The organism is Pseudomonas sp. NPDC089741 (assembly GCF_044748825.1).
GTDB classification, from domain to species: domain Bacteria; phylum Pseudomonadota; class Gammaproteobacteria; order Pseudomonadales; family Pseudomonadaceae; genus Aquipseudomonas; species Aquipseudomonas helmanticensis.
The window spans coordinates 1-113350 of sequence record NZ_JBIVGT010000010.1; the positions used below are offsets into that span (position 1 = coordinate 1).

A 113350-nucleotide genomic window follows, 5' to 3' on the forward strand; every position below is an offset into this window, starting at 1 on the left:
GGCGCGGATGCTGGTCCTCCCCCCCATCCTGCGGCCACTCCCGAGACCCGCTCCCCAGAACTAACCGGTTACATATCCGCCCCCCTTGAAACAGGCAATTTATTCCAGCCGTACGGCTGACAAGTTCGTCGAACGTCTGCCAGACGGAATGCGTGAACGCATTGCCGAGGTGGCTCGCAATCATCATCGCAGCATGAACTCCGAGATCATTGCGCGCCTTGAGCAGAGTCTTATTCAGGAAGGCGCACTGGGCGAAGAGCTGAGCATGCGCCTCGACAGCCCGGAGCTGTCGTTGCATGAGCGCGAGCTGTTGCAACGATTCCGCCAACTGTCTCACCGCCAGCAGAACGCTTTGGTATCTCTGATCGCTCATGACGCCGAAATGGCAGCAGACGCGTCCTGAGATATACCGAACATCTCAAGCCAGCTTAATTGCTGGCTTTTTTTGCGCGCAATTTGAGTTTTTGCAGACACAAAAAAGCCCGCCAATTTGGCGGGCTGTTTCGATGCAGCAATTTAGAGCAGGAAGATTGTCGCCAACCCCAGGAAAATGAAGAAGCCACCGCTGTCGGTCATCGCGGTAATCATCACACTCGCGCCCATCGCCGGGTCGCGCCCCATTTTCGCAAGGGTCATCGGGATCAATACGCCCATCAGGGCAGCCAGCAGCAGGTTGAGCGTCATTGCCGCGGTCATTACCACGCCCAATGACCAACTGCCATAGAGCAGATAAGCAACCACACCGATCACCCCGCCCCAGACCAGGCCATTGATCAGGCCTACCGCCAATTCCTTGCGCATCAGTCGCGAAGTGTTACCGGTGCTCACTTGGTCGAGCGCCATCGCGCGAACGATCATGGTGATCGTCTGGTTGCCCGAGTTACCACCGATACCCGCCACAATCGGCATCAACGCCGCGAGCGCTACCAGTTTCTCGATCGAACCTTCGAACAGGCCGATCACACGGGATGCGATGAACGCGGTAATCAGATTGATCGCCAGCCAGGCCCAACGGTTGCGCAGTGACTTCCAGACGGAAGCAAAGATGTCTTCCTCTTCACGCAGACCGGCCATGTTGAGAACTTCGTTTTCGCTCTCTTCACGAATCAGATCGACCATTTCGTCGATGGTCAGACGGCCGATCAGCTTGCCGTTCTTGTCAACCACCGGGGCCGAGATCAAGTCATAACGCTCGAAGGCCTGCGCGGCGTCGTAAGCATCTTCGTCCGGATGAAAACTCACCGGATCGCTGGCCATTACTTCGGCAACCTGCTTGTCCGGGTCGTTGACCAGCAAACGCTTGATCGGCAGCACGCCCTTGAGCACACCGTCGTAATCAACCACGAACAGTTTGTCGGTGTGACCAGGAAGCTCTTTAAGGCGACGCAAATAGCGCAGAACCACTTCGAGACTGACATCCTCCCGGATGGTCACCATCTCGAAGTCCATCAGCGCACCGACCTGCTCATCGTCATAAGACAAGGCCGAACGCACGCGCTCGCGTTGCTGGTTATCCAGACTCTCCATCAACTCATGGACGACGTCTCGCGGCAGCTCGGAAGCCAGGTCAGCAAGTTCGTCGGCGTCCATGTCCTTGGCCGCAGCCAGGAGCTCGTGATCGTCCATGTCGGCGATCAGCGTTTCACGAACGGAGTCGGATACTTCGAGAAGAATGTCGCCGTCGCGGTCGGCCTTGACCAATTGCCAGAGCGTCAGACGATCGTCCAGCGGCAAGGCTTCAAGGATGTAGGCAACGTCGGCGGAGTGCAGATCATCGAGCTTGCGTTGCAGCTCGACAAGGTTCTGCCGGTGAACCAGGTTTTCAACCCGGTCGTGATGCGCGCCTTCCTGGCGATGAGTCAGGTCTTCGACGACCCGTTGACGCTGCAGCAGCTCGACGACTTGAGCCAGGCGATCCTGCAGGCTTTCCTGTGTTTTCTTTACTTCGATTTCAGACATAGGCGAACTCCACTCCCAGCAGCGGGGCACGCCGGAAGGATCAATCAGTCAATTCATGATTGGTGAAACTGTTTACTGAGTAACTACTGGGTAAGTCCATGGAGGTTTTCCACAAGCCCCGGCGGGGCTGACGGGCGCAATGATACACCGCCTGACGGTTTTAAACGTTAAAAAATCACGGCCGAAACAAGCGCTTGCGAAACAAACCTGAGCACCGTCCTGATCCGTGCAAATGCGACGACTCATCCTGAAAAGAAAACACACCGGCAATGGAAAATGTAGCGACTACCCTTCAGCGTAGATCGTCATGGAGGACGTCGAATGCCATTGAAAACATCACACCTGATACTCACCACCCTGCTCCACCTGCCGCCTGCCGGGGCTGCTACCACCCTTCATCGTTGCGAAGCTGCGGATGGCAGCATCACCTTTACCAGCATGAGTTGCGCACACGGCGAACTGCGCTCCACCCAAGAGGTTCACCCCTATTCGCCCGGCTCGGTTGTAGCCGTGATGCCGGAAGCCAACCACGAAGAAACATCCATTATGAAAACCAAGGGTCGGGAACCGGGCATCATTGGCCGCGCGGAACATCGATGCGGAAATCTGAGCGATGCCAGGCAGCGACGCGAGGCAATCATCAATCGGCGCGTGATTGCAGGCATGAGCCAGCAAGACGTCGAAAGCGCGCTTGGGAAACCAGACAAGGTAAATATTCGAACATCGACAACCAGCTATCGTTACGACCTCAAGCGAGGTCGCAGTGCTCAAGTCGATTTTGATGAGAGAGGATGCGTGAAGGAAAAAACCAAATCCCGGACAGCAAAAAGCCCGCGTTAAACGCGGGCTTTTCGGTATATGGTGCACTCGACAGGATTCGAACCTGTGACCGCTCGGTTCGTAGCCGAGTACTCTATCCAGCTGAGCTACGAGTGCATTTTGTGTTTTTAGCCCAGACCACAACTGGATGAAGCCAAGTTATCTGCATTACTGCAACTAACTCTTAAATGGTGCACTCGACAGGATTCGAACCTGTGACCGCTCGGTTCGTAGCCGAGTACTCTATCCAGCTGAGCTACGAGTGCATTTGTGTTTTTAGACCAGATCACATCTGGTTGAAGCCAAGTCATTTACATTACTGTAACTGACTCTTAAATGGTGCACTCGACAGGATTCGAACCTGTGACCGCTCGGTTCGTAGCCGAGTACTCTATCCAGCTGAGCTACGAGTGCATTTGTTGCGCCGCATTATAGCCCGTCTAATCTCTATTCCAACCACTTTTTCTATTAATTTCAACAACTTACAGAAAAAGCCCGATTACGACGTACTAAGCAAATACTGGCGGAGAACGGGGGATTCGAACCCCCGACACCCTTTTGAGGTGTACTCCCTTAGCAGGGGAGCGCCTTCGGCCACTCGGCCAGCTCTCCGCAACACGGGGCGTATCTTAACCAACCTTTTCCCCGTTTGCAAACATAAAAATCGATAAAAATTAATGGCTTGGTTCTTCGTCCTTCTCTTTCTTTATACGCAGGTAAATTTCCTCACGGTGCACGGCAACCTCTTTCGGGGCGTTGACGCCGATACGCACCTGGTTTCCTTTAACGCCGAGCACGGTCACGGTGATTTCGCCGTCACCGATAATCAGGCTTTCTGCGCACCGACGGGTCAGAATCAGCATACCTTTCTCCTTACGCAATTCAGTTCAGGGACAACAGTCTGCAAAAAAAAGGCACCCGACCTACAACCGGAGCGATCGTAGCCCTACATGCCTGAGTATTGACCAGCGCGAGCAAAAGAACAGTTCAGGGCTCGCGCCATTCAAAAAATAAAGGGCGCGGTCAGACCGCGCCCTTCAAGAAATGGAATTACTCGCCTTGACGGGCAGGCGCATCCAGTTCGAAAGCCGTGTGCAGGGCGCGCAGCGGAACGTTGTACTTGCCGGCGAATTCCACCGCACGGATCTGCAACACCTTGGAACCGAGGCTGGCCATTTCCAGCATCTCTTCAAAGGTAATCTTGTCGAGACGTTGAGCGACCGGCACCACACGCGGGTCAGTGGTGTAGACACCATCGACGTCGGTGTAGATCTGGCACTCGTCAGCCTTCAACGCAGCAGCCAATGCCACGCCGGTAGTGTCGGAACCGCCACGGCCGAGAGTGGTGATGTTGCCGTGCTCGTCGACGCCCTGGAAACCGGCGACAACGACAACGCGACCGGCTTTCAGATCACCACGAATCTTCTGGTCATCAATCTGCAAGATACGCGCTTTATTGTGCGCACTGTCGGTCAGGATCCGTACCTGATTGCCGGTGTACGACACCGCTGGCACACCGCGCTTGATCAGCGCCATGGCCAACAGGGCAATCGTCACCTGCTCACCGGTAGACACGATCACGTCCAGCTCACGCGGAACCGGTTGACCGTCACCACTGATTTGCTTGGCCAGATCGATCAGACGGTTGGTTTCGCCGCTCATTGCAGACAGCACAACCACCAGGTCATCGCCGGCATCGCGGAATTTCTTAACCTTGTCGGCGACCTGCTCGATTCTCTCGACAGTACCGACCGAGGTGCCTCCAAATTTCTGTACGATCAAAGCCATTTCAAAGCCGCCTCTGCCCATGAAGGGCGCCCAATAATCACTCGAACAGCCACCGCGCCCGCCACTAGACTGGGAGCGCGATGGACCGTCTTATAAACCCTGCTCGACGAATGGAACGGTCAGCGCCAGTGCACCATCCAGCGCGCCGGCATCAACACCGCCGCCCTGCGCCATGTCCGGACGACCACCGCCCTTCCCGCCCACTGCCGCAGCAGCCTGCTTCATCAAATCACCGGCTTTGAGTTGGCCAGTCAGGTCCTTGGTTACGCCTGCAACCAGAACGACCTTTTCCTCATGGACACTGCCGAGCAGGATCACTGCGCGGCCGAGTTTATTCTTCAACTGATCAACCAGTGCCAACAACGCTTTGGCGTCCTGACCATCCAGACGTGCAGCCAGAACCTTCACGCCTTTGACGTCCAGTGCCGAGGACGACAGATCGTCGCCCGCCGCGCTGGCTGCCTTGGCTTGCAACTGCTCGAGCTGCTTCTCCAGTTGGCGATTGCGCTCCAGCACAGCCGACAGCTTGTCGATCAGGTTGTCGCGGCTGCCCTTGACCAGGCTGGCCGCTTCCTTGAGTTGTTCTTCTGCAGCATTCAAGTACGCCAGTGCCTGTGCACCGGTGACCGCTTCGATACGACGTACGCCCGAGGCTACGCCGCCTTCGCTGATGATTTTCAGCAGGCCGATGTCGCCGGTACGGTTGGCGTGGATACCGCCGCACAGCTCGACGGAGAAATCACCGCCCATGCTCAGCACGCGCACGTTGTCCCCGTACTTCTCGCCGAACAGCGCCATCGCGCCTTTGTTCTTGGCGGTCTCGATGTCGGTTTCTTCGGTTTCAACCGCCGAGTTCTTGCGAATCTCGGCGTTGACGATGTCTTCCAGCGCTTTGATCTGCTCAGGCTTGATCGCTTCAAAGTGGCTGAAGTCGAAACGCAGACGCTGGCTATCCACCAACGAACCTTTCTGTTGCACGTGCTCGCCCAATACCTGACGCAATGCAGCGTGCAGCAAGTGCGTGGCCGAGTGGTTCAGCGAAGTCGCATGACGCACTTCGGCATCAACGTGAGTTTCCACTGGCGCGCCGATGGTCAGGCTGCCCGAGTCCAGCACGCCGTGGTGCAGAAACGCGCCGCCGGTCTTGGTGGTGTCACGCACGTCGAAACGGCTGCTGCCGGCCTGCAGATAACCGCAGTCGCCGATCTGGCCGCCGGATTCAGCATAGAACGGCGTCTGGTTCAGCACGATCACCGCTTCTTCGCCTTCATTCAAGACGTCGACCGACTGGCCATCTTTATAGATAGCGACGATTTTTGCCGAACCGCTGGTGTCTTTGTAACCGGTGAACTCGGTGGCCACGTCAACCTTGACCAGCGTGTTGTAGTCCAGACCGAACGAGCTGGCCGAGCGCGCACGAACACGCTGGGCTTCCATCTCACGCTCAAAACCGGCTTCGTCGACCGTCAAGCTGCGCTCACGCGCGATGTCGGCGGTCAGGTCCATCGGGAAACCGTAGGTGTCGTAGAGTTTGAACACCACGTCGCCCGGCACCACGGTGCCTTTGAGCTCCAGCAGATCCTGTTCGAGAATCTTCAGGCCGTGCTCCAGAGTCTTGGAGAACTGCTCTTCTTCAGCCTTGAGCACGCGCTCGATGTTGCTCTGCTGCTTTTTCAGTTCCGGGAAGGCTTCGCCCATCTCGGCAACCAGCGCAGCGACGATCTTGTAGAAGAAGCTGCCAGTGGCGCCCAGCTTGTTACCGTGACGGCAAGCGCGACGGATGATTCGGCGCAGCACATAACCGCGACCTTCGTTGGACGGCAGCACGCCGTCGGCGATCAGGAAACCGCACGAACGAATGTGGTCGGAGACTACTTTCAGCGAAGACTGATCGCCGTTTTCGCAACCAATAGCTTCAGCCGAGGCCTTCAGCAGGTTCTTGAACAGGTCGATGTCGTAGTTGGAATTGACGTGCTGCATTACCGCACTGATCCGCTCCAGGCCCATGCCGGTGTCGACCGACGGTGCTGGCAACGGATGCAACACGCCATCGGCGGTGCGGTTGAACTGCATGAACACGTTGTTCCAGATCTCGATGTAACGGTCGCCGTCTTCTTCCGGCGAGCCCGGTGGGCCGCCCCAGATATGGTCGCCGTGATCGTAGAAAATCTCGGTGCACGGGCCGCACGGGCCGGTGTCACCCATGGTCCAGAAGTTGTCGGAGGCGTAAGGCGCGCCCTTGTTGTCGCCGATGCGGATCATGCGCTCGACCGGCACACCGATTTCTTTGGTCCAGATGTCATACGCTTCGTCATCGGAGGCGTAGACGGTGACCCAGAGTTTTTCCTTCGGCAGTTTCAGAACGCCGGTCAGGAAGGTCCAGGCAAAGGTAATCGCGTCGTGCTTGAAATAGTCACCGAAGCTGAAGTTACCGAGCATTTCGAAGAACGTGTGGTGACGAGCGGTATAACCGACGTTTTCCAGGTCGCTGTTCTTGCCACCGGCACGCACGCATTTCTGGCTGCTGGTCGCGCGGGTGTATGCACGTTTTTCCTGGCCCAGGAAGCAGTCCTTGAACTGGTTCATCCCCGCGTTAGTGAACAGCAGGGTTGGGTCGTTGCCCGGAATCAAAGAGCTGGAGGCTACACGGGTGTGGCCTTGCTCTTCGAAGAAGCGAAGGAAGGCTTCACGGATTTCTGCGCTTTTCATTAGGTTCTTCCACGGAGGCTGCGGCCAAAGGCCTGTTCGAAACGTCAACAAACGAAGCGACGGCAAAGGGCCGCATTATATCGGCCCTGCGCGCGGGGTACAGCGTGTTTATACGATAGAAACGGTCAATTGGACGGCGAACGCTGTCACTTGCGCGAAAACTCGACGAATGTCGCGATCACTTGCTCGATTTGCGCGCGATTGACGTCCATGTGCGTGACCATACGCAGACGCGCGGCGGCGCTCAACTTGATCCCGCGTTCGCCGGCAAACGCCTTGATCGCTTCGGCTTTGTCGCCCATTTGCACATAAACCATGTTGGTTTGCACCGGTTCAACGGTGAAACCTGCTTCACGCAGACCGTCGGCCAAAAACTGCGCGTTGGCGTGGTCGTCGGCCAGACGCTCGACGTTGTGATCCAGCGCGTACAGCCCCGCCGCTGCCAGCAACCCGGCCTGACGCATGCCACCACCGACCATTTTGCGCAAACGGCGGGCCTTGCCGATCAGTTGCTCAGAACCGCACAAAACCGAGCCCACCGGTGCGCCGAGGCCTTTGGACAGGCACACCGACACCGAATCGAAATGTTTCGTGATTTCCCGCGCATCAACCCCGAGTTTGACCGCCGCGTTGTAAAGACGCGCGCCATCCAGATGCAACTGCAGACCGTGCTCTTGGGTAAATTGGCGCGCCCGAGCGAGATATTCCAGCGGCAGCACTTTGCCTTGCATGGTGTTTTCCAGCGCCAGCAATCGAGTGCGGGCGAAGTGGAAGTCGTCCGGTTTGATCGCCGCCGCGACCTGATCCAGGTCTAGCGAACCGTCGGCCTGCACTTCCAGCGGTTGCGGCTGGATCGATCCGAGCACTGCCGCGCCTCCGCCCTCGTATTTGTAGGTGTGCGCCTGCTGGCCGACGATGTATTCATCACCACGCTCGCAGTGCGCCATCAAGCCCAGCAGGTTGCTCATGGTGCCGGTCGGCACGAACAGCGCGGCGGCAAAACCCAAACGTTTGGCCAGTTCGGTTTCCAGACGATTGACTGTCGGGTCTTCGCCGTACACATCGTCACCGGTGCCTGCCGCGGTCATCGCGTCGAGCATGGCGGGGGTCGGTTGGGTGACGGTGTCGCTGCGAAGATCGATAACGCTCATGAACCTGGCCTCTAATCAACAGGGGAAATCCCTTTACGAAGTGGGATTACTGCGGTCATGACGCGGATTAATCAACCCTTGCGCAAGGAAATTTCGTTTCGTCCTCACAAAAAATTCGATGGCAATCATCAGAAAGGCGCGATGCGCTGCTCGACAATCTGTGATAAAAACGCTGCGCCGCCCGAGAAAGGGCGGCAAAAACGTTCTCAGGGCGGGGTGCAATTCCCCACCGGCGGTAATTGCGCGCAATGCGCATAGCCCGCGAGCGCTTGGCGACGAATACGGCAAAGGCTGTGATCGGCGGCAAGGTCAGCAGACCCGGTGTGATTCCGGGGCCGACGGTCATAGTCCGGATGAAGAGAGAACGGGATTAACGCCAAAGGGCCGTCCGCGCAATGTTGTGCGTGTGCGCACCCTTGAATCCCTTTCGATTCATAACGCCCTGTTTTTCACACAAACAGGAGTCAGAACATGCAACCCACCGCTATCGACAGCAAAAGCAAACACTCACACGGCGAGCGCGTAGCGTTCATCCAGGCCTGCTGGCACAAGGAAATCGTCGATCAGAGCCGTAAAGGCTTCGTCGCCGAAATGATTGCCCTGGGTTATCAGGAATCGGACATCGACATCTTCGAAGTCGGCGGCGCCTTTGAAATGCCTCTGCACGCCAAATTGCTGGCCAAGACCGGACGATATGCCGGCATCGTCGCGGCAGCCTTGGTCGTCGACGGCGGCATCTACCGTCACGAGTTCGTCGCCCAGTCGGTGGTCAGCGGCCTGATGCAGGTGCAGCTGGAAACTGAAGTGCCGGTGTTCTCGGTGTCGCTGACCCCGCATCACTTCCATGCGGGTGACGAGCATCAGAAGTTCTTCTTTGAGCACTTTGTGCACAAGGGTCAGGAAGCGGCGCGGACTTGCGCGGATACGCTGCAAAAAATCCGCGCCCTGCGCCGCACCGAGCCGCGCGCTGTCGCCGTCTGACCCACTGATGATCGTTCCCATGCTCCGTGCGGGAACGATCATCACCTGTAGGAGCTGTCGAGTGAAACGAGGCTGCGATCTTTTGATCTTTTAAAAACAAGATCAAAAGATCGCAGCCTTCGGCAGCTCCTACAGGGTTTGGCCCGCGTACCAGAGTTTGTGGACCATCCCTGCAGTTAGGTCAGGCGAGATTTTCGTCGCCGGTCGGGACGATCAGGATGCCCGCGCGCAAGCCGTTCTTGACTTTGGGATTAGGGAAGATGATCCGCGCGCCCTCTTCCTCAATGATCCAGCGGGTATTGGCCAGATCTTCGGCCAGCACGTAACCCAGCTCCAACTCGGAAAAGTTCTCGATGTCCTGCGGCAAGTTCAAGCGAAAGGCATCGCTGTGCTTGATGATTTCTCGCGCGACGCTGAACAGCTGCAAACCGTCCAGATGCGCTTCAGCCATCTCCGGCTCAGTGCCTTCGATAATCTGCTTCAAACGAGTTTCCAGCAGCGAGACGTTAACCCCGTCGTTCTGCCCGAACGGTCGCGCCTTGCCCAGCTCCAGCGTGAAAGCCTCGGCACCGAGCTTGTCGTAGGTGTAGGAGCTGAACACGATTGACGGCTTGTTCTGCAACAGCACCGCTTCCATCCCGGCAGCGCGCAAACGGGCCAGCTCAAGACGCGAATGTTGACGACCTTCCTTCCATGGATACAAAGCGAATTGTTCGATCTTCGAACCGCGAATCGCCGTGTGCAAGTCGTAGTGCAGTCGCTGACGATCCGGCAGGCTGAAGAAACTCGCCGCCAGACGCTCCAGCTCACAGGCACGCAGCGCTTCGCTGCCACTGCTTTGTTCATGACGGCCGTTGAATAGCCGATTGACGTCCTGCTCGACGAAGCGCTCGCCTTTGCGAATCGCTTCCGGGTTGCCGAACAGAAACAGAATGCGTGCACGCGGCTTCAGATCGCCGCGAGCGATGTCATGCAGCAGCCGATCAAGCAACTCGATCGGCGCTGTTTCGTTGCCATGAATCCCTGCCGACAGCAGCAGGTCCAGGCCATTGTCGCGCGCTTGCGGTGGCCGGACTTCCAGCGCACCTTCGCTCAACCAGCGCATCCGCACGCCTTCGACAGTCAGTTGAGTCTTCTCCGCCGGTTCGCGGCCGGCGAGGGTCAGTTCAAGCAGTTTGCCGAGGGCGAGCATAGAGCGGTTTCCTTAGTGATCGTGGTTGCAATCCGGGCCGTGCACGTGGTCTTCGTCGTCGCCGACGTCAGCCGGTTCCATTTCCAGTTGCAGACTTACCAGATTAGTCGCCAATGGGCGCAGCAGCAGGTTGGCGTACTCGGCATCACCTTCTTCAACGTCCACGCCGATCAGCAGCTGGCCACGGCCGTCCTGCTGGATCCACAGCTCTTTGCCTTGCCACATGACCGCAACGCGGGTGCACGAGGTTTGCAGTTGCGTGCCGTCGGTGTCTTCAAGGATCAGCTGCAGGGAATCGCTCATGTTTTTACTCTCTTGGGGGAGACAAGCCGCGCGCCGCGTTCAGGCGACGCGCCGGTCATCAATTGATCTGGAATGGATAAACCGCGCCCAGTTTAAGGATTTGCGTCAGTTCATCCAGTGCCGTCCGGCATTCAAGCAGCAATTGCGGATCCGCCAGATCGGTTTCGCTCAGGCGGTCGCGGTAGTGCTTTTCAACCCATGCGGTCAACGAACCGTACAACGGTGCGGTCATGATAACCCCTGGGTTGACCGCCGCCAGTTCAGTTTCGTTAAGCGCGACGCGCAGTCGCAGGCAGGCCGGGCCACCGCCGTTCTGCATGCTCTGCTTGAGATCGAAGACTTTCACTTCACGAATCAGACCGCCGGAGCTGGTCAGGCTTTGCAGGTAAGCCCAGACACGCTCGTTGGCCTGGCACTCTTGCGGCACGATCAGCAACATCGAACCGTCAGGACGCGACAGCAACTGGCTGTTGAACAGATAGGAACGCACCGCGTCATCCACGGTAACTGCCGAACGCGGCACACACACCGACTGGAAGTTGCCGCCAACCTTGGCGAGTTTTCCTTGCAGCTCGGCCAGCATCTGCTCGGTCTCAAGGAACGCGTCCTCGTGATAGAACAGCACCTCGCCATTGCCCACGGCGATCACGTCGTTGTGGAACACGCCTTGATCGATCACGTTCGGATTTTGCTGGGCGTAGACCACGCCTTCGTCACGCAGACCGTGCAGACGCGCGACGGCTTGCGAGGCTTCGAGGGTTTGCCGTGCCGGGTACTTTTGGGGCGCCGGGAAACGGTTGTCGAACGCGCTGCGACCGAACACGAAAAACTCGACGCCGGCCTCACCATATTCACGGCAGAAACGCGTGTGGTTGGCCGCACCTTCGTCGCCAAACTGCGCCACTGCCGGCAATGCGGCGTGATGAGCGAAGTGCTGCTGATTGGCGAACATCGCTCCCAGCACGCGGCTGGTGGTCGGGTGCTCGATGCTGCGGTGATATTTGCAGTTCAGGTTGGCGGCGGTGAAATGCACGCGGCCATCAGCGGTGTCGGCACTCGGGCTGACCGTGGCCGCGTTGGCCACCCACATGCTCGACGCCGAGCAACTTGCAACCAGCAGCGGCATGGCTTCTTTGGCGGCGCGCTCGATGACTTGCGCATCAGTGCCACTGAAACCCAGACGGCGCAAAGCTGCCACGTCCGGACGTTCCTGCGGTGCCAGCACGCCTTGCTGAAAGCCCATTTCCATCAGCGCTTTCATCTTCGCCAGGCCTTGCAGCGCCGCTTCCTTCGGATTCGAGGATTGCTGGCTGTTGCTCTGGGAGGCAACGTTGCCGTAGGACAGACCACCGTAGTTATGGGTCGGCCCCACTAGACCGTCAAAATTGACTTCATAGGATTTCATCAGCGAGGCTCCACGAGAATCTGTTGTTATAGGCTTCAGGTAACAATTCAGTCAGACCGTGTCGCGGCTATCGCGAGCAGGCTCACTCCTACAGGTTTAGCGGTGAACACACATGTTGTGTACGACACAAATCCTGTAGGAGTGAGCCTGCTCGTGATGGCCGTTACACCATTTTCACGCCAGGCGTCAGGGATGCAGGCAACACCAGGCTCGGCGTTTCCAGCGACGCCACCGGGTACGCGCAATAATCCGCCGCGTAATAGGCGCTGGCGCGATGGTTGCCCGAGGCTCCCACCCCACCAAACGGCGCGCTACTCGCAGCACCGGTCAGTTGTTTGTTCCAGTTGACGATACCGGCGCGGCTTTCCAGCCAGAACTGCTGATAACGCGCTTCGGAATCCGACAACAGACCAGCAGCCAAGCCGTAAGCGGTGTCATTGGCTTCGGCGATCGCCGCTTCAAAATCGGTGTAGCGAATAACTTGCAGCAACGGGCCGAACAGTTCTTCGTCCGGACGCTCGGCAACGGCGGTCACATCAACGATGCCCGGCGTCAGCAACGCGGCTTGCGCCTGTGGCTGAGTCATTTCCAGCAGCGACACAGCGCCGTTGGCCAGCAGATGTTCTTGAGCGTCCATCAGCGCTTTCGCCGCGCCGAGGGAAATCACCGAGCCCATGAACGGCGCCGGTTGTTGATCGAACGCACCGACTTCAATGGTCGAGCTGACTTCAACCAGACGCTTGAGCAGGCTGTCGCCCCACGCGCCTTGCGGTACCAGCAGACGACGTGCACAGGTGCAACGCTGACCAGCAGAAATGAACGCCGACTGAATGATCGTGTAAACCGCTGCATCCAGATCCGCGACCTGATCGACCACCAGCGGATTGTTGCCGCCCATCTCCAGCGCCAGAATCTTGTCCGGACGCCCGGCGAATTGCTGATGCAGATGATTGCCCGTGCGGCTCGAACCGGTGAAGAACAGACCGTCGATGCCCGGGTTCGCCGCCAGCGCGATGCCGGTTTCGCGAGCGCCCTGCAGCAGGTTCAGGACGCCCGCTGGCAGACCGGCTTCGATCCAGCACTTGACCGTCAGCTCGGCGACTTTCGGGGTCAATTCGCTTGGCTTGAACAACACACTGTTACCCGCCAACAGCGCTGGAACGATATGACCGTTCGGCAAGTGCCCAGGGAAATTGTAAGGGCCGAATACCGCCACCACGCCGTGTGGCTTGTGGCGCAACACGGCAGTGGCGTCGCCCAACGGGCCGCTCTTTTCGCCGGTACGTTCGCGGTAGCTCTGCACCGAAATCGCGATCTTGTTGACCATGCTGGTCACTTCCGTCGCCGACTCCCACAGCGGTTTGCCGGTCTCTTCACCGATGGTGCGAGCCAGTTCGTCGGCATGGTTCTTCAACGCGGCGGCGAATGCCTCAAGCACAGCGATGCGCTCGTCCAGCGAACGACGTGCCCAATCCGGAAACGCCTGACGTGCTGCCTGCACAGCCGATTCAACCTGGGCGGTGGTAGCGCCCTCCCCCGACCACAGCACTTGCTGGGTCACCGGGTTCAGCGATTGAAAGGCTTCGCCCTGACCGGCCAGCCACTCACCTGCGATGTATAGCGAATTCATTATTTCGACTCCCGTGCAGCGGACAACGCCACGGCGCGCACTTGATCGCCAGCGTTGAGTTGAAGACGTTTGGCCGTCTGCGGATCGACCACCAGCGTGCCGGCAGCGAGACGCGCCGGCGCAGCGGTGATGCGGCAGTCTTCGCGCTTGCGGTTATGGATGATGAACGGCGTGGCGTCGTCGCCCGGCGTACCTACTGCCAGCACCAGCGCTTCGCTGTCACGTACCGCGCGGATCTTGCCGGTTTCGCATTCGATGGCCGGGCCGGCGTCGAAGATGTCGACGTAACCCTGATAGCTGAAACCTTCACCCTTGAGCATCGCCAAGGCCGGCTCGGTGTCCGGGTGAACCTGACCAATAACGTTACGGGCATCTTCGGACAGGAAGCAGGTGTACAGCGGGAACTTCGGCATCAGCTCGGCGATGAACGCCTTGTTGCCGACACCGGTGAGGTAATCGGCCTGGCTGAATTCCATCTTGAAGAAGTGACGACCGAGGCTTTCCCAGAACGGCGAACGGCCGGCGTCATCGGAGACACCGCGCATTTCGGCGATGATCTTGTTGCCGAACAATTCAGGGAATTCGGCGATGAACAGCATCCGCGCCTTCGACAGCATGCGACCGTTGAGGCCACTGCGATAATCGGCGTGCAGGAACAGCGAGCACAGCTCGGAATTACCGGTCAGGTCGTTGGCCAGAAACAGTGTCGGAATTTCGCGATAGATGTTCAGTTCTTGCGAAGCGCTGACAGTCAGGCCAACGCGGAAGTTGTACCAGGGCTCACGCATGCCAACGGCACCCGCGATGGCGGAAATCCCCACCACGCGACCGTCATCGTCTTCGAGCACGAACAGGTAGTCCGCATCGCCACGGCCAGCTTCGCCGCGAAAGGTCTTCTCGGCCCAGCCAACCCGGTGGGCCAGACGTTCTTCGTTGGCCGGCAAAGTCGTGAGACCAGTGCCGGTGCTGCGGGCCAGGTCGATCAGAGCGGATAAATCGCTGCTGCGTACGGGACGAACAATCATGCTATCTCCTCAAACGGGCCGCCTTCGCCACCCGTGAAACTCGCTAAGGCGTTAAACCGCCACCAGGCGCACGCTGGCACCTTCACCGACGCCCAGGGCTTCGGCTGCTTCCAGATCCAGAGTCACCGGTTTGCCCGGCGCGTAGTCCAGCTCCAGCAGCACCGCGCGGTAATCCTGCAACTGCGCGTTGGCCACCAGATACTGGCGCCCGGCACCTTTGACCGGCTCGCCGATCTTCACTGGCACCACACGGCTCTGGGCGATCGAACGGATCCCCGAAACACGGGCATGCAGGGTCGGGCCACCGTCGAAAATGTCGATGTAGTGATCGGTCTCGAAGCCTTCGCGCATCAGGATATCGAAGGTGATCTGCGCACGCGGGTGCACCTGGCCCATCGCCTCTTGAGCGGAGTCCGGCAGCAACGGCACGTAGATCGGGTAATGCGGCATCAGCTCGGCGAGGAACGTACGGCTTTTCAGCCCGCACAGGCGCTCGGCTTCGGCGTAGTTGAGGTCAAAGAAGTTGCGACCGATCGCATCCCAGAATGGCGAGTCGCCGTTTTCATCGCTGTAACCAACGATCTCGGTGACCACCGAATCAGCGAAACGCTCAGGGTGGCTGGCGACGAACAGCAGACGGCCACGGGAATTGAGCTCCGACCACGGCGAACCGACCAGCTCGCGCTGTACGTAGAAACTGGTCAGCAAACTGTTGCCGGTCAGGTCGTGGCATTGCGAAAGCACGTGGATCTTGTTGTGGATCTTCAGCTCGCGCGAGGCGTGCACGAAAGTCTCGTTGCGGAAACTGTAGAACGGCTCCGAATAACCGGCCGAAGCGACAATCGCCGAGCAGCCGACCAGTTTGCCGGTGGTGGAATCTTCGAGGACGAAGAAATAGCTTTCTTCACCGTTGAAACTCACTTCGGCGGAGAACGAAGCTTCGCTCGCGGCGATCTTGTCGCTCAGACGTTCCACGTCATCCGGCAAGGACGTGACACCAATCGGGCTGTCCGCAGCCAGACGCTGTACCTCGCCCAGATCAGCCATTTGCGCAGGGCGCATCACCAGCATGGTGTCACTCCTTAATCTCAGTACTTACAGAAAAAAATAACCAGGCCTACACAGAGATCAATGTAGGAGTGAGCCTGCTCGCGATTGCGGTCTGTCAGAAACCAATGAGTCGACTGACATACCGCAATCGCGAGCAGGCTCACTCCTACAGTTGATCGGGTCCGGCATAAAATTTTGATCGGCGCCTGAAAAACTCCAGGCGCCGAAGGGTCTATCAGGCTTGTGTCAGTGCTGCAGCAGCGCGTTCGAAACGATCCAGGCCAGCATCGATATCGGCGTCTTCCACCACCAGGCTCGGGGCGAAACGAATCACGTCCGGGCCGGCCTGCAGAATCATCAGGCCTTCTTTTTCAGCGGCGTTGAAGATGTCTTTGGCTTTGCCTTTCCAGGCATCGCTGAGCACGCAACCGATCAACAGACCGAGGCCTCGCACCTCTGTGAACAGGCCGTACTTCTCGCCGATCTGCTCAAGGCGCGCCTTGAACTTGTCGTGTTTGGCATTCACGCCGTTCAGCACTTCAGGGGTGTTGATCACGTCGATCACGGCTTCGGCGACCGCGCACGCCAGCGGGTTACCGCCATAAGTGGTGCCGTGGGTACCGACGACCAGATGTTTGGCCAGCGCTTCAGTCGTCAACATCGCCGCGATCGGGAAACCACCGCCCAGGCTCTTGGCACTGGTGAGGATGTCCGGGGTCACGCCGTAGTGCTGATAGGCAAACAGCTTGCCGCTGCGGCCCATGCCGGTTTGCACTTCGTCGAACACCAGCAGCGCGTTGTTCGCGTCGCAGAGTTCGCGGGCACCTTGCAGGTAAGCCAGTTCGGCCGGCAGTACGCCGCCTTCGCCCTGGATCGGTTCCAGCACGACCGCACAGGTCTTGTCGGAAACCGCTGCCTTCAATGCTGCCAGGTCGTTGTAAGGGACGTGGGTGATGCCGGTGATTTTCGGACCGAAACCGTCGGAGTACTTCGACTGGCCACCGACGTTGACGGTGAACAGGGTACGGCCGTGGAAGCTGTTCAGCGCAGCGATGATTTCGTATTTCTCAGTGCCGAAACGGTCGAATGCAACACGACGGGCCAGCTTGAACGCGGCCTCGTTGGCTTCAGCGCCGGAGTTGCAGAAGAACACGCGCTCAGCGAACGTGGCGTCGATCAGCTTGTGCGCCAGGCGCAGGGCTGGTTCGTTGGTGAACACGTTGGACACGTGCCACAGCTTGTTCGCCTGTTCGGTCAATGCACCAACCAGCGCCGGATGCGCATGGCCCAATACGTTAACGGCAATCCCGCCGGCGAAGTCGATCAGCTCGCGGCCGGCCTGATCCCAGACACGGGAACCGGCGCCACGCACCGGAATGAAAGCGGCAGGCGCGTAGTTGGGAACCATTACCTGGTCGAAATCGGCGCGTTGTACCGCAGCGTGCTCAACGGACATCGGAGTCTCCTGATGAGAAACACCCGCCTGAAACTGGCGAGCGATGGGGGGATTGTAAGGACAGTTTTCAGCCCGGCCTTGCCGCCAAGCGACAACTTCTTATAGCGCAAACCCCGGATTTTCCCGGGTTTACGGCAATGCGACATATAGCGTCGCAAAGGCGCAGTTTAAACCGCACGCCGCTGTTTGCGCAGGACTGCTGGAGATCTTACTCAAGAGTGTTTTTCGTTGTGCGGTATATATGTACCGCACATCGATGCGTTTCACAGGGTTTGCTATGGAACTTTCCAAGGCAAACGGCCGCTCCCATGATTGATGAAAATCCAGCCCTCCACGCATCGCCATCCGACTCAGCGTTGCTGCCCAAGCCCGACGGGCACTATCAACCTCTGCTCGATGCCATTGCGCCGTGGCTCAGCCAGGCGCCGACCCACAGGCGCGATGCGCTGAAAAAAACCACGCCAGAGCTTTCCGCCCCGCTCCTGCAAGCGCCACGCAAAGAGCACGAGAAATTGCGCGCGCTCAATGCATTGCAGTGGGCTGCGCAAAACCGTGTCGAGCAAAACCTCGCGCGCCTGCTGGATGCCCAGTCCTTCGCCGAGCTACTGCTAGGCGCCGAGATAGAAAAACGTTTCGGCCTGAACCTCGATGTCAGGCAAATCTTCATGCGCCTTTACATCCCTGCGCATGCGCCGTTGCCTGGGCTCAAGTCGGGCGCCGCGCGCACCTGGACGGTCGCCTTGGTGGACGCCGCACTGCATAACTTTGAACGCCGCGAAACCACGGACGACGCCTTCGAAACCACCTCCGCCTATATCAGCCGCCCTACACCGGAGGGACAGTTCAGCGCGTTGCCAAAGATTCGCGAAAAAATGCCTATCCAGGCCTTTACGAAACTGTGCCGTGATCTGGACATCGGCCAGCGCTACAAAAATTATCTGGAAGACAACCTGGGCATCAGCAATCCCGTAGTCGCAGCGCTTCTGCAAACCCATGTCAAAGCCAGTGACAAAGCGGCCCTGATAACGGCGCTGCAAATGGCCTACATGCAAAAACTGCTGAGCGGCGATATCCACCGGCTGATTCTCGGCTTGCTCGATGGCTTGAAGTATCTGCGCCTGAATCGCCAGTCCTGGCAATGTCATGCGCTGACAATCATGAACGCCCGACTGACCGGTATCGTGCTGTTCGCCCCGGGTCTCGAGGTTACGCACACGACATCAAGAGTCGTGGCCTACATTCCGGATGACCCGCAGCATCCGATCAGGGAGTACGCCAGCACCGGCGAGTTTGCCCGGCACCTGACACAACGCCTGCAAGATCCGGACTATCAATCTTTTTTCAGTCGGTTCATCGATCATGAGGATCGTGGGCATTTCTTCGGCCAGTTGAACAATCGCCTTCTGCCGATCACCTGGCAACCGGTTTCCAGCGGTGATCCGCGCCCCACCTGGCGCGAGAATCCAGTCGAGCGCGCGCCTCTGCAAATGGCCGCAACAACGATCAAAGGCGACTTGTGGGTTTATCTCTACCAACGAAAACTCGACAAAATTCTCAACGATGCACGGGTTGTCGCCGTCTCCACGGCAGCGGTCGACTGTCAGGCTCGCTGGGCGCTCTGGGATTCGTTCAGCGAAGTGGCTGCGTCCCTGCTCAACATTGTCGCCTTCATCGCGTTGCCATTCGTGCCATTTCTCGGCGAACTGATGTTGGCGTATACCGCCTATCAACTGCTCGACGAAACCTTTGAAGGTATCGTCGATTGGGCGCAAGGCGCGTCCCGCGAGGCATTCGAACACTTAATGGGCGCCGTGGAATCCGCCGTTCAGGTCGGTACTTTCGCAGCGGGAGGGGTCATCGCTGCCAGCCAGTTTCGCGCGCTACTGCCGGAATCGGTGGTTGCGTTCATTGACCGGCTCACCCCGGCGAAACTGCCGAATGGCACCTCACGGTACTGGAAACCCGACCTGCACCTTTACGAGCAGACCACCTCCCTGCCCAAGAATGCAAAACCCGATGCGCTGGGCTTGCACGCTCATCAAGGTAAAACCCTGCTGGCCCTGGAAGACAAACTTTACGCGGTCAGCCAGGACAGCCCGTCAGCGCAATACCGCATCGACCACCCCGTTCGCCCCGAAGCCTATAAACCCGAACTCAAGCACAACCAGGCCGGAGTCTGGCAAACCGAACTCGATCAGCCGCTGGACTGGGAACGCAAGACGCTGTTGAGCCGTAGCGATCCGCACATGCGCCAACTGCCGCTTAGCTTGCAGGAGCGCCTGCTGGACATCAGTGGCTGCGAGGAAAATGCCTTGCGCAAAATGCACGTCGAACTTGGGCAGATGCCGCCTCTGCTAGCCGACACCTTGCTGCGCTGGCATCTGGACGCGGACATTCAGACATTCATCGAGCAGATCGGTAGCGAACGCGCCGAAGATTACCTTCAGGCCGATCCGGCCATCCAGCTGCAACTACTGCATGAGAGCGGCGACTGGCCAGCCGACAAAGGTGTGCACATGGTTGGTCGCAAAGGAAAGGTACTTTGGCAAACGCCCACGGCGGGCGTGCCGCTTCTACAGATTGATGCCTCAAGACTCGACGCCGGCGATCTGCTCAAGACCTGTCTGCTGCGCTTGTCGGAAGTCGATGCAAAAACGTTACTGAACGAAAAACCCCATACCACGCCGCCGACGCTTGAGAGCCGCACCCGGACTTTGCGTCGACGGATCGTCGAACTGGCACAAACCAAAAGACAAAGCCTGTTCGAGGATAAATATCGCAGCCTGCAACGTAACGCTGCCCCACTGGTTCAGGTGATGATGGACGCCGAACCGGACCTGCCCAAGACACTGGCGCAATCGATACTGGAAACGACGAACGAGCTCGAACGCGAACAGCTCCAGCGCACAGTATTGCCCCGTCGGCTTGCCGAACTGACCCGCGAAATCGGCCTGCAGGTGCGTGCGACTCGTGCACTGGAAGGGCTGGAGCTGAAAGCCACGCAGAACAATCTGGATACCGATCGCCTGATACTGCACTCGCTGCCGAGGCTGCCAGGCTGGTCGCAATCTTTGCGCCTGGAAGTCAGACACTACGCACATACCGGCCCCCTGATCGACAGCATCGGGCCGCTGGATGCCACCACTCGCAAAGTCCTGGTGCTGAATGAGCTGGGGCAATATCAGCCCTTTGACGATGCCGGCGAACAGCTTAGCGCTCCCGGCCACCTGCTTTTCAATCTGCTGCAAGCCTTGCCTGATGCCGAGCGCCTGGCACTGAACGTCGGCATCGGCGAAAGTGAAAAACTCAATCTGCTGATTCGCCAACACCCCCTGAGCCGAGAAGAACTGCTGCCGCTGCTCTCGCAAAACCCGAACCGCAAACCCGCCTACGACCCGAGCGTCATGCGCCTGCTCGGCGGCACGACCGGTTTTCAACGCATGCCCACTAACACTCCGACTTTGCAATCCCATGCTCACCGGCTGCTGCCGCATCTGTTGCCCGAAGAACTGGAGGCTTTTGTCGAGCGCTTGCAACGCCATCCAAGCGGGCCACGCGGGGAGTTGAACCGATTGATCATCGAGCGAGGTCGACTCGACGAGGTTCTAAATCCCTGGGTGAATGCGATTCCTGTTGTTCACCCCGAAACCGGCACCCCACTCACTACCGAGCAATATGCCATTCAGCGACACCGGCGCCGGCAGATGCGGGTCGACTTACTGGATTGCTGGAAACAACAAGTCTCGCTGCCAACGGACTCCGAGCAAATGATTGATTTGCGTCTGGCTCAACCGATCATCGGCGAACTGCCGGCGCTCGAAGTCAACTTCAGCCATGTCGACCACCTGACCATGGAGGGCGCCGAGAACACTCAAGGCCTGCATCAATTCCTCCGCTGCTTTACGGATCTGCATCGACTGGCCCTGCGCGGCTTTCGCCTCGGCAGCCTGCCGGAGGCAATCAATCAGTCACCTCAGTTGCACGAACTGATACTCGCCGATTGCGGCATAACCCTGACACCGCAAAGCCTGGAAAGCCTGGGCAAGCAGACGAAGCTGAAAACTCTCGACCTGTTCCGCAACCCGCTCGGACTCATACCCAATGTAGAAAAGATGCCGAAGCTGAATTACATCGACGTCTCGGAAACCGGCATTGAGCAATTGCCCATTGGCCTGCTGAGCCGCCCACAATTGCGAACCGCCTTGCTCAATGACAACCAGATTCACGCATTGCCCGCAGTGCTCTTCGAACTGCCTGGCAACGTGCCGGAAGGTTTCGATCTTGGCGGCAATCCAATTAATGTGACCGATCGCGAACGAATCAAACGCCACTTCAACCAGACACAGCAGGACTTTGGCGTTTTGGCCGAACAGGCCGACCTGCAACGCGTGCAAGCACTGTATACGCACATGGATCAGGAACAGGCCAGCGAGTTCTTTTACCTGCTGCCCGGGACGCTGGCCGAAGGACGAAACGAAATTGCGCGCCTTGAGAACGAATTCAGCAGCTTGAGCTCCGGACTCGCGACTTGGGTAACCGACCTGCCTGCACTCCACCCGATCAGTGGTGAACCCTTCACGCTTGAAGAAGTGCTGAACGAGCACGCGTCGCGACACGAATTCAAAAGCCTTCTGGAACAGAGCTGGCGACGCGAGCTGGATGAAGATGACTTCGATCAGGACAACGAACCGACCCACGACTTGAACCTGACATCCACCATTAACGGCGAACTGCCCGAACTCGACGCCGACTTCAGCCATGTATCACATCTCTACATGACAAGCCGTCCCGGGCGGACATCCGGCATCGAGAGATTTCTACAGACGTTTCCCAAACTCAAAGGCCTGACACTTCGTCAGTACCAACTTGAGCACATCCCCGACGCGGTATTTCGAATGGCCGATCTGACTCATCTGTCGCTCTCGGAGTGCCACATCACGCTCACGCCACAGGCCGTTGTCGAGCTTGCGCAGATGCATCGGCTGGATCATCTCGACTTGAGCGACAACCCCTTGGGCGAAACACCGGACGTCAGTCAGATGACGGAAATGACCCGGCTGCTGCTCGACAACACCGGGATCACCACGCTGCCATCGGGCCTGCTGCAGCTTGAGCAATTGGACCTGGCGGCACTGAACGACAACGCAATCACTGACGTCCCCAGTGACATCCTCGAGCTGCCAGCGGAGCGCGGCGAGAAGATCAACCTGCGCAACAACCCGTTCTCCGAAGCCAGCGTGCAACGCCTGCTCGCTTACTTCCGGAACTATCGTGTGGACTTTGGGGTGGAGGTGGTCATCAACCGGGCAGAACTCGAAGTGTCGACGTCGGAGGATTCCGAGATCGACGAGTGATCAACCTGCTCGCCGAGCGAGGCCTGTCAACCGCGCTCTGGCGGCACCGACGACAATTCGAACGGGCTGCTGCTGCGCCGCTGGTTGCGATCTTCCCGCGGCGTGGCGCCGAAGAAGTTGCGATAGGCACTGGAGAAATGCGGCCCCGAAGAGAAGCCACACGAGAGGCCGATCTGGATGATCGATTTGCTGGTCTGCATCAACATCTGCCGGGCCTTGTTCAGGCGCAGTTCCAGATAGTACTGGCTCGGCACACGGTTGAGGTATTGCTTGAAGATCCGCTCCAGCTGTCGACGCGACACGCACACGTGCTGGGCGATTTCGTCGGTGGTCAGCGGTTCTTCGATGTTGGCTTCCATCAGCAACACTGCTTGGGTGAGCTTCGGATGGCTGGAGCCGAGACGGTTCTGCAACGGGATGCGCTGACGCTCGCCCCCTTCGCGGATACGCTCGACCACCAGTTCTTCCGACACTGCGCCGGCCAGTTCCGCACCATGATCGCGGGCCAGCACCGCCAGCAACAGGTCGAGAACGGACATGCCACCGCACGCGGTCAGGCGATCACGGTCCCAGTCGAACAAATGACTGGTGGCGATGACTTTCGGGAAACGCTCGGCGAAATCGTCCTGCCAGCGCCAGTGCACGGCAGCGCGATAACCGTCGAGCAAACCGAGTTGCGCCAATGGATAAACGCCAGCGGACAAACCGCCAATGACCGTGCCGGCACGTACCAGTTGCTTCAGTGCGCTGCTGAGTGCCGGGGCCAGAGCGGTCGGCGGTTCATCGGCGAGCAGGAACAGTTTCTGGAAGTTTTCGAGCTTGCCGGCCCAGGCTTCACCGGGCAATTGCCAGGATCCTTCGGCCGAGGCTCCGGTAATGGCTTCGGCCTGCAGGAACGACAGTTCGTAAACCACGTCCGGATGCACACGCTGAGCAACACGCAAGGCCTCCTCCGCCAGCGCCAGCGTCAACGCTTTAGTGCTGGGCCAAATCAGGAAACCAATTCGATGGGCAGTCATGGGCGGGCAATCCGAAGCGAAGAACAGTGATGAAGGCAAGGGCCAATGCTAGCCCGAAAATGAACACAAATCTTGAGGCTGGCGCAGATCGCCTATCGGGACTGCAATACCTGTCCCAATGTAGGAGCTGAGGAGTGAAACGAGGCTGCGATCTTTTGATCCTCAAAAACAGATCAAAAGATCGCAGCCTTCGGCAGCTCCTACAGTGGATTGGCGCCAGCCTTCAGGTTGCGAAGCATGCACTATTCCGGTGCATACCGGCAGCCCTGAATTACTTGAGGCTGCCCGAGAGGAATTGCTGCAGACGTTCCGATTGCGGATTGACCAGCACTTCGCGCGGGTTGCCGCTCTCTTCCACCACGCCTTTGTGCAGGAACACCAGTTGATTCGACACTTCACGGGCAAAGCCCATTTCGTGGGTGACCACAACCATGGTGCGACCTTCCTGAGCCAGCGCCTGCATCACCTTCAGCACGTCGCCAACCAGTTCCGGATCGAGAGCCGAGGTCGGTTCGTCGAACAGCATCACCTCTGGTTCCATCGCCAGCGCACGGGCAATCGCCACACGCTGCTGCTCGCCACCGGACATGTGCCCAGGGAAAGCATCTTTGCGATGCGCCACGCCAACCTTGTTCAGGTAGTGCTCGGCTTTCTCGCGGGCTTCGGCCTTGGATACACCAAGAACGTGCACCGGCGCTTCCATGATGTTTTCCAGCGCGGTCATGTGCGACCACAGGTTGAAATGCTGGAACACCATCGACAGGCGCGAACGCATGCGTTGCAGCTGTTTCGGATCAGCGGCTTTCAGCGCGCCGTCCTTGTTCGCTACCAGCTTCAGCTCTTCGTTGTTGAGCAGAATCTTGCCCGCGTGCGGCTGCTCGAGCAGGTTGATGCAGCGCAGGAAAGTACTTTTGCCGGAGCCACTGGAGCCGATGATGCTGATCACATCGCCGGCTGCCGCTTTCAGGGACACGCCCTTGAGCACTTCGTGACTGCCATAGCGTTTATGCAGGTCTTGGACTTCAAGTTTGTACATGCGGTCGGTTCTCACAAAAACAGTCAGTCAGTCGTTGAGCAAGCGCCCGTGACGCAGCGCTTCGCGCCCCGCCACCTTGGCCAGCCAGAAACCGGGTTGGGCATAACGCAGCCGTTCAATGGCAAACAGCACCCCGGAGGTACCAGCACATACCGTGCTGACCCGATCGGACACAGGATCAATCACTTCAAAAATCTCGTCGCCCGCCTCGACCCATTCGCCGGGCTTGCGCAGAAAACTCACCACGCCAGGGTGCGGCGCCAGGAGCAATTCGGTGCCCTCGAACGGCATGCCTTCGCACGGTTCGTTCGCTGGGCTCGGCCACTCGCCGGTGATTAAACCTTGCTCGGCGAGGAACGCGAGAATGCCTTCAGCATACGCACAAGCTTCGGCGCGACCAGTGTCGGCCTGACCGCCCAGCTCAATCGTGGTCGCCAGACACGCCAGCGGAATCTGCGCATCGGGGAACTGACGCGACAGCCGCAACCACGGCAGCGAGCAAGCTTCATCGAACGAGCTGCCGCCGGAATCTTCCGCGAGCAAACCCACGCGCACATTCAGATGCGCAGCCAGCGAACGCCACTGCGGCCAGTGTTGCGGCAACGCATACATGTGCAGCGCGGCTTCGGCATCGCAATGCAGATCGAGCACCACATCGGCGGCGCAGGCATGGCTGAGCAACACGCGTTGCATGCCTTGCAACTGGCTGCTCGCTTCCGGCATTGCGGCCAAATGATCGGCCATCGCCTGACGAATCAGGCGCACATTGGCGTGCGGATCATCACCGAGACTGTCGGCCAATGCCGCCGCAACCGGCGCGCTCAACTCAACGAAATCACGGTTGAAATTCTTGCCGCTACCGGCCTCGAAACGGCCCTGATGATTGCCTTGCAGCAACTGCCCGAGACCCAACGGGTTGGCGACCGGCACCAGTTCGATGACACCGTTGAGCAAGCCTTGGGCTTCGAGTTCGCCGAGGCGCTTTTTCAGCTCCCAGGCGGTGCGCATGCCCGGCAATTCGTCAGCGTGCAGGCTGGCCTGAATGTAGGCTTTGCGCTCGCCGCGACCGAAGCGAAAGACCGAAATCTTGCGCTCGCTGCCCAGATGGCTCCACGGCAATACGTGATCGATGCGTTCCATATCAGTGCTTCCGCGGGGCCAGGTAGCTCAACCAGCGACGCTCGGCCAGTTTGAACAGCTTGACCAGAATGAACGTCAGGCACAGATAGAACACGCCGGCGGTGATGTACGCCTCGAACGGCAGATAGAACTGCGCGTTGACGGTACGCGCCGCACCGGTGATGTCGATCAAGGTCACGATGGACGCCAGACTGGTGGTCTGCAGCATCATGATCACCTCGTTGCTGTACTGCGGCAGCGCCCGGCGCAGGGCCGATGGCAGCAGAATGCGCTTGTACAGTTTGAAGCGCGACATGCCCATGGCCTTGGCCGCTTCGATCTCACCGTTCGGCGTGGCCCTGAGGCTGCCGGCAATGATCTCAGCGGTGTAAGCGCTGGTGTTGACCGCAAACGCCAGGCACGCACAGAACGTCGCGCTGGACAGCCACGGCCAGAAGATACTTTCGCGTACCGCTTCGAACTGGGCCAGACCGTAGTAGATCAGGAACAGTTGAACCAGCATCGGCGTGCCACGGATCACGTAGGTGTAAAGCCACGCGGCGCCGTTGACGACCGGGTTCTTCGAGACGCGCATCAGCCCCAGCGGCAAAGCCCCCAGCAGACCAAAAAACAGCGACAGCGCGAGCAATTTGAGGGTGGTCACCAAGCCGCCGAGGTACAGCGGCAGCGCCTCCCAAATGACGTTGTAGTCGAAGATCATAGATCAGCCGCCCTTACGCCTACCGAGTAGCGCTTCTCAAGTTGACGCAGGATCAGCAACGAAACACTGGTGATGACCAGGTACATCGCCGCCACTGCGAGGAAGAAGGTGAAAGGTTCGCGAGTGGCATCTGCCGCCTGCTTGGCCTTGAACATCATGTCTTGCAGACCGACCACGGAAATCAGCGCGGTAGCCTTGGTCAGTACCAGCCAGTTGTTGGTGAAGCCCGGAATCGCCAGACGAATCATCTGCGGCACCATCACCCGGAAGAACACCTGAAAACTGCTCATGCCGTACGCCATGCCCGCTTCGGCCTGACCTTTGGGGATCGCCATGAACGCGCCACGGAAGGTTTCCGACAGGTACGCACCGAAGATGAAACCGAGGGTGCCGATACCGGCGGCCAGCGGATTCAGATCGATGTAGTCGTCATAGCCGAGCAACGGTGCAACGCGGTTGAGCAAGTCCTGACCGCCGTAGAAAATCAGCAGGATCAGCACCAGATCGGGAATCCCGCGAATGACCGTGGAATACAGATCGCCCAGCCAGGCCAGCCAGCGCACCGGCGACAGGCGCAACGCGACACCGATCAGCCCGAGAACGATGGCCAGAGCCATGGACGACAAGGCGAGCTGAAGCGTCAGCCATGCGCCATCGAGGATGACAGCCCCGTAGCCTTTCAACATGATTCAGGTCCTCGAAAGTTGGGATGAAAAAATGGCGCAAACCGCAGAGATCCTGTTGCTTGCGCCATTTCGGACTTGTCGCAGAGACGGGTTACTTGCCGTAGATATCGAAGGCGAAGTATTTGTCCTGGATTGCTTTGTATTTGCCGTTTTCGCGGATGGCCGCGATGGCGGTGTTGATCTTGTCTTTCAGGGCGTCGCCCTTGCGCACTGCAATGCCTACGCCGTCGCCGAAGTATTTGACGTCGGTGAACGCAGGACCTGCGAACGCGAAGCCTTTGCCGGCGTCGGTGTTCAGGAAGCCGTCTTGCAGCAGAGTAGCGTCAGCCACGGTACCGTCGAGACGACCGGCGGCCACGTCGAGGTAGATTTCGTTCTGCGAGCCGTACGGCTTGATCTCGGCACCCAGTGGCGCCAGAACTTCGCGGGCGAAACGTTCGTGGATCGAACCACGTTGTACGCCGATGTTCTTGCCCTTCAGCTCGCTCAGGTTTTCGCTGACCTGAGTACCGGCCTTCATGACCAGACGTGCCGGGGTGTTGTAGTACTTGCTGGTGAAGTCGACCGACTTCTTGCGGTCTTCAGTGATCGACATCGACGACAGGATCGCGTCGATCTTGCGCACTTTCAGTGCCGGGATCAGACCGTCGAACTCTTGCTCGACCCACACACACTTGACCTGCATCTGCTCGCACAGAGCGTTGCCGATGTCGTAGTCGAAACCGACGATGCTGCCATCCGGCGCTTTCGAGGCGAACGGAGGGTAAGCCGCTTCGATACCGATCTTCAGAGGTTTTTCGTCAGCGAAGGCATTCAGCGACAGCACGGACAGTGCCAGGGCGCCAAGCAGCACAAGTTTCTTCATCTCGGGACTCCATCGGTAAAGGGCAAAAACGGCAGAGTGAGCGACAGCCCAATATGCGAATGGGTGAATCGGGAAATCGGTTGCTGCATCGGTAGGAAATTTCCCATTGAAACCTGGAGAGATTTCAACATCAGCCACGATGAGCGAGTGATCGGCATTCTAACGACAGGCCGGAAGCCGATATTTCTTCAATGCGACAACTAATTACAGATGCACAGAGAAAGCGACTTTGGCACATTGACAGCCCTGCAATTTCATGCAAGAGCGAAAGACAGTGAACCGATCTATGCTGCAAATTGCGGGCCTATTATTCGCAAACCCTTCTAATCCGGCAAGCGCAGCGTAATGTCTTATTTTTCACCGGGGGTTTTAAGGCTCTAAAACGGGGCGATGCGTTTCCCTTCGCCCCGTCGCGGGGCGGGCGGTTACACATTCGGTTACGTGGAAGGCACGGGGTAACAGCGGGAAATGTCTTACGGGAGAGGTCGATAATTATTGACCGACGATCGTTCCCACGCTCCGCGTGGGAATGCCTCCCTGGACGCTCTGCGTCGGCTTCTGGGACGCAGAGCGTCCCTTGCTGCATTCCCACGCAGAGCGTGGGAACGATCAATGAAGCCAGCCCAACCACCACAAAACCTCCAGGCACAAAAAAGCCCCGCCCGGCATACACCGGACGGGGCCTTCTTCTTTTCAGACCTGCTACTTAAGCAACATTCATCGTCTTATGCGTATCAATCAAATGCTGCACCACACCCGGATCCGCCAGCGTAGAGATATCCCCCAACCCGTCATATTCCGCCGTGGCAATCTTGCGCAGAATGCGGCGCATGATCTTGCCCGAACGCGTCTTCGGCAGCCCCGGCGCCCACTGGATCACATCCGGCGAAGCAATCGGCCCGATCTCCTTGCGCACCCAGTTCTTCAGCTCCAGACGCAATTGCTCGGTCGGTTCCTCACCATTCTTCAAGGTGACATAGACATAAATGCCCTGCCCCTTGATGTCATGCGGCACCCCAACCACCGCCGCCTCAGCGACTTTCGGATGCGCAACCATCGCGCTCTCGATCTCGGCCGTCCCCATACGGTGTCCGGACACGTTGAGCACGTCATCGACACGCCCGGTGATCCAGTAGTAACCATCGGCATCACGACGAGCGCCGTCACCGGTGAAGTACATGCCACGGAACGTCTTGAAGTAGGTATCGACGAAACGATCGTGATCGCCGTACAACGTGCGCGCCTGACCTGGCCACGAGTCGAGAATCACCAGATTGCCTTCAGCCTCGCCCTCAATAATGTTACCGAGGTTGTCGACCAGCGCCGGCACCACACCGAAGAACGGACGCGCCGCCGAACCCGGCTTCAGCGCGTGCGCACCCGGCAACGGGCTCATCATGTTGCCGCCGGTTTCGGTCTGCCACCAGGTATCGACGATCGGGCAACGCGACTTGCCGACATTCTTGTAATACCAATCCCACGCTTCCGGGTTGATCGGCTCGCCGACCGAACCGAGCAGACGCAGACTGCTGCCATCCGCGCCTTCAACCGCAGCCTGACCCGAGGCCATCATTGCGCGAATCGCGGTCGGTGCGGTGTAGAGGATGTTGACCTTGTGCTTGTCGACGATCTTCGCCACCCGGGTGATGTCCGGATAGTTCGGCACGCCTTCGAACAGCAACGTGGTCGCGCCATTGGCCAGCGGGCCGTAGACGATGTAGCTGTGGCCAGTGACCCAGCCGACGTCGGCGGTGCACCAGTAAACTTCGCCCGGACGATAATCGAACACGCGCTCGTGGGTCATTGCCGCGTACAGCAGATAACCGCCAGTGGTGTGCTGCACGCCCTTCGGCTTGCCGGTCGAGCCTGAGGTATAAAGGATGAACAGCGCTTCTTCGGCACCCATCTCTTTCGGCGCGCAGACAGTGCCCGCCACTTTCATCAGGTCTTCGTACCAGATGTCGCGATGTTGGTTCCACTTGATGTCGCCACCGGTGCGCTTGCAGACGATGACTTTCTGAATGCTGCTGGTTTCCGGGTTGGTCAGGGCGTCGTCGACGTTAGCCTTCAAGGAAATCTTTTTGCCGGCGCGGATGCCTTCGTCAGCGGTGATCACCACTTTCGATTTGCAGTCGATGATGCGACCGGCCAGGGCTTCTGGCGAGAAACCACCGAACACCACCGAGTGAATCGCGCCGATCCGGGTGCAGGCCAGCATGGCGACCACGGCTTCGGGAATCATCGGCATATAAATGGTCACCACGTCGCCGCGGTGCACGTCTTGACCACGCAGGGCGTTGGCGAGTTTGCACACTTGCTCGTGCAGTTCGCGATAAGTGATGTTGCGGCTCTCGGCAGGATCGTCGCCTTCCCAGATGATCGCGACTTGATCGCCACGCTCGGCCAGATGACGGTCGAGGCAGTTGTAGGAAACGTTCAGGGTGCCGTCGGCAAACCACTTGATGTCGACATGGTGATCATCGAACGAAGTCTGTTTCACCGTGGTGAAAGGTTTGATCCAGTCGAGACGCTTGGCTTGCTCGCGCCAGAAGCCGTCAGGGTTGACGACCGACTGCTGGTACATGGCTTTGTAGGTCGCCTCGTCAGTCAGCGTGTTAGCCAGAACCTCGGGACGAACGGGATACAGAGAAGCCGCACTCATCTTTCCTACCTCGGTGTAATAGTTGTTTTTGTATGACCCCGTTGTAGCCGGGCCGGCCCCATAGAACCATTCGACGATGGTAGTAACAACCCCTCCCCCCCGTGTAGGAGCTGCCGAAGGCTGCGATCTTTTGATCTGGATGTTTAGAGGCAAGATCAAAAGATCGCAGCCTCCGGCAGCTCCTACACGGGGATTGAGGTGATTTCGGGTATTGTTACCAAATCTGCCAAAGGTGTTTATCAAAACGCGCTCTGTTTACCCCCGCCCCATCTCCCTAAAATCCACCTCGCCGACAAGGCAAACGCGATTAACAACGTTACAGCCCCCACGAAGGCCGTTAATCCAGCTCTCAAGTAATAACCGCAAATGATGAAGTTCCACACGCAACCCTAAAAAGGTTGCGTGACCCCACTCGACCTTAAAAAGGTAAATTTGAAATGAAAGCTTTATTGGTTCTGGCCCTCAGCAGTCTGTGCGCAACCGCCATGGCAGATGAGGTTCCGACTGATGTCGCACAGCAACAACCGGTTATCGAGGAATACACTTACTCCACCCACCTGGATATCGCCAACGTTGTATCGATGAGTGAAATTCCGAACGTCTGCGAAGTAGTACCGGCGAAAATGGAGTACGACGACTCCAAAGGTCAGCGCCACATCCTGCGCTACAGCGTCATGGGCAACGGCTGCACCAATTGATGATTCGAGACTGCACCGAATTGGATCTCTCAGCGCCTCATTGAGGGTCGATTCCAGCCCGACTTAGGTCGGGCTCAGTTGTGTTTGAAGTCGTGCAAAAGGCTTGCAAAACACAAGATATAGTGAAAAACGCGGGTTTTTGCTCAAATCTTGAACAACCAAACCCCGACGAAAAAATTAATCAAAAAAAATTCTCACAGGCCAACATCCGCGAAAGCCCTGTAAACCCTCGCTCCGACTCAAATCCCCTTCCTGATCGACCGCCCTGTGCTGATTCGCCTCCCCCACGAGTGCATTTTTTTCCCTATAATGCCGCCCTAATCGGGTCAGCAATATTCCCTTACAGGGATCAAAAGCCATTCTGAAGCCCCGCAGTCGCGTCCAACGTGATCTGCGCCCGTCAGAGGCTCTCGGAAACCCGTACAAAATTCTGTTTGATGCCTGCGTTTAGCTGCTGCAAAGAACGATTCCTTTAGATCCAACGCGGTCTGTACGACCGTGTGAAAAACCAACCAATCAGGTTTCACACGGGCGACAGGCCCTCACGCAGGAGACGACACGTCATGCTGAGCTGGGACGAATTCGACAAAGAAGACAGTGAAGTAGCAACAGTGAAAGGCGCTAACGCCGGCCACGCTACTGAAGCCAACATGGACCGCCTCGACAACGCTGGCGGTGCCGCCGCGATCGAAGCCCGCGCCGTGACCGCCGACGACTCGGCCGCTGTCGCCCGCGCCAAGGCTGCACTGAACTCCCTCGACGTCGCCGAAGGCCTCGCCGAACTCGAAGGCGCCTCCGCCCGTGTCGCCGTTGACGAAAAGCGCATGATCAACTGCCGCGCTGACCTCAACCAACTCGTGCCATTCAAGTACGACTGGGCCTGGCAGAAGTACCTGGACGGTTGCGCAAACCACTGGATGCCGCAAGAAGTCAACATGACCGCCGACATCGCCCTCTGGAAAGACCCGGAAGGCCTGACCGACGACGAGCGTCGCATCGTCATGCGCAACCTCGGCTTCTTCTCCACCGCCGACTCCCTGGTTGCCAACAACCTGGTACTGGCGGTGTACCGCCTGATCACCAACCCGGAATGCCGCCAGTACATCCTGCGCCAGGCTTTCGAAGAAGCGATCCACACCCACGCCTACCAGTACTGCATCGAATCGCTGGCCATGGATGAAGGCGAAATCTTCAACATGTACCACGAGATCCCATCGGTCGCTAAAAAAGCCGCCTGGGGCCTGAAGTACACCCGCTCGATCTCCGATCCGAAGTTCGAAACCGGCACCCCAGACACCGACAAAGAACTGCTGCGCAACCTGATCGCCTACTACTGCGTTCTGGAAGGCATCTTCTTCTACTGCGGCTTCACCCAAATCCTCTCCATGGGCCGCCGCAACAAAATGACCGGCGTCGCCGAGCAGTTCCAATACATCCTGCGCGACGAATCCATGCACCTGAACTTCGGCATCGACGTGATCAACCAGATCAAAATCGAAAACCCACATCTGTGGGATGCCGAAATGAAGGAAGAAGCGACCCAGATGATTCTGCAGGGTACGCAGCTGGAGATCGAATACGCGCGTGACACCATGCCTCGCGGCGTACTCGGCATGAACGCGGCGATGATGGAGGACTACCTGAAGTTCATCGCTAACCGTCGTTTGTCGCAGATTGGTTTGAAAGAAGAGTATCCAGGGACGACCAACCCGTTCCCTTGGATGAGCGAGATTATGGACTTGAAGAAAGAGAAGAATTTCTTTGAGACTCGGGTTATTGAGTATCAGACTGGTGGTGCGTTGAGCTGGGACTAATAGTCCCGCTCGGCACGATTTGACGATTACTGCCTGAGTCAACAAGTCGAGAAAGTAAAAAGCCCCGATCTGATCGGGGCTTTTTTATGCATGAACAATTACTTTTTAATGGGTCATTGGTATTTTTTACACACAATCCCATATACCACAGAGGCTATCTTACTAGCCAGTAATGGTGGCACAGCATTCCCAACCTGATGAAACTGATGAGTTCGATTACCCTGAAAGAAGTAATTATCAGGGAATGTCTGAAGTCGAGCCGCTTCTCTCACTGTCAGACTACGGCACTGTTTTGGATCATAGTGAATAAAATAGTGACCATCCTTGGAAATATGACTGGTAATTGTGGTCGCTGGAAGCTGTTCAAGTTGAACCCTAAAGCGATCACTAAACTTACCGCTTTCCCAGTTTTTATGAGCAGGTGCAAGACCCGAAAGAGTGAATTGTTGATGCCCTTTTGGAGACGTCTTGTAAGCACGAGCATACACACTGGCGAACATGTAGCGACGTAGATCAGAAGGCATATGCCCCCTCGCGTCATGATTCAGCCAATAATCCAGTTTTTCATCGCGATACCATCGATCCAAGCTCTCATCCTTCGTTTTTCCATCTCCCTTGCGACGGGGAACGCGAAGAGCCCCGACCTCTAGAGATGCAGAAAGAAGAGCCTCGCGCGCAATCTTCATTTCGGAGCTAAGCTTTGGCTCCAATCTACTATCGACCTCAGAAATAAGACCATCGAGATGGTTAGCTACTTCTTGATACCAAGCCTCGCCATTATCTACTTGCTTGGTCAGGCGACTTCGCAACGGAGGCAGGTTATCGAGAACCTGTTTTGTACTTACACGATCAATGGCCTTCGGAATACTTTCATATTCTTCAATACATCCTTTGTCATCCAAGGCGATACCCAGAAGGATTACACGATGCCTTGCCTGAGGAATTCCATATTCCTCCGATTTAATAATAAACCCTCTAGGATCTACCTTGCTCACGTCCTCGCCAGGACCAAAGGTCTGACCCGTTACAAGAGAGCAAATACGATACTTTATGCCCGGACTTGAATCCCCCAAAGCCTTATTAGGATCAGTCAGATCCTGCAGAATCTGACTGAAAATGCTCTCGCCGGCGATCTTGGAAGATAGAATTCCTTTAACGTTTTCCATCACGAAAACAGCTGGTTTTCTTTCCTTGATGATTCGCAAATATTCTTTATACAAAAAATGGCGATGGTCATTTTCAGCACTGTAATCAGCCTTACCTTGGTTGCGCGACCGCCCAACAATTGAATAGGCTTGGCAAGGTGGCCCACCTATCAAAACCCAAGGCCGATCTTCGAGCCGTCTGTCTAGAATGCTATCAAGCTCTGCATCACCTTCCTCGGAACCCAAAGTGATGCATCTAGCTTCCTCTTCAGCCTCTAGCCACTGAGACTCACTCAAATCGCTATACGGCTTCTGACTATTGCCATTACAAAAGTTGTAATAGTCGCTCAGTCGGTCAGGATTTTTTTGCTTGAGCAGTCTATAAAAGGCTCTCAACTTGAGCGTTTCGCGAGCAATAGGGTTCATTTCGGCCGAGACTAGAATCTCAAATCGGGAGCCACCTCCCGACGAGGCAAACCCCTCGCCGAGACCTCCAGGGCCAGCGAAGAGATCGACAATTTGAATTGGCTTCGAAAGCTCAGTATCACATTCGATGGCGGTGTCTCGGCCTAACGGCAAATTCATCTGGGGCTCATTCATGGACATAGTCAGTAGAGAAAGTCAGGTCTCGGTTGATGGCCGGGATTCGCGGCGAAAATACATCTCCCGAAATGAAAATCCGGAGCGGTTGCATCGGCACTGCTTCAGGTTTCGCCAGTACGAGCGAAAATCTACCAAGCTGATCCGGTCTCCTCACAGAGCATGCACCTTCGTTGGTTGATGACACAGGCGTCCGAGTAAAAAGAATGCGAGGACAGCTGGCAAGCGAAACTGAACCGATATGTGAAGTGCGAAGCCATGAACCTAGCTTTCAAGCAAGACAGGATAGTGGTCAAGCCTAAGTGGCGCGAAAATCATAAGCAGAAGCTGAGATCACCCGGATTCCGTAAACGCACTCAGATTGTAATCAAAAACACGTATCTTGGCCCGGTTTTTTCCGATCGGGATCCTCGAGAATTCCGTACGGGTGAACCGAACTAATCAATACCTAGTTTTCAATCTCCAATAGACTGACAGGAACTTTACTCCCACCCTGTCAACCACCTTAAAAGTGGATTTAGGGGACGAAAAACAATGAGGAGCTCTGATTCTTGATATACACTTCCTGATCATCTCTTACAGAACGACGATGCCATTCAGAAATTATAAGGTTAAAAAATTTAACGCTAAAGCATATCTCACGAAATTTAAAACCTTTACAACTATATCGTCAAGTTTCGTTGTTTTATTTAATGATGAAACATCGAGTTGAGGAGTATCTGCCCCTTCTCTTCTGCTGATCAACTCAAATCAAAAATAACAATAGAAAACGCTACAGTGATCGCCAGCTCAATATTCGATAAAGCACTCTCGTGAGCCACGTTATGAGGCTCTCCCGAAAATGCCGGAATAATTCGAATATTGTAAAGCGGCGTTTTTGCTGAGTAGTTGGGACCATCCGTGGTGGAGCGTCTGCCCACCACAGATATTTCCATTCTACCAGTCCAGCTGGGAAAGTTTCAGATCCTCCTCCGCAACCTTAGCGCACTGAACGCGGCATAGTTTTCCATCAGCCTTGAGCAGAGCATCGCCTTTGCCATTGAGGTTTTCGGCACCAGCCTCATCCAATACAACACGACTTTCTGTTCCGCTTTTTACTCGCAAAGCGAGCTGTGACGGAAGGTTGGAACGCAGGTTCGTACTAATAACCTCAGCACTAGGTTTTTGTGTGGCAATGATAACGTGTATTCCTGCCGCGCGAGCCTTCTGAGCCAAGCGTTTGAGTTCCTGCTCAATCTCTTTCTTCGATTGAGGGTCATGCGTTAGATCCGCGTACTCGTCAAGAACAACAAGCCACCATGGGAGCTTTTCATCCGCGCTCGAAGCAGAATTGAACTCTACCAAGCTCCTGCATCGCTTCTGCCGGAATTTCTCGTAACGTCTTTGCATCTCTTCCACAGCGCTCTTCAATAGAACGACTGCGTCGGTGTCTTCCCAGCCAATTGTACCAATGAGATGTGGTGATGTTTCAAAGGGGACAAGCTCAGTGCCCTTCGGGTCGATAAGCATAAGCCTCAGCTCTGACGGACTATAGAATCTTACTAAACCGAAGAGCATTGTATTCAAAGCTTCCGACTTCCCACTACCCGTAGTACCCGCGACCAGGAGGTGTGGCGAGTTCGACGAAGAAAAGTTAACGATCACCGGTTCGCCATATCGATCTTCACCAAGGGGTACTGCTAGCTCTGTAATTGGTCGTTCCCACTTATCCCAAAGGTCTGCTGCATTCACGTAGTAGCGTTGCTCAGTTCTCTTCGGAACATCGATGGTGACGTACCCCTTATCGATGTCAAAGCTTATGTTCTGATCCTGCTCGAGCTCTAGTTTTAGTTTAAGGGCCTGGGATCTTTCAAATAGCTTGCGCGGATCGACGCCTGTACCGGCTTTCACTTTGAATAGAATAGATGCAGGGCCCTCAACGATAGGGTGATCACCCTTGAGAGCAGAGGAAACCGCGACATTATGCGACGCAAAACATCCAAGGATTTCGTCATACATCTTACCAAGTTCAGTCTGTGACATACCCCTAGGAGCGAGCGCGACAATTTCGGCTTTGGCTATCGGACTTACTGCGCTATCCCTTCCCCCCACCGTAGAGCTCTGCTCCTCACTCCAGTCGCTTCCCGATCCACTGAACGCTATATGTTCCTCAGGCATCGCCCCCTCCGAGCCACTTACAGCTATTTTTTGGCTAGCGGAAGGCTCATCTTTTATTGATATAGAACCAACTTGGCCAGATATAAGCCTTTCATCCATTCGAACTTTAACACTACGATTAGGACGACCAATAAGCTCAAGGATGTGCGCACGCGAAGAACGTATAACTGTAATGGAGTCTTTAAAATCGCGCTCCACTTCAGCTTGGGAGCTTTCCCAGAGACAAATTGAATACAACGAATCTAGAGATCGAATTCGATACTTTCCTTCACGGAATAGCTGCCGAATCTCTTCTGGAATTGTTCGAGCATCCTCATCTTCAACCAGTATGTCATCCCGTACTACACGTATTGCATCAGCACCAACACTTTCAATTGCTGAAAGGAATCTCTCGCGCCACATTTCTGCGTCAACATTCTCACTACCGCCGTGAGCCGAACTAGACAGAATTTGCTCGAGGAAAGTACGTGTTCGTACCACCTGAACGACTCCGTGGGAATCGAAGCTTTGTCGAAACTTGCCTTCGAGCACGAGAAGATCCACTTCGAGTCGGCCACTCGCATCGCGCTCTATTATTACCCTGCACATGTCTGCTCGGATATTTGCAGCACCACCAAACCAAGCCGTATGCTCGTCAAGGCTAATCCAAGCCAACAAGCCGTCGCTGACATTGGCAGGAAATTCTTCGTCAGCAAATCTTCGCGCGATGCATAGACCCAAGATTTCTTCTGTAACGCGCGCGACCCCCATAGCTTGCAATGCAAGATGAGGGGACAATTTACGAGTCTCCTCATAAACTCGTTTAGCCAATTCTCCAAGGATTCTATTATCGCCGTCTAAGTCACTTGAGTCTGGCACTAACTTACGTAGTTTCCTCGCTAAGCGAGCCTCGATGAGCGCACGCCCAGAATGCGATGAAACGATTAGAGTGCTAAGACCATTACTACCAATGTCTGTCTCTACACTTAGAACATCAGGAGCACCGGCTTCCACTGACTCGATCTGTTCACGCGAAATATGTCGCTCCAACGTTATAACCCAGTGGCTATTCTGATGGAGGGCCCTAAAGACGCGCGCGGAATCTTGAAAATTGATACGCAGCTCAACGAAATCAATATTCTCAGGCTGACTTGGAGAGACAGGACAACTTCGGTTTGCACGAACCACGAGAGTTCCCCACGCTTCAAGAGAAACATCGGGAGCACGAGGACGCATTACGATGGATATTGCACCGCCACTACCAGCTGACTCCAAGCAGATCGGTCGATCCAGAACGGCATCGAAAGCCCCTGCTCGTCCTTCCGAAGGAGGCTCAGTATTCTGCTGGCTGATAACACTTTCTTGGAGCACATGAGTCACCACCGAAATATCGAAGGATTGCCCATCTAGTGCACCAGCAAGATCCGCGCCTAAATCGAACTCGATGAAAGCAAGATCTCTAGCAGGGAATAATCTACCGCTCCCAGACTTACGCTCCTCACTTGGGAGTGCTTCAACCAAGCGAGCAATTTTTTCCCAGCGATTTTTTGGAGCTGCTACGGTTAGAGAAATCCGCAGGTCAGAATATCCCTTTGTCACCAGCTCGATTAGTTGTGCCGGCACTACGTCAGAGGATGGTAGCAACAGGAGTATGGAGAGCCCATCTCGCTTGAATGGATGAGCATCTAGGTAATCCACGATTCGAGCAGCGATTGATCTCAGGGCATGCTGATCGACCGAAACATCGGCAGATACTCTCGTTAGCGGTGCAAATTCTTCAAACCACGCAATTTCGGAGCGCGCATGAAGAATTTCTCCTGACTTACCCATTGCAGTCGGTGGGGATTCATGTGGCGATAGAGTTTCCAGCCAATCTAGATACTGGTCACCGTCCGAAACAGAAAAGGACGCAATACCAGTCATGCAACTGCTTGCAAGCTTTAGACATCTCTGTAAATACGAAGCCACCCATCGCATCCGCAACGCATGCGTTGGCAACATCAATCGGCGATCTTCTCCGCAAAAGGCTAGCATGTCCAAACCAAGTACAGCCTCAAGGACTCGAGGTCTAGTTCCGTCAGGAACATGATCGACACGCACCGATGCAATTACGGCTTGCCAAGCATCAGTAAAATCATTAAATGCCTCGATCGACAAGCCTGATTTGCGAAGCGACTTTCGCAATCGTTGACGCTGGAGTAACAACTCATCGGTAGTGGTATCTAGTCCATCGAAGACTGACGAGTCGCTGGGTTCTATAACGCGCAGTGACTTGTCTCGCTGGAGGAAGGCGTTCAGCCAGTCTTCCGACCCTCCACCTTCAGGTAATCGCAACTCCCCGATGGTGCTCCACGCTGGCGAATCATCGGCAGCAACAAGCAGCCAAAAAAATGCTAGGAACGAAAGGTGTTCCGGAGCCCACTCAACCCTATCAAGGCACTCAATGAGCTTTCCATATTCATCCGTGACAGAAATCGACAACGCAAGGGTTGTCCAAGAAATCGGTGCCTGCACTTGCTCCGTTTCATTATCGCTCTCCCTCTCTTCCACCAAGCCTGGAACTTCGCACTGCTCAGTGAGGCAAGGGTCTACCGACAACTCACAGGCGCCTGGAATGTCACGCGTTTCGTCAATTAGTGACTTCAAGGTCGGGCCATAGATAAAAGCAAACAATCCCCGAGTCGCGCTTAGCTTGGCTTCATTATCGGCGCACTCAACATGAATTTTTGCTGGTCGGATGCCTTCATTCAGTATTTGTAACTGACGAATAATTCTGACCAACTGGATAATAGGGTTGGAAAAGCGAGCAGCTGGTGGCGCCGCAACTCTTTCAACCGCCTTCCTTGTCCGAGTCGTAAGCAAATCTATAAGAGGTTTCAATCCCTCAATCATAGGCATTGACAGCAACCGCTCTGCATCAGCCTGAAGCTTAGAGTTCAGACCTTGCACCACGTCTGAGGCATCTAGCTCCACTAATCTTGAAGGGGCGGCGTTCTCGATTTCGGTACGCACACGGTCGCCCAGCTTTAGTCCCGCAGAGTCTTTCTGAAAAAGCTGTTCGAAAATTGTGTAAGGAATTTCACGTCTGAGTGCGTCACTTGGTGCGGAGGCATACTTTCTGCATAGCTCAGCAAATTGCTCACGTCGTAGAGGCGCTAATTTATCGCCCGCCTCATCGACAAACTGAGCAACATCAGCCAGCTTTATGACATCGTCAGGATCAAGTTCGCTTCCACCTGCGATGAGCTCTGCATGTCGTGCATTGAGTTCCAAGCGGCGCTTGATTCGTGTATCGACGCCACCTTTTCGCCAAAGAGGATCCGGAAACATTTCAAGTTGATGGAAGCACTCACCGATAATGCGATCTGTAACCAACTCATCCTTAGCCGCATCCGAACTAATCCAAACCTGACAGGCCTCAAAAGCAAAGGCGGCAAATCGCCGAACTGGAACTGGCTCAATGTCGGGATGAATCAGACTGATGACTTGGAGTACTCGCTCTTTAAGCAAGGTTGGAACCCTACTATCGCTGCCGGATATTTCATCCCAAGCAGTTTTGAGCATAAGCTCCGGTATTCCACCTTCAACCCCAGCATAATCATCAAAGCTACCGTCAAGAAAATTACTATCCCGAAGAGTAAATAGATTCTGGAGACCTTGCTCGTCAGATTGAACTTTCGTCTCGAGATAAACTAGCCCGCCCTCATTATGATTACGATAATAAGTAATCGAAAGACCTGGTTCTGCAATATAACCGGAGGGAACGATATTTTCGATACCCTCATCTCGCGCAACAACTAGCCTAACGGCAGCCATGGGGGAGCCCGGGATATTTCGATCCCACAACTTAACAAGCTCAGAGAGTTCTTCGCGCTGCAGATTCTTGATACGGAAGCATTGGTGCTCAGCATCTGGATTGCGTAAAAAAGCAGAGTTGATGACTTGGAACGCTGTATTGGCAATTACAAAGGCGCTCATAATGTAACCTCCGCAGAAACCATTCGAGTCGCATCAGAATAAACACGAAGCATTCCTGTGGCGCGCATCTGCTCCGCAAGCTGACGTTCGTTCTCTTCAAAAATTGTTGCGTCGAAGTCTTTTAAAAGACCTGATTTACCCGCAGCCTCACGTCCAACAATCAAGCCACAACGATCGCCAAGCCAGTCAGTAGTAAAATTCTCAAACGATCGCTCGGACTGGGGGCCACACGCAAGCACCAGCGTTTCAATCGCCTCAAGTTTTAACGTAAAGTGGCGACGCCCCTTATTAGCATTCAGCAGACCACAAAGTGCTGCAGTACCACTAAAAAAACCCCTTATTTTGTTACGTTGAGTGGAGGATATCTTCCCTTCTAAACTTTCTGCCTGCTGAATTGAAGCCTCTTCAATATTTGACAAAATATCTTTTAGACGCTTCTGAGAAGCTCGGCGGAGTTGCGGGTGAGCACCTGCACAGTCGACAATTATTTTAGCTCGTTCTTTTCCGACGTGCTGCGCGGAACGTGCTGCCTCTAGAAGAACAAGCCAGATTCCAGTCCAATTCATTATCGCCCTTATGCGTTGAACCTCCGGAACACGTTGGTGAGAAAGGATGCTCGAAATCCCATCCCGAAAAAGGTTGTCAAGATCATCATTCAGCACCTTGGAGTCCTTTTCCAAGGTGTCATACACAGGCTCTAAATCGCTCGGACCGTGCTTGATAAGTGTGGCAGCTAAGAGCTCCAACGGTCCTTGCGCATCGGCGGGGTACAGCGATTCGAAACCTGCTCTAATTTTGGCAAGGCGTTCAAAGTCTGGATCGTGGCGAAGCACGGAAAATGCAAACGCGCCACCACCGCGAAGATATCGCCGCTCATATTTAAAAGACTTATTTCGAATACGCGCATCCCAATGAACCAAAGACCGCGTGTATGGAAAAAAATGAGTTCTTTCCCAACGTTTTGACTTGACGGCGTTTGGTACAGCAAGTTCAACACAGCGCAGCAAATGAACTATAGCTTTTCGGGACTCTACGTCTAACAACACAGCAGAGCACTCCGTCTCGGTAAGTTCATTATCAGCCGCAACCAACCGGCGAGCAAATGCGTGTGAACGTCGAGAAATGCGGACTTGTGCAACCTCGGCCCCTGGTAAAATGCCGTCTGGGCAGCAAAGAACGAAGTTTAATAATTCTAGGCCTGGGTAGTGACCCGCGCCGTCAATATCAAGTACACCTCCGAATAGAGCCTTTGTGACTTCCGGTCCCGTAAGTGCGGCGGCCATATCAGATCCCTCCTACTTGAATCACGCCCATGTCTATCGAAACGCTTTGAACTTTCCCATCCATGAATAGCTGTATCTCACTATCAACGACATTAGTCTGAGCAGCAAGGCGTCCTAAGAACGCCCGGATACGTCTAATTTCTTGGGCATAGAATTCCTCAGAAACGTACCCAGATGCCGACCTCGTAACGCACTCAAAGGACAGTAAGTCCAATCCTATGTCGATGTTTCGGCCGTCACGTTCTTGAACCCGTACTACGACTGTTCTGTCGATCCAATCAACGGATTCACATATGCTCCAGACTTCATCACCCTTTGGCCAAGCTTTCCTCGCTGGAAGCAATTGAAGCTGGGCGGAAGAAATACGACGCGCAATTATTGCGGCATCGTTGCTTGCACGCCCAAAAGCGGGATCGACCAGATGAAGGGTTGCTTCACTCCTTGGCATACGAAGCCCCTGAATTGAATGAAGTCCCGCGACAACAACATTTTTCAATCGAACTTGCTCGGGAGAGGTTAACCTTTCAGCAATGACGCTCAGAAACTCGTCACCAAAACGGAATCCGATTCGAGCCATTAGGGATTTTTCAGCAGCTGCGTCGTCAAAAATTGATCTGCGGCGTAAAGCCCTCACCGCACGTGCCCCCACTTCGGTTTCTCTTGCTCGTTCCGCCTTGGTTTGGGGATTACCAATGAAATCATCAAGTCCTTGAGCTGCATCTACAAGCTTGCTATCCAACCGGAACTGCAGATCCAGCTGCCCTTCAGGAAACACCCCTCCCACATTGAGGACTCTGTCGTCAACCGCTCGTGAAGCAATGCTCCCAGGATCAAGCCGTCGAAACACGGTGAGAACAGGAATTCCTTTGTACAGCCTGTCTTCCGACATAGCGGGAGGGGGTGAAAACAGCAAATTGTAAAATGCCCAAGAGTGCTGCCAACCGACGCTGCTATGTTTTGTCGTGGATTTCTTATGGACGTCTTCGCACTGTAATCCTCCAGTCAGGAGGTATGAGACGAGCATCAACATTTCGCGGATTGTAACTACTTGACCAAGACGCTCGACCGCCTCAAACATTTCCTCAAGCCGGGAAATTCGCTGTGCTGCGAGCGCCTCCTCCGCGAGGAGCGCTCGATTGTGTCGGATGGGGCATGTGTCGACCAGTGAGCACGTTGCACAACCTTGCCAGCGGCGTCCATCTTCGGCCCAGCTTTGGAGCGTCCTACGCAACAAGCCTGCTATTCCACCGGCACGTGCGGATGAAACTGATTGGTAGTTGAGATTGACGATGTGGACGGAGCCATCTTCGGAACTGAGGCCGCTGCTAAAAGATCGCTCAAACAATGAAATGATCTGACGACACACATCGCCTGCAGCGCTCGACTGAACGATCGCCCTGAGCCGGCCTTCATTTGCGCAAACAACTAATACTTCGTTGCCGCGTTCGGCGCTTCTCTCGAGCAGCGAAGCGGCCGCCAGCGGATCTAGTTCGGAGAAATCTTTATGGATTCGCAAACCAGGATGTTGCTGATCCGATATATGCTCAATTAATTGAGTAGCGTTGCAGTGACTCTTCAAGAGTTCGCGCGATGTAGGAACGCTATATCCAAGAACACACTCGATGAGACGGCGGCATAAATGGGTTTTCCCGTGCCCCGCATCTCCAGTAAGAACGATACATCGAGCCCCCTTTGACACTGCGCGCGTCGCATATTCAAGCGCTACCGTCTGGAGTTCGAGACTATCCTCGCCCGTCTGGTATTCCTCATAGATCTGCTCGTGTGCGGCACTAAATGGCAAGTACCGATTAAGACGACCAACGTGGCTGTTTATGCGCGGAACTAGGTTTTCCGTCAATTCCTTTCTCTCCCTCGGACAATGCGGCGATCCAATGCAGCGACAATCAGTATCAAAGTCTAACCAAATGGCCATTATACAGCTACCAGAATGAGCCCATTCTGTTTAATCGGCTACTTCGAGCGTTGGCGCCTTGGCTCGATTGGTCAAAATCCCCAAGATCCAACCATTTTGGATCATCGATACTCTTTGTGATCACGACGAAAATCCCCCCATCGCCTAAGCTGACGTGAACCCGCTTTTACTTAGGGAACCGATCCCAATTGTGATTATCAGGCTGCTCAATCTGACGCACATGCTTGTCTAAATTGGTACCGCGCCTCTCTATGCGCATAGCTTCATCGAGAGCAAATCTTGGCAAAAAAGCTAAAATCGCGTGATGAAAAAAAATCAAAATTCTGGATAAGCTGGGAGTGAATCAATGAGTGCAGACATAGTCTCCTCAGAACATCGGTCTAAGATCATGTCGATGATTAAAGGCAAAAACACGAAACCAGAAATCATCGTGCGATCGGTTTGTCATGAATTGGGACTTCGCTTTCGCCTGCACAGGAAAGACTTACCCGGAAAACCTGACTTGGTCTTCCCTAAGCATCGATTGTGCATATTTGTCCACGGCTGTTTTTGGCACCGACATCCCGACTGTAAATATGCGTATACGCCCAAGAGTAGGATTGAATTCTGGTTACCAAAATTAGATAAAAACGTTGAGAGGGATCTGCATGCGCAGAAAACACTGCTTTCTCTGGGTTGGCGAGTGCTGGTCATTTGGGAATGCGACACAAAAAACAGAGATTTCCTACGTAAAGAAATCCAGAAAACGTTCGGCTTAAGTACTTGAAACCTAAATATACCGACAGCTTCGTGAGTGGGTGACGCTTCAGGTTGTGCCAACGCTGCGTGATGCTCGACCGTCGCAATCTGTCGAGCGTCCGACGTTGAGTGTTTTGAGTTGGCCGCAGATGTCGCTGAGTACGTTGCACTGGCAGGATGAGCCGTGGATTCGGTTGCGAGATATGCCTTGTTTGTTGGCGAATGATCCGTTTAATCGTCATGAGTCCTGGTGGCGCAAGGCTTCGCGATTGTTGCGTGGTTGCTGACGGTTTCAAGATCCGCTGTTTGAGGTTCAAGCAGCGGATTTTTTGTGTCTCCAAATGCTTGGGGCTGCTCTGCAGCCAGCGGGAGCAAGCTCCCTCGCCACAGGGTGACGCGAAGCCTGCAATGGCGGTGTGAGGATTGAAATTTGGTTGGTGCCGATAATCGCCAGCAGGCTGGCTCCTACAGGTTTTGCATCATCCTGAAAACAATCAGTGCAACCCGCGCCGCCTCCCGCTATTAATACCCCTCCCCCACTCAAGGATCCGAGCCCCACCATGAAATTCGATCTCGCCTACTGCCTCAGCCTCGACGACAAGTTGTCGATCTATGATGTTCGCGATCTCAATTTCGATGAGACGGTGGCGTTTGACTCTGCGAAGGAACACTTCCAGTGCCCCAACGATGCCTGTCGCTCGGCATTCGAGGCGTCCAACGAGTTGGGTACGTTCAACGCCAAGAACGTGAATTACGTGCGCACGCCGCACTTCAAGAATCTGCCCACCACGCAGCATGTGGCGGGTTGTCCGTACGTGAGTTTGAAGGCGTCGGCGTCTGGCGTTGAGACGGCGGATGGCGAGGTGGATGACGGTCGTGAGGAGCACTTCCCATCGGAGTTGTTGCTGACCCGCCGTGAGTATGTGCGCAAGCCTGTCGCGCCAGCGGGGGTGGCGGATGTGTTGCGCGATGATCCGGTACGGGTGGCGGCGGACGGTGGTAAAGAGTCGGCGGGGCGTGAGTCGGCGCCGGACAAGACCAGTGTGTTTGCGCATCCGGTGGAGTGTTTTGTTTCCAACTTCGCCGACAAGGAGTTGCTCAAGCGGATGCCGTTGAAGGTCGGCGAGCATTCGGCGCCGTACAGTTCGTTCTTCAAGAAGATTGAGTATCTGACGGACAACAAGGGGCTGATTTACTGGGGGCGGATCAAGAAGATCGAGGACTTCCACAGCGGTGCCAGTTTTCGCATCGATTTCGAGGACAAGGTCTGGTTCAAGAAGCCCGAGGACAGTAAGAAGAAGCCGTATCCGGTCAGCGTTTATCTGAACAAGAAGCTGATCGACAACTACCGCAAGCGCAAGGCGTTTCTGGAGGAGATCAAGCACGCGGCGGATAGCGACAAGGCGTTGTTCTGTTTCTTCTATGGCGTGACGCCGGAGTTGAAGCAGGTGCCTGGCAAGAAGAACCCCGAAAAGCCTTTCGAGGTCTTCAATGCCAATATCGAGAACCTGGATCACTTCATTATTCGTGAAGCGCCGGGGCTGGAGTGACGGTCAGCCCTGGGGCAGTTGCAGTTTGACGGCGCCGGGGTGTTGTTTGACGACGGAGTACGGCAGGATCGACCAGTCAGGACTGTCGCAAGAGCGTTGCACGCGAGCGAAGTAGGCGCCGAGGTACAAGCCCTTCTCGGTGAAGTACCAAGGTGAAGTGCCCCAGATGCTCTCATCCTGGAAGTTGCAGTCGTCATCTCCCGACGGTTTCTTCATTTCTGTGGGGTACAGGGCGGTGAATTGCTTGATCACCCAAGGTACGAACTCTTTGCTTTCATACTGATAACGCGCGTCACTTTCGGCCTTGCTCAGCGGTTTGTCGCCTTGGCTATCGCGCTCGGCATGTAGCAGCGGTTTGCCGTCTCCGACCCACAGCACATCTTCGAGTGACAATGGGTGGCCGGTTTTTACATCAATGTTGAGGGGTGAATCGCCGAAGTCGGGATGCGCGCCGCCGCAGTAATAGCTGGTCGAGATGTTCAGGCTGACCACGGCTGGCGAGATCATTTTCGGTTCTGCCTGTTGCATGAACTCCACGTTCTCCCCGCCCTGTAACTGGCAGCTGTGGTAACTGATGACTTCATTCCAGAGGCGCCCGAGCAACTGCTGGTTAACCCGTTGCTGATCATCTTTCGATAATCCGGACTCCACGCTGAACAGCGAAATCTTTGTCTCAGGCTCCGTCCACCACTGCAGGTCGTAGCCCATGAAGTTTTCTTTCTTCGCCGGTTTTAGCTTGAGTCCCTGCAGGCGCAAATACTCGTAAGGCTCGCCGTATGGCAGTGCGGCAATGAAAGGTAAAGTTGCTGAGGTGGGCGCGGGAAGTCTGGCCTCGGTGAGTTTCACCGGCAGCTTTTTGCCCTGCGGACTTTGCCATTCGCCCTGCCAGCCGTTGCCGGTTTCTTCCAGCTTCAAGGTCGGCAGCGGCTTGTCGTCACCGTAGCGGTTATTGCCTTCGACGAGGCTCAGCGTGCTGTCCTGCAGCGAACCGCTGAGTGCCAGGTCGCGGTGATATTTCTCGTAGAAATAGCGTCCAGTGACTTCGTCCTGCTGTGTGGTGTTGAGTTCAACAACAATCGCCGTCTTGCCCAATGTGCCGGTAAACACGCGCCGGCCATCTTCGGCATGGGCAGTGGAAATCAGTGTGAACAGCGCTGCGGCATATGGTGCCAGGCGCATCAGTCCCTTGAGCATGAATCAATCCTTGAAGGAGTGGAGGTCGCGTCGGCACACAGGCGCCGACGCTGAAAAATACGCTACGGATTATGGCGGGGGCGGCTTAACTATTCGAGTTTTCTTGCTCGTACTTTTCAAGCCAGGCTTCGCGCTCGAGGGCAGCAATTTCCCGAACCATTTGTTGGCGACGTTCCTTGGCAGCATGAAGCTGGACGTCATCAAGAAAGCAGTAATGACGCAGCCAGTGAAGCGCCATTTCCTCATTCGGAAAGTAGTAAGACTTGGCGCCCTTGCTGTTCCTGGGCGTGTCATTCATTTGCTCGTCAAATACCATCGCGGTGATTTCATCCGGTGGCAAAGACCCCGTATGGGCGACCTTGTCCTGGAAAATCCATGCAATCTCATCAATGTGTTTTTGCGCGCTGCGATGGCTGCGTCGATAGAACCGTTGATGCTCACAAGTCTGTTTCAGCCGCGCCAACATCAACTCAGGGTTAAGCCACTGCCCGAGGTCATGATGATGTGCGTTGATCACTATCCCCTTGACCCAACGATCCACAAATCGATCAACAAAGTCTTCTGTGTCAGCCTTTCTCGCATCAGCGAAAATCAGGCAATAACGAGTCTGGACGTGAATGACCAGCAACACATGCTTGCGTTGTACCGTTATCGCGTGCACCAGCCACTGCTCGTCAGCGCCACTCAGCTCATCATCTTCAATGATTGAGGACGGCGGATTAGTGTCCACCGGCGTGATCTTTTTGCCCTTGTGGACACGACTGAAAAACTTGCTGGCGGCTTCGGTGCAATTGAAGATCAACATTCTGATTCTCTGGAAAGTGCTGGGGAGAATGGTCAGTCATCATGAGCAATTTCATCGACCCACTCAATTTCATAATGCCGACGCTCAATATCAGAAAGTAACTTGCGCGCATCATCGCTCAAGATTGATAACTCCGCGTCAGTCAAAAGGTCATGCGAGACCATCAAGGTCAACTTCCATAGTGCGGAGGATCGTGCGAGGTCATCGAACATGCGGGCCATGTCGTGGTTCCGATCATTGATCAGTCCGTAGATCATGCCGTAGCGCGCATGCGCCGAAAGGGCTCCGTGCTGAGTGATGGTTCTGGTGTCGGTGATAACGCCTTGGCAAAACCGGTCGAGTGCGATTTTGCGCAGCTCCTTGAACTTCTTCCAGTCACTTTCAATGATCGACATGGTTTCTCTCCGCGCTTTTTTCTTGAGGCGTTCGAATTTTTCGTCTGGACTTCCAAAGATACAAAGCAGCAGTTCATTTCGTCCACATACTCAGCATCACCAAGACCAGCAAACCAATATAGACCCAGGCATGCACCCGATCCGGGATCCGCCCAATCCATGGCGCGGCCAATCGAATCCCGATGAGCGAACCAACCGTCAGCACCGCAAACGCGAGCAGATCCACATACCCGACAAACCACGTGCCCAGGTCAGCCTGACTGAACCCGGCCAGCGCCATGTACGTCAGCGTCCCAGCCAATGCCACCGGTACGCTCAGCGGATTGGCCATGGACGTCGCTTGCGACATGCTCAGCCCGCAACGGCGCAACAACGGCACGGTCATGACGCTGCCTCCTACACCAAGAAACGTAGCGATGGCGCCGATGCCTACACCCCCTGCGGAAGTTTCTGTGCTGCCAAGTCGGCGTGGGATGACGTTTGCGTTCTGAGTGAGAAACCCGCGCCTGAGCAGGCAGTCGACAATGGTCACGCCGAGGTAGGCGATGAACGCGAAGCGAATTACCTCGCCACTGACCCACACCGCCGCTATCGCGCCGACCACTGAGCCCACTGCAATAAACCCGCCCAATGGCCACAGGTAATGGCGGATGAGGTTGCCGGCGCGGCGATGTTTGTCGGTGGCGATCAGGGCGTTGACGATCATCACGCAGGTCGAGGTGGCGACGGAGATGTGCATTGCCGATTGGCCGATCGGGTCGTCGGCGCCGTGGCTGGCGGTGAGCAGGCGATAGAGCAGCGGCACAACGACGAAGCCGCCGCCGAAGCCGAACAGCACGGCGGTGATGCCGGTCAGGCAGCCGAAGAGTGTGAGCAAGAGGTAGAACATTTCGCGGCGTCCTTTTAGGGAAAGCTCACGAAGATAGAGCGGCACAACTTGGCCTGCTTCAGCAACTCAGCCAATAATGTTTGCGTTTACGCCAAGCCTTGAGAATCGTTCGATGCGCAATGTTTCGATCAATCTGCTGGATGACACGCCGCGCGCGGTAGTGGCGATCGGCACGGATTATTCCTACGGTCATCTGTTACCGCGTCATACGCACCGACGGGCGCAATTGCTCTACGGCGCGACCGGGGTGATGCAGGTCAGCACCCATGACGGCAACTGGGTGGTGCCGCCGCAGCGGGCGGTGTGGATTCCGCCGGGGGTGGCGCATGAGGTGTTGATGCTTGGGGTCAGCACTCGCAGTGTGTACATCGAACCGGAAGCGGTGGATCTGGGTGAGCGTTGCCAGGTGATCAGTGTGTCGCCACTGCTGCGGCATTTGCTGATGGAGGCGGTGGAGTTGCCGTTGGAATACGACGAGGCGGGCCGCGATGGTGTGTTGATCGATTTGCTCCTGCATGAACTGGCGCGCAGTGCGCCGCTGCCCTTGCACATTCCGCTGCCGGCTGACGGAAAGCTGCTCGCGCTGTGTCAGAGTTTTCTGCATCAACCCAATGCGCATCAAACACCGCAACAGTGGGCGGAGCAGTTGCACGTAAGCTTGCGCACCTTCAATCGACTCTTCCGCCAACAGACCGGGCTGAGTTTCAGCCAGTGGCGTCAGCGTGCCTGCGTGGTGCTCGCGCTGGCCAGGCTGGCGGCGGGCGAAGCGGTAACGCGGATTGCATTGGACTTCGGTTATGAAAGCCCGGCGGCGTTCTCGACGATGTTCCGGCGGATCCTCGGTCAGGCACCGTCCGTCTGGTTGCAGGCGGCGAACTAGGGCAAATCAAAAAATGCGTTTGATCCCGGCCGAAAACAACTGTACAAAAACACAGTACATTTTCAATCAGCACTCTTGAGCCCGGAGCACACCATGGCCTCTCTTGCGATGAACCACATCCTCGAACGCATTGCCCTTTTCCAGTTCACCCCGACGCATTGCGTCCAGGCCCGAGCGATGCTGGGCTGGAGCGCGGAACAACTGTCGCGCGAGACTGAGGTTGCGGTGGAAGACATTCAACGGTTCGAAGCGCAGCAGGAGGTCGCGGATGCGGCGCGGCTGGCGTTGGCTTACCGGTTTGAGGCGCAGGGGTTGGTGTTCTTTCCGGGGTTTGCACCGGGCCGTAGTGCGAGTGGTCAGTGCGCTTCATCGGAATCGGTGCGGCGTGGGGATTATGCGATGGCTGATTGAGAGAACGAGTTGATCTTTATTCCTAAATAGGTATATTTTCGCATAAGTGCAAGGAAGCCGCTCTTGTGGATCTGCAGTAGCAAGAAAGATCTCAAGCAGATGCCCACAGACGTACAGGATGTTTTTGGTTATGCACTGGATTTGGCCCAGAGTGGTTTGAAGCATCCGGATGCAAAACCCCTGAAAGGGTTTGGAGGCTCAGGTGTACTGGAGCTGATCGAAGACTTCGATACCAACACCTACCGCGCCATTTACACGGTTCGTTTCGGCAGTGCCATTTATGTGTTGCACTGTTTTCAGAAGAAGTCGAAGAGTGGGATTAAGACTGCTCAGGCTGACGTCGATCTAATCCGAAGCAGACTTAGAGCCGCTCAGGACCATGCGAAAGGATCAGAAAATGATAGAAATTGAAGAAGGTAGCGGGAACGTCTACCAGGATCTCGGCTTGCCTGATTCCAGCGAAATGCAGGTCAAAGCCCAGTTGGCGGCAAAGATCGGCGAGATCATCAAGGCACGCCATCTCACTCAAATTCAAGCCTCGGAGATTTTGGGACTTTCACAACCCAAACTATCCGAAATGCTGCGCGGGAAATTTCGCGGTATCAGCGAGGCCAAAATGATGGAGTGCCTTTCTCATCTCGGACGAGATGTGCAAATCGTCGTTAAGGCGGCTCCCCGTTCCCGAAAAGAGGGCCGAATTGAAGTGGTGTTTGCTTGACGCGAAAGGTCGTCAGGCGCTCTGTACCACCGCCTCGCTCTCCCCTTCAACCGCTAACCACCACGCCTCTCCACGTTGCGGCTGCGCCAGGTTAAACGCCTCACCCATCCGTGGCGTGGTAATGGAAACGCTACGTTCCCAGGCCAGCGCCAGAATCCGGTCGAACGGTTCATGCCAGGCGTGCATCGCCAGATCGAACGTGCCGTTGTGGATCGGAAACAGCCAGCGCCCCTTGAGGTCGATGTGCGCCTGCAAGGTTTCTTCCGGTTGCATGTGCACGTGCGGCCATTCGACGTTGTAGGCACCGGTTTCCATCAGGGTCAGGTCGAACGGGCCGTATTGTTCGCCGATGCGTTTGAAGCCGTCGAAGTAACCGCTGTCGCCGCTGAAGAAGATTCGGGTGTCGCCGTCGATCATCACCCACGACGCCCACAACGTGCTGTTGCCGTCGAACAGACCGCGGCCGGAAAAATGTTGTGATGGCGTGGCAACGAAGCGAATGCCGGCAATTTCAGTGCCCTGCCACCAGTCGTACTGGCGGACTTTGCTGGCGTCGATGCCCCATTTGATCAAGGTGTCGCCGACGCCCAACGGGGTCAGGAAGTAATTGGTCTTGGCGGCAAGTTTGAGCACCGCTTCGTAGTCGAGGTGGTCGTAGTGATTGTGCGAGAGGATCACCGCTTCGATCGGCGGCAACTGGTCAATGCTGATTGGAGGTTGATGGAAACGTTTCGGTCCGGCCCACTGCACCGGCGATGCGCGCTCGGCGAAGACCGGGTCGGTGATAAAGAATTTGTCGCGCAACTTCAGCAGCAGGGTCGAATGACCAAGGCGAAAGACGCTGTGGTTTGGCGCCGCCAGCAGCTCTTCGCGGCTTAGTGGTTGTACTGGAATCGCTGCAGCCGGGCGGGTGTTGCGTGGCTTGTGGAAAATCATCTTCCACATGATCCGCAGCATTTTGCGCAGGCCTTCGCGCTGCACTGGCGCGTGGTTGCGGAACAGCCCTTGATCCTGGCGAGAGGCTTCAGGCGTGGATGTGTGATCCGGGAGAGAAACTGGATTGGCCATGACTGAATGACTCCAGAAACACCGTGTAATTCACGGTGTTTCGCGGTGGGACGATAAATGGCCAAGGCTGCACGCACAGGCCGAACTTTCTGTTTTTTAGGTTGCGAGGATTAACGCAACATTACACTGATCGGTGTAGTTTCTAGGTTGCATCAAAGTGGATGACAAGTAAACTACCAAGTGTAATTTCAACTTTTCTCTGCCGAAGCGTACTTATGACAGCTCCACAGCGACTCACCGACCGTAAACGCGAAGCCATTATTCAGGCGGCGATTGCCGAATTCCGTGACAACGGTTTCGAGATCACCAGCATGGACAGGATCGCCGCCACCGCCGGTGTGTCGAAGCGCACGGTGTACAACCATTTTCCCAGCAAGGAAGAGCTGTTCGCCGAAATTCTCAACCAGTTATGGACGCGGATCAGCGCCGAGCAGGCGGTGACGTACAACCCTGAACAGCCACTGCGCGAGCAATTGCGGCAGATGCTCCAGGCCAAAGTGCAGATGATGGCTGACGAAAACTTCCTGACCCTGGCGCGAGTGGCGATTGCCGCGACCATTCATTCGCCGGAACGCGCGCAAAATATGGTCGAGCGCATGGGTGAGCGCGAGGAAGGCCTGACCGTGTGGATTCGTGCCGCGCAAGCCGATGGCCGCTTGAAACCGGTCGACCCGCAATTCGCTGCGAACCAGGTACAGGGCTTGCTCAAGACCTTTGGTTTCTGGCCGCAGATGTCGATGGGCCGCGCGGCGCTTGATGTCGAGATGCAGAACACAGTGGCGGAGTCGGCGCTGGAGATGTTCCTCGCGCACTACCAACTGTAAAACCCTCTCCCCTGCACCTGCCTTCGCGTAAATGGCTCGGAAGGACACTGATTATTCCCGTTGGAATAAATGACAATGTCCGACAATCGACCGACGGACGGTCGACCTGAAGAAATATACTGCAAAGTATTTCAGGATGAATTTCGCGCAGGGCACCATGGAAAACCAACGCGGCAAAGGCTTGTCATTCGCCAGACGCATTTACCTGCCACGGGCCATTGGGCTGGGTATCGGTTTTTTCAGCGTCGGGGCCGCGTTGTATCCACTGAACCTGCCGGGCTGGCTCTGGGCATTACTGGTGTTCAACGGCTTTTTCTGGCCGCATCTGGCCTATCAAGTGTCGACGCGCTCGGCATTCCCCTATCAGGCCGAACGCCGCAACCTGTTGTATGACTCGCTGTGCGGGGGATTCTGGGCGGCGAGTTTTCAGTTCAGCCCGCTGACTACCGTGACCATCCTGTCGATGATGACCATGAACAACGTCGCCGCCGGCGGCTATCGACTGTTCTTGTTCGGCGCCCTCGCCCAGCTCGCCGGTGTGCTACTGGGCTGGTCGATCTTCGGCGTCAAATTCAACCTGACCATGACGCAGACACAAGTCTGGGCCTGTCTGCCGATGCTCACCCTGTATCCATTGGCGTTGGGCATGGTCTGCTATCGCCTGGCGATCAAACTCTCTCAACACAAACGCGCTCTCAGTGCCCTGAGCCGAACCGACAGCCTGACCGGCCTGCTCAATCACGGCGCCTGGAAAGACCTGCTGCACCTGAAGTTTCAACAGTGTCGCCAGCACAACACTCAAGCGATGCTCGCGCTGATCGACATCGATCACTTCAAGATGATCAACGACAGCTATGGACATATCGTCGGCGATGCCGCGTTGCGGCAGATGAGCAAGGAGCTCAGAAACCTGCTCGATGAGCATGAATTGGCGGGGCGCTATGGCGGTGACGAGTTCTGCGTGATTCTGCCGAACCTGGCGCTGAACAAGGCCGAAACGCTGATGGAGCAGTTGCGCAATGCCCTGCAACAGTATCGTCACCCCGATGTTCCCGAGTTGCGAGTGAGCCTGAGTATCGGTCTGGCGGGTTATCAAAACGTCTACACCGATGCACTCGAATGGCTCGACGATGCCGATAAAGCGCTCTACACCGCCAAACACACGGGTCGCAATACTGTCAGCGTCGCCTTGACGCGCACTGCGTCCAATCATGCTAGCGTCTGAAAACTTGTACAAAAACGCAGAAAATGACTTTCTTGTACAAGTTTCTGAAGTTTTGTATAAGTAGCTAACTGCCAGCAAGGAACACTGGCATTGAGCAGTCACCGCCGAATGCCAGCTGTGCATTCGGTCTGCCAGCGCGGAAATAGGGACTGAATCCTCCATCTTCCCTACTTCCAGAGTACTGCACGCATGTTCTTCAATCGCCAGAAGTCCGCCCTCGACGATCTCCAACACACCGTTACCGAGCAGAACGGTCTGCTTGATGCGATCAATCGCTCGATGGCGGTGATTGAATTCGACCTCGACGGCGTGGTGTTGCGCGCCAATGACAACTTTCTCAAGACCATGGGCTACACGGCGGAACAGGCGATTGGTCAGGCGCATCGGCATTTCTGTGCGCCGGCGTTCGGGCGCAGCGCGCAATACACCGAGATGTGGTCACGCTTGAAAAACGGCCAGTTCCTGTCCGGCACGTTTGAACGGGTCAACAGCAAGGGACAACCGATCTGGCTTGAGGCCAGCTACAACCCGATCAAGGATGCTTCGGGACGCGTAGTCAAAGTGGTCAAGTACGCCATGGACGTGAGCGCAAAGATGCAGCAGGAAAGCGAATCCAACGCCAAGCTGCAGGCCATCGACCGGGCGATGGCGGTCATCGAATTCAACCTCGACGGCAGTATTCTTACGGCCAATCAGAATTTTCTCACACGCATGGGTTACACCCTCGCCGAGCTCAAGGGCAAACATCACCGATTGTTCTGTACCGCTGAACTGACGAACAGCGGTGCCTATGAGGATTTCTGGCGGCGCTTGAATCAGGGCGAGTTCTTCCATGGGCAATTCGAACGTGTCGATAAACGTGGGCAAACGGTGTGGCTGGAGGCCAATTACAACCCGGTTTACGATGCTGCCGGGCGGTTGTGCAAAGTGGTCAAGTTTGCCTCGGACGTCACCGCGCGGGTCGAGCAGCATGAGCAAGACGCGCGCAGTGCCAGCGCCGCTTATCACATCTCGGTGGCGACCCGAAAAGTCGCCGAACAAGGCACGCAGGTGATTCAGCAAGCCGCCAGTGAAATGCGCGACATCGCCGAAGACATCGCGCAGTCTTCAACCTTGATCGCCCAGCTTGGCGAACGGTCCGAACAGATCACCGCGATCGTCAACACCATCCGCGCGATTGCCGATCAGACCAATCTGCTCGCGCTCAACGCCGCCATCGAAGCCGCGCGCGCCGGTGAGCAAGGTCGCGGGTTTGCCGTGGTGGCGGATGAGGTCCGGCAATTGGCGGCGCGCACCAGCGGTTCGACGGCGGAGATTTCCAGCATGATCGGCTTGATCCAGAGCGAGACCCGCCAAGCGATCAAGAGCATGGAGGGCACTCGTGGCCGCGCTGCGCAGGGTGTTGAATTGGCGGACCAGGCAGGCACGGTGATTCTGCAGATTCGCGACGGCGCCAGTGAAGCGGTGGATGCCGTGAGCATGTTTGCCAATGAGCGGGCGCCGGGTTAAAGGCAGATAGACCGCGTCGCCGCCATCGCGGGCAAGCCCGGTTCCCACAGGAACCGGGTCAACCACACTTTTTGTGTACGACCGCTGAACCTGTGGGGGCGGGTTTGCCCGCGCAGAGGCCGGCCGCCACTACGCAGAGCTATAGTGACTACACGTCCTACGTCCTGCCGAGTGCACCATGACCACAGAAAAACCCGCCACACCTGAAACAGCCCCCGTCGATCATCTGCGCTTCCACCGCCCTCACGCCCATCTGGCCACAACCTTCGGCAACGACACCTTCGCCCTGCGCGCCGAGGCGTTTGCACGATTCTTCGGCACGCCGACTTTCCTCGGTGCGCAAACCCTGATCGTGGTGTTGTGGGTGTGTCTGAACGTGTTCGGCGTGACCACCTTCGACGTGTATCCGTTCATTCTGTTGAACCTCGCGTTCAGCCTGCAATCAGCCTACGCCGCGCCGTTGATCCTGCTGGCGCAAACCCGCCAGGCGGCGCGCGACAAGGCGCAGGCAGATGCCGATGCGCTACACCGCGAGGCCTTGGCCCAGGCCAACACTGAGCGCCAGGCCCAAGCGGCGAAGAACACCGCGCAATTGCTCGAACTGCTGGAGCAGAACACTCGCCTGACCGAGATGACCAAAAGCCTGACCGAGCGCATCGAAAGCCTGACCAGCGAGTTGCACGATCACATGCGGCAAAACCCGCAGCGCTGATCACGGCAAGCGTAACGCCCGGCCGAGTTCATCGAACAGCGTCACCACCGAACGTAATGCCCGGCAATCCGGGCGAGTCAGTAGCCACAGCGCCGTGTCATAACCGTGCAACGGCTCGCCCAAAGCCTGTAAACCATCGCTGATCAGAAAGTCCGGCAATGCCGCCACACCCAGTCCGGCGCGTACCAGTTCGGTCACCGACAGCATGCTGTTGCAGCGATAGCCCGGAGTCACGCCGGGCAAGTGCTGGCGACGCCAGGCGATGGTCGGGTGATCGGGCAAAAAGTCGTCGGGGGCGATCCAGGTCAGCGCGGTCAGGTCGGCGGGATCAACGTTCTGCAGATAACGCGTACTGGCGCAGACCCGGTAGGAAATCTTCGCCAGTTGCCGTCCGACCAGATGCTCCGGCGGTGTGCGCGTCAGGCGCAAAGCGATGTCGGCATCGCGGCGGCTGAGGTTGGCAAAATCGTTGGAGGTGCTCAGCTCGATCGTCAGCGCCGGGTAATTGGGCATGAATTGCGCCAGCGCTGGCAGCAGCAAACCTTGCAACACCGAATCGGTGCAGGTCAGGCGCACCGTGCCGCTGACCACAGCACCGCCCTGCTCCACGCCAATCCGCGCCGCTTCCAATGCCTGTTCGGCGCGTTCGGCTTGCTCGGCCAGCGTCTGCGCGAGCGTCGTCGGCAAGTAACCGGCGCGGCTTTTTTCAAATAGTTGCTGGCCGAGGGCGGTTTCGAGCCGGCGCACGGCGCGAAATACCGTGGAGACGTCTACTTTCAAAAGCTGCGCCGCCCGTGCCAGAGAGCCGCCGCGCACGAGGGCGAGGATCAGCGCCAGATCCGCATGGTCGAGTTGATAGTGCGTCACTGCATTGATCACTTGGGGAAACGCCCATATTGAGTGCGTGAGCGCCAATCTATAGTGAGTGCCTGCAACCGACAACCTGTGACGAGGTAGCTTGCTCCCTCGCCACAGGTACGTTTCAACTCACCGATGTAGAAAAGGAAATTCCATGGACGCCATTTCCATCGCCCTGATCGGCGATTACGACCCGCAGGTCACTGCTCATCAAGCCATTCCGCTGGCTCTTGGCCTGATCGCCGAACACCTCGGCCAGACCGTGCAGTTCGAATGGCTGCCCACCGAGCAGATCCACGCCGATACGTCACTCGAGCACTTCGATGGTTTCTGGTGCGTACCGGCCAGCCCCTACAACAGTGAAGACGGTGCTCTGCGCGCGATTCGTTTTGCCCGCGAACAACAGCGCCCTTTCCTCGGCACCTGCGGCGGTTTTCAGCATGCGGTACTGGAGTATTCCCGCAACGTGCTGGGCTGGAGCGATGCCGAGCATGGCGAGACTTCGCCCGAGTCCGAGCGCGCGGTGCTGACGCCCTTGAGCTGTTCGCTGGTCGAGGCCGTAGACAGCATTCATCTGTTGCCCGGTTCGATCATCGCCAAGGCGTACGAAACTTCGCAAATCAGTGAAGGCTATCGCTGCCGCTTCGGGGTGAATCCGCTGTTCGCACAGGAACTGTTGAGGGATCGGCTACAGGCGGTGGGTCATGATTCAGCGGGGGATTTACGCGCGATCGAACTCAAGGATCATCCATTTTTTGTCGCCACGTTGTTTCAACCGGAACGTGCCGCGCTGAAGGGACAGATCCCGCCACTTGTTCGGGCGTTTGTCGAAGCTTGCGCGGTGCGAAGCTGATGACTTCTTGCTTTGCAGTGATTTTCACTTCGACCCGAACCGAAGGCGACAACGGTTACGCCGAGACGGCTGAGCGCATGGCCGCGTTGGTGAGTGAGCAACCGGGGTTCCTGGGCGTGGAGTCGGTTCGCGGGGCGGATGGCGTCGGAATTACCGTGTCATATTGGCAAAGCGAAGCGGCGATTCTGGCGTGGCGGCAACATCCCGAGCATCGCTTGATTCAGCAGCGTGGGCGGGCGCAGTGGTATTCGGCGTTTCATACGCGGGTGTGCAAAGTCGAACGCGAGTATCGGTTCGGGCAATAAAATGGCGGCGCATTGACGGCCGCTTTCGCGAGCAGGCTCGCTCCCACAGGGGATTTGTGAACACCACTGTTCCCATGTGGGAGCGAGCCTGCTCGCGAAGAGGCCCTCACCCTCACAGCAAAACTTCAGCCGCGCACCAGACTGCGCACCGCAACAATCTCCGGCACTTCAACCTTGCTCATGTACACCCGCAACGGCTCGCTGATGTTGATCCGCTCATCGATGTGCTGATCCAGCAGCAGCTGAATCAACTCGCGTTTAAGCGTCATGGTTTGCTCGGTCGTCGGCGCCCAGACGAATTCACTGGTGGGAATAATGCCGTCATCGGCCACGTCCATACCAAACGAATCTTCACTGAATCGCACGATGTACTGACCGGTCTTGCGGTTGAGGCCGACAAAGCCTTTGAGGTCGTCGGCCGCCTGGCAGATGAGTTGGGAGGTGATGCGCATGGTAAACCTCACGAAAAATGATCGATGGTTTACACGCAGGGCAACTGTACGGCGCGCCCTCTGCCGGGACGTCTGCCGAGAGCAAGCGTACTGCAAACCGCGCCACAAAAGTGCAGGAAAAAACCCTTTTAATACGTTTATGTCGGTCCTGCGATAGCACGCAATCGATTCAGTTGTTAAAAGGTACGTCTTTGAAAAACCCTGCGAAAGGATCTCGAACATGTCCGCCACTTTCACCAAAAGCGCCCTCATGCTGAGCCTGTTGCTCGGCCTCGGTCAGGCGCACGCTGCCACTCACAGCGATCCCGACGCTGTGGCCGCAGCGCATGGCATCCCGCACCCGGCGGTGATCGCCCACCGTGGCGCTTCCTTCGATGCACCGGAATCTACCGCTGCGTCGTACAAACTGGCCCGTGATCTCGGTGCCGATTACCTGGAAATGGACTTGCAGCGCAGCAAGGACGGCGTGCTGTTCGCCCTCCACGACAACAACCTGCAACGCACCACCGACGTCGCGACCAAGTTCCCGGATCGCAAGGACAGCCCGGCCAATGCCTTCACCATGGCCGAGCTGAAAACCCTCGATGCCGGCAGTTGGTACAACACGGCTTACCCGGATCGTGCCCGCCCGACCTACGCCGGGCTGAAAATCCTCACCCTCGATGAAATCATCGACATCGCCCAGGCCAACCCGCAACACAAGCCGGGCCTGTACATCGAGACCAAAGAGCCGCAACTGTTCCCGGGGATCGAGAAAGACCTCAAGGAGAAATTGCAGGATCGCGGCTGGCTGAGCCCGGCCGGCTCGAAACTGGCGAAAAGCGCACTGGGCGTTGGCCAGGGCAAAGGCAAAGTGATCCTGCAGACGTTCGAGAAGAACAGCCTCGAACTGCTGCAAAAGGAAATGCCGCAAGTGCCGAAAATCCTCCTGCTGTGGGTCGGTGAAGGCAGCATCGAGCCGAAGTCGAAAGTGACCTTTGCCGAATCCGGCGAGAAGGACAAAAACGTTTTCTACGGTAAGCAGGAGCCGAAGTCCGAAGCTGAGTTCAAGCAATGGATCGACTACGCCAAGGCCCAGGGTGCAATCGGCACCGGCCCTTCGGCGAAGCTGACGCACGGCGGCGATCAGAGCTATTCGGATCTGGTGCAATCGTGGATGAATAAATACACCCACGATCAGGGCATGCTGGTGCACGTCTACACCGTTGACGAGCTGGTGGACTTCGAGAAAGTCATGGCCGCAGGCGTCGATGGCATCTTCACCAACCGTGCCAGCGAACTGTTGAAATTCTACAAACGCCCAGCGGCTGCCAGTGTCGATCAGGTGTTGAAGAACAACGGTTTCTGATCTGAAATCGAGGCGCCTTCATCGCGGGCAAGCCACGCTCCCACACGTTTTGTGCAGGTGCATGGCATGCCCGTTTTGTTTGAGTAAGGGGTTTTAAGGATGAGTTAAGTTGCGCCGGTTAACCTGAGGCCACTTAAACGAATCACCTAAAGGATTGAACCGATGAAAACCTTGACTGCCCTGTTTACCGCCGCTGCCCTGACCCTCACCGCTGGCCTGGCTCAAGCCGATGTCCGCGTCGACCAGATTCCGCAACTGGTCAAGGAAGGCAAGATCAAGTCGCTGGAATCGATGAACGCCGAAGCGCTGAAACTGCACCCGGGCGCGACCATCACCGACACCGACCTGGATAACCACTTCAACGGTTACGAGTATGAAGTTGAACTGAAAACCGCTGATGGCAAAGAGTTCGATGTGGACTTTGATGCGACCACCGGCAAAGTGCTGAGCAACAAGCAAGACACCTGATACCGCGAATATGGACAGCCGCACGATTGAGAAATCGTGCGGCTTTTTTGTGTTCGGCTTTTTTGATGTGTTGTCAGTGAGATTTTCTCCCCCTCACCCCAGCCCTCTCCCCCAATGGGGCGAGGGGGAAAGGGTGCAGATCGGGGCTATTCAAAACCTGAGTTCGACTCGCAATCTTGCAGCCGACAAGGAAACACCAAGGACCTGAGTGCCCCTCGATATTTCAGGTCAGCGTAGCTCGAATAGTCACCGCGGTCAGTTCCCTCTCCCTTGGGAGAGGGCTACGGTGAGGAGAAAAGGCATCACACCGAGGTGCTGACCAACGAACCCGAAGTGCTCGAGTCGGAGTCCTGCAACGCCTGCAACAATGAAGCTGTGGCGGTGGACAGGGAGGCCGAGGTGGCGGTGATCTGCGCTTGCGCTGCGGCGACTTCAGCAGTTTTGGCATCAGAACTTTCCTGCTTCGCCTGCGCCGCTTGCAACGCTTGCTGCTCCTCCTGCAATTGCTTTTGCAGTTCGGCAATCTGCTTGCGCAGTTCTTTCACCGAATCCGATTCTTCACTGCTGCTGGAACTGCTGTCACCCGCCGGGGCCGCACCGCCACCCGCCGCGACTTTGCCGGTGTCAGCGGTCGCGCCAGTGCTGCTGGCTGCACCGGTCGAGGTGTCGTCGCCGACGTCGGTGATCGAGGTTTTGCTGGTAGGTGCGGTGACAGTCTGGTTGATCGAAACAGAGGTGATGCTGACCATGGGAGTGCTCCAATGCCGGTTATGAATAACCGGTCATCGACCATGGCCGCGTCAATTTGAGATCGACTGTGTACCGACTCGGTATCCGAACCGGTACACGTCGACTTGCGTCAGGCGCTCAGGCGCGCGGTGACCTCATTCAGTTGCCCAGACAAACCATGCAGATTCTGGCTGGCACTTTCGGTGCGCTGCACGTTGTCGAGGTTGGTGCTGGCGATCGACGTGATCTCGGTGAGGTTGCGCGAGATATCCTCGGCCACCGACGTCTGCTCTTCGGCTGCGGTCGCGATCTGACGGTTCATGTCGCGAATCGCCTCCACCGCGTGAGTAATGCGCTCCAGCATCGCGCCGGCCTGAGTCACCTGCTCGACACTTTCATCGCTACGCGTCTGGCCGCTGTCGATGGCTTGCGCGGCATCCACCGCACCGGTCTGCACGCTCTGAATGATCTGATTGATCTCGATGATCGACTCGGCAGTGCGCTGGGCGAGGTTGCGCACTTCATCAGCGACCACTGCAAAACCACGCCCGGCTTCACCGGCACGCGCCGCTTCGATCGCCGCGTTGAGCGCCAACAGGTTGGTCTGCTCGGCAATCCCGCGAATCACTTCCAGCACCTTACCGATACGCCCGCTGTCGGCTTCCAGACGACGGATGACCGTGGCAGTGTTGGCAATCTCGCCACGCATCTGCGTGATTGAGTGGATGGTGCTCTGCATGACCTTTTCACCCTGCTGGGCAGACTGGTCGGCATCGTCCGCAGCACGCGCGGCATCGGCGGCGTGACGCGCCACTTCCTGGGCCGTGGCGGACATTTCGTTCATTGCCGTGGCCACCTGATCGGTGCGGTTGAACTGCTCGTTGGTGCCGCCGGCCATGGTCGTGGCAATCGCATTCAACTCGCCGCTGGCACTGTCCAGATCACTGGCGCTGCGCTGCAGACGGGTGAAGGTGTCGGCGAGGAAATCGCGCAGGGTGTTGGCGGCTGCGGCGAGGTTGCCCAGCTCATCCTGACGGTCGCTGACCACACGTTCAGCGAGTTTGCCGCGACTCAACTGGGTCACGTAATCGATAAGTTTGCGGATAGGATCGACCAGATTGCGATTGACCAGCCACAGGCTCAGCAGACCGATCAGCAAGCCCGAGGCGAGCATCACCAGCAAACCGAACAGCACCGTGCGGTCGGCCTCGGCACTGATCAGCAAAGACTGATCGTTACCCTGTTTGCGCAATTCACTGACCAGTTCACTCATCTGATCGCTGGTGGCACGATCAACACCTTTGACCGCGTTATCACCTGCACTCGGATCGCCCCCGGCAGCCACATAGGCATCGCGGCCCTTCTGATAAGCGCTACCCAGTTGACGATGCTCATCACGCAGGCGTTCGATGCGCGATTTAAGGCTCGGCTCGATGCCTTTCTGGCTGGCCAGTTCACCGAGGATATTCTGCACATCACGCTGACGGTCTTCGAACTGGCTCCAGTACTTGGCCAGGTCCGCCGGTTGCTTGCCGCGCAGCAGAACGTTTTTCCATTCCTGCACCTGCACCTTGAATTGCAGGTTGGCCTCATCGATCAATTGCGAAGTGTGCAACGGGCCGGCGATCAACTGGCTGTAGCTTTGCACGCCGTTGGAGAGGAAATGAAAACAGGCCAGCGCGATCAACAGCATCGCCAACAGACTGCCGCTCAGCAGGGCGAGAATTTGCGCTCTCAGGGATTTTTGCAGCATCGCAGGTACTCAGGACAGGGATGAGGCACGCCCGAAACGAGCGTGAAAAGTGGCCGGACTTCCCTGTCAGCGAACCTAGGCTCAAGGCCAATGGCGCGCAACCTAACTCACCTGTGATCGGCGCGCCAGAGCGCTTCTTGAGAGTCTCTCCGACCGCCGGTAACGCTTTGTTTTGACGTCATTTTGCTGTCACACAAACGTCATGTGACATTGCGAAGATGCGGCTCAGTGAACCTGCCATTTGCGCGCCCGGCGCACCCTCTTCGCAGCGAGCCTCCATGAACCACAGCCTTGATATCAGTCATCGCGATCCTGACCTGTTTGGCTTGCTCTACGGCTTTCGTTTTCTGCCCGGCGAGCGCGGCCGCGAAGTCGATTCGGCGACGGCGTTGCGCTGTTTGCAGGACGACAACGGCAGCGGCGAATTCCTCTGGCTGCACCTCAACCTCGCTCACGCTGCGTGCGAGCGCTGGATGAAAAGTCATCTGCAATTGCCCGAAGAATTTTTCGAAGCGCTGCACGAAGGCTCGCGTTCGACGCGCATCGAACATGTCGACTCGGCGTTGCTGGCGGTGGTCAACGACGTGGTGTTCAACCTCAGCAGCATGGTCTCCTCAGACGTGTCGACGCTGTGGGTCTGTGTGCGCAGTAAACTGATCGTCAGCGCGCGCCTGCAACCGCTGCACTCGGTGGACAAATTGCGCTCGTCGGTGAAGGCCGGCGAGCGCTTTCGTTCACCCTCGGAACTGCTCGTGCACCTGCTGCGTGATCAAGGTGAAGTGCTCACGCAGATCGTGCGCAAGACCAGCCTCAGCGTTGATCAGGTCGAGGATCAATTGCTGTCCTCGCGGCTGTCGACCAACCGCGCCGAACTCGGTGCCAACCGCCGGGTGCTGGTGCGCTTGCAACGGCTGCTGGCGCTGGAGCCGGGTTCGTTACTGCGCCTGCTCAATCGCCCGCCGCCGTGGTTACAGAAGGAGGACGTCAAGGAGCTGCGCAAATCCACCGAGGAGTTTGCGCTGATCATCAACGACCTCACCGCCCTCGGCGAGCGGATCAAGTTGTTGCAGGAGGAGATCGCCGCCAACCTTAACGAACAGAGCAACCGCACGCTGTTCACCCTGACCGTGGTGACGGTGCTGGCGTTGCCGATCAACATCATTGCCGGTTTTTTCGGGATGAATGTGGGCGGCGTGCCGTTGTCGCAGGACCCGGAAGGGTTCTGGATACTGGTCGCGCTGGTGGCGACGTTTACCGTGATTGCCGGGCGTTGGGCGTTTCGCAAGCGCGGGGATTACTAAGAGCAAAGATCGCAGCCTTCGGCAGCTCCTACCTTGGAATGAGTTCCCCCTGTAGGAGCTGCCGAAGGCTGCGATCTTTTGATTTTGCCTCCAGATCAACGGTCAGGCTATTCAGCCAAACACTGACATGGCGCAGTCTCTCTGTAACATTCTGCAATGATCATGGGCGACACTCCTTCCCTCGCTCAGGATTGTCCGCTCATGGCTACTCCCTCCCTGACCGCCAGCCCCGCGTCCGCCGCCAGCGGCAGGCCGGCCCTCGACAAGAAAACCGGCCCGTTCACCTACGTGATCTTTTTCGCCGTGCTGGCGATGGGGATGCTCTTCACCGCCTACAGCCTGATGCACGACATGCACGAACTCGGCACGGTGGTGACCACCTGGACGCCGTTTCTGCTGCTCGGCGTGGCGCTGTTGATTGCGCTGGGCTTTGAGTTCGTCAACGGTTTCCACGACACCGCCAATGCCGTCGCCACGGTGATCTACACCCACTCGCTGCCACCGAATGTCGCGGTGGTCTGGTCGGGCTTTTTCAACTTTCTCGGCGTGCTGCTGTCGAGCGGCGCAGTAGCGTTCGGCATCATCGCTTTGCTGCCGGTGGAGCTGATTCTGCAAGTCGGTTCGTCTGCCGGTTTCGCGATGATCTTCGCCCTGTTGATCGCGGCGATCCTGTGGAACCTCGGCACCTGGTGGCTGGGTTTGCCAGCCTCGTCGTCACACACGCTGATCGGCTCGATCATCGGCGTCGGTGTGGCCAATGCCTTGATGCACGGCCGCGACGGCACCAGCGGTGTCGACTGGGCGCAGGCGACCAAGATCGGTTACGCGTTGCTGCTGTCGCCGCTGGTGGGTTTCGGTTGTGCGGCGCTGTTGCTGCTGGCGCTGCGTGCGTTCGTGAAGAACCGCTCGTTGTATAAAGCACCGGAAGGCAACGCGCCGCCGCCATGGTGGATTCGCGGTTTGCTGATCGCCACGTGCACCGGCGTGTCCTTCGCTCACGGCTCCAATGACGGGCAGAACGGCATGGGCCTGATCATGCTGATTCTGGTCGGCACACTGCCGATGGCCTACGCGCTGAACCGCACCATGCCGGAAGAACAATCGCTGCAATTCGCCGCCGTGGCGCAAGTCACCCAGCAAGCGCTGGTGAAAAGTGCGCCGCTGCCGACGCCAGCCGATCCGCGTGCAGTGCTCTCCGATTACGTGCGCAGCAAGGAAGCCACGCCGCAACTGATCCCGGCCCTCGCCGCCCTCACCGGGCACATTGGTGAAGAGGTCAAAGGCTACGGCTCGCTGGCGAAAGTTCCGGCGGAGGCCATGGGCAACGTGCGTAACGACATGTACCTGGCCAGCGAAAGCATTCGCCTGATGGACAAGAACAAGGTCGGCAATTTCGACGCCGACACCAGCGGTAAGCTGCAACTGTTCAAGCAACAGATCGACAACGCCACGCGGTTCATTCCGCTGTGGGTGAAGATCGCCGTGGCCATCGCGCTGGGGCTGGGCACCATGGTTGGCTGGAAGCGGATTGTGGTGACGGTCGGCGAGAAGATCGGCAAGACTCATCTGACGTATGCGCAAGGAGCCTCGGCGGAAACCGTGGCGATGCTGACCATTGGTGCGGCGGACATGTTCGGTTTGCCGGTGTCGACCACGCATGTGTTGTCGTCCGGCGTGGCCGGGACCATGGTCGCCAACGGCGGTGGTTTGCAGATGAAGACCATCCGCAATCTGCTGATGGCGTGGGTGCTGACGCTGCCGGCGGCGATCCTGTTGTCAGGCAGCCTCTACTGGCTGTTCACCCAAATCTTCTGATGATTCCTATGTAGGAGCTGCCGCAGGCTGCGATCTTTTGATCCTGTTTTTAAAGATCAAAAGATCGCAGCCTGCGGCAGCTCCTACAGTTGGATGTGGGGTATTGGTTAGAGCGCGCAGCGAATCAGATCGCCGAGCCAGTCCATGAATACCCGTACTCGTAGAGGTAAATGTCGCTGCCTGGCATAGAGCAATGAAATGCCCATCGCCGGCGCCGTGAACTGTGGCAACACCGTCACCAGTTCGCCGTTGTCCAGATGCGGCTGCATGCCGGTGCGTGGCACCTGCGTCAGACCAAATCCACCCAGACACGCCGACTCATAAGCGTCAGTGCTGTTGACCGTCACGCTGCCAGCCATCGGCAAGCGTTTCACCTGACCACCCTCCTCGTACACAAACCCTTCCGAACGCGAACCCAATACGCCGACGTAATGCACCAGCCGATGCTGCGCCAAATCCTCCAGCGTCTGCGGCACGCCATAGCGCGCGAGGTACGCAGGGCTCGCGCAATTGACCATCGGGAAATCGCCGAGGTGCCGCGCGACCACCGATTGATCCGGCTGCGCGCCAATGCGCACCACACAATCGAAACCTTCGCTGAGCAGATCGACGCGGCGGTCAGTGCTGCTGATTTCCAGTTCCAGGTTCGGGTGGCGATCCATGAACTGCGGCAGGCTCGGCATCACCAGGCGCCGCGCGAGAATGTTCGGCAGGTCGACCCGAATGCGCCCGGTCAGCGACGCCTCGTCCTGGCGGAACAAACCTTCGATCTCGTCCATGTGCGAGAGCAGGTCCTTGCTGCGCTCGTACAACACCAGACCATCCTGCGTCGCCTGCACCTTACGCGTGGTGCGTTGCAGCAGACGCGTGCCGAGCAATGCTTCCAGCGCCTGCACATGCTCGGACACGGTCGAGCGCGGCAAGCCGAGATTTTCCCCGGCGAGAGTGAAACTCGACAGTTCGCTGACACGGACGAAGGTGCGCAGCAGTTCCAGTTTGTTCATGGCAGGCCTTTGATTGTTCGACTGAGCCGATCAGTGATTCCGATTTCAGCCTGTTTATCACCTCCCGGCGGATAAATAAACTGAGTTCCATCACCACCACTTACCGCAATCGAGGAAGTCCCATGAACCGCAAAATCGCATTGATCACCGGCGCCAGTCGTGGCCTCGGCAAAAAAGCCGCCCTGCACCTCGCCGCCCAAGGCGTCGACATCATCGGTACTTACCACAGCCGCGCCGATGAAGCGCAGGCGCTGGTCCTGGAGCTGGAAAAACTCGGCGCCAAAGCAGTGATGCTGCAACTGGACGTTGGCCGCAGCGAAAGCTTTGCCGATTTCGGTACTCGGGTTGAACAGGCGTTACAGCAAATCTTCGAACGTCAGCGTTTTGATTTCCTGATCAACAACGCCGGGGTCGGACTGCATGTGAGCTTCGCGGAAACCAGCGTTGAGCAATTCGACATGCTGATGAACGTGCATTTCAAAGGGCCGTTCTTCCTGACTCAGCAGTTGCTGCCGCTGATCAACGATGGCGGGCGGATCATCAACATCTCCAGCGGCCTCGCCCGCTTCACCATCCCGGGCGCCAGTGCTTACGCGGCGATGAAAGGCGCGATTGAAGTCCTGACCCGCTATCAGGCGAAAGAGCTCGGCGCACGGCAGATTGCCGTGAATACCCTGGCGCCCGGCGCGATTGAAACCGACTTCGGTGGCGGTACCGTGCGCGACAATGCGGCGGTGAATGCGATGGTCGCCGACAACACCGCGCTGGGCCGCGCCGGTCAGCCGGATGACATTGGCGGGGCATTGGCACTGTTGCTGTCACCGGGTGCGCAATGGATCAACGGCCAACGCATCGAAGCCTCCGGCGGCATGTTCCTCTAACGTCAATGAAAACCTACCCCTGTAGGAGCTGCCGAAGGCTGCGATCTTTTGATCTTGTCTTTAAAAACAAAATCAAAAGACCGCAGCCTGCGGCAGCTCCTACAGGGGGTCAGTTCTGGCAGACGTTGCGGGTCATGAAGCGTTCGCGCAGCACGTCGTAGCCCCAGTGATAAACATAGGTGTACGGCAGGAAGAACAGCAGCACGCCGATGTCGAGCAAAAACGCCTGCCACAGGCTGACCGACAACCACCAAGCAATCAGCGGCACGCCCATCACGATCAAACCACCTTCGAACAGCAAGGCGTGCAGCACGCGCACCCAAGCGCTATGGGCGATATTCATGCGGGCAAGCATGCGGTCGAAGTAACGGTTGAACACCACGTTCCAGCCCAGCGCCAGCAGCGCGATCAACACTGTCACAGCGCCCATTTCAAGCATCGGTTTTTTCATTAACCACGCCAGCAACGGCGTGCAGATCAGAATGGCCAGCAGTTCGAAACCAACGGCCTGGAAAATACGTTCAGTGATGGACTTATTGGTAGTCATGGTCTGACTCCTTAGTGAAGATGGTTGCCATGATCTATCCTCAAACCGATACTTCATAATCAATAACCATCGATCAAGGCGATAGTTGATGATCTCGCAAGAAGTGCTGTTGGCATTTGTCCAGGCGGCCACGCAAGGTTCTTTTTCGGCGGCGGCGCGTAAACTCGGGCGCAGTCAGTCGACCATCAGCGCGGCGGTGGCAAGCATGGAGATTGATCTGGACCTGGTGCTGTTCGATCGCAGCAGCCGCAAACCGACGCTGACGCCGGCGGGTCATGTGATGCTGCAACGCGCCGAAGCGATTCTGGCGGCCAGCAGTCGATTGGAAATGACGGCGCGGCAACTGTCGCAAGGCGTCGAGCCGAAGCTGACGGTGGCGATTTCCGATACCTATCAGTCGTACCGATTCGAAGCGGCATTGGCGGGTTTCGAGCAGCGTTACCCGGATCTGGAACTGGAGTGTTTGATTGCCGAATGTGAAGACCTGATCGAACTGGTCCAGCGCGGCCGCGCGCATCTGGCCTTCGCCGAAATGCAAGAGAACTACCCGCCGGATCTGGTGACGTCGACGGTGGCCGAGCGCACGGAAATCGCCTTGTTCGTCAATCGCGACCATGCGCTGGCCAAGCTTGAGCACGTTGATCAGCACATCCTGGAACAGCATCGCGAGTTGCGCCTGGCGACCATCGTCAATCCGTATGACAGTCGCGGCAAAGGCCGGGTGTGGTCGGCGCCGAGTTATCTGATGCTGCTGGAAATGGCCGAGAAAGGTTTTGGCTGGGCGCCGCTGCCGCGCTGGCTGGCCCAGCGGTTTGGCAATGATTTGCTGGTGGAATTGAAGGTGCGAGGCTGGCCGAAACCGGTGTTTGTCGATGCCTTGTGGTCGCGGCTGTATCCGCCGGGGCCGGCGGGGAGCTGGCTGTTGAGCAAGATGCTGGAATAGCGGCGCTGCCAATCGCTGGCAAGCCAGCTCCCACAAATACCGAGGTGTTTATTGATTTTGTGTGCGATTCGGACACTGTGGGAGTGGGCTTGCTCGCGAAGGCGTCAGCCCAGACACCCCATCAAGCCGCTTCGATCACCACCGGTCGATTTTTGCAAAAAATACTCATGCAACCCACGCATCGCCGGCATCTCCAGCGCCTGCGCCGCATAACACAAGCCCACCCGCCGGGTCGGCGCAGGCAAGTGCAACGCACGCACCACTACCCGCGCATGCCCGCTCACCAATGACTGCGGCAACATCGCCACACCAACACCCGCCGCGACCATGTGCAACGCCTGTTGCAACGAGCCGGCATGCCCCGCCACCGCTTCCGGCGAGCGCCCGTACAACGCCATCAAGCGCTGATGCGACGGATGCTGCGGACAGGTAATCCAATCCTCGATCGGCGCCCAATTCGCTTGCACCGCCGCCATCGGATGATTCGCCGGCAGCGCCATCACATAGGATTCTTCCCACAGCGGCAGGAACAATTCGTCCTCGCAGCACAGCTCCTCAACCGCCAAGCGACCCTCGCCGTGACAGCCCTCCTCCAGCATCAGCAACAGATTCGGCAGCGCCAGATGCGCCATGCGCACAAAGGCCTCGATGTGACTGGCGGCAATATCACCCTCGATGCCCAGCGTCAGCGGCAGACGGTTTTCGCGTCCGCGAAACATCCGGCTCAACGCCTCCGACTCGGCAACCATCCGCCGCGCTTGCGGATACAGCAACCGCGCTTCATCGCTGACCTCGACACCGCGCGGCAGACGTACGAACAACGTCGCGCCCAACTCTTCTTCAAGCTGTTTGATCGTCACCGACAACGTCGGCTGGCTGATGAACAGTCGCTGCGCCGCCGCGGTGATGTTGCGCTCCTCGAATACGGCGAGGAAGGCTTTGAGATGGCGGATATCCATAGGAGATTCCGATAGCTGACAGAGGAATAAGGCATTTTTCAGCCTTGATCGAGCTAAATATACTGCGTTCATCGTTCAGTCATTTGAAATTCTTATTTCAGGAGTTCCTCCATGAGCAAGCCATTGATCATCATCACCGGTGCCAGTTCGGGCATCGGCGCAGCCACCGCCCGTCGTTTGAGCGCGGCCGGTCACCCATTGTTGTTGCTGGCGCGGCGCATTGAACGCCTGGAAGCGCTGGAGTTGCCGAATACTCTAAGCCGTGAAGTCGACATTACTGATCGCGCCACTTTGCTCGCCGCCGTGGCAGAAGCCGAAGCGCAATTCGGCCCGGCCGATGCGTTGATCAACAACGCTGGCCTAATGCTGCTCGGCGCGATAAGCGAGCAGGATCCGGCGCAGTGGGACCGGATGCTCGACGTCAATGTGAAGGGTTTGCTCAACGGCGTGCACGCGGTGGTGGCCGGGATGATCGAGCGCAAACGCGGGACGATCATCAACGTCAGTTCGGTGGCCGGGCGCAAGACCTTCCCCAACCATGTCGCGTATGTCGGCACCAAGTTTGCCGTGCATGGTTTGTCGGAGAATCTGCGCGAGGAACTGGCGCCGCATAACGTACGCGTGACGACGATTGCGCCGGGTGCGGTGGAGACTGAATTGTTGAGCCACACCACAGACGAGGCGATCAAGACCGGGTATCAGGCGTGGAAGCAGGACATGGGCGGCACGGTGTTGAGTGCCGAAGATGTGGCGACGGCGATTGAGTATGCGTATGGGCAGCCGCAGGGGGTGTGCATTCGCGAGATTGTGATGGCCGCGACCCGCCAGCAGGCCTGAAGTCAAAAGCCTACCCTCACCCCAGCCCTCTCCCGGAGGGAGAGGGGGCCGACCGCAGTGTCTTGCGGTTTACATCGACCTGAAATATCGAGTTGATTATGGATTCACCGTTGATTTTTCAAGTCGGTGTACTTCTACAGCATCCCCCATTCAGTCCCCTCTCCCTCCGGGAGAGGGCTAGGGTGAGGGCAATTTCAACGCCAAAAGCCGCCCTTCAATAAACCGCCGCTCCGGCTCCTGCCGCGTCAATTCAAGCGCCCGCAAATACGCCTCCCGCGCCTCTTCCACCCGCCCCAACTGCCGACAAAACTCCGCCCGCGCCGAATGCGCCAGGTGGTAATCCTGCAACTCACCGCGCTCCAGAATCCCTTCAATCAACGCCAACCCCGCCACCGCGCCATCCCGCTTGGCCACCGCCACCGCCCTGTTCAACTCGATCACCGGCGAAGGCACCGCGCGCAACAGCACGTCATACAAGCCAACGATCTGCTCCCAATCGGTTTCTGCCGCCGACGGCGCCTCGGCATGCACCGCCGCAATCGCCGCCTGCAAACAATAAGGCCCAAACCGCCGCGTGGTCAGCGCGCGCTCGACCAGCGCGCAACCTTCGGCGATCAACTCGCTATCCCACAATGAGCGATCCTGATCATCCAACAGAACCAATTCGCCGTCCGGCGAGGTGCGCGCCGAGCGTCGCGACTCATGCAACAGCATCATCGCCAGCAGCCCCATGACCTCCGGCTCCGGCAGCAACTCCATCAACAAGCGCCCCAACCTGATCGCCTCACGCGTCAGATCCTCACGAGTCAACTCCGCGCCAACCGACGCCGAATAGCCTTCGTTGAACACCAGATAAATGACCCGCAACACGCTGTCGAGGCGCTCGGGCAATTCGCTCAGGCTCGGTACTTGATAAGGAATCTTCGCGTCACGAATCTTGGCCTTCGCCCGGACGATGCGCTGGGCTATCGCCGCCGGAGCAGAGAGAAAGGCGCGAGCGATTTCCTCGGTGGTCAGGTCGCAGACCTCACGCAACGTCAGCGGCACTTGCGCATCCGCCGCCAACGCTGGGTGACAACAGGTGAAGATCAGTCGCAGGCGATCGTCTTCCACATCCTCGCCACTCCAGTCGGCCTGTTCCAGTTCTTCCAGTTGCGCCAACAGCAACGGCTGCGAAGCCTTGAACCGGGCGCGGCGGCGCAACACATCAATCGCCTTGAAGCGCCCGGTCGAGACCAGCCAGGTGCGCGGATTGTCCGGCACGCCGTCGCGCTGCCAGCGCTCGACCGCGATGAAGAACGCCTCGTGCAAGGCTTCTTCGGCGAGGTCGAAATCCCCCAGCAGGCGAATCAGTGTCGCCAGAATCCGCCGCGAGTCTTCGCGATAGACCTGTTCGACCCGCGCCCTGACCTCAGACATTCAGCTGTCGCACCGGGCGTACTTCGACGCTGCCGACCCGCGCCGCCGGAATGTTGCCGGCGACCTGAATCGCTTCGTTGAGGTCCTTGGCGTCGATCAGGTAGAAACCGGCCAGTTGCTCCTTGGTTTCGGCGAATGGGCCATCGGTGATCGACAGTTTGCCGTTGCGCATCCGCACCGTGGTAGCGGTCTGCACCGACTCCAATGCTTCGGCGGCAACCATCCGCCCGCTGCCCTGAATCGACTCGGCGTAGGCCCAGCATTCGGCGTCTTCCGGACTGTCGGGCGACGAATGCAGCAGGCGCTCATCGCTGTAGACCAAGCATAAATACTTCATGGCGTTCTCCTGAATCGGACGGATCAACTATGGCTGAAGATCAGGGAGTTACATCGAACAGGGTCGCGCCGCTCATCGGATCGAACGGCGCCGACCAGTGTTCATGAGCGATTTTCCACGCCCCGCCGACCTGCCGATAGCAGGCGGTGACGCGCATCCAGCAGCTCTGGGTTTCGCCCTTGTCATTGGTGCCGCCGCAGTTGGCCACCCAGTGGGCGAAGGCGATGTTGTCGGCGCTTTCGATGGCGATTTCGTGGAACTCGAAAATGTGCGGGCCGGGGCACATTTCCATGCACGCCACCCAGTGTTCGCGGTAGGCGGTTTTGCCCTTGAATTGCAGGGCCTTGATCGCGTCGAAGGAGACGATGTCGTCGGCGTAAAGCGCCATGACTTTCTCCACGTCCTTTTTCATCACGGCTTCGCGGTAGGTGTTGATCAGGGTCTGGATTTCAGTGTGTGCGCTCATGATGTTCTCCGTGGTTTTTGTTGTGAAGACACCCTTAGTCGTTCGCCAAACGGGCAGATCGACAGACGAAACAAAAAAATTCCACGAAGAACAAAATCGCTAGAATCGGCGACTTACCTTGTAGGAAAAAGGAAATTCCCGTGTCAGCGCAACTCGTGCCGTACGACAGCCTTAACACCTTGCAGCGTGAGCAAGTCGAGGCGATTGAAATCCATGCCGAACAGATCAAGTTTTCCGGCGATATCCACGGCGCCTTGCACACGCTGCTGTCGAAACCCGGCCCCGGTGTAAAGGGTTTTGCGCTGCTGGCGGATGAAGTGCCGGTGGCGTTTCTGCTGCTCAAGCGCCCGCCAGTGTTGCCAGCCTGGGCCGATGAACACAGCGCCACTTTGCATGCATTGCAGGTCGATCGACGCGCGCAAGGCAAGGGATATGGCAAGGCATGTCTGCAAGCGCTGCCCGAGGTTGCGCGGCAGGCGTGGCCGGAGATCAAGGGGCTGGAATTGTCGGTGGATGCCGATAACGACGCGGCCATCGCGCTGTACGCCAAACATGGCTACGTCGACAGCGGCGAAGCGTACAAGGGCCGGATCGGTTACGAACGACGCATGGGCCTGTTTTTCTAAATCAGCGGGAGAGCAAGGATGATCGACTCAATCGAAGCGCTGGAAGCGATTTACGGACTGCCCCATGACCGCGCGGTGCGCAAGCAGATCGGTTTTCTCAACGAGGACTATCAGGCGATGGTGCGGGTTTCGCCGCTGGTGATCGTCAGCTCGGTGGGCGCCGATGGCCTGGACAATTCGCCGCGCGGGGATGCGCCGGGTTTTGTGCGGATCATTGATCAAAACACCTTGGCCCTGCCGGATCGCCCGGGCAACAACCGCATCGATACCTTGCGCAATGTGCTGCAGGATTCGCGGGTGTCGTTGTTGTTCATCATTCCGGGGATTGGCGAGACGTTGCGGGTCAACGGTACGGCGACGATCAGCGATGAGCCGGTGTTGCTGGAGAGTTTTGCGGTGAATGGCAAACCAGCGAAAACGGTGTTGCTGGTGACGGTGGAAGCGGCGTTCTTTCATTGCTCGAAAGCCTTCGTCCGCTCCGATGCGTGGAATCCTGAAACGCACCTGCCACGCTCGGCATTGCCAAGTGCCGGCGCCTTCCACAAACGTCTGAACGACGGCGAGTTCGATGCCGACACTTACGACCGTGAAGCCCCCAAACGAGTTAGCGACACCCTCTACTGATACCCCCGTAAATGATCGTTCCCACGCTCTGCGTGGGAATGCAGCCGGGGACGCTCTGCGTCCCAAAGTCGCGACGCAGAGCGTCACAGGAGGCGTTCCCACGCAGAGCGTGGGAACGATCAGCATCGGGGTTGAATCAGAGAGTCAGGATCATCTCGTGCCACGCCATGCCGCCGTGATCGGACTCCGACGGTTTGATGTAGGCGAAGCCAAACCCGGCGTACAGCGGGATGTGTATTTCTTTGCACATCAAATGAATCGTCGCTTTATCCATCCCGCGCATACGCTCGATGAACTCGGCCATCAAGCGCTTCGCCAAACCCTGCCCCTGATAATCCGGATGCACCACCACCGACATGATCACCACGTTCGGCCCTTTCGGATCGTGGCCGATCAGCTCCTTGAACGCCTCGTCCGACATCTGCACGTCAAACGCCGCACCGGAATTGACGAAACCGGCGACCACGCCGTCCACCTCAGCAACGATAAAACCTTCCGGCCATGTGGCAATACGCTTGGCGATTTTCTCGTGGGTGGCCGCTTCGTCGCCTTCGTAGGCAACGGTTTCGATGGCGTAGCAACGATCCAGATCGGCGGCAGTGACGTTGCGGATGATGGTGTTCATGGCAGCTCGCAAATCAGCAGAAGAAAGTGCCGAAAGGATAAAGGAATAAGCGCGGCATATCGATGCGCACGGGCTGCGTAAAGCCTGTGTATAAGCGCTTTTCTTCGGGTTCGCGGGCGGCTATTGCTGTGAGCTGTCTCTGATCACCCGTGGGGGAAACAACTAATGAGCAGCGTTCAGATTGGTCTGTTGATGGTGTTGGGCATCAGTACTTTCGGCTTTATCACGCTGGCTGTGGATTTGCTGCGCACGCGGCGCAAACAGCGCTGAAAGCATGAGGCGGATCATTGATCCGCCTCATTGTTGTCTGCTCAGGCTTGTCTGGTATCGACCGGCACGCAGATTTCCAGTTTGCCGGTGTGCAGCCGCGGATTGAAATCGGCGCTGTAACGCTCCAGCTCCGGGGCGTTGAGTTCCACGTAGTGGGAGGTCGGCAACCAGGTCTTGTAGATGTATTGCAGGGTTTGCGGCAATTGATCGAGCGGCCCTTTATGTTCAAACACCGCGTACTGGCGAGGCAGCACTTCGACCCACTGGTAGACCTTCTGATCGAGGTCATCGAGCTTGCTGATTTCCACCCCGGCGATGTAATCGAAGCCACCCTTGCCGTCGAAATTACTGCAGACGCCGTAAGTCACTTCGTTCTTTTGCCCCTGTATCTTCCCCAGGTGCGGCAAGAATTTTTCCCACAGCGCCGGGATGTCCTTTGCGGTGTCTTGGGTAAATCGACCACGAAAACCTGCAATCAGCAGGAAGTGTCCATGTTCGAAGCGAGGTTCAGCCACTTCGACGCGTGTTTGCTCATCCATGACTCGACTCCTGGCACAAAAAAGGGGTTCGGCTGGGAGTATAGAAAGCCCAATCCAATTCGCACGTTTACAGCGCGTGCAACTGCTCGACGGCACCTGAACCGACGAACTCGTTATAACCAGATACGATCACGTACACCGCGAAATAGCAGAAGATCGCCGCAGATGCCATGTAGGAATAGCGCAACAGTTTGTCGCCCAGCAGCTTGCCACCGTGGCTGGCGGCGAAGCACAAACCGGCCGACCACAGCAGTCCGGCGCACAGGAAACCGCCGAGGAACAGTGCCGAACTGAGCGGCCCACCACCGCCGGAACGGGCGATCAACGTACCGCCTACCGCAGCGAACCAAAGAATCGCGCTCGGCGACGACATGGCGAGGAAAATCCCCCGGAAGAACTCCTTGCGATGGGAGTTCTGCCCTACTTCCGCCGTGGCCGCCAACTGCGCCTCGTGGTGAATCGCCGAGTAAATCATCTTCGCCGCGAAGTAGATCAGCAGCGCCGAACCACCGATCCACAGCACCCAGCGCACGCTTTCGTATTGCAGCAACACGGTCATTCCGGCCAGCGCCAGCACCGCATAAATCAGGTCGCCGACACAGGTGCCGAGGCCCAGCGCGAAGCCCTGAAAGTAACCGCGCTGCATCGCCAATGTGATCATTGCGATGTTGGCGACGCCGATATCCAGGCACAGCGAAAGGCTCAGCAAGAAGCCGCTGGTGAATTCCATCTACCGATTTCCTTGGGAAAATATGTTTGAAAAACGCGCTGGACAGTATGCCATCACTGCCCTTATCTTCCGCCACAGGTCACCGCAGTGACCAGCGTCGCTCGGACGGTTCCGGGCGCTTACGTTATCCGAGGCAACAATGGCTGAACAAGGTTCGCCGCGCCGCTTTGCGCGCATAGATCGACTCCCCCCTTACGTTTTCAACATCACCGCCGAGCTGAAGATGGCCGCGCGTCGTCGTGGTGAAGACATCATCGACTTGAGCATGGGCAACCCCGACGGGGCCACGCCGCCGCACATTGTCGAAAAACTCGTACAGGTTGCGCAACGCGAAGACACCCACGGTTACTCGACGTCCAAGGGCATTCCGCGCCTGCGCCGGGCGATTTCCAACTGGTACAAGGATCGCTACGCGGTCGATATCGACCCGGAAAGCGAAGCCATTGTCACCATCGGTTCCAAGGAAGGCCTGGCGCATTTGATGCTGGCGACCCTCGATCAGGGCGATACCGTGCTGGTGCCGAACCCGAGCTATCCGATTCACATCTACGGTGCGGTGATTGCCGGCGCGCAGGTGCGTTCGGTGCCGTTGGTGCCGGGCGTGGACTTCTTCGATGAGCTGGAACGGGCGATTCGCGGCTCGATTCCGAAACCGAAAATGATGATCCTCGGCTTCCCGTCGAACCCGACTGCGCAGTGCGTGGAACTGGATTTCTTCGAACGAGTGATCGCCCTCGCCAAGCAATACGACGTGCTGGTGATTCACGATCTGGCTTACGCCGACATCGTCTACGACGGCTGGAAAGCCCCGTCGATCATGCAAGTGCCGGGCGCCAAGGACATCGCGGTGGAGTTTTTCACCCTGTCCAAGAGCTACAACATGGCCGGCTGGCGCATCGGTTTCATGGTCGGTAATCCGGAACTGGTCAACGCCCTCGCGCGGATCAAGAGCTACCACGACTACGGCACTTTCACTCCGCTGCAAGTGGCGGCAATTGCCGCGCTGGAAGGCGATCAACAGTGCGTGCGCGACATTGCCGAGCAGTATCGCCAGCGTCGTAATGTGTTGGTCAAAGGCCTGCATGAACTGGGCTGGATGGTCGAGAACCCGAAGGCTTCGATGTATGTCTGGGCGAAGATTCCCGAGGCGTATGCGCATCTGGGGTCGCTGGAGTTCGCCAAGAAACTGCTGGCCGAGGCCAAGGTCTGCGTCTCGCCGGGCGTCGGTTTTGGTGAGTATGGCGACGATCACGTGCGCTTTGCGCTGATCGAAAACCAGGATCGCATTCGTCAGGCGGTGCGCGGCATTCGCGGCATGTTCCGGGCCGATGGCCTGGCCCCGAAAACCTCTGCCTGACGCCTATCCCCACTGCCTGATCGTTCCCACGCTCTGCGTGGGAATGCCGCAATGGACGCTCTGCGTCCGCTTTGGGACGCAGAGCGTCCCGGGATGCATTCCCACGCAGAGCGTGGGAACGATCCACCCACAAAAAAACCGCATCGCTGCGGTTTTTTTGTGCCTGCAAGACGCTGTTTAAACGAACAGCGACAGCAGCAGGATAAAGCCCAGCGCAACCACCGACAGGATGGTTTCCATCGCCGTCCAGGTCTTGAACGTCTCGGCCACGGTCATGTTGAAGTATTGCTTCACCAGCCAGAAACCAGCGTCATTGACGTGCGACAGAATCAACGAACCGGCGCCGGTAGCCAGCACCAGCAGCTCACGGTTAACACCCGGGATCATCCCAACCACCGGCACCACAATGCCCGCGCCAGTGATGGTCGCGACCGTTGCCGAACCGGTCGCGATACGAATCACCGCCGCCACCAGCCACGCCAGCAGGATCGGCGAGATCTGCGCACTCACGGCCATGTGGCCGATCACGTCGCCCACACCGCTGGTGACCAGCATCTGCTTGAAGCCACCGCCGGCACCGATGATCAGGATGATCGCGGCGGTTGGCGCCAGACTCGCGTCGAGCCACTTGAGGATCTGCTGCGAACCGATGCCCTGCTTGTGCCCGAAGGTGTACAGCGACAGCAGCAATGCCAGCAGCAGCGCCGAGATCGGGTGACCGATCATGTCCATCCACGTGCGGAAGAAGTGCCCGTCCGGCAGCGCGACGTCAGCGAAGGTTTTCAGCAGCATCAGGAACACCGGCAACAGCACGGTGATCAGGGTGATGCTGAAGCTCGGCAGTTTGCTCGAATCGGTTTCACGGGCCAGTTGATCGACCAGTTCCTGATTGGGATGACCCGGAATGTGCTTGGCGATGAACGTACCGAAGATCGGCCCGGCAATGATGGCGGTCGGTAGCGCAACGATCAGACCGTAGAGAATGGTCTTGCCGATGTCCGCGCCAAACACGCCGATGGCCAGCAGCGGGCCAGGGTGCGGCGGCACCAGGCCGTGCACGGCGGAGAGACCGGCGAGCAGCGGGATACCGATCTTGATGATAGACACGCCGGTGCGGCGCGCAACGATGAACACCAGCGGAATCAGCAATACAAAGCCGATTTCGAAGAACAGCGGAATGCCCACCAGGAACGCAGCGAACATCATCGCCCACTGCACTCTTTCCTTACCGAACGCACGGATCAGGGTCTGGGCGATCTGATCGGCCCCGCCCGATTCGGCCATCATCTTGCCGAGCATGGTGCCCAGCGCGAGGATGATGCCGACAAAGCCAAGCACACCACCGAAGCCGTCCTGGAACGCCTTGATGATGGTGCCGATCGGCATGCCCGAGGTCAGACCGAGGAACGCGGCGGCGATGGTCAGGGAGATGAACGGGTGAATCTTGAATTTGGTAATCAGGATAATCAGGCCGATTACCGTGACCACTGCATCGAGCAGCAGGAAGGCGTCGTGGGACATGCCAAACATTGGGGGTGTCTCCTGGATTGTTGTTGTTATTAAAGCGGGTTAAACAGAAGTCGTGAGGACCGCGCTAGCTCTTTCAACACACTCATACCGCCTGTTTCAGACCGTGGGCCTGCCACCAGACGTGAGCCTGGGACGCCAGTTCTTCAACACTGTGAATCGAGGCATTCAACGCCAACGTCAGCGGCTCGCCCTTGGGCGATTCGAGGGTGGCGAACTGGCTTTCGATCAACGTGGCCGGCATGAAGTGGCCCGGACGATGGGAGACACGTTCAGCGGCGACTTCAGGGGTCAATTCAAGAAACACGAAACCCAGGCCCGGCAAGGCACTGCGCAACACTTCGCGATAACTGTGTTTAAGCGCCGAGCAGGTCAGCACCGGGCGTTCGCCCAGTGCATCGACACGACGCAGTTCAACGCACAGGCTGTCGAGCCAGCCGGCACGGTCGTCGTCGTTCAGGGGGATCCCCGCGCTCATCTTTTCGATGTTCGCGGCCGGATGGAAAGTATCGCCTTCAATGGCAGTGGCGCCGCTCAATTGGCACAGGGCCTCGCTGACGCACGTCTTGCCGCAACCGGCAACGCCCATGATGACCAGGGCGGTGATGGGATGACTCATATAACACCTCAGCGCGCAGACAGCGCTACCTTTGCTAGCTATGACTCTAGTGCACAGGCAGAAGTTGCCGACGCCTTCTTGTCGTTTTTTTGGGTTGCAGCAGGTTTGCGCCCAACGCCAAAAAGCGAAGATCAGGCAGGACCTCGCTTACGCATTTACAGCTGCATCAGGACAGCGCTACCTTAGTGCCTTGATTTTTGTTTGGCAAGCCGTCGATGACCACCCCTAAAAACGATAAAAATACCCGCACCACCGGCCGTCCCACCCTCAATGAAGTTGCCCGCCTGGCCGGTGTCAGTCCGATTACCGCCTCCCGCGCCTTGCGTGGCGTCAGCACCGTGGCCACCGAACTGGTGGAAAAAGTGCAGAAAGCCGCCAGTGAACTCAACTACGTGGTCAACCCTGCCGCTCGCGCTTTAGCCTCGGCGCAGAGCCATTCGGTTGTGGTGTTAGTGCCTTCGCTGTCGAACCTGTTGTTCATCGATACGCTGGAAGCCATTCATCGCGTGCTGACGCCCAAGGGTTTTGAAGTGCTGATCGGCAACTTCCACTATTCGCGTGACGAAGAAGAAAACCTGCTGCGCAACTACATGGCTTATCAGCCGCGCGGCTTGTTGCTGACCGGGTTTGACCGCACCGAAAGTTCGCGGCGGATGATCGAGGCCAGCAACATTCCCTGCGTGTACATGATGGAACTGGACAGCGCCGCCGGGGTGAATTGCGTTGGCTTCTCGCAGCTCAGTGCCGGTGAAACGGCGGCCGAGCATTTGCTCTCGCGTGGACGCAAGCGCCTGGCGTATATCGGCGCGCAACTCGATCAACGTACTTTGCTGCGCGGTGAAGGTTTCCGCAAAGCGCTGCAGAAGGCCGAGCGTTATGACCCGGATCTGGAAGTGCTGACGCCGCGTTCGTCGTCCGTTGGCTTGGGTGGCGAGTTGTTTTTGCAACTGCTGGCGGCGCATCCGGATGTCGATGCGATCTTCTTCGGTAACGACGACCTGGCGCAGGGTGCGCTGCTCGAAGCGTTGCGCCACGGCATCAAAATTCCCGAGCAGGTGGCGATTCTCGGTTTCAACGACTTGCCGATGTCCGAGCACATGGTGCCGCGCCTGAGCAGCATCAACACCCCGCGCGAGGCGATTGGCCGGCGGGCGGCGGAGCAGATGCTGACGCTGATGGCCGGTAACAGCGTGGCGCGGCCGGTTGAAGACATGGGCTTTGAACTGAAGATCCGCGAAAGTACGTGACGCTTCGCAATCCGATCGTTCCCACGCTCTGCGTGGGAATGCCTCAACGGACGCTCCGCGTTCGGCAGTGAAGGGACGCAGAGCGTCCCGGGCTGCGTTCCCACGCGGAGCGTGGGAACGATCAACCACTCAACAGGTCGACGAGGGCCAGTGCGCCTTTCTGTAGTGGCTGGCTCTTCAGCCATACCGCATGCACCGGCATCACCAGGCCATTTTCGATGTTGCGAAAATTCAGGCGTTTCAGACTTCCGTTGTCCAGTCGCGGCTGCACCACCGACAACGGAAAATTGCCCCAGCCCAAACCCGCCTCGACCATTTCCATCGCGGTCTCAAGACTGTCCGTGCGCCAATATGACTGCGCCACCAACGGCCGCGTTTCACTGATCGGCAAATCACGACTGGCGACGATGATCTGCCGCACATGCACCAGGTCCTCGAGAAACAGATCCTGCCCCTGCAACAACGGACTGTCCGCTGCCAGCGTGGCGATCATCCGTTCGCTGCCGACGAACTGAAAGCGCTCCAGCACGTTGACGCTCAACCCGGCGAACGCCAGGCAAACACTGACGCGACCACTGTGCAACAGCGCCAGCACGTCATCCTGTGGCGCGGTCAGCACTTCGATGTCGAGCAGCGGATGACGCTCGGCGATCACCTTGATCGCCGCCAGCAAGCGCCGCCGGTCGATGTCGGCCACCACACCGATCGACAACTTGCTCTCCAGTCCCAGCGACAACTCCACCGCATGCACTTGCAGTTGCTTGAGCTGCTCGGCAATCAGTCGCGCATGCGGCACCAGTGCCAGCGCCATCGCCGTGGGTTGCGGTTCGCGATGGCTGCGGTCGAACAACAAATAACCGAGTTCAGCCTCAAGGTTGCCAATGCCCATGCTTACCGCCGAGGGGACTTTTCCTAATGCTCGCGCTGCCGCAGAAAATGAACCGCGTTCAATGACTGCAAGGAACAGCTCGATACTGTCACTGTTGAAATTCACTTCGCGCACCTATCAATAAATCTGAAAGCTACCGACTTTTTCTGTCAGCCCTATTGAAGCTATCTTTCGTCGCCTTCGCCAGTCCCGCTGGCCAACAAACGGCAACAAAGAGGCAATTCCCATGCAAGGCGTCAAACGCAAACTGGTCTACGTGTCGCTTTACGAAGTGATCGGCATGACCTTCTCCGCCCTCGGCCTGGCACTGTTGTCCGGCACTTCGCCGGGCAGTACCGGGCCATTGGCGGTAATCATCACCACCATCGCCGTGACCTGGAATTTCATCTACACCTCGATGTTCGAACACTGGGAAAGCCGCCAGGTCTCGCGCACCCGCACGGTCAAACGCCGCATCGCTCACGCTATCGGTTTTCAACTGACGCTGATCGTGTTCCTGATCCCGTTGATTGCCTGGTGGATGAACATCAGTCTGGTGCAGGCATTTTTGCTGGATCTGGCGCTGATCATTTTCATCCCGTGCTACACGTTCGCCTTCAACTGGCTGTTCGACCGGGTTTTCGGTTTGCCGGCCTCGGCGCTGCCAGATTCGGCGGCTGCGGCATAAATCGTTAATTAGTAAGGAGATATTGCAAGAAATCAGCACTTTCCCGGCGCAAATCGCTGATCTTCACAATCCGTGAACTCCGATAGCAGGCTAAGCTTTTCCATCAATAAAAAATGGATCTGCCCATGACTGCACACGCCTCCGCCGCCGCGCAAAGCGACGGCATCGACCCGATCCGCGCCGCTCAGGTGTCCGCCCGCATTGACCGCCTCCCTGCGGTCGCGACGATCTGGCGGCTGGTGGCGCTGTTGTCGATCGGTGGTTTCTTCGAGCTCTATGACCTGTTCCAGACCGCCTACATCAGCCCCGGCCTGATCCGCGACGGCATCTTCGCCACCGGAAATCAGGGTGTGTTCGGTTTCTCCGATCAGGCGGCGTTTGCCTCGGCAACATTTCTTGGCCTGTTCCTCGGCGCCAGTCTGCTCAGCCCGTTGGCGGATCGTTTCGGCCGTCGAGCGATCTTCACTTTCGCGCTGATCTGGTACACGGTCGCGACGGTGTTGATGGGCGTTCAGAGTTCGGCGCTGGGGATTATCTGCATGCGCTTTCTGGTCGGCATCGGTTTGGGCATCGAGTTGGTGACCATCGACGCCTACCTCTCGGAGCTTGTGCCCAAACGCATGCGCAGTTCGGCGTTTGCCTTCGCGTTTTTCGTGCAGTTTCTGTCGGTGCCGGCGGTGGCGTTGATGTCCTGGTGGCTGGTACCGCAAGCGCCGTTCGGGGTGTCCGGCTGGCGCTGGGTGGTGTTGGCCAGCGCGGTGTTTGCATTGTTTATCTGGTGGCTGCGCAAGCGTCTGCCGGAATCGCCGCGCTGGTTGGCGCAGCATGGCCGCTTCGATGAGGCGAACCGGATTCTCGACCACATCGAGGCACATTGCGCGAAGGATCACGGCAAGCCGCTGGACACTCCCGAAGCCGTTGCCGTCGACGTCGAAGGCAAGGGCCGCTTCGCCGATATCTGGCAGCCACCGTATCGCCGTCGCGCGTTGATGCTGATCGTCTTTCACATCTTCCAGGCCATCGGCTTCTTCGGTTTCGGCAACTGGTTGCCGGCGTTGCTCTCCGGACAGGGCGTCAGCGTCACCCACAGCCTGATGTATGCCTTCATCATCACCCTCGCCTACCCGCTCGGGCCGCTGCTGTTCGTCAAGTTCGCCAACCGCTTCGAGAACAAATGGCAGATCGTCGGTTCGGCCCTCGGCGCCATGACCTTCGGCACCTTGTTCGCCCTGCAGACCAGCGCGTTCGGGCTGATCTTCTGCGGGGTGATGATCACCTTCTGCAACGCCTGGCTGAGCTTCAGTTATCACTCGTACCAGAGCGAACTGTTCCCGACCAACATCCGCGCACGGGCGGTGGGGTTCTGTTATTCGTTCAGTCGCTTGTCGACGGTATTCAGCAGCCTGTTGATTGGCTTTTTCCTCGACAGCTTCGGCACGCCCGGCGTCTTGGCATTCATCGCCAGCAGCATGCTGATCGTGATGCTGACCATCGGTTACTTCGGTCCGCGCACTCGTAATCTGGCGCTGGAGAACATTGCCCATCGCTGAGCAGGCAGCGGTCATCGTCTGCCGCGCAACGGCAACGGATGACCGCTTCACTTCTGAGCAAAGACAACAAACAATTGAAATACAAGGACTTATCCGCAAGGCACGGTAATTGCTGCGTAACCGCCGTCAGCAATTATCCACAGGTCCAGTCATCATGTTGGTCAACGCCAAACAACCGCTAATCATCCACCTGCCCAAGCAGGTCAATGACGACGCAACGGCCACTGCGGCCGCCGGTCTGCAGAGCGGCCTGCACGGCGCCATGCTGCAAACCCTGCAGAATCAGACCCAACTGCAATCCACGCAGACCGCCTCCACCGTGCAGGCGTCGGCCACCCAGATCGCCACGCAGCAAGTCAGCGAAGCGACGCGCATCAGCGACAACGTCGACGAGGCTTTCGCCAAGACGCGCGTCAGCCTGCAATCTACCGATACCTCCGATGCCACCAAGACCACCGGCACTTCGGCCACCGATCAGTTCAAGGACTACATGAGCAAGTCGCCGGAACAGCGCCTGCGCGACAGTATCCTCCAGAGCATGGGCATCACCGAAGACGACATCAAAGCCATGCCTCCGGAGAAACAACTGGCCATCGGTAAAGAGATCGCCGAGCGTTTGCAGGACAAAATGAAGTTGGCGCAGGCGGACAAAGACAACGTCAATGATGTGAAGGACAGCGACAAGTTGGCGGACAAGTTTCTCGCAGCGCTGTGATTATGTGACAAGTGGATGGAGGTCACGGAGGCCTCTGTCCTGTCCCACTCCCTTCCCTCCGGATTGCTACCTTTCATCAGAAAATCGTATCACCTGTAAGAACTGACAGTGGTGCTCGTTTGAACTGCGCGTGTTCAATAGAACGAGTGATCACACTCGTGATCACAAGACAGGATCAGGAGAGAATCATGGAAGCCAAAGCATTCACCGGTCATTGCGATTGCAAATCCACCTACAACGGAAACCCGGTCGGAACGGACTTTAATACAGAGCGGGTTGTTTTTGATCAAAGAACTTTTCAAGCGACCATGAACACAAATTTAGTCCAGATGGTCTATGCACCCGATAACCTAGAACCCGGTGAACACCTTCTGACTTTTGTTCATGATGGAGTTCCTCAGCTGGAATATCAGAATGGAATAAGAATGCTCAAATTAACTGGAACCGGGAAAGTCACCATCGGGGAGAATCTGGATACCCAAGAAGGAACGATTGACGCTACCTACTTTGATGAATTGGGGCGGTTGATTGCCTTCAAGGGTACGTTCAGTGGTAAGTACGAATGAAGTAACAGGTGTGCAAGTAATAAAACAAGGGCAGTCGCTACTGCCCTTGGCTTTTAGAACATGGCCCTCGCGATTTCAGAGCATCAATTCAACTGCAACGTCTCGTTGAACTGACTGATCGCATCCACCACATGCCGCGATCCCTGCTGAATTTCCTGAATCACCGCCCCCGCCTCGTTCGCCAGTTCCACGCCAAGCCCGGTGCGGCTCAAACTCGATTGCATGCTCGACACCGCACTCAACGACAAATCATGGTTCTTGCGCACCACGTCGACGATCTCCAGGGTTGCCTGACTGGTCCGTGCCGCCAGGCTGCGCACCTCATCCGCGACCACCGCAAAACCACGTCCATGTTCACCGGCCCGCGCCGCTTCAATCGCCGCGTTCAGTGCCAGCAAGTTGGTTTGATCGGCAATTCCGCGAATGGTCTGGACGATGGTGCCGATGATGTCCGACTGCTTGCTCACGGCATCGATACTCACCGCCGCTTCGTTGAGGTCGCGGGAGATGTCCTGAATGATCTGCACGGTTTGTTGCACGACTTGCGAGCCCTTTTGCGCGCAGGCGTCGTTTTGCACCGAAGTGCTGTGGGCGGATTCGGCAGCGTTCTGCAAAGTGGTCATCTGATGGGTGATGTCGCTGGCGAACTTGACCACTTTGTACAAGCGGCCCTTGGCGTCGAACAGCGGATTGTAAGAGGCTTCGAGATAAACCATCTGCCCGGACTTGTTCTTGCGCTCGAAGCGATGGGAGTGATATTCGCCGCGATTGAGCGAGGCCCAGAATGCCTTGTACTGCGCCGATTCGGATTCGGCGCGATGGCAGAACAGGCTGTGATGATGCCCGACGATTTCGTTCAGCGAGTACTGCATGGTTTGCAGAAAGTTGTCGTTGGCACTGATGACATTGCCTTCGGGAGTGAACTCGATCACCGCCATGGAACGGCTGATCGCCGCCAGCATGCTTTCTTCTTCGTGTTCTTTATTGACCCGTGCGGTGATGTCCGCCGCTACCTTGATCACACTTTTGACCTGCTTGTCGGCGCCATACACCGGCATGTAGCTGGCTTCGAGCCAGATTTCCTTGCCGCTCTTGTTCAAGCGCAGAAACGTCCCGCTGATCGGCTCGCCCCGGGCCAGGTCCCGCCACAACCGGGCGTAATCCTCGCTGCGATAGAACGCTTCTTCACAAAAGATCCGGTGATGTTTGCCACGGACTTCTTCGGCGCTGTAGCCCATGGTTTTGCAGAAGTTTTCATTGGCATCGAGAACGATACCCTCGGGGGTGAACTCGATCATTGCCATTGAACGGCTGATCGCTGCCAACTTGGCATTGGCCTCGGTCAGGGCACAGCTGAATCGCTCGATTTCCTGCAGGTCAGCCTTGTGATGTAGGTTGAACATGGTTGAATCACCTTCTGCGCGGTCTTTTGATTTGATGAAAGTTCAGTTCTTTCAAGATCTACCACTACGTTCCACAGAACAGGCGCACGCATTCCTCCACGGGAGGAAGTTGTCAGGTGATAAATGATGGTCAATCGGAGAGTCCATATAGCGACGCTCTAATCAAGACATCCTTCTCTTGATAGCCCGCACCGGGGCCAGCCCTAACGCGTTGAAGAACTTCCATGTACAAAATGCTCCTTGTCGTTTCAGTGTCGGTGCCTTGGCTTGCGCACTCTGGCAGCATGAATTCACTCACTAACCGTGCACGGTCGACATAGTTAGTTACAGGTGAGCATAGACAGCGCAAGGCCTTGCGCAAGGCCATTAGTCGGCCAGTATCTGGCACTTTTTGCACAAGAAACGGTTCAGCTAGAAATGAATTCGCTCCGTGTAGGAGCTGCCGCAGGCTCGGGCCGCGATCGGACGATCTTTTGATTTTAAAGACAAGATCAAAAGATCGCAGCCTGCGGCAGCTCCTACAGGGGGGAGTTGTGGTTAGAGGCTGTTGCTGACTTGGCTGGCGACTTCTGCGGGCACCCAGGCTTTCCAGATTTGTGGCTGATCACGCAGGAAGGCTTCGGCCACCACTCTTGGCTGCAGGCGTTTTTCGCTCATACCGGCCAAGGTCTGGTTCAACAGATCGATCGGCAGATCGACCTTTTCAAAGAATGTCACCAACTGCGGGTATTGCGCCTTGAACGGCGCTGACACGCCAATCGCCAGGCTCGCCGGCATCGAGCGTGTGCCTTTGGGATTGGGATTATTGGCATCGGCCAGAGTCTTCCAGGCCGCGGCGTCGAACGGCGGTTCATCCAGTTTTACCAGTTTGAAACGGCCCAGCAGCGGCGTCGGCGACCAGTAGTAGAACAGCACTGGTTTGCCCCGCTTGATCGACGACGCCACCTCGGCATCCAGTGCCGCGCCGGAACCGGTGCGGAAGTTGACGAAGCTGTCATTCAGCGCATAGGCCTTGAGCTTCTGACTGTTGACGATCTCCGAAGTCCAGCCGGTCGGACTGTTGAGGAAACGCCCGCGAGTCGGGTCTTCCGGGTCACGGAAAACGTCCTTGTAGCGCGGTAGATCGGCCACCGATTTCAGCTCCGGTGCGAGCGCCTTGATCCCGCGTTCCGGGTCGCCCTTGATCACGTATTCCGGTACCCACCAACCTTCGGTGGCGCCTTTGACGGTGTCGCCCAAGCCAAACACTTTACCCTCGGCGGCGGCCTTGACCCACGCCGGACTGCGCCCGGCCCATTCTTCGCCGATCACCTGGATGTCGTTTTTCGCCAACGCCGCTTCGAGGCTGACGGTACTGCCCGGCAGCGTGTCGGTCGGGTAGCCGTAACCTTTTTCAACGATCAGGCGCAGCACTTCGGTGATGAAGCTGCCGCTCTCCCAGGTGATGTCGCCAAAGTGGATCGGTGCGCTTTTCTGCGCCGCTGAAACGGCGCCGACACTCAGGCTCAGCGCCAGCAGCGAACGGCCAAGCAGGGTTGTGATCGATCTCATGCGGACCTCTTGTCAGTCAAAAATTGATTGGCGCTGTGGCGATCGCACAACGCTTGGGAACGGTTCATGTACACGCTGACCGAACGCTGGGAGATCCCCAGTTCGGCGGCGATTTGCGGGTAGGTCAGGCCATCGATGCGCGCCAGCAGAAAGGTCGAGCGAACCTTGCCGGGCAGTCGTTGCAGGCTGTGGTCGAGGCGCTTCAGGGCTTGCGCCAGTTGGGCGAGTTCTTCGGGCGAATTGGCCACGTCTGTGTCGATCTGCTGCGCATGACGGCGCTCCAGATCGGCACGCCGCCAGCGTTGATAAAGCAGGCGCTGGGCGATGGTGGTGAGCAAGGCACGAGGTTCGCGAATCGCCGTGAGGCTGGGCGCTTCGAGCAGTTGCGCGAAGGTTTCGGCGGCGATGTCTTCGACGCTCGCGGTGTCGTGCAGATGACGCCGCAGATAATTGCAGAGCCAGCGGTAATGGGCGCGGAACAGGCCGTCAACCGAGTGATGATGGGAAAAGTCGGCGCCGGACATAGGGGCTCCTTGATGAAGGGTCGCTGAATGTCCGGTGTTCCGGTGGCGCGATCGTAGCAAGGCGCCTTATGCATTAATAATATTTAAATTTCATTCAGTTATTCGATTTGGAGATATAAGGTCAAAAGATCGCAGCCTTCGGCAGCTCCTACAGGAGTGCGATCTTTTAACGTAAACGGCCGTAACCCAAATCTTCAGCTTCATGTTCATAGTCGAGCACGACCTGGTAATCGCTTTCGTTGGCCGGCAACACTTCTGGCAAACCCAACACCTGCGCAACATCGGGAAGCTCATGCAGGCTCTGGTTCATCACCTGACGCAGCCTTTCAATCTGTTGATCCGTGGCGCTGGCAACGGTGATAAAGGGCAAGGTCGGGCTGAACGCACTGCGCGCCATCACTCGCAAACCGCGAACTTCTTCCGGCGCATATTGCGCGAGGCAGGCGTAGGTCACGCTGTCGATGGCGGCCAGGTCGGCGCATTTGCTACGTAACCAACGCAGGCTTTCGCGGTGACCGCCGCTGATGCCAAGGGTGGCGAAAAACTGCCCGTCGCGATGCAACGGCGCCAGACGCTGGCGCAACAGATTCATGCCGCTGTTGGAGTCTTCACTGTTGATCACCGCGCGGCTGTTGCGAAATGCTGCCAGGGTTTTGCGTGGATCATCGGCACGACTGAGGATCAGGCTGCAGTGGTTGCCGGCGCTGGCATCGGGGAGTTCGTAGCGCGGCCGGCCGACGATGCGTACTTTGCCGCGCAGCGCGGTCATCAGCGGGTAGCCGCAGGTTTGCGTGAGCAGCAGATCAGGGGATAACCACAGTTGTGGCAGTGACAGTTGTTCGGCATTCAGGCGGGTGTGGCCGAGGTGTTCGAGGATGCGCGCGAGCCAGCGTTCATTGGCCACGCGGATCGGTTCGGGGGCGACGTACATCAACAGTTCGGCGTGGTGTTGGGTCATACACATATTCCCTGACAACTGATTTCCAATGTGGGAGTGAGCCTGCTCGCGAATGCGGTGTGTCAGTGACATCTTCGGTGCCTGACACACCGCTATCGCGAGCAGGCTCACTCCTACAGGGGTCGATGGTGTTCTTGAGTCAGTGGAACGGATGCTCGGGGCTGTCGATGGGTTTGAAACCATTCTGGCGCCACAACTGCCCGTACCCTTGCACCACAAACCCGCCGCTGCGTGCCACCCATTGCGCGCGATGCGTTCGATAAACCCTGGGCAAGTCGTACCATGCAAGCTTGGGCAAGTCGTGATGCACCAGATGAAAATTCAGATTGAGAAACAACCAGCGCCACGGCCAACCGGCTTCATTCAAAACGGTGCGCTGCTCCGGTTGCGCGTGCGGACGATGTTCATAGTAGGAGCGAATCATCGCGATCGACAGCGCCGGCACGCTGATCAGCAGCAGGTAATGCCACACCGGTAACGCACTGTATTGCGCGATGAAGCCGAGCATCAGCAAGGTAAAAAAACCGTGGGTCAACCACATCAGCCAGGCCTGGCGCTCACGGTTTTTCAAGCGTTGCAGCTCTTGCGCAGCCAGCGCCAACAGCGCCAGTGGTGCGCCAATCAGGAACCGGCCGAGCACGGTTTTATTCAGCCGATGCAGACTGCGTTCGAACAACGAACTGCCCTGCCACCTCGCGCGGGTCAGGTAACGGCTTTCCGGATCGACGCCGGGCACAGTCAGATCCTCATCGCGGTGATGCAGCAAATGGCTGTCGCGATACAGCGTGTACGGATACCACACGGCAAATGGCGCATAGCCCAGCACTTTGTTGAAAGCAATCCAGCGCGTCGGATGCCCATGGAGCAATTCGTGTTGCACCGACAACCACAGCACCAACAAAGGAATCAGCAGCAATGTGCTCCAGCCGCGGCCGAGCCATGCACTGTTGAGTACGATGGCAAACCAGCCGCCATACACACCGATCAACAACAGCCAGGTCGGCCATTCGGTGCGGGCAGTCAGGCGTTGGCGCAGGGCTTCGATGTGCTGGCGGTGGGCGGCGTCGAAATAATGGGACATGGCTGTACTCACAGCAGGGATCTTCTCCTGCTGTGCAACGACGTCGCTGAATCTTGCAGATTATTTTCAGGTTCAGGCAGGAGCCCGAGAACCGGGCTCCGGAAAGGCGTGATCAGTGGCCGAAGATGTCGACTTTCTTGGCTTTCTTCTCCGCGCGTTTTTCAATCGCGGTCTTGGCCGGTTTCTTCTTCGCGGCTTTCTTTGAATCCATACCTTTGGACATGATGCGTACTCCACTCACAGGGGATGTGAGGTCAGGTATACACCTATCCGCCGGCGCGCGTTCTTTTATAATCGGCGCTTTTCCCACCGACAGTCCGAACCTATGCACGACACCCGATACAGCCTGCTCGACGAGTCTTTATGGCCGTTGATGAACAAGTTTTACCGCAGCCACCAATCGTCGATGAAAGCCGTGCGTGACGCGCAATTGTGGGTGGCGCGCCGTGGCGAAATTGTCGCGGCACTGTGTTTGCGGCCGGTGGCGGGCGGGCATTGGTTGACCGGATTGTTCGTTGATCCGGGGTGTCGCGAACAAGGGCTGGCCGCGCAGTTGATCGCGGCGGCGGTGCAGGAAGTGCGCGAACCGGTGTGGCTGTTCTGTCATCCGGATTTGCGCGGGTTTTATGAGCGGCGCGGGTTCAGTTTCAACCCGGCCCTGCCCCAGGCGATGGCGGAGCGGTTGAGCCGGTATGCGCGGAGCAAGCCGATGATTGCGATGGAACTCAAACCTTCAACCTGACGCAGATCCTTGTAGGAGTGAGCCTGCTCGCGATAGCGGTCTGTCAGTCACCGAAAATTTTACTGACAGACCGCTATCGCGAGCAGGCTCACTCCTACAGGGGGGTTGTGGTATCCCGGAATTAATCGTCGGCAGAGGGATCGAGGTCCGGGAACATCACTTCGGTGTAACCGAACTTGCTGAAGTCGGTGATGCGCGACGGGTACAACCGGCCGATCAGGTGATCGCACTCGTGCTGCACAACGCGCGCATGGAAGCCCGCAGCAACGCGCACCACCGGCTCGCCCTTCGGATCAAAACCCTCGTAGCGAATCTGCTGATAGCGATCCACCGCGCCGCGCAGACCTGGCACCGACAGACACCCTTCAAAGCCCTCTTCCGTCAACGGACTCAGCGGTGTGATCAGCGGATTGATCAGGATCGTCTGCGGCACGGCTTCGGCGTCCGGATAACGCTCGCTGTGCTCGAAACCGAAGATCACCAGTTGCAGGTCAACGCCGATCTGCGGCGCGGCAAGCCCAACGCCACCGACGCTTTCCATGGTCTGGAACATGTCGTCGATCAGTTGCCACAGCTCGGGACTGTCGAACATTTCGGCCGGCACCGGCGGCGCAATGCGCAGCAGGCGCTCGTCACCCATTTTCAGAATTTCACGGATCATGATCAGGCTTCGTCAGTGTCCGGCTTGAGCGAATGATCGCGGCCCAGGCCCGAGACGTGTTGTTTGGGTTGTTCATCGAGTTCGCCGGGGACTTTCTCGCCCGGGTCCTTGCCCTCGCTGGACATATGCTCGATCACCGCGTTCATTTCCGCACCGAGCAACAGCACCGCAGCGGAAATGTAGAAGTACAGCAACAGCACGATGATTGCGCCGATGCTGCCATACATCGCGTTGTAGTTGGCGAAGGTTTTCACATAAAACGCGAAGCCCAACGAGGCGATGATCCACACCACCACCGCGAGTACCGAGCCGGGGGTGATGAAGCGGAATTCCTGTTTGACGTCAGGCATCACGTAATAGATCAGCGCCACCGCGACCATCATCAGGATGACGATCACCGGCCAGCGCGCGATGGTCCAGACGGTGACGATGACTTCCTCCAGCCCGACCTGCGCGGCGATCCAGCCCATCACCTGCGGCCCGAGCACCATCAGCGCGGCGGCCATCAGCAACATGCCGGCAATGCCGACCGTGTAGAAAACCGACAACGGAAAGCGCTTCCAGACCGGCCGCCCTTCGACCACATCGTACGCTGCGTTCATCGCGCTCATCATCAAGCGCACGCCGGCAGACGCAGTGTAAAGGGCGATGACGATACCGACTGAAAGCAAGCCGCCCTTGGACTGCTGCAACTGGTCGATTACCGGGTTGACCGATTCCAGCGCCTGCGGCGGCAGAACCAGTTCCGATTGCAGGCGCAGCCAGGAAAAGAAGTCCGGCAGGTGCAGGAAGCCGATCAGCGCGATCAGGAACAGGATGAACGGGAACAGCGAGAACAGCATCTGGTAGGCCAGCGCCGAGGCGTAGGTCGACATCTCGTCGTCGACGAACTCAGTGACCGTGCGCACCATCACGCGGTGCAGAGGCAGACCTTTCATGTCCGGGAATATCATTCGCGTCTCCTTTCGCCGCTATACAGGTTTGAAGTCGTGGCGACTCAGGGGCCGTTTTTTACATCAAGGTAGCTTACTTGGCGAACCTTGATGGGCGTCAGCAGAATTTCGACACAAAAACGGCCATCCTTGGATGGCCGCTCGTGTAGTTCGTTCAAGGCTGAATTACGCCTTGTCGACGCCTTTCTTGATAGCGTCTTTGGCTTTGCCGACCGCTTGTTGGGCTTCGCCTTTTTTCTCTTGAACCTTGCCTTCGGCTTGCAGTTTGGTGTTGTCGGTGGCTTTACCGACGCCTTGCTTGACGTTGCCGACGGCTTCGTTGGCCATGCCTTTTACTTTATCGCCTGTGCTACTCATGGTGTTTCTCCTTGGTGCATTAAGGGGGAAAAGTCAGTACGTAATGATTGACTGGCCGGGTTTGCGCCAAGTTTCATTTATTTTTCGCAGGTTCATTTCGTCGCGGCGTGCAGGTTGGGCTTTATGTTTGTGTGCATTGCCCCGAGAATGCGCAACATATGGGCGCCGTGCGCCAATGAACCGATCCCGCAGGAATGTTATGAAACTCGATAAAACGCTCGCCATCGCCCGTCGAAACAAGGAACTGGGCGGCGCCGTGCTCGGCACCAACAACTGCCACTTCGCCGAACTGAACCGCAACCGCAACATCTGGTGGTTCGATCTGCCGGTGTCGCGTCTGGCGATTGGTCAGTACGAGTGGATTCACCTGTTGATGCACACACCGGCCACCGACGAACTGCTGCACCTGAAGGTGCCGACGGTGTTTCTGCGTGAGAAGCTCGAGGGGCTGGTGATTCGCAACGAGGGCAAGCGCAAGGCGGCATTGAGCCTGGAATTGAGTGCGGACAAGGATTCGTATTTGCAGGACATGCGTCCGGCGGGCACCAACGTGAATTTCGCGCCGTTCCGTCAGTAGGATTTGTACCGCCCCCCGTCCCCTCACCCTAGCCCTCTCCCAAGGGAGAGGGAACTGACCGAGGTGTCTGGGCAAGGTACACCGACCTGAAATATCGAGTCGAACTCAGATTCTGAAAAGCCCCCGATCAGCTCCCTCTCCTTCGGGAGAGGGCTGGGGTGAGGGGCAGGTTCACCGCATAACTCAAGCCTTGCTCGCCCCAACAAAAAGCCCCGCATCTGCGGGGCTTTTTGGTTTAGGCGGCGTTCTTCGCCTTGATCTTCTTCAGCTCTTCATCGCGCAATTCACGGCGCAGGATCTTGCCGACGTTGGTCGTCGGCAGCGCATCGCGGAACTCCACCGAACGCGGCACCTTGTAGCCGGTGACGTTGGCGCGCATGTGTTCCATCACCGTTTCCTTGGTCAGCGTAACGCCCGGTTTGGCGACGATGAAAATCTTGATCGCCTCGCCCGACTTCTCGTCCGGCACGCCGATGGCCGCGCATTGCAATACGCCTGGCAGGGTCGCCAGCACGTCTTCCAGTTCGTTCGGATAAACGTTGAAACCGGAGACCAGAATCATGTCTTTCTTGCGATCGACAATGCGCATGTAGCCGTCCGGCTGGATCAGCGCGATGTCACCGGTCTTCAACCAGCCTTCGCTGTCGAGCATTTCATCGGTGGCTTCCTGACGCTGCCAGTAACCTTTCATCACTTGCGGGCCTTTGATGCACAACTCGCCGATCGCGCCCAGCGGCTGCTCGACACCAGCATCGTCGATGACTTTGCACAGAGTCGACGGCACCGGAATGCCGATGGTGCCGATCTGGATGTGCTGGATCGGATTGACTGTGGCCACCGGGCTGGTTTCGGTCATGCCGTAACCTTCGCAGATCGAGCAGCCGGTCACTGCTTTCCAGCGCTCGGCAGCGGCCAGTTGCAGGGCCATGCCGCCGGACAGAGTGACTTTCAGTGCCGAGAAATCCAGCTTGCGGAAACCTTCGTTATTGCACAGCGCCACGAACAACGTGTTCAGGCCGACAAAACCGCTGAACTTCCACTTCGACAGTTCCTTGACCATCGCCGACAGGTCGCGCGGGTTGCTGATCAGGATGTTGTGGTTGCCGATCAGCATCATCGCCATGCAATGAAAGGTGAACGCATAGATGTGATACAGCGGCAGCGGCGTGATCAGGATCTCGCTACCTTCATTGAGGTTGGAGCCCATCAGCGCCTTGCACTGCAGCATGTTGGCGACGAGGTTGCGGTGGGTCAGCATCGCGCCCTTGGCCACGCCGGTGGTGCCGCCGGTGTATTGCAGCACCGCGACGTCGCCGCTGTCCGGGTTGGCTTCAGCCACAGGCTGGCCCTGGCCCTTGCTCAGCACGTCGTTGAACTTGACGGCTTTAGGCAAGTGATAAGCCGGCACCATCTTCTTCACGTACTTGATGACGCTGTTGATCAGCAGGCGCTTGATCGGCGGCAACAGGTCGGCGACTTCGGTGACGATGACGTGTTTGACGCCGGTTTTCGGCACCACGGCTTCGGCCAGGTGCGCCATGTTTGCCAGGCAAACGAGGGCTTTGGCACCGGAGTCGTTGAATTGGTGTTCCATTTCCCGCGCGGTATACAGCGGGTTGGTATTGACCACGATCAGCCCGGCGCGGATCGCACCGAAGACGGCCACCGGGTACTGCAGAACGTTGGGCAATTGCACGGCGATTCGATCACCGGGCTGCAAGTCGGTATGCTGTTGCAGATACGCGGCAAACGCACCGGACAATTCGTACAACTCACCGTAGGTGATTGTCTTGCCCAGGTTGCTGAAAGCCGGTTTGTTGGCGAAGCGTTGGCAGGATTGCTTCAACACTGCCTGAATGTTCGGATACTCGTCTGGATTGATGTCGGCAGCAATTCCAGCCGGGTATTTATCCTTCCAAAAGTCTTCGATCATGGAAGCCCACTCCTCAGCAACGCGAATTCTTCACCGCATTTGATGCGATTATTATTGGTGTGTGTTTTGTATTGGTGAATCTGGCTTTCAGATAGGCCGAGAAGTCACAAAGCGCGCCGAGAGTAGCAGCTTTGCCGAGGGTCGACTAGAGCCAAAAGCGGCCCATACAGTCATATTTGTGACTCAAGACTTGCCAGCGGTCATTTTAGAGCAAAAATCCTATAACACCCTGAGAACCCCGGAATTTGGGGCTTAGAAGCAAAAGATCGCAGCCTTCGGCAGCTCCTACATGGGATGGGTTTCCTGTAGGAGCTGCCGCAGGCTGCGATCTTTTCGTTTTCAGACGTTAAGCGATATCGCGCAACTCACGGCGCAGGATCTTGCCGACCGGCGTCATCGGCAACGACTCGCGCAACACAATGTGTTTCGGCACTTTGTACGCAGTGAAATTCTCCTTGCAGTAGGCCTTCAGCTCTTCAAGGCTGACGCCGGTGTCCCGCGCCACCACAAACAACTTCACCGCCTCGCCCGAACGTTCATCCGGCACGCCGATCACCGCACAGTTGGCGACTTTCGGGTGGGCCATGACCACGTCTTCGATCTCGTTCGGGTACACGTTGAAACCGGAGACGATGATCATGTCCTTCTTGCGGTCGACGATGCGCACGAAACCGTCCGGATCGATCACCGCAATATCGCCGGACTTGAACCAGCCCTCGGCATCCAGCACTTCGGCGGTGGCCTCGGGTTTATGCCAGTAGCCCTTCATGATCTGCGGGCCTTTGATGCACAGCTCGCCCCTCTCACCCATCGGCTGCTCGACGCCATCATCGTTGATGACCTTGAGCAACGTGCCCGGTACCGGCAGACCGACCGTGCCGAGGCGCGACTGGTCGCCGTACGGGTTGGTGCAGGCCACCGGCGAGGTTTCGGTCAGGCCGTAACCTTCGGTGATGCGGCAACCGGTCATTTGCTCCCAGCGCTCGGCGGTGGCCTTGACCAGCGCGGTGCCGCCGGAGTTGGTGAGTTTCAGGCTGGAGAAATCCAGGGTCTTGAAATCCGGGTGATCCATCAGTGCGACGAACAACGTGTTCAACCCAAGCAATGCCGAGAAACGCCAGTTCTTCAGTTCTTTAATGAAGCCGGCAATGTCGCGCGGGTTGGTGATCAGCACGTTGTGGTTGCCGGAGACCATCATGCACATGCAATTCGCGGTGAAGGCATAGATATGGTAGAGCGGCAGCGGCGCGATCATCACTTCCTGGCCTTCGCGCAGCAGTGGCTGACCGTCGGGGCCGAGCTGCGCGAGAGAGGCGCGCACTTGCTGCATGTTCGCCACCAGATTGCCGTGGGTGAGCATCGCGCCCTTCGCCAAGCCGGTGGTGCCGCCGGTGTATTGCAGCACGGCGATGTCGTCGAGGCTGACCTTCAACGGCTTGATGCCCAGGCCCCGGCCCATGCGCAGCGCGCTCTTGAAGGAAATCGCCTGCGGCAGCGAATACGCCGGGACCATTTTCTTCACTTTGCTGACCACGGTGTTGACCAGCCAGCCCTTGGCGGCGGGCATCAGATCGCCCATCTTCGCTTCGATCAGGTACTGGATGTCGGTGTCGGGCAGCACTTCCTGGACTTTCTGACCGAACATGTTCAGGTACACCAACGCGCGGGCGCCGGAATCCTTGAACTGGTGGCGCATCTCCCGTGCGGTGTACAACGGGTTGGTGTTGACCACGATGAGTCCGGCACGCAAGGCGCCGAACACGGCAATCGGGTAATGCAGGACGTTGGGCATCTGCACGGCGATGCGGTCGCCCGGCACCAGATCGGTGTGCGCTTGCAGGTAACCGGCGAAGGCCGCGCTGTAGCGCTCCAGTTCGGCGTAGGTCAACGTGATGCCCATGTTGCTGAAGGCCGGGCGGTCAGCGAACTTCTTGCAGGAACGCTCGAACACCTCGATCACCGACTTGAACTCGCCCATGTCGATGTCCAGCGGTACGCCGGCCGGGCGTTTGTCGTTCCAGAAATCAGGTTGCATTGTTCTTGTCCTCTTTACCTGAGCCGATCCGGGCCGCTTTCTGTCATTTCTGAAAAAGCGGAGCTTCACGGACACTAGCAGTTATGGCCATTCAGGCAAATAAGGGCAAAGCCGTCATTGATCGTGTGAATCTTCCTGCCGTGGCGTGGGCTGATCAGACGCGCTATACAATGTTCCGACTCTGAGCAAAGGAATCGCCATGACTCACGACACCCTATGGCTGGACGCGAGTGACCGCAGCCGCCTGTTCATCAATCGCTGGTTGCCGCTGGCACCGTTGAAAGCGGTGATTCTGCTGGCCCATGGCATGGCCGAACACAGCGCTCGTTATGCACGTTTGGCCGACACGTTTTGCGACAAAGGTTATGGCGTTTACGCCGCCGATTTACGCGGCCATGGCAAAACTGCCGATCACGGCACCCTCGGACATTTCGCCGACGATGACGGCTGGTGCAAAGTGCTCGGCGACCTGGCCAGTATCAATCAGCACATCGGCCAGCAACATCCCGGCGTGCCGATCATCCTGCTCGGTCACAGCATGGGCAGCTACCTCGCCCAGGCGTACCTGCTGCACCACAGCGCCAGCCTGCACGGAGCGATTCTCAGTGGTTCAAATTTCCAGCCGGTGGCGCTTTATCGGGCCGCGCGGCAGATCGCTCGCCTGGAAAAACTGCGCCAGGGTGGCAAGGGTCGCAGTGCGCTGATCGAGTGGCTGTCGTTCGGCTCGTTCAACAACAAATTCAAACCGGTGCGCACACCGTTCGACTGGTTGAGCCGCGATCCGGCCGAAGTCGACAAGTACGCTGCCGACCCGCTGTGCGGCTTTCGCTGCACCAATCAGCTATGGATCGATCTGCTCGGCGGCTTGCAGCAAATCAGCAAAGCGTCCAATCTCGCTCAGATCGACCCCGGCCTGCCATTACTGGTAATCGGCGGCGAATGTGATCCGGTGAGTGACGGCAAGCGTCTGACAGATCTGGCCAATGCCTTGCGCACGGCCGGCAGCCACAACCTGCAACTGAAGATCTACCCGCAGGCCCGGCACGAATTGTTCAACGAAACCAATCGCGATGAAGTGATCGACGATGTGCTGGCCTGGATCGACCAGGCCCTGAGCCATCCGCGTCCTCAGCGCAGCGAGTAATTTTTTTGTGGATTCATTTAATCCGTCACAGGAACCGAGACCGATGACCCAGGTTACCAACATCCCTTACGAAGCCCTCGAAGTCGGCCAGACCGCCAGCTACAGCAAGACTGTCGAAGAGCGTGACATTCAGCTCTTCGCCGCGATGTCCGGCGACCATAACCCGGTGCATCTGGATGCCGAGTTCGCGGCGGCCAGCATGTTCAAGGAGCGTATCGCTCACGGCATGTTCAGCGGCGCGTTGATCAGTGCCGCCGTAGCTTGCGAGTTGCCTGGGCCGGGCACTATTTATATCGGCCAGCAGATGAGTTTTCAGAAGCCGGTGAAGATTGGCGACACGCTGACCGTACGCCTGGAAATTCTCGAGAAGCTGCCGAAGTTTCGTGTGCGCATTGCGACGCGCGTGTTCAACCAGCGTGATGAGTTGGTGGTAGATGGCGAAGCCGAAATCCTCGCACCGCGCAAGCAGCAGACGGTGACGTTGCCAACGCTGCCGGCGATTAGCATTGGCTGATTGATTGGTGGTGTGTCAGGTACAGCTTTCCCCCCTCACACCAGCCCTCTCCCCCAGGGGGGCGAGGGGGAAGGGAGCCGATCTCCTTGGGTTTCAAATCCTGAGTTCACCTCAGATCGCTCAAGTCGACCTCCTTGGGTTTCAAATCCTGAGTTCACCTCGGATCGCTCAAGTCGGTGTATCTCCAACAGCCACCTCGGTAAGTCCCCTCTCCCTCCGGGAGAGGGCTAGGGTGAGGGGGGCTTCTGCTTTTCCCGGACACAAAAAAAACGCCAGACTAGCTGGCGTTTTTTGTAACCGTCGAACGCTTACGAACGGGCGCGAGCCTGGTTACGCAGGGCTTTCACCTGATCGTGGTTGCGTTGCACGCCGTGGTACTGGCGTTCAACCAGATCACGAATACCTACCAGGTTGTGCTTGTTGATTTTCTCGATGGCTTCACGATAAGCCTTCAGCGCGTGATCTTCACCGCGCTCGGCTTCGTTCAGCACAGCCTCTTCATCCTTGCCGGTGAACATCGCTTTGACGTCGACCCAGCGACGGTGCAGATCACCGCTGACGCTGGTAGAAGTTTCCGGATCGCCACCCATCGATCGCACGGCGGCTTGCAGTTCAGCAGCGGCGGTGGCGCAATCGGCAGAGCGAGTGACAAACAGGGTTTTCAGTTCTGGATGCTTGATGTCTTCGGCGCAAGTCTTGAACCCTTCCTGACCGTCCTTGCTGGTTTCAATCAGGTCATTGAGTACAGAGATGGCTTCTTTATTCATGTCAGTCATTTTTCAATTCCTTGCGATCGGTGGAAGATGCAAGGGATATTGCAGTGTGCGTGCCAGCTTTTTCTGAACAATCAAAGCCTTATAAATCAACAACTTAAAGTTAAATGAACTATCTGTATCGCGGTTATTTGCATGATCTGTCATTTGGCCTGCATGCAGAATGCCTGTATTTTCCAATCTGATTTGAAGCCAGACGATCTCACTGATGAATCCCGAAAAACTCGAACTGCTGATTACCCGCGAAATGCCTTTCGGCAAATACAAGGGCCGGATCATTGCGGACCTGCCGGGGCCGTACCTGAACTGGTTTGCCCGGGAAGGTTTCCCCCACGGCGAACTCGGCGGCCTGCTCGCGCTGATGCAGGAGATCGACCACAACGGCTTGTCGGACTTGCTCGAACCGCTGCGCGCCAAACATGGCAAACCTGCCCCGCGCCACTGAAGCGCCCTCCTCTTATAGAGCCAGCCGCCATGCCCGATAACACCCGCCGCGCCCGTGACGAAGCCTTCTGGCAGACGTTCGCCGACCGTTACGATGTTCAACCCGGCCCCGTAAATCTGGAAAACGGTTACTTCGGGCGTATGTCGCGCACGGTGATCGAGGAGTACCAGCGCAACATCGAGCTGATCAACACCAGCAACTCGGTGTATGTGCGCCAGCGTTTCGAGCAGCACGACAATCTGGACATTCGCGCGCAGCTGGCAGAGCAGATTGGCGTGCGCGCACAAAGCGTTGCTTTCACCCGCAACGCCACCGAAGGCCTGCAATCGCTGATCCGCAATTACAACCGCCTGCAACCGGGCGACCAGGTGCTGATCTGCGACCTTGAGTACGACACGGTCAAGGGCGCCATGCGCTGGCTGGCCAGGCATCGCGGCGTCGAGGTCATCGAGATTGCCCACACGCACCCGGCGAGCTTCGACAGCCTGCTGGAGACTTACCGCGAAACCTTTGTCCGCCATCCCAAACTGAAACTGATGGCCCTGACCCACGTCACCCATCGCACCGGTCTGGTGATGCCGGTACAGGCCATCGCCGCACTGGCCAGGGAGCATGGGGTCGACATCATTCTTGATGGTGCGCACGCCCTCGGCCAGATCGAGTTCGACTTTGAAGCCCTTGGCATCGCGTTCGCCGGCTACAACCTGCACAAATGGATCGGTGCGCCGCTGACACTTGGCTTCATCTACATCGCCCCGCAGCGCTTGGCCGACATCGATCCCGACATGGGCGAGATGCACTATCCGGTCAATGACATCCGTGCGCGCACGTCCTACAGCACACCCAACATTCCGGCGTTGATGACCCTGCCGCTGGTGTTCGAGGAGCATCGCTCACTCGGCGGCGCACCGGCAAAAGGTGCGCGCCTGAATTACCTGCGTAACTTGTGGGTCAGCGCGGTACGCCACTTGCCGGGTATTGAAGTGATGACGCCGGACGATCAGCGACTGTATTGCGGGATCACCGCGTTGCGGTTCACCCGTCACGACGACCAACAGGCCATGGCCGAGCGTCTGCTCAATGAGTTCAACCTGTTCACCGTGGTGCGCAATGGCGCGGCGTGCGGGCCGTGCATCCGCATTACGCCGGGGCTGACCACCACCGCTGGCGACATGCAACTGCTGACCCGCGCGCTGAACGAGCTGCGCTGAGGGGCTAAACAGTAAACTTGTCAAAGTCCTCGGGCTTGATCTGCGACGACGCCGCAAAGGTATCGATACCGATCGTCAGCTGGCCGAAAAAGCCATCTTCGTGGGTGTCGCGACCGATCGGCCACACCGTCAGCGTTGAGGCTTCGCCCTTCATGTCGGCGTAAAAGCTGTCCTCGGTATTGTTCAGTACCTTCGCCGAGCGTCCGCGATAGGCTTTGGCATTGAGTACCGAACGGGAAACGACTTCGGGAAAATACAGCTGGCCAACCCAGGCGACATTGCGCGCTTCGAGAAATTCGCTACCGGCAACGATGCGTACCGCCATGTGAATGTGCAGTGCGCGACCGGCGTAGAAACCTGGGTAAATCGTGGTAAAGCGCACCCGCCCCTTGGGATCACAGAACTGGCTGCCACGCAGGTAGGTGTCATCGTCGGTGCGCGGGATTGAACCGATGGCGTCGGCATCGACTTCGACATCCGGATTGATCCGGCTCCAGCCCGAATACGCGCCGCGTGCGTTGCAATGCCAGATATCCACCAACGCGCCATTGACCGGTTCACCGGTCATTGCATCGACGATGGTCAGGCGCAGCAGTAGCGGTAAACCTTCTGCGCCCTCGCTGATGTTGCGCCGCAGCAATTGCGGGTTGCGAAAGTACGGCCCGGCGATTTGCTCGGGAGCCAGTTGATACACCTGGTTCAGGGAGGATGCAGCAGAGTCTTGGTCCATGACGCGTTCTCTCTTCCATAAGATGAAAGCAGATTAGCGCCAAGCAACAGCCTGTGTGCGGTAACTATGTATCGCGTCGTAACTTGTGAGTTCTGATCTTTTGACGTAGCCATTTGAAAGCAAGATCAAAAGATCGCAACCTCGTTGCACTCGACAGCTCCTGCATCGCCTCCCGTATCGCCCCTGTAGCTGCCGCAGGCTGCGATCTTTTGATGTTGGCTTTTCTGCGGGCAAAAAAAACGGCGCGCCGACCGAGCGCACCGTAAAGCCGTAGAACACACAACGAAGTGTCTGGTATCAATCAGTTCAGCAGTGCCAACGCCTCGGCCGTGCATTCCTGAATGCGCGCCCAGTCGCCGTTCTTGATCCACTCCGGATCAAGCATCCAGCTACCGCCCACGCACATGACGTTTTTCAGCGCCATGTAGCTCTTGATGTTGGCTGGGCCGACGCCGCCAGTCGGGCAGAATTTAACTTCGCCGAACGGGCCGCCGAGGGCCTTGATTGCCGCTACGCCACCGCTGACTTCAGCCGGGAACAGCTTGAAGCGGCGATAACCCAGACCGTAGCCTTCCATGATGCCGGAGGCGTTGCTGATGCCCGGCAACAGCGGAATCGGGCTGTCGACGCTGGCTTCGAGCAAGTCACGGGTGATGCCCGGGGTGACGATGAATTGCGAGCCGGCAGCTTCGGCAGCCGCGAGCATGTTGCGATCGAGCACCGTGCCGGCACCGGTCATCAGTTCCGGACGCTGTTCGCGCAGGATCTGAATGGCCTTGAGGCCGAATTGCGAACGCAGGGTCACTTCCAGCGCGGTCAGACCACCGGCGGCCAGGGCGTCGGCCAATGGCAGCACGTCCTGTTCGCGGGCGATGGTGATCACCGGCAGGATCCGCGCCTTGGCGCAGAGGCTGTCGATCAGGGCAACTTTGTCCGCCATGGAAACGGTCGGGGATGGGGGTGTCATAGCGGCTGTTCCTTGGCTCATGGGCACCAGTAAATCTCTAACGTAGGTTGCAGAAATGCGCGCACCGGCATGGCGGCGACGTCATCGGATGCCAGCGCGGCATTCAGGGTGGTCAGTTTCGACTGACCGGAAATCGACAGAATCTTGTGTTTCGCCGAGGCCAGCAGCGCACGGCTCATGGTCAGGCGCTGACGCGGCACGCTCGGCGCCAGCATCGGCCAGCAACGGCGGGTGCCATCGGCTTGCAGCGCTTCGGTGAGATTCGGGCTGTTGGGGAACAACGACGCGGTGTGACCGTCATCGCCCATGCCCAGCACCAGCACGTCAATCGCCGGCAGTTCGGCGAGCAAGCGGTCAGCCTGTTCGGCAGCCTGTTCGACGTTTGCCGCAGCGCTGTAAAGACTGAGGAACTGCGCTTTCGCCGCCGGACCTTTGAGCAGGTATTGCTTGAGCAGGCCGGCATTGCTGTCGGCGTGTTCAACCGGTACCCAGCGCTCGTCGGCGAGGGTCACGACGACCTTCGACCAGTCCAGTTCCTGCTTGGCCAGATGCTGGAAAAACGCCACCGGGCTACGTCCGCCAGACACCACCAACACAGCATTGCCGCGCGCCGCAATGGCTTCGCTCAATTGCTTGGCAATGTTCAGCGCCAGACCTTCGGCCAACAGCGCCGGGCTCTTGAATGCGTGGGCATTTACGCCCGCAGGCAGTTGCACATCAGATATCGCCATACCACGACCTCCCGTCCCGCGTGATCAATGCAATGGAGCTCATCGGCCCCCACGACCCGGCCGCATACGGCTTGGGCGCGTCACCGGATTTTTTCCACCCGGCGATCAGTTGGTCACACCATTTCCACGCGGCTTCGATTTCATCTTTACGGACAAACAGGTTCTGATTGCCGTTCATCACTTCCAGCAACAACCGCTCGTAGGCATCGGGGATCCGCGCGCTACGCCAGGTGTCGGAGAAATTCAGTTGCAGCGGGCCGCTGCGCAGTTGCATGCCTTTGTCCAGGCCCTGCTCTTTGGTCATCACGCGCAAGGAAATACCTTCGTCCGGTTGCAGGCGAATGATCAGTTTGTTGCTGATCTGCAAGCGCTGCTCGGGGGCGAAGATGTAGTGCGACGGTTCCTTGAAGTGGATGACGATCTGCGACAACTTTTGCGGCATGCGCTTGCCGGTACGCAGGTAGAACGGCACGCCGGCCCAGCGCCAGTTGCGGATGTCGGCACGCAAAGCGACGAAGGTTTCGGTGTCGCTCTGGGTATTGGAATTTGGTTCTTCGAGGTAACCCGGTACGGATTTGCCTTCGCTGTGGCCGGCGATGTACTGGCCGCGCACCACTTGCGTGGTCAGGCCTTCCGGGCTGATCGGCGCCAGCGCCTTGAGGACTTTTACTTTCTCGTCACGGATGCTGTCGGCGGACAGATCAGCCGGCGGGTCCATGGCGATCAGGCAGAGCAACTGCAGCAGGTGATTCTGGATCATGTCGCGCAGCTGGCCGGCCTTGTCGAAGTAGCCCCAACGGCCTTCGATACCGACCTTCTCGGCCACGGTGATTTCCACGTGGGAGATGTAATTCTGGTTCCACTGGGTTTCGAACAGGCTGTTGGCGAAACGCAGGGCGATCAGGTTCTGAACGGTTTCTTTGCCCAGATAGTGGTCGATGCGGTAGGTGCGGTTCTCCGGGAAGAACTGCGCCACGGCGTCATTCACTTTGCGCGACGATTCGAGGTCGGAACCGATCGGCTTTTCCAGCACCACCCGGGTGTTTTCTGCCAGACCGACTTTCGCCAGGTTCTCGCAGATCGCGCCGTACACCGCCGCCGGTGTGGCGAAGTAGGCAATCATGCGTTGCGTGCTGCCGGCCAGTTCGGCCAGCGCGACGTAATCTTCAGCCTTGAGAAAGTCGACGTGCAGGTAGGTCAGGCGCGCCAGAAAGCGCTCGGCCACGGCTTCGTCCAGCTCTTTGCCGACGTAGCGGCGCAATTCGGCGGCGATAAACGCCAGGTGCTGCTGCTCGGTGCCGTCTTCACGGGCCAGCGCGATGATGCGCGTGTCCTCGTGCAACAGATCGGCGCCATCGAGGTGATAAAGGGCAGGAAACAGCTTGCGCAGGGCCAGATCGCCAAGCGCGCCGAACAAGGCAAAGGTGCACGGTTCAACCGTAATCGAAGGCATGATGTTTGTTCTTTTATCAAGTTAAGCTACAAATACCTTTTTTCAAGGCATCACTCAAGGGAAAATGTAGTAATAACCACAACATTTTCGCAAAATACAGATTCCGAGTGGTGGTCGCTCGGACGCATCAGTAGGATAGGCCACCGTTACGGGCCATATCAAAGGCCCAATTTGCATAGCCCGGCGCACCTTTGCGCAGGTGAATTAGGAATTCCATATGGACCGCGTGCGAAATTTACTGGAACAGATCCAGAGTCGCCTTGAAGACCTGAACAAGGCCGAACGCAAAGTCGCCGAGGTGATCCTGCTCAACCCGCAGCAGGCCACCCGCTTCAGCATCGCCGCCCTCGCCCAGGCGGCGTCGGTGAGCGAACCGACGGTCAACCGCTTCTGCCGTTCATTCGGTGTCAGCGGCTATCCCGAACTCAAGCTGCAACTGGCGCAAAGCCTGGCCAGCGGCGCGGCGTATGTCAGCCGTGCGGTCGAGGCCGACGACAATCCCGAGGCGTACACGCAAAAGATTTTCGGCAGCGCCATCGCCTCGCTGGACAGTGCTTGCCAGGCGCTCGATCCGAACCTGATCAGCCGCGCCGTTGACCTGTTGATTCAGGCGCGGCAGATCCACTTCTTCGGCCTCGGGGCTTCGGCGCCGGTGGCGCTGGATGCGCAGCACAAGTTCTTCCGCTTCAACCTCGCGGTCACCGCGCACGCCGATGTGCTGATGCAGCGGATGATCGCTTCGGTGGCGCATACCGGTGAGCTGTTCGTGATCATTTCCTACACCGGCCGCACCCGTGAGCTGGTCGAGGTGGCGCGCATTGCTCGCGAGAACGGCGCTTCGGTGTTGGGTTTGACGGCGGAGAATTCGCCGCTGGCCAAGGCGAGTACCTTGAGCCTGAACATCCCGCTGCCGGAAGACACCGACATCTATATGCCGATGACTTCGCGGATCATTCAGTTGACCGTGCTGGATGTGTTGGCGACCGGGATGACCCTGCGTCGCGGAGTGGATTTCCAGCCGCATCTGCGCAAGATCAAAGAGAGCTTGAATGCCAGCCGGTATCCGGTGGGTGACGAGTTTAATTAGGACGCTTCGCGTAAAGGATCGCAGCCTTCGGCAGCTCCTACAGAGGTTGATCGTTCCCACGCTCTGCGTGGGAACGATCATCAAGCCGCAGCCCACGCCTGCAAGCTCAAATGGGCCTTCTCCCCCGGCGCCAGATGCAGACTGTCCGTCCCGCCCGCCGCCGCTTCCACGCAGACAAACTCCGAAATCTCATCCCACGTCACCCCCAGCAACGGCCGCGACCCCGGATGCCACACCACCGTGTCAGCACTGTCACCGGTATCGATACACAACTCGCGCTGCCAGGCGTGATCCTTGAGCTGCAATTCGCCGTCGTGCTGGAACACCCGCTGACAGCCGCCATCCACCCGCAACTCGCCTTCCTGCTGGCAAGACTGGCGGCTCAACTGGTCGTAACCCTGCGCTCCTTCAAGCCCAGACAGCGCTATCTCACCAACATCGCCAATACGCCAGTAAGCGTGCAAAGCCTGGCTCAACTGGCACGGCATGTCGTCCTGATGCTCGGTGCTCAGGCGTAATTCCATGCGTTCGCCCAGATGCGCGTGCAGGTCGACCTGCCAGTCGCACAGCTGCAATTGCCAGTGCAGACGCACGCCATCGTCGGCGTTGCTGCTGTCGAGCAACTTCCAGTCGAGCAACCGCGCCCAGCCATGTGAAGGCCACGCGTTTTCGCTGGGATGACGGCCGTACCACGGCCAGCACACCGGCACGCCACCACGGATCGCGCCGACATGCGGCCACTTCGCCGCACACCACAACCACGGCTTTTGCCCACGCGGCTGAAAGTGCAGCAACTGCGCACCCTGACGACTGAACACCGCCTGGCACAGCGGGTGATCGATCACCAACACGTCGCGCATCTGATAGCGCTCCCAAGCGAATATCGGCTGTTCGCGCAGGGATTTGAAGAAGCGTTGTAGCGGATGCTCATGCATTTGCCACGGTCCCGAATTCAATTGTTACGGGGATTACTGCCCCTCAAAAAAAAGCGGACAGCCTTGGCTGTCCGCAAATATGCGCACATAGAGAGGAGCTTATCGCAGACGCGTTAGAACGTAGACTGAATTTTCAGGCCAGCGACCAATGCGTTGTCCACTGCATCCACACCGCCCGGGTGAGTGATGTATTGCAGGTTAGGACGTACGGTCAGCCAGTTGGTGACGTGGAAGCCGTAGTTGATCTCGTAGTTGTATTCGGTTTCACGAATCGGCGAGAACACCGGATTGTCGTAATCCGATACACCGTTGGAAACGTTGAGCAGCTCGGCGTTTTTCTTCACGTCGTCGTTGACGTGGATACGCGCCGCACCGATACCGACGTCATCCTTCGGACGCGCGTCGAACGGGCCCTTGTAGACAAACATCACCGACTGGTAGTTGTCGATGAAGTTGGTGTCCTTGTCGTGGAAGGTCGCATTGGCAGCGATGTTCAGACCGCGGGTCGCATCACCGTTGTGGCTGGTGAGTTGCTGTTGCGCGACGAACCAGTAGCCGCTTTTGCTGCTGTGGGTCTTGTAGGCGTTGCCAGTGGTGGCTGCATCGAAACCGTTGACGTCTTCGCGAACGTCGTCGGCATCAGCCGTGCTCTTGTAGTAACCGACGCGGTATTCGCCCGGCAGGCTGTTGACCTTCGGCGACCAGACCAACTCGACTGGCAACACAGTACCGGCGGTGCCACTGCCGCTGAGCTTGAAGCCGTTGCCGTGTTCCAGTTGCGACGGGTTCTGGTTGTACGCACCGATTTGCGCGTAGAGCTCGTCGTTGATGTTGTACTTGACGCGGATCGCGGCCTGGCTGACTGGCCAGTTGTACCAGATGTTGGTTGCCCAGTTACCCACTTGCGAACCGCAGAACGCGAGGTTCTGGAAGTCGCACGGGAAGGTGTTGAAGTCTTCGCCTTCACCGAAGTAACCGGCCTTGACGTCGAGCTTGTTGTCGAAGAACTGGTGCTGAATCCACAACTGGGTCAGACGCACCATGTGGCCACGGCCGTAAACTTCTTGCGAAGAACTCAGGGTGCCAGCACGCGGATCGCCAACGCGGTCGTTGGAGATGTTGTAGCCGTTACGGTTGGTCAGCTGGATCTTCGCCTGGGTGTTATCCCAGCCCCACAGCTTTTGCAGATCGAGTGCCACGCCAAGACCGAACTGGTCAGCGTAACGCGCGGTCTTGTCGTCGTTGTAGCCACCGTGCAGGTTGCCACCGACTTCCCCAACGTAGTCGGCCTTGATGTCGATACCCTGCTCGATCAGCTTGGTCCGCTCGCCACCCCAGTCACCGGTCATCCATTTCGAATCGGAGCTGAAGGCATCCGCCGCCATGGCGTTACCGGCCAGCACCAACGCCGCCGCAGCTGACACTTGGCAGATCAACCGGACATTGACGTGTTTCTTTTTCATCCCTACATCCTCGTCTTTATTGTTATTAACTGTTTTTATCTAACGCGGTTTACATAAATTGCGATGGATTACAGGCAATCCGCCGCGTGCTCCTTTGTAGGAGTGAGCCCTGTGGCGAGGGGATTCATCCCCGTTGGGCTGCGTAGCAGACCCCGCTTTTATGGGGCCGCTGCGCGACCCAACGGGGATAAATCCCCTCGCCACAAAAGCCCTCTCCTACATCAAATTTCAGCGGCCTTTGAATTGCGCCACGTTCGCAGACCGCGCATCGGTCTGTGGTTGGCCGGCAGTGCCCAGACGCTCGCCAGTCTTGGCATCAAACAGCAGCACTTTCGACGGATCGAATTGCAACGTCAGACTCTCGCCCACCTGCGGTGCCACGTCCGGCGCCAGTCGGCAGCAGACTTTGGTTTCATTCAAATTGACGAACACCAAGGTGTCCGGACCGGTCGGCTCGGTGACCTGCACTTCGGCACGAATGCTTGGCAGGCCATTGCCCTCGCCGTTCGCCAGAACGATCTGTTCCGGGCGCAGGCCGAGGATCACTTCGCGATCTTCGAGGCCGGCGTCCTGCATGCTCATCGGCAGCTCGCAACGCGCCTGACCGCTGTCGAGCAACGCCAGCAAACGGCCGTCCTTGCGTTGCAGACGCAGTGGAATGAAGTTCATCGGCGGCGAACCGATGAAGCTCGCCACGAACAGGTTGGCCGGGTCGTTGTAGATCTCTTTCGGCGTACCGAACTGCTGAATGATGCCGTCCTTCATCACCGCCACTTTGTCGCCCAGGGTCATTGCTTCGATCTGGTCGTGGGTCACGTAGACCGTGGTGGTCTTCAGGCGCTGGTGCATCAGTTTCATTTCGGTACGCATCTCGACGCGAAGCTTGGCGTCGAGGTTGGACAGCGGTTCGTCGAACAGATAGATCTTCGGACGACGCGCCAGCGCACGGCCCATCGCCACACGCTGTTGTTGGCCACCGGAGAGCTGGCCCGGCTTGCGATTGAGCAAGTGTTCGATCTGCAGAAGTTTTGCCACGCGAGCGACTTCTTCATCGATCGCAGCTTGAGGCATCTTGCGAATCTTCAGGCCGAATTCGATGTTCTCGCGCACGCTCATGGTCGGGTACAGCGCGTAGGACTGGAACACCATGGCGATGTCACGATCCTTCGGGCTCATGCCGCTGACGTCCTGGTCACCGATCATGATCGCGCCGCCGGTGATGGTTTCCAGACCGGCGATGCAGTTCATCAACGTCGATTTGCCGCAGCCCGACGGGCCAACGAGGATCAGGAATTCGCCTTCCTTGATCGACAGTTCGATGTTCTTCAGGGTGTCCGGCAGGCCGGCACCGTAGGTCTTGTTTACGTTGCGAAGTTCGAGCGTTGCCATGATTACCCCTTGACTGCGCCGGCCGTCAGCCCGCGCACGAAATACTTGCCTGCGACCACATAGACCAGCAGGGTCGGCAGGCCGGCGATCATCGCCGCTGCCATATCAACGTTGTATTCCTTGGCGCCGGTGCTGGTGTTGACCAGGTTGTTCAGCGCGACCGTAATCGGCTGCGAATCACCGCTGGAGAACACCACACCGAACAGGAAGTCGTTCCAGATCTGGGTGAATTGCCAGATCAGGCAGACCATGATGATCGGCGTCGACATCGGCAGAATGATCCGCCGGAAAATCGTGAAGAAACCCGCGCCATCCAGGCGTGCGGCTTTCACCAGCGCATCCGGAATGCTCACGTAGTAGTTACGGAAGAACAGCGTGGTGAACGCCAGACCGTAAACCACGTGGATAAACACCAGGCCGGTGGTGGTGCTCGCCAGGCCCATCTTGCCGAGGGTGAACGAGGCCGGCAGCA

The 113350-nt window shown here is 57.5% G+C and carries 102 protein-coding genes, 4 tRNA genes, 5 pseudogenes and 1 riboswitch (1 of these 112 cut by a window edge); of the genes and pseudogenes, 42 read left to right on the forward strand and 69 right to left on the reverse strand.

Features of this window, described 5'->3' with window-relative positions; genetic code table 11:
• Window positions 1-85: 85 nt before the first annotated feature.
• A complete protein-coding gene (locus ACIPZE_RS12570) occupies window positions 86-403 on the forward strand; it encodes an Arc family DNA-binding protein (RefSeq protein WP_400773104.1) in 318 nt (105 codons plus the stop codon).
• A 113-nt stretch (window positions 404-516) separates the two neighbouring features.
• Here ACIPZE_RS12570 and mgtE read toward each other — a convergent pair whose 3' ends face one another.
• A complete protein-coding gene (gene mgtE, locus ACIPZE_RS12575; protein WP_129395112.1) occupies window positions 517-1959 on the reverse strand; it encodes a magnesium transporter in 1443 nt (480 codons plus the stop codon).
• Window positions 1960-2280: 321 nt separating this feature from the next.
• Here mgtE and ACIPZE_RS12580 point away from each other — a divergent pair, with 321 nt between their 5' ends.
• Window positions 2281-2799 (forward strand): cell envelope protein SmpA, encoded by a 519-nt coding sequence (locus ACIPZE_RS12580; protein ID WP_400773106.1) that lies wholly within the window; start codon window positions 2281-2283, stop codon window positions 2797-2799.
• A gap of 19 nt (window positions 2800-2818) precedes the next feature.
• Here the strand turns inward: ACIPZE_RS12580 and ACIPZE_RS12585 are convergent.
• The 8 genes and pseudogenes from ACIPZE_RS12585 to ltaE all read right to left on the reverse strand — a co-directional run bounded on the left by ACIPZE_RS12585 (window position 2819) and on the right by ltaE (window position 8426).
• A tRNA-Arg gene (locus ACIPZE_RS12585) sits at window positions 2819-2895 on the reverse strand.
• 72 nt (window positions 2896-2967) lie between these two features.
• A tRNA-Arg gene (locus tag ACIPZE_RS12590) sits at window positions 2968-3044 on the reverse strand.
• 71 nt (window positions 3045-3115) lie between these two features.
• Window positions 3116-3192: transfer RNA gene (locus ACIPZE_RS12595), tRNA-Arg, on the reverse strand.
• 107 nt (window positions 3193-3299) lie between these two features.
• Window positions 3300-3390, reverse strand: a tRNA-Ser gene (locus tag ACIPZE_RS12600).
• Between the two features lie 62 nt (window positions 3391-3452).
• Window positions 3453-3641 carry a carbon storage regulator CsrA gene (gene csrA / locus ACIPZE_RS12605; RefSeq protein WP_002554426.1) on the reverse strand — a complete coding sequence of 63 codons (189 nt, stop codon included), beginning with the start codon at window positions 3639-3641 and terminating at the stop codon, window positions 3453-3455.
• Window positions 3642-3867: 226 nt separating this feature from the next.
• A pseudogene (locus ACIPZE_RS12610) lies at window positions 3868-4566 on the reverse strand (aspartate kinase); the annotation flags it as partial.
• 90 nt (window positions 4567-4656) lie between these two features.
• Window positions 4657-7275, reverse strand: a complete 2619-nt coding sequence (gene alaS / locus ACIPZE_RS12615; protein ID WP_283439166.1) for an alanine--tRNA ligase — start codon at window positions 7273-7275, stop codon at window positions 4657-4659.
• Between the two features lie 146 nt (window positions 7276-7421).
• Window positions 7422-8426 (reverse strand): low-specificity L-threonine aldolase, encoded by a 1005-nt coding sequence (gene ltaE / locus ACIPZE_RS12620; protein ID WP_400773107.1) that lies wholly within the window; start codon window positions 8424-8426, stop codon window positions 7422-7424.
• A gap of 198 nt (window positions 8427-8624) precedes the next feature.
• A riboswitch (FMN riboswitch) is annotated at window positions 8625-8796 on the forward strand.
• A gap of 101 nt (window positions 8797-8897) precedes the next feature.
• Here ltaE and ACIPZE_RS12625 point away from each other — a divergent pair.
• Window positions 8898-9407, forward strand: coding sequence for a 6,7-dimethyl-8-ribityllumazine synthase (locus tag ACIPZE_RS12625; protein ID WP_283439168.1), 510 nt, complete (start codon window positions 8898-8900; stop codon window positions 9405-9407).
• 181 nt (window positions 9408-9588) lie between these two features.
• Here ACIPZE_RS12625 and astE read toward each other — a convergent pair whose 3' ends face one another.
• From astE to ACIPZE_RS12660, 7 genes are all read right to left on the reverse strand, one after another.
• Window positions 9589-10599 (reverse strand): succinylglutamate desuccinylase, encoded by a 1011-nt coding sequence (astE, locus tag ACIPZE_RS12630; RefSeq protein WP_400773109.1) that lies wholly within the window; start codon window positions 10597-10599, stop codon window positions 9589-9591.
• Window positions 10600-10611: 12 nt separating this feature from the next.
• Window positions 10612-10902 carry a hypothetical protein gene (locus tag ACIPZE_RS12635; RefSeq protein ID WP_016983958.1) on the reverse strand — a complete coding sequence of 97 codons (291 nt, stop codon included), beginning with the start codon at window positions 10900-10902 and terminating at the stop codon, window positions 10612-10614.
• A gap of 58 nt (window positions 10903-10960) precedes the next feature.
• Window positions 10961-12307: an N-succinylarginine dihydrolase gene (gene astB, locus ACIPZE_RS12640; RefSeq protein ID WP_400773111.1), complete on the reverse strand. Its 1347-nt coding sequence runs from the start codon at window positions 12305-12307 to the stop codon at window positions 10961-10963.
• A 163-nt stretch (window positions 12308-12470) separates the two neighbouring features.
• Window positions 12471-13940 (reverse strand): succinylglutamate-semialdehyde dehydrogenase, encoded by a 1470-nt coding sequence (astD, locus tag ACIPZE_RS12645; protein WP_400773222.1) that lies wholly within the window; start codon window positions 13938-13940, stop codon window positions 12471-12473.
• Entirely contained in the window at window positions 13937-14962 is a 1026-nt protein-coding gene (gene astA, locus ACIPZE_RS12650; RefSeq protein WP_129395120.1) for an arginine N-succinyltransferase, read from the reverse strand. The genes astD and astA overlap by 4 nt, the downstream gene beginning before the upstream one ends.
• 51 nt (window positions 14963-15013) lie before the next feature.
• Window positions 15014-16033 carry an arginine/ornithine succinyltransferase subunit alpha gene (aruF, locus tag ACIPZE_RS12655; protein ID WP_129395121.1) on the reverse strand — a complete coding sequence of 340 codons (1020 nt, stop codon included), beginning with the start codon at window positions 16031-16033 and terminating at the stop codon, window positions 15014-15016.
• 214 nt (window positions 16034-16247) lie between these two features.
• On the reverse strand, window positions 16248-17468 hold the full coding sequence (locus ACIPZE_RS12660; RefSeq protein ID WP_400773113.1) for an aspartate aminotransferase family protein: 1221 nt from the start codon (window positions 17466-17468) through the stop codon (window positions 16248-16250).
• A 308-nt stretch (window positions 17469-17776) separates the two neighbouring features.
• Between ACIPZE_RS12660 and ACIPZE_RS12665 the strand changes: the two genes are divergently transcribed.
• The gene (locus ACIPZE_RS12665; protein WP_400773115.1) at window positions 17777-22822 is read left to right on the forward strand and encodes a dermonecrotic toxin domain-containing protein; all 5046 of its coding nucleotides are present in this window, start codon (window positions 17777-17779) and stop codon (window positions 22820-22822) included.
• Window positions 22823-22848: 26 nt separating this feature from the next.
• Here the strand turns inward: ACIPZE_RS12665 and argR are convergent, their stop codons facing one another.
• From argR to acs, 7 genes are all read right to left on the reverse strand, one after another.
• Window positions 22849-23841, reverse strand: coding sequence for a transcriptional regulator ArgR (gene argR / locus ACIPZE_RS12670; RefSeq protein ID WP_400773117.1), 993 nt, complete (start codon window positions 23839-23841; stop codon window positions 22849-22851).
• Between the two features lie 271 nt (window positions 23842-24112).
• Complete coding sequence (locus ACIPZE_RS12675; protein WP_003227281.1) at window positions 24113-24877, reverse strand: ABC transporter ATP-binding protein; 765 nt, start codon at window positions 24875-24877, stop codon at window positions 24113-24115.
• 27 nt (window positions 24878-24904) lie between these two features.
• On the reverse strand, window positions 24905-26017 hold the full coding sequence (locus tag ACIPZE_RS12680; protein WP_400773119.1) for a M14 family metallopeptidase: 1113 nt from the start codon (window positions 26015-26017) through the stop codon (window positions 24905-24907).
• 1 nt (window position 26018) lies between these two features.
• Window positions 26019-26717, reverse strand: coding sequence for an ABC transporter permease (locus ACIPZE_RS12685; protein WP_129395124.1), 699 nt, complete (start codon window positions 26715-26717; stop codon window positions 26019-26021).
• A complete protein-coding gene (locus tag ACIPZE_RS12690; protein ID WP_103304062.1) occupies window positions 26714-27403 on the reverse strand; it encodes an ABC transporter permease in 690 nt (229 codons plus the stop codon). The genes ACIPZE_RS12685 and ACIPZE_RS12690 overlap by 4 nt, the downstream gene beginning before the upstream one ends.
• Window positions 27404-27494: 91 nt before the next feature.
• Complete coding sequence (locus ACIPZE_RS12695) at window positions 27495-28268, reverse strand: ABC transporter substrate-binding protein (RefSeq protein ID WP_400773122.1); 774 nt, start codon at window positions 28266-28268, stop codon at window positions 27495-27497.
• A gap of 706 nt (window positions 28269-28974) precedes the next feature.
• A complete protein-coding gene (gene acs, locus ACIPZE_RS12700) occupies window positions 28975-30930 on the reverse strand; it encodes an acetate--CoA ligase (RefSeq protein ID WP_400773124.1) in 1956 nt (651 codons plus the stop codon).
• A gap of 437 nt (window positions 30931-31367) precedes the next feature.
• Here acs and ACIPZE_RS12705 point away from each other — a divergent pair, with 437 nt between their 5' ends.
• A complete protein-coding gene (locus ACIPZE_RS12705; RefSeq protein ID WP_008084846.1) occupies window positions 31368-31628 on the forward strand; it encodes a DUF2790 domain-containing protein in 261 nt (86 codons plus the stop codon).
• 563 nt (window positions 31629-32191) lie between these two features.
• The gene (locus ACIPZE_RS12710; RefSeq protein ID WP_008084848.1) at window positions 32192-33442 is read left to right on the forward strand and encodes a ribonucleotide-diphosphate reductase subunit beta; all 1251 of its coding nucleotides are present in this window, start codon (window positions 32192-32194) and stop codon (window positions 33440-33442) included.
• Between the two features lie 113 nt (window positions 33443-33555).
• Here the strand turns inward: ACIPZE_RS12710 and ACIPZE_RS12715 are convergent, their stop codons facing one another.
• The 5 genes from ACIPZE_RS12715 to ACIPZE_RS12735 all read right to left on the reverse strand — a co-directional run bounded on the left by ACIPZE_RS12715 (window position 33556) and on the right by ACIPZE_RS12735 (window position 44442).
• Complete coding sequence (locus ACIPZE_RS12715) at window positions 33556-35172, reverse strand: DNA cytosine methyltransferase (protein ID WP_400773127.1); 1617 nt, start codon at window positions 35170-35172, stop codon at window positions 33556-33558.
• A gap of 755 nt (window positions 35173-35927) precedes the next feature.
• Window positions 35928-36122, reverse strand: coding sequence for a hypothetical protein (locus ACIPZE_RS12720; RefSeq protein WP_400773128.1), 195 nt, complete (start codon window positions 36120-36122; stop codon window positions 35928-35930).
• A gap of 1 nt (window position 36123) precedes the next feature.
• The gene (locus ACIPZE_RS12725) at window positions 36124-41301 is read right to left on the reverse strand and encodes an FtsK/SpoIIIE domain-containing protein (protein WP_400773130.1); all 5178 of its coding nucleotides are present in this window, start codon (window positions 41299-41301) and stop codon (window positions 36124-36126) included.
• Complete coding sequence (locus ACIPZE_RS12730) at window positions 41298-42584, reverse strand: hypothetical protein (RefSeq protein WP_400773132.1); 1287 nt, start codon at window positions 42582-42584, stop codon at window positions 41298-41300. The genes ACIPZE_RS12725 and ACIPZE_RS12730 overlap by 4 nt, the downstream gene beginning before the upstream one ends.
• A gap of 1 nt (window position 42585) precedes the next feature.
• Complete coding sequence (locus tag ACIPZE_RS12735; RefSeq protein WP_400773133.1) at window positions 42586-44442, reverse strand: hypothetical protein; 1857 nt, start codon at window positions 44440-44442, stop codon at window positions 42586-42588.
• Between the two features lie 421 nt (window positions 44443-44863).
• On the opposite strand from ACIPZE_RS12735, the gene ACIPZE_RS12740 reads away from it, so the two are divergent.
• The 3 genes and pseudogenes from ACIPZE_RS12740 to ACIPZE_RS12750 all read left to right on the forward strand — a co-directional run bounded on the left by ACIPZE_RS12740 (window position 44864) and on the right by ACIPZE_RS12750 (window position 46805).
• Complete coding sequence (locus ACIPZE_RS12740) at window positions 44864-45283, forward strand: very short patch repair endonuclease (RefSeq protein WP_400773135.1); 420 nt, start codon at window positions 44864-44866, stop codon at window positions 45281-45283.
• 10 nt (window positions 45284-45293) lie between these two features.
• Window positions 45294-45542, forward strand: a pseudogene (locus ACIPZE_RS12745) (phage antirepressor protein); the annotation flags it as partial.
• A gap of 273 nt (window positions 45543-45815) precedes the next feature.
• The gene (locus ACIPZE_RS12750; protein ID WP_400773137.1) at window positions 45816-46805 is read left to right on the forward strand and encodes a hypothetical protein; all 990 of its coding nucleotides are present in this window, start codon (window positions 45816-45818) and stop codon (window positions 46803-46805) included.
• Window positions 46806-46808: 3 nt separating this feature from the next.
• Here the strand turns inward: ACIPZE_RS12750 and ACIPZE_RS12755 are convergent, their stop codons facing one another.
• The 4 genes from ACIPZE_RS12755 to ACIPZE_RS12770 all read right to left on the reverse strand — a co-directional run bounded on the left by ACIPZE_RS12755 (window position 46809) and on the right by ACIPZE_RS12770 (window position 50088).
• Complete coding sequence (locus ACIPZE_RS12755; protein WP_400773138.1) at window positions 46809-47999, reverse strand: hypothetical protein; 1191 nt, start codon at window positions 47997-47999, stop codon at window positions 46809-46811.
• Window positions 48000-48084: 85 nt separating this feature from the next.
• Complete coding sequence (locus ACIPZE_RS12760) at window positions 48085-48804, reverse strand: DUF6933 domain-containing protein (RefSeq protein WP_400773140.1); 720 nt, start codon at window positions 48802-48804, stop codon at window positions 48085-48087.
• Window positions 48805-48836: 32 nt separating this feature from the next.
• Complete coding sequence (locus tag ACIPZE_RS12765; RefSeq protein ID WP_129395139.1) at window positions 48837-49199, reverse strand: hypothetical protein; 363 nt, start codon at window positions 49197-49199, stop codon at window positions 48837-48839.
• 73 nt (window positions 49200-49272) lie between these two features.
• A complete protein-coding gene (locus ACIPZE_RS12770; protein WP_400773142.1) occupies window positions 49273-50088 on the reverse strand; it encodes a sulfite exporter TauE/SafE family protein in 816 nt (271 codons plus the stop codon).
• Window positions 50089-50200: 112 nt separating this feature from the next.
• Between ACIPZE_RS12770 and ACIPZE_RS12775 the strand changes: the two genes are divergently transcribed.
• The 4 genes from ACIPZE_RS12775 (at window position 50201) to ACIPZE_RS12790 (ending at window position 52097) form a co-directional block, all read left to right on the forward strand.
• Window positions 50201-50968 carry a helix-turn-helix domain-containing protein gene (locus ACIPZE_RS12775; protein ID WP_283439182.1) on the forward strand — a complete coding sequence of 256 codons (768 nt, stop codon included), beginning with the start codon at window positions 50201-50203 and terminating at the stop codon, window positions 50966-50968.
• A 93-nt stretch (window positions 50969-51061) separates the two neighbouring features.
• The gene (locus tag ACIPZE_RS12780; protein ID WP_400773144.1) at window positions 51062-51379 is read left to right on the forward strand and encodes an XRE family transcriptional regulator; all 318 of its coding nucleotides are present in this window, start codon (window positions 51062-51064) and stop codon (window positions 51377-51379) included.
• 42 nt (window positions 51380-51421) lie between these two features.
• Complete coding sequence (locus ACIPZE_RS12785) at window positions 51422-51790, forward strand: type II toxin-antitoxin system RelE/ParE family toxin (RefSeq protein WP_400773223.1); 369 nt, start codon at window positions 51422-51424, stop codon at window positions 51788-51790.
• Window positions 51777-52097 carry a helix-turn-helix domain-containing protein gene (locus ACIPZE_RS12790; RefSeq protein ID WP_129395143.1) on the forward strand — a complete coding sequence of 107 codons (321 nt, stop codon included), beginning with the start codon at window positions 51777-51779 and terminating at the stop codon, window positions 52095-52097. Before ACIPZE_RS12785 ends, ACIPZE_RS12790 begins: the two co-directional genes overlap by 14 nt.
• A gap of 12 nt (window positions 52098-52109) precedes the next feature.
• On the opposite strand, the gene ACIPZE_RS12795 is transcribed toward ACIPZE_RS12790, so the two are convergent.
• Window positions 52110-53165, reverse strand: coding sequence for an MBL fold metallo-hydrolase (locus ACIPZE_RS12795; RefSeq protein ID WP_400773146.1), 1056 nt, complete (start codon window positions 53163-53165; stop codon window positions 52110-52112).
• A gap of 215 nt (window positions 53166-53380) precedes the next feature.
• On the opposite strand from ACIPZE_RS12795, the gene ACIPZE_RS12800 reads away from it, so the two are divergent.
• From ACIPZE_RS12800 to ACIPZE_RS12820, 5 genes and pseudogenes are all read left to right on the forward strand, one after another.
• Window positions 53381-53989 carry a TetR/AcrR family transcriptional regulator gene (locus ACIPZE_RS12800; RefSeq protein ID WP_400773148.1) on the forward strand — a complete coding sequence of 203 codons (609 nt, stop codon included), beginning with the start codon at window positions 53381-53383 and terminating at the stop codon, window positions 53987-53989.
• A 157-nt stretch (window positions 53990-54146) separates the two neighbouring features.
• A complete protein-coding gene (locus ACIPZE_RS12805; protein ID WP_400773225.1) occupies window positions 54147-55214 on the forward strand; it encodes a diguanylate cyclase in 1068 nt (355 codons plus the stop codon).
• Window positions 55215-55493: 279 nt separating this feature from the next.
• Window positions 55494-56177: pseudogene (locus ACIPZE_RS12810) on the forward strand (PAS domain-containing protein); the annotation flags it as partial.
• Window positions 56178-56285: 108 nt separating this feature from the next.
• Window positions 56286-56723 (forward strand): annotated as a pseudogene (locus ACIPZE_RS12815) (methyl-accepting chemotaxis protein); the annotation flags it as partial.
• A 178-nt stretch (window positions 56724-56901) separates the two neighbouring features.
• Window positions 56902-57435 carry a DUF1003 domain-containing protein gene (locus tag ACIPZE_RS12820; RefSeq protein ID WP_129395147.1) on the forward strand — a complete coding sequence of 178 codons (534 nt, stop codon included), beginning with the start codon at window positions 56902-56904 and terminating at the stop codon, window positions 57433-57435.
• Here the strand turns inward: ACIPZE_RS12820 and ACIPZE_RS12825 are convergent, their stop codons facing one another.
• On the reverse strand, window positions 57436-58377 hold the full coding sequence (locus ACIPZE_RS12825) for a LysR family transcriptional regulator (protein WP_400773150.1): 942 nt from the start codon (window positions 58375-58377) through the stop codon (window positions 57436-57438). It lies immediately after the preceding gene.
• Window positions 58378-58447: 70 nt separating this feature from the next.
• On the opposite strand from ACIPZE_RS12825, the gene ACIPZE_RS12830 reads away from it, so the two are divergent.
• Window positions 58448-59146, forward strand: coding sequence for a CTP synthase (locus ACIPZE_RS12830; protein WP_283439191.1), 699 nt, complete (start codon window positions 58448-58450; stop codon window positions 59144-59146).
• A complete protein-coding gene (locus ACIPZE_RS12835) occupies window positions 59146-59451 on the forward strand; it encodes an antibiotic biosynthesis monooxygenase (RefSeq protein ID WP_283439192.1) in 306 nt (101 codons plus the stop codon). Before ACIPZE_RS12830 ends, ACIPZE_RS12835 begins: the two co-directional genes overlap by 1 nt.
• Before the next feature lie 125 nt (window positions 59452-59576).
• Here ACIPZE_RS12835 and ACIPZE_RS12840 read toward each other — a convergent pair whose 3' ends face one another.
• On the reverse strand, window positions 59577-59903 hold the full coding sequence (locus ACIPZE_RS12840; protein ID WP_129395151.1) for a DUF2025 family protein: 327 nt from the start codon (window positions 59901-59903) through the stop codon (window positions 59577-59579).
• A gap of 220 nt (window positions 59904-60123) precedes the next feature.
• Between ACIPZE_RS12840 and ACIPZE_RS12845 the strand changes: the two genes are divergently transcribed.
• Window positions 60124-61251 carry a glycerophosphodiester phosphodiesterase gene (locus tag ACIPZE_RS12845; protein WP_400773153.1) on the forward strand — a complete coding sequence of 376 codons (1128 nt, stop codon included), beginning with the start codon at window positions 60124-60126 and terminating at the stop codon, window positions 61249-61251.
• A 162-nt stretch (window positions 61252-61413) separates the two neighbouring features.
• Window positions 61414-61719, forward strand: a complete 306-nt coding sequence (locus tag ACIPZE_RS12850; RefSeq protein WP_007963131.1) for a PepSY domain-containing protein — start codon at window positions 61414-61416, stop codon at window positions 61717-61719.
• A 302-nt stretch (window positions 61720-62021) separates the two neighbouring features.
• On the opposite strand, the gene ACIPZE_RS12855 is transcribed toward ACIPZE_RS12850, so the two are convergent.
• Together ACIPZE_RS12855 and ACIPZE_RS12860 are read right to left on the reverse strand one after the other, a co-directional pair.
• Window positions 62022-62468 (reverse strand): hypothetical protein, encoded by a 447-nt coding sequence (locus ACIPZE_RS12855; RefSeq protein WP_283439194.1) that lies wholly within the window; start codon window positions 62466-62468, stop codon window positions 62022-62024.
• Between the two features lie 110 nt (window positions 62469-62578).
• Window positions 62579-64201, reverse strand: coding sequence for a methyl-accepting chemotaxis protein (locus ACIPZE_RS12860; RefSeq protein WP_400773155.1), 1623 nt, complete (start codon window positions 64199-64201; stop codon window positions 62579-62581).
• Between the two features lie 278 nt (window positions 64202-64479).
• Between ACIPZE_RS12860 and ACIPZE_RS12865 the strand changes: the two genes are divergently transcribed.
• Both ACIPZE_RS12865 and ACIPZE_RS12870 read left to right on the forward strand, forming a co-directional pair.
• Window positions 64480-65502, forward strand: coding sequence for a transporter (locus ACIPZE_RS12865; protein ID WP_400773157.1), 1023 nt, complete (start codon window positions 64480-64482; stop codon window positions 65500-65502).
• Window positions 65503-65703: 201 nt separating this feature from the next.
• Window positions 65704-67317, forward strand: a complete 1614-nt coding sequence (locus ACIPZE_RS12870; RefSeq protein WP_400773159.1) for an inorganic phosphate transporter — start codon at window positions 65704-65706, stop codon at window positions 67315-67317.
• Window positions 67318-67424: 107 nt separating this feature from the next.
• Here the strand turns inward: ACIPZE_RS12870 and ACIPZE_RS12875 are convergent, their stop codons facing one another.
• Entirely contained in the window at window positions 67425-68321 is an 897-nt protein-coding gene (locus ACIPZE_RS12875; RefSeq protein ID WP_129395158.1) for a LysR family transcriptional regulator, read from the reverse strand.
• A 122-nt stretch (window positions 68322-68443) separates the two neighbouring features.
• Here ACIPZE_RS12875 and ACIPZE_RS12880 point away from each other — a divergent pair, with 122 nt between their 5' ends.
• Window positions 68444-69202, forward strand: coding sequence for an SDR family NAD(P)-dependent oxidoreductase (locus tag ACIPZE_RS12880; protein ID WP_400773161.1), 759 nt, complete (start codon window positions 68444-68446; stop codon window positions 69200-69202).
• A 109-nt stretch (window positions 69203-69311) separates the two neighbouring features.
• Here the strand turns inward: ACIPZE_RS12880 and ACIPZE_RS12885 are convergent, their stop codons facing one another.
• Window positions 69312-69749: a multidrug/biocide efflux PACE transporter gene (locus ACIPZE_RS12885; protein WP_283439196.1), complete on the reverse strand. Its 438-nt coding sequence runs from the start codon at window positions 69747-69749 to the stop codon at window positions 69312-69314.
• A gap of 88 nt (window positions 69750-69837) precedes the next feature.
• Between ACIPZE_RS12885 and ACIPZE_RS12890 the strand changes: the two genes are divergently transcribed.
• Complete coding sequence (locus ACIPZE_RS12890) at window positions 69838-70692, forward strand: LysR family transcriptional regulator (RefSeq protein WP_129395161.1); 855 nt, start codon at window positions 69838-69840, stop codon at window positions 70690-70692.
• Window positions 70693-70796: 104 nt separating this feature from the next.
• Here ACIPZE_RS12890 and ACIPZE_RS12895 read toward each other — a convergent pair whose 3' ends face one another.
• Complete coding sequence (locus tag ACIPZE_RS12895; protein ID WP_400773164.1) at window positions 70797-71651, reverse strand: LysR family transcriptional regulator; 855 nt, start codon at window positions 71649-71651, stop codon at window positions 70797-70799.
• A 111-nt stretch (window positions 71652-71762) separates the two neighbouring features.
• Here ACIPZE_RS12895 and ACIPZE_RS12900 point away from each other — a divergent pair, with 111 nt between their 5' ends.
• Complete coding sequence (locus ACIPZE_RS12900) at window positions 71763-72488, forward strand: SDR family oxidoreductase (protein ID WP_400773166.1); 726 nt, start codon at window positions 71763-71765, stop codon at window positions 72486-72488.
• Window positions 72489-72665: 177 nt separating this feature from the next.
• Here ACIPZE_RS12900 and ACIPZE_RS12905 read toward each other — a convergent pair whose 3' ends face one another.
• Genes ACIPZE_RS12905 through ACIPZE_RS12915 form a run of 3 tightly spaced genes read right to left on the reverse strand, consistent with a single transcriptional unit; the run spans window position 72666 to window position 74710 of the window.
• The gene (locus tag ACIPZE_RS12905; RefSeq protein ID WP_400773168.1) at window positions 72666-73907 is read right to left on the reverse strand and encodes an RNA polymerase sigma factor; all 1242 of its coding nucleotides are present in this window, start codon (window positions 73905-73907) and stop codon (window positions 72666-72668) included.
• Window positions 73900-74244: a YciI family protein gene (locus tag ACIPZE_RS12910; RefSeq protein WP_008081988.1), complete on the reverse strand. Its 345-nt coding sequence runs from the start codon at window positions 74242-74244 to the stop codon at window positions 73900-73902. The genes ACIPZE_RS12905 and ACIPZE_RS12910 overlap by 8 nt, the downstream gene beginning before the upstream one ends.
• A 40-nt stretch (window positions 74245-74284) precedes the next feature.
• Entirely contained in the window at window positions 74285-74710 is a 426-nt protein-coding gene (locus ACIPZE_RS12915; protein WP_400773170.1) for a YybH family protein, read from the reverse strand.
• Window positions 74711-74850: 140 nt separating this feature from the next.
• On the opposite strand from ACIPZE_RS12915, the gene ACIPZE_RS12920 reads away from it, so the two are divergent.
• Both ACIPZE_RS12920 and ACIPZE_RS12925 read left to right on the forward strand, forming a co-directional pair.
• Window positions 74851-75336, forward strand: a complete 486-nt coding sequence (locus ACIPZE_RS12920; protein WP_129395166.1) for a GNAT family N-acetyltransferase — start codon at window positions 74851-74853, stop codon at window positions 75334-75336.
• Window positions 75337-75354: 18 nt separating this feature from the next.
• Window positions 75355-75960: a pyridoxamine 5'-phosphate oxidase family protein gene (locus ACIPZE_RS12925; RefSeq protein ID WP_283439201.1), complete on the forward strand. Its 606-nt coding sequence runs from the start codon at window positions 75355-75357 to the stop codon at window positions 75958-75960.
• A 136-nt stretch (window positions 75961-76096) separates the two neighbouring features.
• On the opposite strand, the gene ACIPZE_RS12930 is transcribed toward ACIPZE_RS12925, so the two are convergent.
• From ACIPZE_RS12930 to ACIPZE_RS12940, 3 genes are all read right to left on the reverse strand, one after another.
• The gene (locus ACIPZE_RS12930) at window positions 76097-76585 is read right to left on the reverse strand and encodes a GNAT family N-acetyltransferase (RefSeq protein ID WP_129395168.1); all 489 of its coding nucleotides are present in this window, start codon (window positions 76583-76585) and stop codon (window positions 76097-76099) included.
• A gap of 311 nt (window positions 76586-76896) precedes the next feature.
• Entirely contained in the window at window positions 76897-77394 is a 498-nt protein-coding gene (locus ACIPZE_RS12935; protein ID WP_129395169.1) for a GyrI-like domain-containing protein, read from the reverse strand.
• A gap of 67 nt (window positions 77395-77461) precedes the next feature.
• A complete protein-coding gene (locus tag ACIPZE_RS12940) occupies window positions 77462-78124 on the reverse strand; it encodes a LysE family translocator (protein ID WP_283439202.1) in 663 nt (220 codons plus the stop codon).
• A 139-nt stretch (window positions 78125-78263) separates the two neighbouring features.
• On the opposite strand from ACIPZE_RS12940, the gene alaC reads away from it, so the two are divergent.
• A complete protein-coding gene (gene alaC / locus ACIPZE_RS12945; RefSeq protein ID WP_283439203.1) occupies window positions 78264-79481 on the forward strand; it encodes an alanine transaminase in 1218 nt (405 codons plus the stop codon).
• 177 nt (window positions 79482-79658) lie between these two features.
• Here the strand turns inward: alaC and ACIPZE_RS12950 are convergent, their stop codons facing one another.
• Together ACIPZE_RS12950 and ACIPZE_RS12955 are read right to left on the reverse strand one after the other, a co-directional pair.
• The gene (locus tag ACIPZE_RS12950; RefSeq protein WP_129395172.1) at window positions 79659-81011 is read right to left on the reverse strand and encodes a GntP family permease; all 1353 of its coding nucleotides are present in this window, start codon (window positions 81009-81011) and stop codon (window positions 79659-79661) included.
• A gap of 82 nt (window positions 81012-81093) precedes the next feature.
• Window positions 81094-81627: a gluconokinase gene (locus ACIPZE_RS12955; RefSeq protein ID WP_283439204.1), complete on the reverse strand. Its 534-nt coding sequence runs from the start codon at window positions 81625-81627 to the stop codon at window positions 81094-81096.
• A 215-nt stretch (window positions 81628-81842) separates the two neighbouring features.
• Here ACIPZE_RS12955 and ACIPZE_RS12960 point away from each other — a divergent pair, with 215 nt between their 5' ends.
• Window positions 81843-82874: a LacI family DNA-binding transcriptional regulator gene (locus ACIPZE_RS12960; RefSeq protein ID WP_283439205.1), complete on the forward strand. Its 1032-nt coding sequence runs from the start codon at window positions 81843-81845 to the stop codon at window positions 82872-82874.
• A 121-nt stretch (window positions 82875-82995) separates the two neighbouring features.
• On the opposite strand, the gene ACIPZE_RS12965 is transcribed toward ACIPZE_RS12960, so the two are convergent.
• The gene (locus ACIPZE_RS12965) at window positions 82996-83868 is read right to left on the reverse strand and encodes a LysR family transcriptional regulator (protein ID WP_400773174.1); all 873 of its coding nucleotides are present in this window, start codon (window positions 83866-83868) and stop codon (window positions 82996-82998) included.
• Between the two features lie 121 nt (window positions 83869-83989).
• On the opposite strand from ACIPZE_RS12965, the gene ACIPZE_RS12970 reads away from it, so the two are divergent.
• The 4 genes from ACIPZE_RS12970 (at window position 83990) to ACIPZE_RS12985 (ending at window position 87261) form a co-directional block, all read left to right on the forward strand.
• The gene (locus tag ACIPZE_RS12970; protein WP_283439207.1) at window positions 83990-84430 is read left to right on the forward strand and encodes a PACE efflux transporter; all 441 of its coding nucleotides are present in this window, start codon (window positions 83990-83992) and stop codon (window positions 84428-84430) included.
• Window positions 84431-84555: 125 nt separating this feature from the next.
• Complete coding sequence (locus ACIPZE_RS12975) at window positions 84556-85980, forward strand: MFS transporter (protein WP_400773176.1); 1425 nt, start codon at window positions 84556-84558, stop codon at window positions 85978-85980.
• Between the two features lie 154 nt (window positions 85981-86134).
• Entirely contained in the window at window positions 86135-86695 is a 561-nt protein-coding gene (locus ACIPZE_RS12980; RefSeq protein ID WP_283439485.1) for a hypothetical protein, read from the forward strand.
• 188 nt (window positions 86696-86883) lie between these two features.
• On the forward strand, window positions 86884-87261 hold the full coding sequence (locus ACIPZE_RS12985; RefSeq protein WP_283439209.1) for a hypothetical protein: 378 nt from the start codon (window positions 86884-86886) through the stop codon (window positions 87259-87261).
• A gap of 83 nt (window positions 87262-87344) precedes the next feature.
• On the opposite strand, the gene ACIPZE_RS12990 is transcribed toward ACIPZE_RS12985, so the two are convergent.
• From ACIPZE_RS12990 to ACIPZE_RS13015, 6 genes and pseudogenes are all read right to left on the reverse strand, one after another.
• On the reverse strand, window positions 87345-87884 hold the full coding sequence (locus ACIPZE_RS12990) for a methyl-accepting chemotaxis protein (protein ID WP_232013121.1): 540 nt from the start codon (window positions 87882-87884) through the stop codon (window positions 87345-87347).
• 3 nt (window positions 87885-87887) lie between these two features.
• A pseudogene (locus tag ACIPZE_RS12995) lies at window positions 87888-88664 on the reverse strand (PAS domain-containing protein); the annotation flags it as partial.
• Between the two features lie 537 nt (window positions 88665-89201).
• Window positions 89202-90215 (reverse strand): ABC transporter substrate-binding protein, encoded by a 1014-nt coding sequence (locus tag ACIPZE_RS13000; protein WP_283439211.1) that lies wholly within the window; start codon window positions 90213-90215, stop codon window positions 89202-89204.
• Entirely contained in the window at window positions 90212-90739 is a 528-nt protein-coding gene (locus tag ACIPZE_RS13005) for a sigma-70 family RNA polymerase sigma factor (RefSeq protein ID WP_400773178.1), read from the reverse strand. Before ACIPZE_RS13005 ends, ACIPZE_RS13000 begins: the two co-directional genes overlap by 4 nt.
• Window positions 90740-90905: 166 nt before the next feature.
• Entirely contained in the window at window positions 90906-91697 is a 792-nt protein-coding gene (locus tag ACIPZE_RS13010) for a phosphate/phosphite/phosphonate ABC transporter substrate-binding protein (RefSeq protein WP_283439213.1), read from the reverse strand.
• Window positions 91698-91836: 139 nt separating this feature from the next.
• Window positions 91837-92778, reverse strand: coding sequence for a fatty acid desaturase (locus ACIPZE_RS13015; protein ID WP_400773180.1), 942 nt, complete (start codon window positions 92776-92778; stop codon window positions 91837-91839).
• Between the two features lie 325 nt (window positions 92779-93103).
• On the opposite strand from ACIPZE_RS13015, the gene ACIPZE_RS13020 reads away from it, so the two are divergent.
• Window positions 93104-93520 (forward strand): GNAT family N-acetyltransferase, encoded by a 417-nt coding sequence (locus ACIPZE_RS13020; RefSeq protein ID WP_283439215.1) that lies wholly within the window; start codon window positions 93104-93106, stop codon window positions 93518-93520.
• A 121-nt stretch (window positions 93521-93641) separates the two neighbouring features.
• On the opposite strand, the gene def is transcribed toward ACIPZE_RS13020, so the two are convergent.
• The 3 genes from def to ACIPZE_RS13035 all read right to left on the reverse strand — a co-directional run bounded on the left by def (window position 93642) and on the right by ACIPZE_RS13035 (window position 95491).
• On the reverse strand, window positions 93642-94181 hold the full coding sequence (def, locus tag ACIPZE_RS13025) for a peptide deformylase (protein ID WP_283439216.1): 540 nt from the start codon (window positions 94179-94181) through the stop codon (window positions 93642-93644).
• A 2-nt stretch (window positions 94182-94183) separates the two neighbouring features.
• Entirely contained in the window at window positions 94184-95134 is a 951-nt protein-coding gene (locus tag ACIPZE_RS13030) for a YihY/virulence factor BrkB family protein (protein ID WP_129395184.1), read from the reverse strand.
• A gap of 165 nt (window positions 95135-95299) precedes the next feature.
• Window positions 95300-95491 (reverse strand): CsbD family protein, encoded by a 192-nt coding sequence (locus ACIPZE_RS13035; protein WP_003227408.1) that lies wholly within the window; start codon window positions 95489-95491, stop codon window positions 95300-95302.
• A gap of 199 nt (window positions 95492-95690) precedes the next feature.
• Here ACIPZE_RS13035 and ACIPZE_RS13040 point away from each other — a divergent pair, with 199 nt between their 5' ends.
• Window positions 95691-96068 (forward strand): hypothetical protein, encoded by a 378-nt coding sequence (locus ACIPZE_RS13040; RefSeq protein ID WP_008082340.1) that lies wholly within the window; start codon window positions 95691-95693, stop codon window positions 96066-96068.
• Between the two features lie 235 nt (window positions 96069-96303).
• Here the strand turns inward: ACIPZE_RS13040 and fadD1 are convergent, their stop codons facing one another.
• Complete coding sequence (gene fadD1 / locus ACIPZE_RS13045; protein WP_400773183.1) at window positions 96304-98001, reverse strand: long-chain-fatty-acid--CoA ligase FadD1; 1698 nt, start codon at window positions 97999-98001, stop codon at window positions 96304-96306.
• Between the two features lie 346 nt (window positions 98002-98347).
• On the reverse strand, window positions 98348-100036 hold the full coding sequence (gene fadD2, locus ACIPZE_RS13050; RefSeq protein ID WP_400773185.1) for a long-chain-fatty-acid--CoA ligase FadD2: 1689 nt from the start codon (window positions 100034-100036) through the stop codon (window positions 98348-98350).
• Window positions 100037-100235: 199 nt separating this feature from the next.
• On the opposite strand from fadD2, the gene ACIPZE_RS13055 reads away from it, so the two are divergent.
• Both ACIPZE_RS13055 and ACIPZE_RS13060 read left to right on the forward strand, forming a co-directional pair.
• The gene (locus tag ACIPZE_RS13055) at window positions 100236-101180 is read left to right on the forward strand and encodes a lysophospholipase (RefSeq protein WP_400773187.1); all 945 of its coding nucleotides are present in this window, start codon (window positions 100236-100238) and stop codon (window positions 101178-101180) included.
• Between the two features lie 43 nt (window positions 101181-101223).
• A complete protein-coding gene (locus tag ACIPZE_RS13060) occupies window positions 101224-101694 on the forward strand; it encodes a MaoC family dehydratase (protein ID WP_003227420.1) in 471 nt (156 codons plus the stop codon).
• 308 nt (window positions 101695-102002) lie between these two features.
• Here ACIPZE_RS13060 and ACIPZE_RS13065 read toward each other — a convergent pair whose 3' ends face one another.
• The gene (locus ACIPZE_RS13065; RefSeq protein ID WP_129395188.1) at window positions 102003-102470 is read right to left on the reverse strand and encodes a PA2169 family four-helix-bundle protein; all 468 of its coding nucleotides are present in this window, start codon (window positions 102468-102470) and stop codon (window positions 102003-102005) included.
• Between the two features lie 205 nt (window positions 102471-102675).
• Here ACIPZE_RS13065 and ACIPZE_RS13070 point away from each other — a divergent pair, with 205 nt between their 5' ends.
• A complete protein-coding gene (locus tag ACIPZE_RS13070; RefSeq protein ID WP_003227425.1) occupies window positions 102676-102912 on the forward strand; it encodes a DUF3820 family protein in 237 nt (78 codons plus the stop codon).
• 29 nt (window positions 102913-102941) lie between these two features.
• Window positions 102942-104123 (forward strand): aminotransferase class V-fold PLP-dependent enzyme, encoded by a 1182-nt coding sequence (locus tag ACIPZE_RS13075; protein WP_400773189.1) that lies wholly within the window; start codon window positions 102942-102944, stop codon window positions 104121-104123.
• A 4-nt stretch (window positions 104124-104127) separates the two neighbouring features.
• Here the strand turns inward: ACIPZE_RS13075 and ACIPZE_RS13080 are convergent, their stop codons facing one another.
• The 4 genes from ACIPZE_RS13080 to zwf form a co-directional block, all read right to left on the reverse strand.
• Entirely contained in the window at window positions 104128-104853 is a 726-nt protein-coding gene (locus ACIPZE_RS13080; RefSeq protein WP_283439221.1) for an intradiol ring-cleavage dioxygenase, read from the reverse strand.
• Window positions 104854-105154: 301 nt separating this feature from the next.
• Window positions 105155-105820 (reverse strand): bifunctional 4-hydroxy-2-oxoglutarate aldolase/2-dehydro-3-deoxy-phosphogluconate aldolase, encoded by a 666-nt coding sequence (locus ACIPZE_RS13085; protein ID WP_400773191.1) that lies wholly within the window; start codon window positions 105818-105820, stop codon window positions 105155-105157.
• A gap of 17 nt (window positions 105821-105837) precedes the next feature.
• A complete protein-coding gene (pgl, locus tag ACIPZE_RS13090) occupies window positions 105838-106551 on the reverse strand; it encodes a 6-phosphogluconolactonase (protein WP_400773193.1) in 714 nt (237 codons plus the stop codon).
• Window positions 106538-108004 (reverse strand): glucose-6-phosphate dehydrogenase, encoded by a 1467-nt coding sequence (zwf, locus tag ACIPZE_RS13095; protein ID WP_129395192.1) that lies wholly within the window; start codon window positions 108002-108004, stop codon window positions 106538-106540. Before zwf ends, pgl begins: the two co-directional genes overlap by 14 nt.
• A 226-nt stretch (window positions 108005-108230) precedes the next feature.
• Between zwf and ACIPZE_RS13100 the strand changes: the two genes are divergently transcribed.
• A complete protein-coding gene (locus tag ACIPZE_RS13100; protein WP_171057240.1) occupies window positions 108231-109091 on the forward strand; it encodes a MurR/RpiR family transcriptional regulator in 861 nt (286 codons plus the stop codon).
• A gap of 80 nt (window positions 109092-109171) precedes the next feature.
• On the opposite strand, the gene ACIPZE_RS13105 is transcribed toward ACIPZE_RS13100, so the two are convergent.
• From ACIPZE_RS13105 to ACIPZE_RS13120, 4 genes are all read right to left on the reverse strand, one after another.
• On the reverse strand, window positions 109172-110026 hold the full coding sequence (locus ACIPZE_RS13105; protein WP_400773195.1) for a D-hexose-6-phosphate mutarotase: 855 nt from the start codon (window positions 110024-110026) through the stop codon (window positions 109172-109174).
• 113 nt (window positions 110027-110139) lie between these two features.
• Window positions 110140-111489, reverse strand: coding sequence for a carbohydrate porin (locus ACIPZE_RS13110; RefSeq protein WP_129395194.1), 1350 nt, complete (start codon window positions 111487-111489; stop codon window positions 110140-110142).
• A 228-nt stretch (window positions 111490-111717) separates the two neighbouring features.
• Window positions 111718-112878, reverse strand: coding sequence for an ABC transporter ATP-binding protein (locus ACIPZE_RS13115; RefSeq protein WP_123593657.1), 1161 nt, complete (start codon window positions 112876-112878; stop codon window positions 111718-111720).
• 2 nt (window positions 112879-112880) lie between these two features.
• Window positions 112881-113350 carry the 3' portion of a carbohydrate ABC transporter permease gene (locus ACIPZE_RS13120; protein ID WP_277758977.1) on the reverse strand. It continues 376 nt past the right edge of the window, so only the last 470 of its 846 coding nucleotides appear in the window; the start codon falls outside the window, past its right edge; its stop codon occupies window positions 112881-112883.

Bases quoted from the DNA above. Each gene is read 5' to 3' on its own strand.
- mgtE (WP_129395112.1), bottom strand. From the start codon at position 1,959: ATGTCTGAAATCGAAGTAAAGAAAACACAGGAAAGCCTGCAGGATCGC.
- ACIPZE_RS12580 (WP_400773106.1), top strand. From the start codon at position 2,281: ATGCCATTGAAAACATCACACCTGATACTCACCACCCTGCTCCACCTG.
- csrA (WP_002554426.1), bottom strand. From the start codon at position 3,641: ATGCTGATTCTGACCCGTCGGTGCGCAGAAAGCCTGATTATCGGTGAC.
- alaS (WP_283439166.1), bottom strand. From the start codon at position 7,275: ATGAAAAGCGCAGAAATCCGTGAAGCCTTCCTTCGCTTCTTCGAAGAG.
- ltaE (WP_400773107.1), bottom strand. From the start codon at position 8,426: ATGAGCGTTATCGATCTTCGCAGCGACACCGTCACCCAACCGACCCCC.
- ACIPZE_RS12625 (WP_283439168.1), top strand. From the start codon at position 8,898: ATGCAACCCACCGCTATCGACAGCAAAAGCAAACACTCACACGGCGAG.
- astE (WP_400773109.1), bottom strand. From the start codon at position 10,599: ATGCTCGCCCTCGGCAAACTGCTTGAACTGACCCTCGCCGGCCGCGAA.
- ACIPZE_RS12635 (WP_016983958.1), bottom strand. From the start codon at position 10,902: ATGAGCGATTCCCTGCAGCTGATCCTTGAAGACACCGACGGCACGCAA.
- astB (WP_400773111.1), bottom strand. From the start codon at position 12,307: ATGAAATCCTATGAAGTCAATTTTGACGGTCTAGTGGGGCCGACCCAT.
- astA (WP_129395120.1), bottom strand. From the start codon at position 14,962: ATGATTGTTCGTCCCGTACGCAGCAGCGATTTATCCGCTCTGATCGAC.
- aruF (WP_129395121.1), bottom strand. From the start codon at position 16,033: ATGCTGGTGATGCGCCCTGCGCAAATGGCTGATCTGGGCGAGGTACAG.
- ACIPZE_RS12660 (WP_400773113.1), bottom strand. From the start codon at position 17,468: ATGTCCGTTGAGCACGCTGCGGTACAACGCGCCGATTTCGACCAGGTA.
- ACIPZE_RS12665 (WP_400773115.1), top strand. From the start codon at position 17,777: ATGATTGATGAAAATCCAGCCCTCCACGCATCGCCATCCGACTCAGCG.
- argR (WP_400773117.1), bottom strand. From the start codon at position 23,841: ATGACTGCCCATCGAATTGGTTTCCTGATTTGGCCCAGCACTAAAGCG.
- ACIPZE_RS12675 (WP_003227281.1), bottom strand. From the start codon at position 24,877: ATGTACAAACTTGAAGTCCAAGACCTGCATAAACGCTATGGCAGTCAC.
- ACIPZE_RS12680 (WP_400773119.1), bottom strand. From the start codon at position 26,017: ATGGAACGCATCGATCACGTATTGCCGTGGAGCCATCTGGGCAGCGAG.
- ACIPZE_RS12685 (WP_129395124.1), bottom strand. From the start codon at position 26,717: ATGATCTTCGACTACAACGTCATTTGGGAGGCGCTGCCGCTGTACCTC.
- ACIPZE_RS12690 (WP_103304062.1), bottom strand. From the start codon at position 27,403: ATGTTGAAAGGCTACGGGGCTGTCATCCTCGATGGCGCATGGCTGACG.
- ACIPZE_RS12695 (WP_400773122.1), bottom strand. From the start codon at position 28,268: ATGAAGAAACTTGTGCTGCTTGGCGCCCTGGCACTGTCCGTGCTGTCG.
- acs (WP_400773124.1), bottom strand. From the start codon at position 30,930: ATGAGTGCGGCTTCTCTGTATCCCGTTCGTCCCGAGGTTCTGGCTAAC.
- ACIPZE_RS12705 (WP_008084846.1), top strand. From the start codon at position 31,368: ATGAAAGCTTTATTGGTTCTGGCCCTCAGCAGTCTGTGCGCAACCGCC.
- ACIPZE_RS12710 (WP_008084848.1), top strand. From the start codon at position 32,192: ATGCTGAGCTGGGACGAATTCGACAAAGAAGACAGTGAAGTAGCAACA.
- ACIPZE_RS12715 (WP_400773127.1), bottom strand. From the start codon at position 35,172: ATGAATTTGCCGTTAGGCCGAGACACCGCCATCGAATGTGATACTGAG.
- ACIPZE_RS12720 (WP_400773128.1), bottom strand. From the start codon at position 36,122: ATGGAAATATCTGTGGTGGGCAGACGCTCCACCACGGATGGTCCCAAC.
- ACIPZE_RS12725 (WP_400773130.1), bottom strand. From the start codon at position 41,301: ATGAGCGCCTTTGTAATTGCCAATACAGCGTTCCAAGTCATCAACTCT.
- ACIPZE_RS12730 (WP_400773132.1), bottom strand. From the start codon at position 42,584: ATGGCCGCCGCACTTACGGGACCGGAAGTCACAAAGGCTCTATTCGGA.
- ACIPZE_RS12740 (WP_400773135.1), top strand. From the start codon at position 44,864: ATGAGTGCAGACATAGTCTCCTCAGAACATCGGTCTAAGATCATGTCG.
- ACIPZE_RS12750 (WP_400773137.1), top strand. From the start codon at position 45,816: ATGAAATTCGATCTCGCCTACTGCCTCAGCCTCGACGACAAGTTGTCG.
- ACIPZE_RS12755 (WP_400773138.1), bottom strand. From the start codon at position 47,999: ATGCTCAAGGGACTGATGCGCCTGGCACCATATGCCGCAGCGCTGTTC.
- ACIPZE_RS12760 (WP_400773140.1), bottom strand. From the start codon at position 48,804: ATGTTGATCTTCAATTGCACCGAAGCCGCCAGCAAGTTTTTCAGTCGT.
- ACIPZE_RS12765 (WP_129395139.1), bottom strand. From the start codon at position 49,199: ATGTCGATCATTGAAAGTGACTGGAAGAAGTTCAAGGAGCTGCGCAAA.
- ACIPZE_RS12770 (WP_400773142.1), bottom strand. From the start codon at position 50,088: ATGTTCTACCTCTTGCTCACACTCTTCGGCTGCCTGACCGGCATCACC.
- ACIPZE_RS12775 (WP_283439182.1), top strand. From the start codon at position 50,201: ATGCGCAATGTTTCGATCAATCTGCTGGATGACACGCCGCGCGCGGTA.
- ACIPZE_RS12780 (WP_400773144.1), top strand. From the start codon at position 51,062: ATGGCCTCTCTTGCGATGAACCACATCCTCGAACGCATTGCCCTTTTC.
- ACIPZE_RS12790 (WP_129395143.1), top strand. From the start codon at position 51,777: ATGATAGAAATTGAAGAAGGTAGCGGGAACGTCTACCAGGATCTCGGC.
- ACIPZE_RS12795 (WP_400773146.1), bottom strand. From the start codon at position 53,165: ATGGCCAATCCAGTTTCTCTCCCGGATCACACATCCACGCCTGAAGCC.
- ACIPZE_RS12800 (WP_400773148.1), top strand. From the start codon at position 53,381: ATGACAGCTCCACAGCGACTCACCGACCGTAAACGCGAAGCCATTATT.
- ACIPZE_RS12805 (WP_400773225.1), top strand. From the start codon at position 54,147: ATGGAAAACCAACGCGGCAAAGGCTTGTCATTCGCCAGACGCATTTAC.
- ACIPZE_RS12820 (WP_129395147.1), top strand. From the start codon at position 56,902: ATGACCACAGAAAAACCCGCCACACCTGAAACAGCCCCCGTCGATCAT.
- ACIPZE_RS12830 (WP_283439191.1), top strand. From the start codon at position 58,448: ATGGACGCCATTTCCATCGCCCTGATCGGCGATTACGACCCGCAGGTC.
- ACIPZE_RS12835 (WP_283439192.1), top strand. From the start codon at position 59,146: ATGACTTCTTGCTTTGCAGTGATTTTCACTTCGACCCGAACCGAAGGC.
- ACIPZE_RS12840 (WP_129395151.1), bottom strand. From the start codon at position 59,903: ATGCGCATCACCTCCCAACTCATCTGCCAGGCGGCCGACGACCTCAAA.
- ACIPZE_RS12845 (WP_400773153.1), top strand. From the start codon at position 60,124: ATGTCCGCCACTTTCACCAAAAGCGCCCTCATGCTGAGCCTGTTGCTC.
- ACIPZE_RS12850 (WP_007963131.1), top strand. From the start codon at position 61,414: ATGAAAACCTTGACTGCCCTGTTTACCGCCGCTGCCCTGACCCTCACC.
- ACIPZE_RS12855 (WP_283439194.1), bottom strand. From the start codon at position 62,468: ATGGTCAGCATCACCTCTGTTTCGATCAACCAGACTGTCACCGCACCT.
- ACIPZE_RS12860 (WP_400773155.1), bottom strand. From the start codon at position 64,201: ATGCTGCAAAAATCCCTGAGAGCGCAAATTCTCGCCCTGCTGAGCGGC.
- ACIPZE_RS12865 (WP_400773157.1), top strand. From the start codon at position 64,480: ATGAACCACAGCCTTGATATCAGTCATCGCGATCCTGACCTGTTTGGC.
- ACIPZE_RS12870 (WP_400773159.1), top strand. From the start codon at position 65,704: ATGGCTACTCCCTCCCTGACCGCCAGCCCCGCGTCCGCCGCCAGCGGC.
- ACIPZE_RS12875 (WP_129395158.1), bottom strand. From the start codon at position 68,321: ATGAACAAACTGGAACTGCTGCGCACCTTCGTCCGTGTCAGCGAACTG.
- ACIPZE_RS12880 (WP_400773161.1), top strand. From the start codon at position 68,444: ATGAACCGCAAAATCGCATTGATCACCGGCGCCAGTCGTGGCCTCGGC.
- ACIPZE_RS12885 (WP_283439196.1), bottom strand. From the start codon at position 69,749: ATGACTACCAATAAGTCCATCACTGAACGTATTTTCCAGGCCGTTGGT.
- ACIPZE_RS12890 (WP_129395161.1), top strand. From the start codon at position 69,838: ATGATCTCGCAAGAAGTGCTGTTGGCATTTGTCCAGGCGGCCACGCAA.
- ACIPZE_RS12895 (WP_400773164.1), bottom strand. From the start codon at position 71,651: ATGGATATCCGCCATCTCAAAGCCTTCCTCGCCGTATTCGAGGAGCGC.
- ACIPZE_RS12900 (WP_400773166.1), top strand. From the start codon at position 71,763: ATGAGCAAGCCATTGATCATCATCACCGGTGCCAGTTCGGGCATCGGC.
- ACIPZE_RS12905 (WP_400773168.1), bottom strand. From the start codon at position 73,907: ATGTCTGAGGTCAGGGCGCGGGTCGAACAGGTCTATCGCGAAGACTCG.
- ACIPZE_RS12910 (WP_008081988.1), bottom strand. From the start codon at position 74,244: ATGAAGTATTTATGCTTGGTCTACAGCGATGAGCGCCTGCTGCATTCG.
- ACIPZE_RS12915 (WP_400773170.1), bottom strand. From the start codon at position 74,710: ATGAGCGCACACACTGAAATCCAGACCCTGATCAACACCTACCGCGAA.
- ACIPZE_RS12925 (WP_283439201.1), top strand. From the start codon at position 75,355: ATGATCGACTCAATCGAAGCGCTGGAAGCGATTTACGGACTGCCCCAT.
- ACIPZE_RS12930 (WP_129395168.1), bottom strand. From the start codon at position 76,585: ATGAACACCATCATCCGCAACGTCACTGCCGCCGATCTGGATCGTTGC.
- ACIPZE_RS12935 (WP_129395169.1), bottom strand. From the start codon at position 77,394: ATGGATGAGCAAACACGCGTCGAAGTGGCTGAACCTCGCTTCGAACAT.
- ACIPZE_RS12940 (WP_283439202.1), bottom strand. From the start codon at position 78,124: ATGGAATTCACCAGCGGCTTCTTGCTGAGCCTTTCGCTGTGCCTGGAT.
- alaC (WP_283439203.1), top strand. From the start codon at position 78,264: ATGGCTGAACAAGGTTCGCCGCGCCGCTTTGCGCGCATAGATCGACTC.
- ACIPZE_RS12950 (WP_129395172.1), bottom strand. From the start codon at position 81,011: ATGTTTGGCATGTCCCACGACGCCTTCCTGCTGCTCGATGCAGTGGTC.
- ACIPZE_RS12955 (WP_283439204.1), bottom strand. From the start codon at position 81,627: ATGAGTCATCCCATCACCGCCCTGGTCATCATGGGCGTTGCCGGTTGC.
- ACIPZE_RS12960 (WP_283439205.1), top strand. From the start codon at position 81,843: ATGACCACCCCTAAAAACGATAAAAATACCCGCACCACCGGCCGTCCC.
- ACIPZE_RS12970 (WP_283439207.1), top strand. From the start codon at position 83,990: ATGCAAGGCGTCAAACGCAAACTGGTCTACGTGTCGCTTTACGAAGTG.
- ACIPZE_RS12975 (WP_400773176.1), top strand. From the start codon at position 84,556: ATGACTGCACACGCCTCCGCCGCCGCGCAAAGCGACGGCATCGACCCG.
- ACIPZE_RS12980 (WP_283439485.1), top strand. From the start codon at position 86,135: ATGTTGGTCAACGCCAAACAACCGCTAATCATCCACCTGCCCAAGCAG.
- ACIPZE_RS12985 (WP_283439209.1), top strand. From the start codon at position 86,884: ATGGAAGCCAAAGCATTCACCGGTCATTGCGATTGCAAATCCACCTAC.
- ACIPZE_RS12990 (WP_232013121.1), bottom strand. From the start codon at position 87,884: ATGACCACTTTGCAGAACGCTGCCGAATCCGCCCACAGCACTTCGGTG.
- ACIPZE_RS13000 (WP_283439211.1), bottom strand. From the start codon at position 90,215: ATGAGATCGATCACAACCCTGCTTGGCCGTTCGCTGCTGGCGCTGAGC.
- ACIPZE_RS13005 (WP_400773178.1), bottom strand. From the start codon at position 90,739: ATGTCCGGCGCCGACTTTTCCCATCATCACTCGGTTGACGGCCTGTTC.
- ACIPZE_RS13010 (WP_283439213.1), bottom strand. From the start codon at position 91,697: ATGACCCAACACCACGCCGAACTGTTGATGTACGTCGCCCCCGAACCG.
- ACIPZE_RS13015 (WP_400773180.1), bottom strand. From the start codon at position 92,778: ATGTCCCATTATTTCGACGCCGCCCACCGCCAGCACATCGAAGCCCTG.
- ACIPZE_RS13020 (WP_283439215.1), top strand. From the start codon at position 93,104: ATGCACGACACCCGATACAGCCTGCTCGACGAGTCTTTATGGCCGTTG.
- def (WP_283439216.1), bottom strand. From the start codon at position 94,181: ATGATCCGTGAAATTCTGAAAATGGGTGACGAGCGCCTGCTGCGCATT.
- ACIPZE_RS13030 (WP_129395184.1), bottom strand. From the start codon at position 95,134: ATGATATTCCCGGACATGAAAGGTCTGCCTCTGCACCGCGTGATGGTG.
- ACIPZE_RS13035 (WP_003227408.1), bottom strand. From the start codon at position 95,491: ATGAGTAGCACAGGCGATAAAGTAAAAGGCATGGCCAACGAAGCCGTC.
- ACIPZE_RS13040 (WP_008082340.1), top strand. From the start codon at position 95,691: ATGAAACTCGATAAAACGCTCGCCATCGCCCGTCGAAACAAGGAACTG.
- fadD1 (WP_400773183.1), bottom strand. From the start codon at position 98,001: ATGATCGAAGACTTTTGGAAGGATAAATACCCGGCTGGAATTGCTGCC.
- fadD2 (WP_400773185.1), bottom strand. From the start codon at position 100,036: ATGCAACCTGATTTCTGGAACGACAAACGCCCGGCCGGCGTACCGCTG.
- ACIPZE_RS13055 (WP_400773187.1), top strand. From the start codon at position 100,236: ATGACTCACGACACCCTATGGCTGGACGCGAGTGACCGCAGCCGCCTG.
- ACIPZE_RS13060 (WP_003227420.1), top strand. From the start codon at position 101,224: ATGACCCAGGTTACCAACATCCCTTACGAAGCCCTCGAAGTCGGCCAG.
- ACIPZE_RS13065 (WP_129395188.1), bottom strand. From the start codon at position 102,470: ATGACTGACATGAATAAAGAAGCCATCTCTGTACTCAATGACCTGATT.
- ACIPZE_RS13070 (WP_003227425.1), top strand. From the start codon at position 102,676: ATGAATCCCGAAAAACTCGAACTGCTGATTACCCGCGAAATGCCTTTC.
- ACIPZE_RS13075 (WP_400773189.1), top strand. From the start codon at position 102,942: ATGCCCGATAACACCCGCCGCGCCCGTGACGAAGCCTTCTGGCAGACG.
- ACIPZE_RS13080 (WP_283439221.1), bottom strand. From the start codon at position 104,853: ATGGACCAAGACTCTGCTGCATCCTCCCTGAACCAGGTGTATCAACTG.
- ACIPZE_RS13085 (WP_400773191.1), bottom strand. From the start codon at position 105,820: ATGACACCCCCATCCCCGACCGTTTCCATGGCGGACAAAGTTGCCCTG.
- pgl (WP_400773193.1), bottom strand. From the start codon at position 106,551: ATGGCGATATCTGATGTGCAACTGCCTGCGGGCGTAAATGCCCACGCA.
- zwf (WP_129395192.1), bottom strand. From the start codon at position 108,004: ATGCCTTCGATTACGGTTGAACCGTGCACCTTTGCCTTGTTCGGCGCG.
- ACIPZE_RS13105 (WP_400773195.1), bottom strand. From the start codon at position 110,026: ATGCATGAGCATCCGCTACAACGCTTCTTCAAATCCCTGCGCGAACAG.
- ACIPZE_RS13110 (WP_129395194.1), bottom strand. From the start codon at position 111,489: ATGAAAAAGAAACACGTCAATGTCCGGTTGATCTGCCAAGTGTCAGCT.
- ACIPZE_RS13115 (WP_123593657.1), bottom strand. From the start codon at position 112,878: ATGGCAACGCTCGAACTTCGCAACGTAAACAAGACCTACGGTGCCGGC.